Consider the following 113211-nt stretch of genomic DNA (forward strand, 5'->3'; position numbering starts at 1 on the left):
GAAGAAATCGAAACTTTCAATGAAATCCGCTTCGGTGCGGTCCAGATAATCGTGGGCGTATTCTGCCGTTTTGATCGCCTGGCAATCTCCGGACAGCATGTAGAAATGTGTGGCGCGCGGGAAGGCCTCGACGGCGGCTTCGACCGCGTAGAGGGTGGCCTGAACGAGCGACCATTCCCCCCAACCGCATTTGATGCGCTTGTTGGCGAACGCCACGTTCGGATTGTCTGAAAGGGCCGTGTGAATGGTTTTGAACGCCGCCGCGTCCGCGCGCGCATCGAAATGAATTGCGATGTAATCCCCGACCGCCGTCAGACTAAGCGCCTGACGAATGATGGCGTCAGGGTCCTTGTGACACAGCAATATGAAGGCAATGTTTGCCATTCAGGGGGGCATCTGCTCTCATTTATCCTTGTATCTGATTTGATACGCGCGTTCCGCCATTGAATAAACTGCCTTTCTTTGATTTTTTGTTTACGTTACGGGACCACAAGAGCCCGGTACGAGGCAAAAGGCGGCAGGACTATGGGATTTCCCGGAACGTGGATGACCGAGAGCGAAAGCATGGTCTATCGCGTCGTGCCCAAATGCGCCTGCTCGACCATCGGGCAGATCATGTTCTATTCCGATCATGGCACTTTCTTCGATGGCGACATTCACGATGCGCAAAGCGGTCTGCACAAGTGGGCGCTTGAACATAGCAAGGACCCGATCACGCAGCGTGTCCAAGCGCATGACACGTTCGCCTTTACCTGTGTGCGAAACCCTTACACGCGGATCCTGAGCTCGTTCTTCGACAAGATTTGCGGCATTCAGCGGAACGGCAAACGCTATCGCGGCAACCTCGTGCCGCTGTTGATCCAGAAATACGGGATCGAAGTTGGCGGTGCGGACGGCAAACAGGAATTCGACCAGATCCAGAGTTTCCGCCGGTTCCTGCTATTCGCGCGCGATACGATCCGCTGGCGGCGTCCGATGGACCCCGATATCCACTGGTCAGCGATGTCGGGCCATATCAGCACGTTCATCGTGAATGGCGGGCATTATGACCACATCTTCTGGACCGAGAGCTTCAATGACGGCATGGCCGAAGTGTTGGGGCGGACGAAGACGAAGAAGAAGGTCGATCTGAAGAAAATCCCCCGCTTCAATGAAAGCGAGGGGCATGGGCCGAAGCGCGCGCACCCCGTAGAAGACTACTTCGACGACCTGTCAATGCACTTGGTCTACGAGATGTACAAACGCGATTTCGAGCTGTTCAAATACGACTTCGAAAACCCGGGCAACAAGATGCCCATCGGCGAAATCGACCTGGACGAAGTGCACGCCAAGCTGGGCGATTGATCCACAAAAGGTCTCAGACCGGTTTCCGCGTATTCCGCTCTACAAAGCGACGGACCATTGGTGCCACGACAAGCACCGTCGGGAAGGCGACCACCCAGCTTGGGATCCAGGCGGACATCCAGAGCGCGATGAACCCATCGGTCAGACCCGCCGCACGCAAGGTCGCGACAAGAGACACGATAAAGGACATCAGCCCCGACAGAAGGAACCCGAAGACAACGGGGGCAAAGCGTGGTGCGAACATGAAGTGACCTACCCAGATGGCGAATATCAAATTCTGATTTCAGAATATGAAGCTCATGGCTGTATTTCAAGCCGCAATCGGCTCAGGCATCCGGAAGTTCATCTGAAGGGATCATGCGGAAAAAGTCGCCGCCCGACCAAACCCCGAACCACCCGTCGTGATGCGTGCCGCAATCGACCAAACGGTAGAAGCTCTTCCGATCTATCAACGCTTCGAGGTTTGCGCGGATCAAAACGTAGGGAGACGGTTCACCGGTCTCGGCGTCGCGCACCACCCGGATCGGATGCTCTGGCCCAGCTGCAGCCCGATCACCGACATGGGTGGTAAAGGTCAACACCTGCTCTTGGCCCTCACCGGTCACGTTGAAGTCGGTCGCCACGAACGGAGCGTCGTCGACGGTGATGCCGACCTTTTCGACGGGCGTCACAAGGAAGTATTTCTCACCGTCCTTCCGCAGAATCGACGAGAACAGCTTCACCAGCTCGAACCTGCCGATCGGTGTACCCAGATAAAACCACGTCCCGTCGCGCGCGATGCGCATGTCCAGATCCCCGCAAAACGGAGGGTTCCACAGGTGTACAGGCGGCAAGCCTTTGCCTTTGGTGGCGCGTGCTGAGGCAGCAATGCCCTCAGCGGACGGAATAACACGATCTTGTGCGCTCATTGCTTTTGCCATTTTGCCCCCGCGCGTTACACTTTCCTCAAATCAGATAATCCGCAAGGGAGAGACGTCATGGCCGCAGGCGAAGATTTGGTGGCAGAGATCGAAGCGCTGGAAGAAAAGCTGGCGCAAGCCAAAACTGCCATCACGCAGCGGTTCATTGGTCAGGAGCGTGTGGTCGAACTTACACTCACCTCGCTCTTGTGCGGTGGTCATGGCCTTTTGATCGGCCTCCCTGGTCTGGGAAAGACACGCCTCGTAGAGACACTGTCGACCGTGATGGGGCTGAACGGGAATCGTGTGCAGTTTACGCCGGACCTCATGCCAGCCGATATTCTGGGGTCCGAAGTGCTTGAGACTGGCGCTGACGGAAGCCGGGCGTTCAAGTTCATTCAGGGACCGATCTTCTGCCAGCTTCTGATGGCGGACGAGATCAACCGCGCCTCGCCTCGAACGCAATCGGCGCTTTTGCAGGCGATGCAGGAAAAAGTCGTCACGGTCGCGGGTGAGACGCGCACGCTGGACGCGCCTTTCCACGTGCTCGCCACACAAAACCCCATTGAGCAAGAAGGCACGTATCCACTGCCCGAGGCGCAGTTGGACCGCTTCCTTGTGCAGATCGATGTGCAGTACCCGGACCGCCAGACTGAGAAGGAAATCCTTCTTGCCACAACCGGCGCAGAAGAGGCGGAAGCCTACCAGGTGTTTACAGCAGAAGAACTGATCGCGGCGCAGAGACTGTTGCGCCGGATGCCAGTGGGCGATGCCGTGGTCGAGATGATCCTCGATCTGGTGCGTGCCTTCCGTCCGCATGATGAACTGGCGGGGGATCGCGTGAAGGACACCGTGGCATGGGGCCCCGGCCCACGTGCCGCGCAAGCGCTGATGCTGGCGGTTCGCGCGAGGGCACTTCTTGAAGGGCGTCTTGCTCCGGCGCCCGAGGACGTCATCAACATGGCACGGCCAGTCCTGTCGCACCGGATGGCGCTCACCTTCTCCGCGCGGGCGCGTGGAGACGATCTGGGCAATCTGATTGACGAAGTTGCGCACGGAATGGTCCCGACCGAGGCCGCTGCGTGACCACGGTAACAGCCCTTCGCCAACGCTCGGAAGAGGAAGCCTCACGGCTTCCGGCACTCTTGGCCCGCGCCGAGCATCTGGCCGGGACTGTTCTGTTGGGAGATCATGGGCGCCGGCGTTCCGGATTGGGCGACGACTTCTGGCAGTACCGCCCTATGCAGCAAGGGGATGCGCTGCGTGACATCGATTGGCGGAGGTCTGCAAAAAGCGACACCCAGTTCATCCGGGAACGCGAATGGCAAATCGCGCAGAGCGTGATCCTCTGGGTCGATCAGGCCGCTTCGATGCGCTTTGCGTCGGACCAAAACCTCAGCACCAAGGCCGACCGGGCGCGCACGCTCGCTCTGGCGAGTGCCATCCTGTTGATCCGCGGTGGTGAACGTGTCGGTCTGACCGGGTTCGAACTGCCGCCGCGCCGCGGACAGGCACAGATCACCCGTCTGGCCGAGATGCTGTCGGTCGACAACGCTGACGACTATTCCGAGCCTGAAGCGCGCGGCATGATCCCGCAATCCCGGGCCATCTTCTTTTCAGACTTCCTCGGCGATCCGGGACCGGTCGAAGCGGCGCTGACAAAAGCCGCGGACCGCGGGGTACGCGGTGCGTTGGTGCAAATCCTCGATCCCAGTGAAGAAGTGTTTCCGTTTGACGGACGAACCATTTTCGAAAGCGTGGGCGGTGCCTATGTACATGAAACGCTGAAGGCCGGCGATCTGAGAACACGCTATCTCGACCGGCTGGCGCAGCGCAAAGAGCGGCTTGAACACCTGTCGCGATTAACCGGTTGGCAATACTTGTGCCATCACACAAATGACAGCGCGCAATCCGCCTTGCTCTGGATCTACCGCGCGATGGATGGGGCACACGGATGACGCTTTTCGGTATCGGTTTCGCCACCCCCTGGCTCTTGCTGGCGCTGCTTGCGCTGCCGATCCTGTGGCTGATCCTGCGGGCCGTTCCACCCGCGCCGATCCGGCGTCTGTTTCCGGGCGTCGTTCTATTGCTCGGGCTCAAGGATGACGAACAGGTCAGCGACCGTACACCATGGTGGCTCTTGCTGCTGCGCATGCTCGCGGTTGCCGCCCTGATCATCGGACTTGCCGGACCAATCTTGAACCCCGAAAACAGCGAAGCCACCGCAAGCAACGCACCGCTTCTTGTCGTTATGGACGGGTCTTGGGCAAGCGCAGCAAGCTGGCGTGCACGCACAGAGGCACTGGACGGGCTGCTAGCACAAGCGTCCCGGGATGACCGCCGTGTCGCCCTCATGAAACTATCCGCGCCAGAACCGACCAGCTTCCAGGCCGCCGACGATTTGCGCGCGCGCCTTGTGGGCTTGAACCCCGATCCTTGGGAGCCGCGCGCGGCACAGATAGACCGCGCTCTCACGCTGCTTCCGGATGGCGGATTCGACACGTATTGGATGTCCGATGGACTGGCGCGCGACAGCCGTGAGACACTTCTGTCCGAGCTTGACTCGCGCGGCACGGTTACTGTGTTCCAGGCGGGGCAAACCATTCTGGGGCTGGCCCCCGCACGGTTCGAAGATGGCAATATCGTTTTAACGGCGAAGCGCGCTCAGACCGGCAGCGAGAGGGAGGTCACGATCCTCGCGCAGGGACGCGATCCGGCAGGGAACCCCGCCATACTGGCGCGTGCGAACGCCTTGTTCGAGGCGGATGCAAACGAAGCTGAAACAGCCCTCGCCCTGCCGTCAGAATTGCGCGCACGGATCACGCGGTTCGAGATCGAAGGCAATCGCAGCGCTGGCGCCACCACCCTGCCCGACGACAGTTTGCGGCGCCGCGAAGTTGCCTTGATGGCGGGCCGCGAAGACCGCGAAGGCCTGCAGCTCCTGTCGCCGCTTCATTATCTTGAAAAAGCCCTTGAACCGAGCGCCGACCTTCTCACCGGGGCGCTTCTGGATATGATCCCGGCCAATCCCGACGTGATCGCATTGGCCGACGTTGCGACCCTTGGTGCCGCCGAGGAGGAAGCCATTCTCGATTGGCTCGAAGAAGGTGGCATCCTACTGCGCTTCGCGGGCCCGCGCCTTGCCGCCAGTGACGTTAGCCGCGATGAGGAAGACCCCTTGATGCCGGTACGCCTGCGCGCGGGTGGGCGAAGCGTCGGCGGCGCGATGAGCTGGGGTGAACCGAAATCGCTTGCGGCGTTTACCGAAGACAGTCCGTTCTTCGGTTTGGATATTCCGCCAGACGTGACCATTTCGGCGCAAGTCATGGCGCAACCGGATCCGGCACTCGCGGAACGCGTGATTGCGCAACTGAGCGATGGCACGCCGTTGGTGACGCGCAAGCCGGTAGGTCAGGGCCAAATCATCCTCTTCCACGTGACGGCCAATGCCGAGTGGTCTAGCCTTCCGCTGTCTGGGCTTTTCGTACAAATGCTGGAGCGCCTCGCCATCGCCGCAGGCACTTCGGCCGAGCCCACTGCCGAAGAACTCGCCGGGACGGTCTGGCAGCCGACCGTGGTCCTTGATGCGTTCGGGTCGCTAAGTGACGGAAGCACGCTTCCTGGGGTCGCAGGCGAAGATCTCGCCGATGCGCCGCTGAGCGCAGACTTACGTCCCGGCCTATACCAGAATCAAGACCGCGCGGTTTCGCGGAACGTTCTGTCGGCAGATGCGGAATTGACACCTGCTGTGTGGCCCTCTGACATCCGGGTCGAAGGCCTGTCGCGCTCCGAGGAAACGCCGTTGGCCGGATTTCTCCTGGCCGCTGCCATCGCACTTCTTCTTGTCGATATCGTGGCCTCGTTGTTCCTGTCGGGTCGCCTGTCTCGTCCGCGCGGCGTGACTGCGGCAGGGTTACTAGTTGCTGCTTTGCTGTTGCCCGGAATGCCCGCACAAGCGCAATCACAAGAGGACGCATTTGCCCTTGCCTCCACGGCAGAGGTGACATTCGCGCATGTGGTCACAGGTGACGACAGGCTCGATCAAGTGGCGCAGGCCGGATTGCGCGGTCTGTCAGAAACGCTCTTCTTCCGCACATCGGTCGAACCGGCAGACCCGGTGGCGGTCAATCTCGAAACGGACGAACTGGCGTTCTTCCCGTTTCTCTACTGGCCGATCACGCCTGATCAGCCGACGCCATCCGCCGAAGCCTACGCCAAGCTGAACACCTATCTTCGTTCCGGCGGCATGATCCTGTTCGATACCCGCGACGCCGACATCGCGCGGTTCGGCACAGGAAGCCCCAATGGGCGCAAACTCCAGCAACTCGCGGCCCCGCTGGATATCCCACCGCTTGAACCGATCCCGGCGGATCACGTGCTGACGAGGACCTTCTACCTGATTCAGGATTTCCCAGGGCGGCACAGCAGTCAGGATGTCTGGGTCGAAGCTTCCCCACCGGATGCCGAGCTGGTGGAGGGCATGCCGTTCCGCAATCTCAACGACAACGTCACGCCGGTCGTGATCGGCGGCAACGACTGGGCATCGGCATGGGCGATGGATCGACAGGGCAATCCGCTCTATCCCATTGGCCGCGGGTATTCGGGCGAACGCCAGCGCGAGATCGCATACCGGTTTGGCGTGAACCTGGTGATGCACGTGCTCACCGGGAACTACAAATCCGATCAGGTCCACGTGCCTGCACTTCTTGACAGACTGGGGCAGTGATGACCGGCAGCATTGTGTTCGACCCACTCCTTCCGTGGTTTGTGATTGCCACGCTGGCCACCTTTGCCGCGGCGGGGATCGCTCTTGCCCTGTGGCGCGGCCTGCGGGGTTGGGCGCTGCGGGCGTTGGCGGCGCTGGTCGTTCTCGCTGCTCTGGCGCAACCGTCCTATCAGGTGGAAGACCGCGCGCCCCTGTCGAACATTGTGCTGATCGTCGAAGATAAAAGCGCCAGCCAGTCACTCGGCGACCGGCTCGATGCCACGACAAACGCTTCGGTCGCGCTTGCGGCACAGCTCAACACACGTCCAAACACAGAAATTCGCCGCATCGAGGTCGGAGATGGCGAAGGCGACACCGGAACGTTGTTGATGTCGGCTGTCTCCGATGCCTTGGCCGAGGAACCGCGCGGACGGATTGCCGGGGTCTTTCTCATCAGTGACGGGCGTGTGCACGACCTTGAGCGGACGCCAGACCTCCCCGCGCCGCTGCACCTTTTGCTGACGGGCGAAGAAACGGACTGGGATCGTCGCCTGATCGTAAAGAACGCGCCAGCTTTCGCCATTCTGGGTGAACCGGTTACGTTGACGCTGCGCGTCGAAGACGATGGCGCAGCGCCGGATGCCATCTCGACCACGATTGATATCTCGGTGGATGGCGAGGGGCCTCAGCAATTCGATATGCCGATTGGTCAGGACATCGAGTTGCCGATCACTCTGCCGCACGGTGGGCTGAACGTCATTCAATTCACCGTCCCAGAAGCCGAGGGCGAACTCACCGACCGCAACAACACCGCGCTGGTGCAGATCAACGGCGTGCGCGACAGGTTGCGTGTGCTTCTGGTTAGCGGGGAACCCCATGCCGGAGGGCGCACATGGCGCAACCTGCTGAAGTCGGACAGTTCAGTCGATCTCGTTCACTTCACAATTCTGCGCCCACCCGAAAAGCAGGATGGCGTGCCAGTGACAGAACTGTCGCTGATCGCGTTTCCGACGCGGGAGCTTTTCCTCGAGAAGATCGAGGACTTCGACCTGATCATCTTCGACCGTTACAAGAGACGTGGTATTTTGCCTGCGATCTACCTCGACAATGTGCGCAGCTACGTCGAAGAGGGCGGTGCCGTTCTTGTGGCGGCGGGTCCGGATTTTGCCAGTGCAGACAGTATCTATCGGTCGCCCTTGGCCGATATCCTGCCCGCCGAGCCAACCGCGCGTGTGATTGAGCGCGGCTTTCGGCCCACGATCACCGATCTTGGTGAACGTCATCCGGTGACAGCCGGATTGACCGGCGCAGAGACATGGGGTCGCTGGATGCGACAGATCGAGGTTGAACCCATCGGCGGTGACGTTGTGCTGAGCGGTGTGGATGACCGTCCGCTTCTGGTGCTCGACCGCATCGGGCAAGGCCGCGTCGCCCTGATTGCGTCCGATCACGCATGGCTCTGGTCGCGCGGGTTTGAAGGCGGCGGACCACAGCTCGACCTGCTGCGCCGCCTCGCACACTGGATGATGAAAGAGCCAGAGCTCGAAGAAGAAGCGCTTTGGGCGGAACCGACAGGACAGACGATGCGGATCATCCGCCGGACGCTGGATGAAACCATTGGGCCCGTCACCATCACCCGGCCCGACGGCACAGAGGAAGAGATCACCCTTGAAGAAGCCTCTCCCGGCCGGTTCGAAGCGTTATACACGGGTCCGGAGATCGGGCTGTACCGTTTGGCCGAAGGCGACGCGGACGCCGTTGTCGGGCTTGGCCCAGCCGCTCCGCGTGAATTCGAGGAAACCATCGCAAGCGGGGAGGCTCTTGAACCCGCCATCGACGGCACCCGAGGTGGTGTGCGTCGGCTTGAAGACGGTCTGCCAAGTATCCGGGCCGTAGGCGAAGGCCGACCCGCTGCCGGACGTGGCTGGCTCGGCATCACCCCACGGGAGGCATTCGAAACATTGGATGTCACGCAGACCCCGATGATGCCAGGGTGGCTGACGTTACTACTGGCCTCCGCGCTGATCCTTGGTGCGTGGTTGCGCGAGGGGCGACGGGATCGTTAGATCACCGACGCCAGGTCAAAATCGTCGGTGACGACACCAACAACCTGTAACAAGAACTCGCCGGTCGTGGGATCAAGGGCATCCGCGTAGAACGTATCGGCCGCATCGCGCGCATCGACCTCGGTGATTGCGAAACCATCGAATAAATCCATGACTGTCTTTGCATGGTCGGTATCGGACATTCCAAGATGGACCGCGAAATACGCGCCGATGTCGGTCTTCGTCTCGAGGTAGATACGGTCGGCCTCTTGCTGTGCAATGAAATCGGGGCCGACGTCAGGGGGGATCGGTGCTTTTGCTCCGTTGATCACCTCGAGAATAAAACTGTCTCGAGTAACGCCGCCACTTTCGAGCGCGTTGGCCCAGAAAGCCAGACCCTCAGCATCCGGGGTACGACCCAGGACGTTGTTGTAGACAACAGTCGCAAAATCGAGCGTGCTTGTGCCCGGAGGATAGGCCGCGACCGTCTCGGGCTGCGGGGCAAAGAGTTCGGCCATTTCTTTGAGTGAAACGCCATTCGCAAAGGCCGTGGCCCAGAAGTTCAGGCCGACAGCATCTGGTGCCCGATTGAAGTACGCGATGTAGAGTTCGATGATGAGCTCAAGCTCTTCCGCTGTAAGTTGCCCTGCCCCACCGAAACTGGCGAAGTCGAAGGCCGGTATGGTAGTCTCACCTTCAAATTTCAGGCGTTCGATCCCGCTAATCGTGTCAGTCCCGTCGCCATCGACACGCCGATCCTCCACCGTGATAGACGACGGTGTAATGACAATCGTATGGCTGTTCTGAGGGCCGGAATACTTTGCCGTGTCGACTCCAGCGCCACCTTGAATTGTATCGTTGCCTTCGTCACCCTGAAGCGTGTCGTTACCCTGCTGACCGAAAAGAGTGTCTGGGCCGTCAGTCCCCACCAGCATATCGGGGCCATCTGTTGGGGTCATATCGGTCGTCGGCGCACCGAAAGAGAGCTGCTGCGAAATATTGACAATCGTATTCACGACGCCCGTGTTGTTCAGAATGACCTCGAACGAATCGATGTCCCAGAAACCAGGGCGATTGACCGAGAATTCGTAGGCGTAGAGTACGTCACCCGGCGACGCACCGTCTCCGAGAATTCCAGTTGTTGAATCGAAAAAGAAATCCCCAGTCTCGGTGACCTGCGAGCTGGTCAGCGTCGCGTCATTGTCGACGATGCCGACATAGGGGGCCGGAGCAACTCCCGGAACCGGCGTGGCATTCACCAGACCCCGGATGAGTGTTTCGAACGTGGTACCAGCCGGCAATGCCTGGTCTGCGACGATGTTGATAAAAAATGTGCTACCGAATTGACCGGACTCAAGCCTGAAGGGCACTGCTTATGCCTCCTTAGCAGTTAAAAAGATGCGCTTAACTATAAAAATCAAAGCGCGATGAAAGCGTCGAAGTAATTGTCTGGCAGAACTGCTAAAACAGGCATCAGGAACTCTGGATTGTCGCCCTCTACCGCCTCCGTAAAGGCCCCCGAAGCAGCGCTTGCGGCACCTGCGAAATTCATTGTGCTCGCGTCACCATATGTCTCCATTACGTTATCGGCCGCGTCCAGATTGGAAAGCCCGTAGAACACCGAGTAATACGCTCCGACCTCTGTCTTCTCCTCAAGATAGGCTTGGTCGGCCAACTGCTGATCTATGAAGTCTTGCGTCGCATCGACAGGCGGTGTGGCTTTTGCCCCCTTCAAAACTTCGAGTATGAAGACGTCCCTACTGACATTGCCCGAGTCCAATTGCCCGGTCCAGAATGTCAAACCGGCTGTGTCCGGAGCACGGCCGAGGACATTGGCGTAAACTGTGAGCGCGAACTGTTCGTTGGACACGTCCGACGGAAATGCGGCTTGCGTTTCCGGCTGGCCTGCGAAATCGGCAGCAATTTCGTCAAGGCTTAAACCACCCTCCTCGCCAAACAGACCACGATTGTAGACAGTGGCCCAGAAGTTCAGGCCCAGCGCATCGGGTGCACGGTCGTAATAGGCAATGTATAACTCGATCAGCGCGAGGAAGTCTGTGAACTCAAGACCGCCCGCACCGCCGAACTTGGTCAGGTCGAGAGGACTGGCAGCTGCCTCTCCTTCGAAGGTCAGTGTTTCTACGTCACGTAACGCATCAATCCCGTCACCATCTTCGCGACGATCCTGAATCGTCGTATCGCTAGGTGAGATCGTAACTGTGTAATTGTTCTGCGGGCCTGTGTAGGCGGCGGTATCATCCCCGCTTCCGCCTTCAAGCGTATCGTTGCCTGCACTGGCCTCGAAGGTGTCATTTCCATCAAGACCAAGGATCAATTCCGGACCGTCCGTTCCCATGAGAATATCGGGACCGGGCGTTGCGGCTGGCGTTCCGTTCCCGCCACCGAAATTAAACGTGATCAAGTCAGAAACTTCGTCAGACGAAGCGTCAAAACTCTCGGTCAGAGCAAAAAGACTGCTGACCTGGATCGACCCTGCGCCTGACGTCGTAAATTCGTACGCATAGATGTCTGTGTTTGCACCTACAGCACCGGCAATATTGATCTGCACGGCGGCGGTAAAAAGATTGTCATCCGTCTCCGCCGCGGTACCTTCTTCGGTATCACCGGGAACCAAAAGAAGCTCTTGCGAAAAACTCGCATTATTAAGCACCATTTCCGGAGCGACCTGAACGCTGAAATCGCCGGTGGTGGCTTGATCCAGAGAGACAATAATTCGAACTGAATTGCCGTTTTCTTCACCACGAATCGAGACGGGCATATGAATTCACCTTTAAAGCTGTTTTACAAGAATGAGTCTGAGGCTAGGCAAAAGCCTTTAGCTGGTAAACTTCTTTCTTTCAAAATGAACGGATACGTGAAACCAGGCGCAAAAGAAAGTGATGCGGAAGCTGACATGCGTCAGCTAAAGAACCGCATTGTGGGTGACAATGCGGTTTTCGCCAGTTTCCAGATCTAGAGAGTTAGCCGCCTAGACGATCGTCCAAAATCTGCTGGAATTCCGAGTAACTCATGTTCGAGTAAGTCTCGCCGTCGATCACGAAGGACGGGGTTGAACTGATGCCGTGTTCTTCAGCGTTGGCCTGGTACCACTCGATGAGTGTGCGGGCTTTGTCGCCATTGCTGAGGCACGCTTCGAGTTGTTCGTTTTCCAGGCCGGCAATCCGGCCGATCTTCCGCAACTCGTCGGCGATAGCGGCTTCGGAGCCTGCACGGGTCCAAGCGCTTTGTTGTTCATAAAGCAGGTCTGTGATGCCGAAGAACCGGTCTTCGCCGCCGCAGCGGGCAATCATGGAGCCCCAGAGCCCGTAGCGGTCGAAATAGACTTCTCGGTAGATGAACTTCACCTTGCCGGTGTCGATGTAGTCAGCCTTCAGGTCTTTGAAGACCCCGGCGTGGAACGACGCGCAATGCGGGCACGTGTAGGACGCGTATTCGATCACCTCGACCGGTGCGTCTTCTGCGCCAAGGACCATCTCTTCGACGACGAATGTCTCGCCGCTGGCTTCCTGCGCATTGGCGGCGCCGGGCAAAGCGATTTCCTGACCATTCACGGTTGGAGTGCTTGCCGGTTGGGTGAACCACCAGCCCGCACCACCGGCCACTGCTACGGCAAGGGCAATTGTCATCATGCGTTGTTTCATTGCGAAACCCTCTGTTGTCTCTTGATGGACCTAGGCCCGATTTTGCGTTTTTGAATAGACGTTGCTGGCCAAGCGTTCCAGGGCAGAGCGCAATCCTTCATCCTCAACATCCCTGGTCAGTTTTTTTGCCTGCGGCAAGATCGTTGGAAGCGCGGTGTCATCGGATCGCACCGGACGATGATCGAAGCTCACCTGCCCTTCGGCAAAGCCGGACGCCGCCGTCTGGGTGATGCGTAGATTCGAAATGGCGTTATAGCCGTAAACTGCGTTCACTTTCTCTCGCAATTTCTCTTTCTGCATTTCCAGAATCGGCGCATTGGCCCCTGTGGTAAGCACCGTCAACGTCGCTCCAAGACCGCCACGACCGTACCGAATGTCGACAGGACGGCAGATCGCAGCAATGTCTTCACCGGCAATCTCGGTCCAGTGAGTGAGGAGACGTGACTGGGCGAAGCCGCGGGTCTCTGACGCTTTGCGGATCTGCGTCTGCAAAAGGCTCGACGTGCGTTTGAAGCCTCTGGTCTGACCGGTGCGCGTCGGCATGTTTGACTCCTCCTGTCGAACACTATCCTAGTGTCGCGGCGCGACCGCAACCAGCCCACAAATCAGAGCAGAGATCAAAGGAATGTCAGACCCGCGTGATGCACCCGAGCCGCAGGTGCTTTTGGAATGGTATGACCGCCACGCCCGGGACATGCCCTGGCGCGTCGGCCCGTCAGACCGCGCACGTGGCGTCCGTCCTGATCCGTATCGCGTCTGGATGTCCGAGATCATGTTGCAGCAGACAACAGTGGCCGCCGTCAAAAGCTATTTCGAAGCGTTCACGAACCGCTGGCCGACGGTCAGCGACCTGGCAAAGGCAGAAGACGCGGACGTCATGGCGGCGTGGGCCGGTTTGGGATATTACGCCCGCGCGCGCAACCTGCTTAAATGTGCACGGGTCGTGCACACGGAATACGGCGGCGTCTTTCCAGAGACCTATGACGCCCTGATCGCGTTGCCCGGGATCGGCCCCTATACGGCGGCGGCCGTCGCTTCGATCGCCTTTGATCGCCCGGAGACCGTTCTGGACGGCAACGTGGAGCGGGTGATGGCTCGGCTCTATGACGATCACACACCACTGCCTGCCGCCAAGCCCAAACTGATGGACTATGCCTCAGCGTTGACGCCCGAAGACCGCCCGGGCTGCTATGCGCAGGCGGTGATGGATCTCGGGGCCACAATATGCACGCCGCGCAACCCGGCATGCGGACTTTGTCCATGGCGGTCGGCTTGCCGGGCCTGGACCGCTGGAACCGCGAGGGACCTGCCAAAGAAGACGCCAAAGAAACGCAAACCAACACGGTTCGGCATCGCGTACATCGCCCGGCGCGTTGACGGCGCGTTGTTACTCGAGACTCGGCCTGACAGCGGCCTTCTTGGTGGCATGCTCGGCTGGCCGGGAAGCGACTGGAACGATGCACCGGAGGAAGCCCCACCGATCCACGCCGAATGGCGCTCTATCGACGAAGAAGCGCGGCACACCTTCACCCATTTCCACCTACGGCTCACGGTGAAAACGGCGCTTGTTCCGATGGATCGCACCCCAGAGCGCGGTCGATTCTTCGCGGTTGAAACATTCGATCCAGCTATGTTGCCGACAGTGATGCGCAAGGCGTTCAATCTGGTTTCTAAGCCCTGACCCCGCTGACAAAGGCAACCGGTCACGCAATGACCGCAACGTCAGTCTTGGTGATGACAGGCTGCGCCTGCTAGATTTCGCGCCGAACCCTAAGCGTAAGCGATCAACATGACAGACAGCACCTTTCACCCCTCTGAAACCCGGCTTCCCCTGCGCGCCGCGCTGCCGTTCTGGTTGTCGCTGTTCATGATTCCGCTTGTCCTCGCGAGCGCGTTTCTTGGCGGTTTCTGGGTGATTGTACCGATCCTCGCGGCGTGGGGCGTTTTCGCGACGCTCGATGCGGCATTGGGTCTAAGCGTGGACAACCTTGATCCGCAGACCAAAGACAGTGCCTTGGTCTACCACCGGCTCATCACGCTGATCTGGGCACCGTTGCAATTCCTGATGATCTTCGGACTGGTCTGGTACGTTCCCCGGGCAGATCATCTGGGCGTGCTCGAGACCTACCTCGTGACCGTGGGCATGGGTGTTTTGTCGGGCAGTATCGGGATCGTCTACGCGCATGAACTGATGCACCAGAAAAACAAGCTTGAACGCTGGATGGGCGATCTGCTTATGAACATGGTGCTTTATGGGCACTTCCGGTCAGAGCACCTGTTGGTCCACCACCGCTACGTTGGAACCCCGCGCGATCCGGTGACGGCACGATATAATGAGAGTTTCTGGCGGTTCTACCCGCGTGTCCTGAAGGGATGCCTGCTGTCTTCGTTCCGGGCCGAGCGGGACATGCTGGCTCGCAAGAAGCTTCCCTGGTGGCATCAAAGCAATCCCTTCTGGCGTTATTGGGGGCTGCAGCTCGCCTTCCTCGTGCTGGCGTTTTTGCTTGGCGGCTGGCTCGGTGTCTTGGTCTTCGTGCTTCAGGCGGTGGCGGCGATCTTTCAATTGGAATTGGTCAACTATGTCGAACACTACGGGTTGACGCGAAAGCATTTGGGTGACGGCAAATACGAACATGTGAAGCCACGCCACAGTTGGAATGCGTCCCACAAGGCGTCAAACTGGTTCCTGATCAACCTGCAGCGCCACTCGGACCACCATTACAAGCCTGATCGCCGCTTTCCGCTTTTGCAGACCTACGACGAAGAAGACGCGCCGCAACTGCCTTACGGGTACCCGGTGATGACCTTCTTCGCACTGTTCCCGCGCAAATGGCGCGCGATGATGAACCCGCGGGTTCAGGCCTGGCGAAAGAAGTATTACCCGGAGATCGAAGACTGGTCCCGATACAACAAGTTGCGCGCCTGAACGACATCAGCGTTCAACACGAAAGGAGGGCAATTTACGTCCTCCTTCACTAGAATTTACTGGAGAGCGTCAAAAAACTTCGTACGAAGTTTCTTCTGCATTCCCTAATAAATTCTTGGGTTTCGTTTGAAGACAAGCGTTTGCCAGTCTTCAAAGCTCTTCTAGAAGGGCTTCACCACCGGACACTTCGCAGACGCCCGGGCTTTCTTCGACATGCAGCGCCGTAACCTTCCCATCATCGACAATCATCGCATAGCGCTTCGACCGTCCCATCAAACCTGCCGGTGGGGCATCAAAGTCCATACCCATCGCTTTGGTGAACGTGCTTTGCGCGTCTCCCAGCATGGTGATCCCGGCCGCCGTGGCACCCGTCGACTCGCCCCAGGCCTGCAGGACAAACGGATCGTTCACCGCCACACAGATGATTTCGTCGATGCCTTTTGCCTCGAACTGGTCCTTCGTCCGAATGAAACTTGGCACATGGGCCGAGTGGCATGTCGGGGTGAACGCGCCTGGAACCGCAAACACGACCAGTTTCTTGCCTTTGGCGTGGTCGGCCAATGACACCGTTTCGGGGCCATCGCTGCCCATTTTCACCAGATCCGCTTGCGGCAGTTTATCGCCGAGTGCAATCGTCATGTTGTGTCCCTCGCTCTAGAATTGCATTTCCGATGTCCTGCCATATAGGGTCGCGCCGAACCAGACCAATGGCAGTTCGGAAAAAGGGGCACAGATGGGCCATCTCATTGTTGTCGGGGCCGGACAGGCCGGCGCGTCTTGCGTCGCTCGCTTGCGTGCGAAAGGTTTCGACGGTGACATCACCCTGATCGGTGAAGAGCCTGTGCCGCCTTATCAGCGCCCCCCCCTGTCGAAAGCGTATCTTCTGGGAGACATGGACCGCGAGCGGCTCTACCTGCGGCCGCGCGAGTTCTATGCAGACCAGAACATCGTTCTCCGTCTTGGCAAACCTGTCACGAAGATCGACCCACAGGCGCAAACCGTACAGGTCGGGGAAGAGGTTCTGCAATATGATGAACTTGTCCTCACGACCGGATCCAGACCGCGCAGGCTGCCCGCCGCGATCGGGGGTGATCTTGACGGGGTGATGGTCGTCCGTGCGATTGCAGATGTGGACGCGATGGCGCCCTGGTTTATCGAAGGTGCGAGGCTTCTGATCGTTGGCGGCGGATATATCGGGCTGGAAGCGGCGGCCGTCGCAGCCAAGCTTGGACTGCGCGTCACGTTGGTTGAAATGGCCGACCGCATCCTGCAACGGGTTGCGTCGCCGGAAACGTCCGATTTCTTCCGCGATCTGCACACCGCACACGGCGTTTATATCCGCGAAGGTGTCGGCCTTTCCAGGTTGATCGGGACGGGCCGCAAAGTGTCGGGGGCTGTTCTGAGCGACGGTAGCACGCTCGACGTCGATTTCGTCATCGTCGGCGTGGGCATCACGCCAGACACGCGCCTCGCCGAAAGTGCGGGTCTGATCTTGGAGAATGGTATCCGCACCGACGACCACAGTCGCACATCGGACCCGCATATCTGGGCGGCAGGCGATTGCGCGTCGTTTCCGTGGAAGGGGACTCAACTTCGTCTCGAAAGCGTTGGCAACGCGATCGATCAGGCGGAATGTGTGGCGGATAACATCCTCGGCGCGAACAAGCGCTACGAGGCAAAGCCGTGGTTCTGGTCGGACCAGTTCGATATCAAGCTGCAGATCGCGGGGTTGAATACGGGCTATGATCGGATTGTCACCCGGAAGAGCGATGATGGCGCGCAGTCGCATTGGTACTTCGCTGGCGACACGCTTCTTGCCATCGACGCGATGAACGATCCGCGCGCCTACATGGTGGGCAAACGGCTGATCGAAGCGGGCAAGTCGCCAAGCGCGGAAGCCGTTGCCGATCCCGGGTCAGACCTCAAAGCCCTACTGAAAGCGTGAGGATCATCGCGGGCCTCTATCGCGGACGGCCTCTGGCAAACGTCGGCAAAGGCGACCCCGCCGCGCATCTGCGACCGACCACCGACCGCGTGCGCGAGAGCCTGTTCAATATGCTGGGCGGCGGTCGCTTTGGCGAACCGTTCGAGGGCGCGACCGTGCTCGATCTATTTGCGGGCACCGGCGCATTGGGTCTTGAAGCCATGTCGCGTGGCGCGGCAAGTGTTGTGTTTGTCGACGACGGGCGCAAAGCCGTGTCGCTCATAAAAGCCAACATCAAGAACCTTGAGTGCCCCGATGCGCGTGTCATCCAGCGCGATGCCACACGTCTTCCGCCGTGCGACACCGAACCCGCGAACCTCGTTTTTCTTGACCCGCCTTACGGTAAGTCGCTTGGGCAAAAGGCGCTTGCGTCAGCGATGGACAAGGGATGGCTGGCCGAAGGAGCCTTGGTCGTCTGGGAAGAGATCGCGCCACAGATGGCTCCGGACGGGTTCACACGTTTGGACACCCGCCGCTACGGCGACACGCATGTGACCGTCTTGCGCTTTGGGAACGCTGCGTCTGTGTGATAGGCTCCGACCATGTCGAGTTTTGTGCCCACATTCCAAGATGTCCGCGCGACGGACAACGCATCGCGCGCAGAGACGAAACCGCCCGCCAAAGGCGGGCCGGTTCTCATGGCCGACTGCATCACGCCCGTGGCGGGCGAGACGCTTCTTTCGCTCTTGTGGAAACGTTGGGACAAAGAGGAGATATAGGCCGGACAGGACTGTCCGACCTATCAGCGTTCACCCATCCGTGCCGACGGCAGCGCCGCGTGTGGCTGCGACTGCGGCGCGTGCATCTTCGACAAGCCGCACAGCATCCAGTCCGCGTTCCGTCATCTCTGCAATCCAGTCTTGCGTGACCTCTTCGCCCAGCGCAACGATGCGCGCGGTTTCAACCTCGCTCAGCGTGGCGATCTCATTTCCCGCATCTTCCATCAGCATACGCCCAACGCGGTCGCCGGTGTCATGCGCCCGACCTGCCATGGCAGAGGTCTCGAGTCCAGAATTCGCGTCGATCACCGCCTTCAGATCATCCGGCAGCGCGTTGTAGCTGTCCTTGTTCATCGCCCAGATGAAGTAGAGATTGTAGAGCGACTTATCACCCGCAACATCCGTGTGGCTGTCGGTCAACTCGTCGAGTTTGAGCGACGGAGACATCTCCCACGTGATCACGCCCCCATCGACCACGCCTTTCGACAATGCCTCGGGAAACTGCGGAACCGGCAGACCAATCGGTTCAGCACCCAACTTGTCAAGAAGCAACGTCGCCGGGCGCGACGGACCGCGCAGCTTCAGACCTGCAAAATCCTCAACCTTTGCCACGGCATCACCTGTCTTGTGCACGATGCCCGGGCCGTGCATGTGCGCTGCAATCAGATGCACATCGGCGAAATCATCCATCAGGTGTTTCTGGGTGAACTCCCACGCAGCGCGCGAAGCTTCCTCGGCGCTTTTGGTCACCATAAAGGGCAGTTCCATCGCCTCTGCTTCGGGGAAGCGACCGGGCGTGTAGCCGGGGATGACCCAACCGCCGTCAATCACACCGTCCTTGATGAGATCATATTGCGCCGGGGCTTTGCCGCCGAGCTGCATGAACGGATAGACCTCGATCTTGATCCGACCGTTCGATTCGGTCTCCACCTTTTCGACCCACGGATCGAGGAAGTATTTCGGATTGGCCGAGTTTGGCGACACAAAGTGCTGGAATCGTAGTGTCACGTCCTGCGCAATGCCGGTTGTTGCTGTCATGCCAAGAATGGCGGCGAGTGCGGCAGTCTTGAGAAATGTCATGATCTGCGCCTCCTGTATGGTGTCTGAAAAGTCGCGCTGCACCGCAGCACGCGCCATAGGTATGAGACCCAGCATCCAGTTGCAAATCATTCTCAACTTCTTGGCTGATCAGAAATTCTGCATCGCACTGATTAATCTCCTAAAACCAGACATGAGGGGGAATTCAAGATGCGGTTTCCCCATCGTCTTTCGGAATTGCAGCACGCTGAACAGTCATGTTATTCACAAAACTGAATTTATCTCTGGGAGGAGACACCATGCTGATGCGCCCGACCCGCCGCGCGTTCCTGAAAACCTTGGCCGCGATGCCAGCATTTGCCCTGCCCGGTGCCAAAGCAATGGCCAGCCTTGGCGCCCCTGAAGACGGTAATCCGGCGCATTTCCGGTTCACCCTCGGCGAGGCCAAGATTACGGTGGTGTCCGACGGTTTCTTCTCTCTTCCGACAACCGGCATCGGCGTCAACACCGACCCCGTGGTCGTGCAGGATTTTCTGAAATCACACTACCTCGCACCGGACATGAACTACGCCCACACCAACCATCTGTACGTCGAGCTTGGCGATGCGCGTGTGCTTGTCGATGTCGGTTCGGGAAACCGGTTTTTCGACACCACGGGACGGCTTTGGGGAAACTTGGAAGCCGCAGGCATAGACCCGATGGGCGTGACCCATGTCGTCATTACCCACGCCCATCCCGATCACATCTGGGGTGTGCGCGATGATTTCGACGAAGCAATCGTACCGGATGCTGCCTATTTCCTCGGGCAAGCAGAATATGATTACTGGATGCAGGAGGGCCTCGCTTCTCAAGTTCCTCCGGCGATGCAGCAATTCGTCGTTGGGGCACAGAACTCCATCAATGTGGATGGCGCCGAGTGGCAACTGGTTTCAGACGGGTTCGAAGTCGCGCCAGGGGTTCGCGTCATCGACACACCGGGACACACGCCCGGCCACATGGCTGTGGTCGTGGAAAGCAACGGACAGCAGTTGATTGCCCTGGGCGATGCCATGACCCATGCCTACACCAACTTCGCACATCCGGATTGGTACAATGAATTCGACACGGACGGTGCACAGACCGTCGCGACCCGTAGGCGGTTGCTGGACATGGCCGCCGCAGATCGCATGGCTGTGCTTGGCTACCACTTCCCCTTCCCGGGCGTCGGTCACGTCATGCGCGATGGCAACAGCTACAGCTTTGTGCCGGCGCTCTGGCGTTTCGACTAGGCCCGCGCGGCACGCAAGTTCGCGGCGCGATGTGATGCGAGGATGTGCACCAAAGCGCCCAGCGCTGCACATCCGGCCGCAGCGCCCAGCCACGTGATCCCCGCCGCCGACTGCACGGCTCCGCCAAGCGCCGATCCCACAGCAGTGCCGATGTAGATCGCCGCCGCATTCAGCGCCAAAACGACCGCTGCGATGCTCGGTGCGAGGTTCAGAAGCCGCACTTGCTGCGGCGCCATGAACGACCAGCCCATCACTGACCAAGCGAACACAAGGGCCAAAAGAACCCACGGAGCCATCGGCAAACCCGAAAAGGCGGGCATCAGAAGGATTTGGGCAAGGCAGAGGATAACCAGTGATTTCACCGATCCAAGCCGATCCGTGAGCCATCCGCCCATCAGATTGCCGACAACAGCCCCGGCACCGAATACGAGCAGCACCAATGTGATCCCGTCCCGTCCGTAGCCCATCGTCTCTTCGAGCAATGGCGCAAGATAGGTGTAAAGCACATAGATCGCGCCCAGAAAGCTCGCGGTAAAGAGCACCGCTCCCATCACCAAACCGTTTTTCAACGCCTGACCCAGATCCGCCAGGGACACTGGTTTGAACCGCAATCCAGCGGGGACCCGCACCCAGATCAGCACCGTTGCAGCCAAAGCGAGGACCACCACGATCCAGAACGCGGCGCGCCATCCAAAGGTGAAGGACACCCAGCTGCCAACAGGCACGCCAAGCACTTGCGCGAAAGTCAGCCCGAAATAGAAGGCCGCGATGGACTTGCCCTGCGTCGATTTCGGGGCCAGTGCCGCGACCACCGCTGCGCCAACCGGCGTCACAACGCCTGCACCCGCTGCAGCCAGTGCGCGCGCCGCATAAAGCAATGTCAGGTTCGTGGCCACTGCAGACAAAAGAGCCGCCAGTGCAAAAATCGCCATACCCGCCGCCAGTACGCGCCGCCGCCCGACACGGCCCGTCAGCGACACCAACAGCGGTGAGAGCACGGCGTATGCCAATGCGTAGGCGGTCATTGTCCCGCCCGCTGCCGCGGTGCTGGCGTCCAGATCGGCGGCCAGCAAGGGCACCATCCCGATGACCACGAACGCGCCCATGCCGATCACGAAATTGCAGCCGGACAGAAGGGCGATCAGACCCACGGGCAATTGCGGCTGATCCGGATTGGATGTCATCTGGAATAGTCGTCGCGCGGCGCGGCGGCCCGGGTCAACCGGTCATTGATCGCGATACCAAGCCCGTGATGCGGTATTGGTGTCACGGCGATGGTCGTGGCGCCGGTCGCATCAAGCTGGTGCATGTAGTCAAACAGGTGCGCCGCCGCTTCGACCAAATCTTCCTTTTCCGATAGGTTCAGGTCGCACTCGACATCGCCAAAGCCCAGTCGCGCCTCGTTTGGCAACCATTCGGTCGCATTCAACCGCACACGCGCGTCAGGCGCATAGTGAGACGCAAGTTGGCCCGGCGACGAAATGGCGTCAGCGTTCTTTCGGATCGCGATGTGGTGGCCGAGAACTTCAGCCAATTGATCTTCCGTCACACCGCCCGGTCGCAGCAGGACAGGATGATCAGACAATCCGACAATGGTCGACTCGAGGCCCACAGGACACGCGCCGCCATCCAGCACCGCGTCGACCCGATCACCCAAACCATCGACGACATGCGCTGCTTTGGTCGGGCTGATCTGGCCAGACCGGTTGGCAGACGGCGCTGCCACCGGCCCCCCGAATGCCCGCAGCAAGGTTTGCGCAGTGGGATGCGCAGGGACGCGGATCGCAAGCGTGTTCAATCCGGCCGACACCAACCGCGAGATTGGCGACCCGGCCCGGCGCGGCAGCACAAAGGTAAGCGGGCCGGGCCAAAAGGCGTGTGCCAGGTCCTCTGCCGCATCCGTCCAGTCCACATGCGCGCGCGCCGCTTCCACATCCGGGAAGTGGACGATCAAGGGATTGAAACTCGGCCGGCCCTTGGATTCGAAAATCCGTGCAACGGCGGTGTCGTTGCAGGCGTCCGCACCAAGCCCGTAGACCGTCTCGGTAGGGAACGCGACAAGACCACCGTCCCGCAAAACGGATGCCGCTTTCGCGCAATCCTGCTCGGTATCGGACAGGATCTGCAGACTGGAGGAGGTCATATCTTGTGACGCCGCGTTTTTGTTGATGGCACCCCCGGCTTTCGGCAGGGTCTGCACAATAGATTGCGGATGCATATCGCTCGCACCCTTGATTGCCAAGCAAATGCCGTCCGGACCAAAACCTCTGGAGAGCCGACATGACCTATCGCGCCCCGATTTCCGAATTCCGATTTCTGTTCGACCACGTGGTTGGATTCAGCCAGGTGTCCGAAACCGACCGTTTTGCCGAAGCCACACCGGAGACCGTAGAGGCCGTCCTGAGCGAGGCCGGCAAGCTCTGCGAAGACATGCTCGCCCCGCTGCAGCGTGCGGGTGATTTGCACCCCGCGCGTCTTGAAAACGGCGTCGTGCGCACCTCTCCGGGATATGACGAAGGCTACCGTGCGATAGCCGAAGGCGGCTGGATCGCCATTGCCGCCGATCCCGAATACGGCGGCATGGGGCTGCCCATGACCATGACCAGCGCCGTGAACGAAATGATGAGCTCTGCCTGTCTGTCCCTGCAACTGGCTCCGCTGATGACGCAGGGCCAGATCGAGGCTTTGGAGCATCACGCAACTGATGAGATCAAGGCGCTCTATCTGCCAAAGCTGATTGCGGGCGAGTGGATGGGCACGATGAACCTGACCGAACCACAGGCGGGCAGTGACGTTGGCGCGCTGACCACAAAAGCAACGCCAAACGGCGACGGCACCTATGCGATCACGGGTCAGAAAATCTACATCTCGTGGGGCGACAACGACTTCACCGAGAACGTATGCCACCTCGTCCTTGCCAGACTGCCCGATGCCGTCCCGGGGACGAAAGGCATCAGCCTGTTCCTTGTTCCTAAGCGCATCCCGGACGCCAACGGTATTCCCGGTGTGGCAAACTCTCTCAAGGTGGTGAGCCTCGAACACAAGATGGGGCTGCACGGCAGCCCGACCGCAGTGATGCAATACGACGGCGCGACCGGTTGGCTGATCGGCAAAGAGAATGACGGAATGCGGGCCATGTTCACCATGATGAACAACGCGCGCCTGGGTGTCGGCATTCAGGGGATCGGCGTTGCCGAAGGCGCCTATCAGCATGCGCTGGCTTACGCCGAAGGCCGCAAGCAGGGCAGAACCGAAAACAACTCGATCACCGACCACGCCGACGTAAGACGCATGTTGGCGACCATGAAGGCAGATACCTTCGCAGCCCGCGCCATTGCGCTCGCAAATGCGGTGGCCATCGATATGGAAACCGCCACGGGCCACGCTGACTGGTCCGCCCGCGCCGCACTTCTGACGCCGATCACGAAAGCCTTCGGATCTGATACCGGCATCGATGTCGCCAGCACAGGTGTGCAGGTGCACGGCGGCATGGGCTTTATCGAAGAGACGGGCGCGGCGCAGTATTCGCGCGACGTGCGGGTTGCCGCGATCTACGAGGGCACCAACGGCATCCAGTCGATGGACCTTGTGGGGCGCAAGTTGATGGATGGCGGTGAGGCGGCCTATCGCCTTCTCGACGAAATGGAAGCCGAGGCCGAGGCGGCACGGGCCAAACGTCCCGATCTGGTCGACCCAGTTTGGCAGGCCTGCGAAACACTGCGTGAGACCACCGAATGGATGGTCGCACATGGCGCGCAGGATCGGTTTGCGGGGTCTGTCCCCTATCTGCGCGGCTTCGCGCGTGTGCTGGGCGCGCATTTCCACCTGAGGGCGGCATTGGCCGATCCGGATGGACCCCACGACCGACTGGCTGCGTTCTACATCCACCGCATCTTGCCAGAACATGTCGGCCTCTTGGCGCATGCGCGTCAGGGCGCAGAAGATCTGTTCGCGGTAAGTGTCGACGACCTCGCCGCATGAAAGATCGCGGCTCAGGCGGCATCCGCTATCCTTGGGACACGCCCCCGGCAGAGGGCGAGGGCATTGAGGTCGCCGAGGGTGTTTTGTGGATCCGCCTGCCGCTGCCCATGAAGCTCGACCACGTCAATGTCTACGCTTTGGATGACGGCGACGCGTGGACGATCATCGACACTGGCTTTGCGTCGCGGCGAGGCAAGGCACTCTGGCAGACGCTCATGGCCGGTCCGCTTGGCGGCAAACCTGTGCACCGGGTTGTTGCCACGCATCATCATCCTGATCACATCGGTATGGCCGGATGGTTCCAGTCGGCGCATGGCGCACAACTCATCACAACGCGCACGGCGTGGCTGATGGGACGCATGCTGCAACTGGACGACCAGGCAGTGCCAAACCCTGAGACGATCACGTTCTGGGAGCGCTGCGGTATGTCTCCCGCGATTCTCGAAAAGCGCCGCACGGAGCGGCCGTTCAACTTCGCCGATTGCGTAGAGCCTCTTCCGCTGGGGTACATGCGGATCAGGCAGAACGACGTGTTTACGGCAGGCGGGCGCACGTGGGACGTGCATATCGGCAACGGACACGCCCCAGAACACGCGACCTTCTGGTCGCGCGACGACAATCTCGTCTTGGCGGGCGATCAGATCCTTCCGTCGATCAGTTCCAACATCGGCGTCTACGCGACAGAGCCAGAGGCCGACCCCGTCGCCGACTGGCTGGAAGCCTGCGAACGGCTCTCCACGCTTGCCCGCGAAGACCATCTGGTTCTCGGAGGCCACAAGCTGCCTTTCACCGGGCTTCCGTTGCGGCTGAACCAACTTATCGAGAACCACCACGGCGCGCTACGACGACTGGAACAGCATCTTGATGCGCCGAAGACCGCGGGCGACTGCTTTGCGCCCCTGTTCAAGCGAAGCATCGGCGACGGCGAATACGGATTGGCCCTGGTCGAAGCGATGGCGCATTGCCTGCATCTTTGGCACGACGGCCGCGCGACACGCTCGCTGAATGATGCGGGAGCTTGGGTGTTTCAGGCGGTCCGTTAACCGTTACGCCCGTCCACCATCGGCAGAAAGTGCCAGGGGCGACACACCAAGACTGCCGAGTGCAGCTTCCCATTTGTCCTGGTCAGCGGTGTCGAACACGATCTCAGTGCTGGCATCACATGTCAGCCACCCATTCGCCGCGATTTCATCCTCCAGCTGGCCGGGCCCCCACCCCGCATAGCCAAGAACGATCAGATGCCGGTTGGGCCCAGTGCCCTTGGCGATGTTTTCAAGCACATCCAAGGTCGCCGTCATGGCGAAATCATCGTCCACGTTCAGGGTGGTCATCTCTGACCGAAAGTCCGGCGAATGCAGGACAAACCCGCGTCCCAACTCAACCGGGCCGCCAAAATGGATGCGCAGGTCTTTGACCTCGGGGGCGCGTTCTAGGGACAGCTGATCGGCGAGATTGTCGAATGTCACATCCGCCGATGGTTTGTTGACGATCAGGCCCATCGCCCCGTCGTCTGAGTGCGCGCACATGTAAATGAGGCTATGCTCGAACCGGGGGTCGGGCATTCCCGGCATCGCGATCAGCAATTGCCCGGTGAGGTCAGTCATGGTTTGCGTTTCAGGCACATAACAAAGATGGCGGTCTCGAATGAGTGTTGCAAGGGGACTTGCACGACACGCTCGCGCAGGATCGCTTGTTTGTGACTTTTATTCGCGGCGGAAAACCGCCATCTGCTGTTTATGAAGACATTCTCCGCCATCATTCTTGCCGCTGTCGCCGCGTTGACCTCTTTCGGACCAACGGAAGGATCGGCTGGCGATATGACCGGCTTGTCCAAGGTCGAGCTTCGCCCCGGATGGCGCATGGCCGATGGCAGTCACATGTCCGCCCTTCACATCGTACTGGAGCCCGGCTGGAAAACCTACTGGCGCGCACCGGGTGACGTCGGCATTCCGCCGCAGTTCGACTGGTCTGGTTCGGAAAACATCGACAGCGTCTCGACAAGTTGGCCCACACCAGAGGTGTTCTTCGAACAGGGCATGCGGTCGGTCGGCTACCGATCAGAAGTGGTGATCCCGCTTCGCATGACCACGCCGAATGCAGACGCGACCCTGCGCCTTGAGGGCAAACTACAGATCGGGATTTGCAAAGACATCTGCATCCCGGCAAATCTGTCATTCGAAGCGTCCCTGCCTCCGTCCCCGACCCGCCCGGACCCAACAATTGCCGCCGCATTGACGGATGTGCCCTACACGGCACGCGAGGCGGGAGTGGCATCGGTCACGTGCCAGTTCGAGGCAGGTGAGGAAGGAACGCTCGTTCTGCATACCCGGATCGAAATGCCGAGCGCCGGTGGCGAAGAATACGTCGTGGTCGAGGCCGGTAATCCACATGTTTGGGTTGCGGAACCCGACAGCCGCCGCGACGGAGCAGCACTCTATGCCAGCACGCGGCTCATGCATGTGGAAGGCAAGAGCTTTGCACTCAACCGCTCTGACATGCGGTTCACGGTGATCGGCGCATTACACGCGGTGGATATCCGGGGCTGCGCAAGCAACTAGGTTGCGTGTCGTATCCGCGTGATGGCGGTGGCCAGAAGAGCGGCCAGATATAGTGCCAAACAGATCACTGCGGCACCGAGAACAAACAGAGCAAAACTGCCGTTCAGGTCGATCTCGGGCCCGAAGGGTGTCCCCGCCAACACGGCACGAAGCGCTTCGGGCAAAGCACCGCTGATCGCAAAGGCACCTATCGTCGCGCCGAGCCATACAAGGATCAGCGCCGATCCCACCAGCATGGCAAACCGCGGCCCGGACTTCCGGAATCGCAATCCACGCCGCGCGGTGCGCGTGAGGCGGCCGATGTCATTCTGGATCGCGATGAGCGAGGGCACGATAAGAAGCACAAGGAACATGCCGAAGCCCAGCCCGTAGACCAGTGTGATGACCGTGGGCTTCAGGAACTGAGCCTGACTGGATTGCTCATAGAGCAGCGGCACGAGACCGAGGACGGTCGTCGCCGTCGTCAAAAACACAGGCCGCAGCCGATCCGCCGCACCGTCGATGATTGACGGCAGCAACCCCCGGTCCCGCGCCTTTTCATCAATCGTCGTAACCAGCACGATCGAGTCGTTGATGATGATGCCGGTCATGCCCAAGAGCCCAACGACCGTGAACATGCTGAGAGGCACGTCCCATTGGGCGTGGCCGTAGATCGTTCCGACAAGCCCGAAAGGGATGATCGACATGATGACCATGGGGCGCGTCCAACTTGCAAAAACCCATGCCAGCACGACGTAGATCGCAAGCAGCGACAAGATCAGCCCGGTCCGCGCGTCGTTCAGAAACTCGCCTTCCTGTTCGCTCAAACCCGCAAGGCGGTACTCTACCTGCCGCTCGCTGGCGATGTTCGGCAAAATCTCGGTCTCGAGCGCCAGCATGATCTCATTGGCGCGCGCCGGATCGTCTTCGGAAATGTCTCCGGTGACCGAGATCAAGCGGATGCCATTCTCGCGCCGCACGGTTGAAAACCCCGTGCGGCGTTCGACGCTGACGATATCCGCAAGGGCCACATAGTTGCCCTGTGGAGTCCGCATTTGCGTGCGTTCGAGGAAGTCCGCCGTCAACTCATTGACTGGCAGCTCGACGCGGATTTCGGCGCTGCGTGGACCGTCCGGATAGGTCGCCGCTTCGACCCCGCCTAGCCTTGCGCGCAACACACGCCCTAGACTATCGATGGTAAACCCAAGCGCCTGTCCCTGCGGCGTCAGTTCAAGGATCAGCTCTTCCTTGTCGTAGGCGAGGTTGTCTTCGATCGCCGACACCTCTGGGTAACGTGCCAAAGCCGTCTTCAGGTCCTCGGACGCGGCCTTCAGCGTGTCTGCCGTTGCCCCGTAGAACTGTACATCCAGCGTGTCACCTCCGGGCCCGGACCCCCAGCTGCGGAAGCTGATGGTTTCGACCAGCGGATGGCGTGGCACGCTGTCCTGCAATTCGCTGACAAAGGCGCGGCTCGAGAACGGTCGCAGGTCGGCATCGATCAACTCGATGGAGACCCCACCCAACTGGTCGGTATCTTTCGTATCCGAACCGGCAATCCCGCGACCCGCGTTGCCGCCGACCTCGGCGATCACGTAGTCGATGGGATAGACACCGTGTTCCGCCTCCAGACGGCGCGCCACGTCCTCGACCGACTGCTGGAAAATGCGCATCATTTCGAACGTGTCTTCCCGCGTCGCACCAGGTGCCATCGCAAAGTTGCCAGTAATCGAACTCCGTTCGGGCGCATTGAAAAAACGCCACTGCACGTCACCGCGAATGAACAAAGCCGCCTGACCGGCCAGCAGCACCACCGCGCCGGCCAAAACCGCGTAGCGCGCCTGAATGACCAGTGCCATCACTGGGCGAAACAGCGTTTCGCGGAACCATCGGAAGCCCCGATTCACGATGCGGGACGGCATGTCGTACCAATGCTCTTTCGCGCTATGCATCAGCGCGTGCGCCATGTGGTTCGGCAGGATCAGGAAGCATTCGATCAGTGACGCCGCCAAAACCGCGATCACAGTGAACGGAATGTCAGCGATGAGATCTCCGAAACGCCCCCCAATCGCAACCAGTCCGAAAAATGCGATGATCGTGGTCAAGGTGGCCGAGAACACGGGCAACGCCATCCGCTGAGCCGCGCGTTCTGCGGCGTCCACTGGCGTCATGCCATTGCGCGCGAGATGATCGGCGTGTTCACCGACGACAATCGCATCGTCCACGACGATCCCCAATGTGATGATCAATGCGAAGAGCGAGATCATGTTGATCGTGATCCCGGCGGCATACATCAGCGCAATCGCCGCCATCATCGCCGCCGGAATACCCGCCGCGACCCAAAACGCCGTCCGCACATTGAGAAACAGGAACAGAAGCGCCAGCACCAGCGCCAAGCCTGTCAGGCCGTTGTCCAGAAGAATATCCAAGCGGCCCGAGATGGCTTCGGCCCGCGTGCGGATCAAGTCAATCGTCACGCCATCCGGCAGCGAGGCCTCGACCTCGGCGGCGACCTCTTCAACTGTGCGCTGGATCGCGATGGCATCGCCCTGATCGCTGCGATCCACACGGATCGAAATCGCAGGATCCTCGCCCACGAAATAGCTGCGTTCCCGGTCGATACCTTCCACAAAGATCGTCGCGACATCGCCAACGGTCAGGTTCGACCCATCGTCGTTCGAGCGTAGCACAATGGCCGCTATCTGATCCGCACTGCGCTTCTCGACGCCCGTTCGAACACGGGTGTTGGCATTGCCCACATCACCGGCGGGGTCCGCATCCACCTCCTGCCCGATGGCTTCGGCGATCTCTCGCATGGAGATGTCGAAGGCGATGAGGTTGGCAGACGGCACCTCGACCACCGTCAAAGGGGCAGCGAGCCCGCGAATGGTGGTTCGCGTGACGCCTTCCGAGAAAAGCCGCACGGTCAGTTCATCGGCAAAGCGCGCCAGTTGGTCGACACCGACGGGTCCGGTGATCACCAGATCTGTCACTCGATCCCGCCACATACCGCGCCGCACCACCGGATCCTCGGCGTCGGCAGGCAGGTTCGTGACCGCATCCACCGCCGTTTGCACGTCATCAGCGGCGCGGGACATGTCCCATCCCGGTTCGAACTCAAGCCGGATGCTTGCCCGCCCCTCGCGCGACGTTGATTCCGAACTCTCGACCCCTTCGACTGCGAGAACCGCAGGTTCCAAAACCTGAACGATGCCGCGGTCCACGTCCTCGGCTCCGGCCCCATCCCAAGCGACCGAGATATCGACGTCGTCTACGATCACATCCGGAAAGAACTGCGCCCGCATGTTCGGGATGGCCAAGGCGCCTGCAGCGAGCAAAAGGATCAGCAGCAGGTTGGCGACCGTTCTATGCCGGACGAAGTATCCCAAAATGCCGCTTGCACGGTTGGGCAAGGCGCGGGCCATGTTTAGCCCCCCATCCGGGATTCGATACGTTCCACAACGCGCGCCGGGACTTTCGCTTGCGACAGCTGGTCCAGAACACGTTGGCGTGCCTCGGCGGGCATGCGTGTATTGGCCTCGACAAAGGCGGTGAGCCGTGCGCGCCGTTCCTCGGTCAACTCAACCATTTCAGGGTCCTCGGGAACCGCCGCCTGCGCGTCGTTTCGCAAGGGGCGCACCTTGATCCCGGCCCCGAGAAGTGGCGTTCGCTCAGCGACCACTTCGCGCCCTTCCAGACCTTCTGCCCGAACCAGAACATCGTCGCCCTGACGACGCACAAGTGTCACGACCGCAACTTCCAGCCGATCCTCGTCGGCGATGAGAAGGATTTCATTCGACGCATTCAGCGCCGAAGCGGGCAAACGCGCAACGCGGTCAAGCGGTGGCTCTTCGATCCGGACTGTCACGAAATCCCCGGGCCTGAAGCCGGGCGCATCATCGAGCGTTGCAAACAACAATCGCCCGGTCTGGCCCTCGCCAACCGCCGCACCCGCGCGGCTGAGACGCCCCTGCGCGGTGAGATTGGTGCCAAAGACGTCGAGCACCACGGCGACCTCGGCATCGGCTAGGCGGCCATCTTCGTCCAGAAGTCGCGCGAATTGCTGCGTTGAGACGCGGAACGCCACCTCCAACGCTTCTGCATCAATCAGACGAGCAAGTTGTTCGTTCGACGCAACCAGACGGCCTTGAACAACGGACACATCCGCCAAGGTGCCCGCGAAATCCGCTGTGATGATCGTGTCATCCAGACGCCGCTGTGCCTCGGCTTCGGCGATGATCGCCCGCGAGAGGCGCGTCGTGGATTGGTCAATGCGCGCTTCGGCCTGCGCCAAGGCTTGCCTGCGCGACAGGACGGCCTGACGCGCCTGCGCCGCTGCCAGTTCCGCCACTTCGACCGCCGCCGCCGTCCCGACCCCGCGATCCAGCAAATCCTGCTGACGCTGGAACGCACGTTCGCGCAGCACGGCTTGATCGTCTGCCGCCGCCAGTTCATCGCGCGCCAGCTCGACTGCACGCATCGCTTCGCGCTGCTCTGCCTCGGCATCGACGATATCGGACTGAACCCGTTGCAGGACGGCTTCAAGGTCGGTCGGATCAATCCTCAAAAGAACTTGCCCCGCCTCAACCTCTCCGCCTTCGACAAAATTTGGCGCAATCTCTGTGACCCTGCCACCCACAGCCGCCCGGATTTCCAAGGTACGACGGCTTTCGATCTCACCAAAAGCGGTCAACTCCGGCGTGATCGTCTCAAGTGTGAATGGCACCACATTGACGGCAAAGACCCGTTCTCGCTGTTGAAACGCGCGCGGCTCTTGCGCCATCCGATCCTGAACGGCATCGCGCACCTGCACGCCCGCATAGGCCAGAAGGCCCAGCGTTAGCGACAGCAGAAAAAGCCCGGTCAGGCTACGGCGAAAAAACCGCATTGGCGACAATCCTTCGAACGAGGTCAGGCAACATAGGTAGCGATAACCGCATGTTTTCCAATAACAGTGCTGACCTTAACACGAAGAATAGGGCTATTTCCGTCGCAAATGTTCGTCCAATCGCGGCAATATCTCGACAAAGTTACAAGGCCGGTGCCGGTAATCGAGCTGAAGGCTCAGGATCTCGTCCCACGCATCCTTGCACGCACCGGGGCTCCCGGGCAGCGCAAAAAGATAGGTACCATTGCGCACGCCACCCGTCGCACGGCTCTGGATCGCGCTGGTGCCGATCTTCTGGAACGAGACCATCGTGAAAACCGTGCCAAACGCGTCGATTTCTTTCTCGTAGACATCGCGGTGCGCTTCGACCGTCACATCCCGTCCGGTCAGCCCTGTTCCGCCGGTCGAGATCACGACGTCGATGTCGGGCTGGTCGCACCACGCCCGAAGCTGCGACGCAATCTGGCCACGTTCATCCTGGAGGATCTTTCTGTCTGCAACAACGTGCCCTGCCGCCTCGATCCGTCCGACCAGAGTGTCACCCGACCGATCTTCCTGAAGCGACCGCGTGTCGCTGACCGTCAGAACGGCGATGCGGATCGGGACAAAATCTTTGCTCTCGTCGATACGGCTCATGCTCAGGCTTTCTTGTGTAGGCGGACGCGCAGGTCCAGAAGATCGGCCCAGGCCTCCCGCTTGGCCGCCGGGTTGCGCAACAGGTAGGCGGGGTGGAACATCGGCAGAACCGGACGGCCCGCGGCTTCGGTCCACTGCCCGCGCAGCCGCGTGATGCCGCGTTTGCCCAAAAGGGCCTGGCACGAGATGTTGCCCATCACGACCAGCACCTCGGGTTGCGCCAATTCAATGTGCCGCTTAAGAAACGGCAGCATCATCGCCATTTCATCCGGCTTCGGATCGCGGTTCTGCGGCGGCCGCCATGGCAGGACATTGGTGATGTAGACCGCCTGCGCGCCGTCGCGGTCGCGGCCCATATCGATGGCCGCCAGCATCCGGTCCAGAAGTTGTCCGGCACGTCCGACAAACGGCTTCCCGATCCGATCTTCATCGCGTCCCGGCGCTTCACCGACGATCATCACGCGCGCACCGGCGACCCCATCACTGAAGACAAGGTTGCGCGCACCTTTCTGCAACTCGCAATGCGGATATGCGGCCATCGCCGCTTGCAATGCCGTCAAATCCTGTGCCTGCCGCGCGGCGCGTTCCGCCTCGGCCACCGGGTCCGTTCCAGCATCCACTGGCACGGGCACCGAGGGTGCCTGCACCCCAAGTGTGACCCCCGCTTTCGGGGGCGGTGCCGCTTGCTCAAACCGGTTGATCGGCGTCTCCGAGATGGTCTCGGTCACACCCATCTCAACCTGCCATTCAAGCGCGGCCCGCGCTGCATGCCAGTCAATCTGCGAATCCATACAGATACCCTATCCCGCCAGAATGACGCGCAAAAGGGATCCTGTCTTGCCGCGGCGACAGCCAGTTTCTATAAGCACCCGACGAGTCCGAAAAGGCCATGAGATGCGTTTCGATCAACGACACCTTCTTGGGATCGAACCCCTCCGCCCGGACGAAATCACGACCCTTCTCGATCTGTCTGACCAATACGCCGACCGAAACCGCAAAAGGTCGCCCAGCACCGATGTGCTGGCAGGGATGACCCAGATCAATATGTTCTTCGAAAACTCCACCCGAACCCAGGCCAGTTTCGAACTGGCCGGAAAACGACTGGGCGCGGATGTGATGAACATGGCGATGCAGGCCTCTTCGGTAAAGAAGGGCGAAACCCTGATCGACACGGCGCTGACGCTGAACGCGATGCGCCCCGATCTGCTGGTGGTGCGCCATCCGCACGCCGGGGCGGTCGATCTACTATCGCAAAAGGTGAATTGCGCTGTCCTCAACGCAGGTGACGGCAAGCACGAACACCCGACACAAGCACTTTTGGATGCGCTGACGATCCGTCGCGAGAAAGGACGGCTGCACCGCCTGTCCATCGCCATTTGCGGTGATATCGCGCACAGCCGGGTTGCACGTTCGAACATCCTGCTGCTCGGCAAGATGGAAAACCGCGTGCGCCTGATCGGACCGCCAACGCTCATGCCATCCGGTATCGAAGAGTTCGGTGTCGAGGTGTTCGACGACATGCGTGAAGGTCTGAAAGATGTGGATGTGGTCATGATGCTGCGACTGCAGAAAGAGCGCATGGACGGTGGCTTCATCCCTTCCGAAAGAGAATACTATCACCGCTACGGCTTGGATTCAGAGAAGCTCGGCCATGCCAAGGAAGACGCGATCGTCATGCACCCCGGACCGATGAACCGGGGCGTCGAAATCGATGGCACTCTGGCCGACGACATCAACCGTTCAGTCATTCAGGAGCAGGTGGAAATGGGCGTCGCGGTGCGGATGGCAACGATGGATTTGCTGGCGCAGAACCTGAGAGAGCGGCGCACCCAGCATCCGGAAGGTGTTCTGGTATGAGTGTGACGATGCGCATCAAAAGCAGCGAACGGGGCGTGATCCGGGTCTTCCATATTGACTTGCCGAAAGAGGCGATTGAACGCTTCACCACTCAGGCCGGTACAGGCGAATGGCCGTTGCACTACGCACTGGGGGCCAAGGACCTGCGACCCGCCTTCGTCGAAGTGATCAACATCCGCGATCTGGGTGACATGACGCTGTCCGAGTATCTCGTCAACGCCCATGATGTGAGCGGCAAGGACTTCGATGCGATGCGGCAGCAATTGGACAGCCTACGCGGCTTCGCGCTCGTCCTGCCCTCCCAAGCGTTCAACCAGACGGAACAGGAGCTGACCATCGCTGCACCGTTGCGATGGATCGGCACATTCAATGAACCAAAACCCGCCAGCAGGGGCGCGCCGGTGCGCAGCGAGTCTGCAAAAGGCACCGGAAGCGGTCAGAAAGCCCCACCCCCGGCTGGCGGTGGATCGGCGTTCTGGTTCGTGATCGGTGCGATTGGCGTTCTGGTCTCAAGCATCATCCTCGCCAAACTCCTGATATGACCGCCTTGCCCGTAATCCCCATGATCACCAGCGCAACATGACTGAGTTCCGCCCGGACAAAACCACCTACATCCGCACGCATGCGGTGATGACGGCCGCAGCAATGGCTGGTGCAATGCTGGTGCTGTGGGCCATCGACAATCCACATATCTGGACGGGAGCCGTAGCCGGGTTCGCGGCGGTTGCAGTACGAGGCTGGTACATGCAATCCGAGATTATGGATGAAGTCTGGACCCTGGAATGCAACGCGTTGAAAGGGCCGTATCAACGCTATGCCGCGCTTGGCGATATCGCGAAACTGCGCACGCTTGGCAGCGCAGTGCAGGTCATCACCGCGTCCGGTGACAAACATCTCATCAAATACCAGCCCGATCCGAAAAGCGTCATCGCCACGATTGAATCGGCGCGGACCAGAAAGCAGACCGCATGACACGTCTCATCACCCACGCGCGGTTGATCGATCCCGAAGCCGGGACAGAGACGCTCGGTGCCGTTCTCGTGCGCAATGGCGTGATTGCCGAAGTTTTCGATCATCCGGATCCACAAATCGGAACTGACACTGTCCCTCAAGACGCCCGGCGTGATGCAGGCGGCAAATGCCTCGCACCCGGGATCGTGGATATCGGTGTGAAGATTTGCGAACCCGGTGAGCGTCATAAGGAAAGCTACGGGTCTGCAGGGCAGGCTGCCGCGGCGGGGGGCGTGACCACCATCGTGACACGCCCCGACACGACGCCTGCAATCGACACGCCTGAAACGCTCGAATTCGTCCGCCGCCGCGCCAACGAGGCCGCGCCGGTGCATGTCTTGCCGATGGCGGCGCTCACCAAAGGCCGTGACGGGCACGAGATGACCGAGATCGGCTTTTTGATGGATGCAGGTGCCGTGGCCTTCACTGATTGCGACCGCGTTGTGCAGAACACGAAGGTGCTGAGCCGCGCCATGACCTACGCCCGCGCCTTGGGAGCGTTGGTGGTTGGCCATCCGCAGGAACCTAACCTGTCGGCCGGCGCCGCCACAACTTCGGGCAAGTTCGCATCACTCAGAGGTCTGCCCGCCGTGTCGCCGATGGCCGAACGCATGGGCCTCGACCGCGAAATTGCGCTCGTCGAAATGACAGGCGCGCGCTACCACGCCGACCAGATCACGACGACCCGCGCCTTGCCCGCGCTGGCACGCGCCAAGCGCAATGGCTTCGATGTCACCGCCGGCGTATCGATGCACCACCTGACATTGAATGAATTTGACGTTGCCGATTACCGCACCTTCTTCAAGGTCAAGCCACCACTACGTTCCGAAGACGACCGCCAGGCTGTCGTAGAAGCCGTGAAGACCGGGCTGATCGACGTGATCGGCTCATTCCACACCCCACAGGACGAAGAAAGCAAACGCCTGCCCTTCGAGGAAGCCGCCAGCGGTGCCGTCGGTCTTGAAACGATGCTGCCCGTGTTGATGCGCCTCTACCATTCCAGCGATCTCGACCTGCCAACGCTGTTCCGCGCCCTGTCCCTCAATCCCGCAAAACGCCTCGGTCTCGACTGCGGACGGCTCGCCAAAGGCGCGCCCGCCGATCTGGTTCTGTTCGATCCGGACAAACCTGTGATCCTCGACCGGTTCAAGCTGATGTCAAAGTCAAAGAACACGCCCTTTGACGGCGCGCGGCTTCAGGGTAAAGTTCTTGAGACCTTCGTCAGCGGAACCTCGGTCTACCGGAGCACCTGATGCCAGCGATCGAATCGAGCCTTGCTGTTCTCGCCCTATGGGCCATCGTCGGCTACCTGCTTGGCTCCATTCCGTTCGGCCTGCTTCTCACCAAGGCAATGGGGCTCGGAAATCTCCGCGAAATCGGTTCCGGCAACATCGGCGCGACCAATGTCCTGCGCACAGGCAACAAATCCGCCGCAGCGGCAACGCTGCTACTGGATGGCGCAAAGGGTGCCGTGGCCGTGCTCCTTGCCCGCGCGATGGCCGGAGAAGATGCGGCACAGATCGCGGCACTGGCCGCGTTCCTTGGCCATTGCTTCCCGGTCTGGCTGGGGTTCAAAGGCGGCAAAGGTGTCGCGACCTTCCTTGGTCTGTTGCTGGCACTGGCATGGCCGGTTGGCCTTCTGGCCTGCGCCACGTGGCTCGCGACCGCCGTTATCAGCCGGATATCAAGCCTCTCCGCCCTCGTCGCCGCGTCATGGTCCGTGCTTTGGTGCCTGCTTGTCGGACAGGGTCAGATCTTTGTCCTGACACTGATCCTCGCGGGCCTCATCATCTGGCGGCACCGTGAAAACCTCGCCCGGCTCAAGGCCGGGACCGAACCCCGGATCGGTGGCTCGAAGGCCTGAGCCGACTGCAAAGGTCGCTTTTGGAATGACAGCTCAGCGGCTTTTCCAAATACTGGCATCACGCCAGAGACGGAACCGCCGATGTCGAACGATCCCCTGCTCCAGCCATACCAGCTCAAACACCTGACGCTGAAAAACCGGATCATGACCACCGCGCATGAACCGGCCTATCCCGAAGACGGGATGCCAAAGGACCGCTACATCGCCTACCATGCCGAACGTGCAAAAGGTGGGATTGCCATGGCGATGACGGCCGGGTCGGCGTCGGTCTCCAAAGACAGCCCACCCGCGTTCAACAATGTCCTGGCCTATGACGACAAGGTCGTGCCTTGGATCAGACGGCTGACCGATGCGCTGCACGAACATGGTTGCGCGGCGATGATTCAGCTGACCCATCTGGGCCGCAGGACCACGTGGAACACTGGCGACTGGCTGCCATCGATCTCGTCCTCCAAACACCGCGAACCGGCGCACAAGGCCTTCCCGAAACTGGCCGAGGATTGGGACATCGCGCGCGTGATCGCCGACTTCGCCGATGCCGCCGAGCGGATGAAGGAAGGCGGCATGGATGGCATCGAGTTGGAGGTCTACGGCCACCTCCTCGACCAGTTCTGGTCGCCCCTGACCAATGACCTCGACGGGCCGTACGGCAATGCAAGCCTAGAGACCCGCATGAAATTGCCGCTCGACGTGCTTGCGGCAATCCGCAAGAGGGTCGGTGACCATTTCATCGTTGGCATCCGGTTCACCGCCGACGAGACTGAGCCGGGCGGGATCACCCCCGACCTCGGCCTGCAAATGGCGCAGATCGTGGCCAACACCGGCCAATGCGATTTCCTCAATGTGATCCGTGGCCGCGTCCACACCGACCCGGCACTGACCAACGTGATCCCGGTGCAAGGCATGAAAAGCGCGCCGCATCTTGATTTCGCGGGTTCTGTCCGCGCCGCTACCGGCATGCCCACCTTCCACGCTGCGCGCATCTCCGACGTTGCAACCGCCCGCCACGCGGTCGAGGCCGGGCTTCTCGACATGGTCGGCATGACCCGCGCGCATATGGCGGACCCACACATTATCGCAAAGATCACGGAAGGCCGCGAACACGACATTCGCCCCTGCGTCGGCGCGACCTACTGCCTTGACCGCATCTACCAGGCGGGTGAAGCGCTTTGCATCCACAATGCCGCGACAGGCCGCGAACGCGAGATGCCGCATGTGATCACGCCCGCTGCAGAGCGCCGAAAAGTCGTGATTGTTGGCGCAGGTCCCGGTGGTCTCGAGGCAGCGCGCGTCGCGGCGGAACGGGGGCATGACGTCACCGTCTTCGAAGCCCAACCCGATCCCGGCGGGCAGGTGCGGCTGACTGCCCAGAACCACCGACGGCGCGAGATGATCGGCATCATCGACTGGCGTATGGCCCAATGCGCAGCCCGAGACGTGGCCTTTCACTTCAACACTTGGGCTGAAACCGACGACGTGACCGCACTCGGGCCGGACGTTGTCGTCATCGCCACCGGTGGCCTGCCAAACCTCGAACTCTTCGAAAGCGGCACAGACACCCAGCACGTCATCTCGAGCTGGGACCTCATCTCAGGCGTCGTGACACCTGCGGAACGCGTGCTGATCTACGACGAAACCGGCGACCATGCCGGGATGCAAGCTGCGGAAGTTGCCGCACATGCGGGCGCGCAGGTCGAGATCATGACCCCCGACCGCACCTTCGCACCGGATGTCATGGGCATGAACCTGACCCCCTACATGCGCAGCCTGCAGGACAAGGACGTGACGTTCACGGTGACCCGTCGCCTGATGGCTGTCGCACGCAACGGCAACAGCCTCACCGCCACGATCGGGACCGATTACAGCGACCACCGCTACGAGAAAGAGTACGACCAGATCGTTGTGAACTACGGCACGATGCCGCTCGACGATCTCTATTTCGCCCTCAAACCGCTGAGCGGGAACAGGGGCGTGGTCGACTACGAGGCCCTCATCGCAGGCCGCCCCCAACAGCGACCGGAAAGCGGGTTTCAACTCTTTCGCATCGGCGACGCGGTCTCCTCCCGCAACACCCATGCGGCAATCTACGACGCGCTTCGCTTGATGAAGGACCTGTAGACCGGATTGCCAAGTCGAAAACGCCCGGCTAGGCTTCACCCAGCCTATCCATGTGCGGCTAGGGTTCCGTTGCGCACGCGCAAGCTGGTCCAAGCGCCGATATGAGCCACGCACAGGCAGACACCCGAGGGCGAAAACACCAGAGGGGATGGACAGGGCGTGAACACGCTCGTCTGTATCAAAGGTCTGCCCAATGCCCCTTTCCGGTTTTCTCCTCGTCCTCGCCGCCGCGTTTTGCCACGCCACATGGAACGTGTGCGTCAAACGCATCAGCGGCGGGCCAGAGCTGATCTGGCTCTTCTCGCTGATCTCCGTGATCCTCTATTTACCTGTAGCGCTCTGGATCATCGTCACTGAAGACCCCATCTTCGGTCCGCCCCAGATTCTCTTCACCGCTGGCAGCGCCGTCCTGCACCTTGGTTATTTCCTGCTTTTGCAAACCGGTTACCGCAAGGGCGACCTGTCGCTCGTCTACCCCATAGCTCGGGCCACTGGGCCGCTGCTCTCCACGTCCTTCGCGGTGATGTTCCTCGGCGAACACGTCACGCTTCAGATGGCCGTCGCGGCCGCCATCATCATCGGCGGCGTGTTGATGTTGTCAGGCGGCGTCAAACCGGGTGCCACAAAAGTCCCGGCGTCACTCGGTTTCGGCCTCGGCGCTGGCGCTCTGATCGGCAGCTATACGGCGTGGGACGCATACACCGTTGCAACCCTCTTGGTGCCGCCGCTCTTGCTGGATTATGCGTCATCCGTCGGGCGCGTCGTGCTTTTGTCACCCTACGCGCACAGACACAAAGCCAAGATCACGATGCACTGGACACACCACCGGCTCGCCGTGATCACCATCGCGGTGTTCAACCCGCTCGCGTACATTCTGGTGCTCTATGCCCTGACTTTCACTCCTGTCTCCTACGTCGCCCCGACGCGTGAAATAAGCGTTGTCCTAACCGTACTGGCAGGAAGTCTACTCCTCGGCGAAGGTCACCTCAAACACCGGCTGATTTGGGCGTGCGTCATCCTCGCTGGAACAACGCTTCTTGTACTCGGATAGCGGTACTTCTTCCGGCCCCAAATATCCCGGAGGGGTCTGGGGAGGCAGCGCCTCCCCAGCGTGTCGGATTGGCGATAGCCAATTCGAAACTATTCCGCCGCGTCGCGCTTCGGCAAAACCCAATCAGGACGCGGGAAATGGCAGGTGTAGCCGTTTGGAAACCGCTCCAGATAGTCCTGATGCTCCGGCTCCGCATCCCAGAAATCGCCCACTGGCTCGACTTCGGTCACAACCTTGCCCGGCCAGATGCCCGAAGCGTTCACATCGGCAATCGTATCCTCGGCACAGGCCTTCTGATCCTCATCAACATAGTAAATCGCCGACCGATAAGACATTCCCCGGTCGTTCCCCTGCCGATTCAACGTGGTGGGATCGTGGATCTGAAAGAAGAACTCCAGGAGCTTGCGATACGAGATCACGTCAGGATCGAAGATGATCTCGATCCCCTCCGCATGCGTCCCGTGGTTGCGATAGGTCGCGTTCGGCACGTCGCCGCCCGTATAGCCCACCCGCGTGGACGTCACACCGGGCAGCTTTCGGATCAAATCCTGCATCCCCCAGAAACAGCCCCCCGCCAAAACAGCGCGTTCAGTCATGCCACGTCCTCCACTTGGTCCAGATAATCGCCATAACCCTCGGCCTCCATGTCATCGCGATGGATGAAGCGCAGGCTGGCGGAATTGATGCAATAGCGCAGACCACCCCGGTCTTGCGGGCCGTCCGGGAACACATGCCCAAGATGGCTGTCCCCGTGGGTCGAGCGCACTTCGGTGCGGATCATCCCGTGGCTCAGATCGCGCAATTCGTTGACATGCGCCGGTTCGATCGGCTTCGTGAAGCTCGGCCACCCGCATCCCGACTCGTATTTGTCTGCCGACGCGAACAATGGCTCACCGCTCACGACGTCGACGTAAATCCCGGGTTCCTTGTTATCGAGGTATTCCCCGGTGCCGGGCCGTTCCGTCCCGCTTTCCTGCGTGACGTAGAACTGCTCGGGCGTCAGCGTTGCGATGACGTCGGGGTTCTTCTCATATTTGGCCATGAGGCACCTCCTATTCCTATCTCGATCCTATAGATGGCGCGCGCAGCAGCAACTCCAACCCTTGTTACACTCAGGTCTCCTCGACGTGAGCCAATCGCCCCAATGCCCAGCGCGCCGCATCGGAGACAGTCGGGTCTGCATCATCCACCAAACCACGCGCCACCTCGCGCAGACGTGCGGACCCCGAGTTGCCGATCGCATAAAGCACGTTGCGCACAAACCGATTGCGCCCAATCCGCTTGATCGGCGATCCCGAAAACCTCGCGCGAAACGCCCCGTCGTCCAATTGCGCCATGTCCGCCAGATCCGGCGCCAGCAAGTCCTCGCGCGCGTGGTACTTCACCTCGGCCGCCCGCTCCGCAAATTTGTTCCAAGGACAGACCGCAAGACAATCATCACAGCCATAGATCCGATTGCCCATCAAGGGGCGCAAGTCTTCGTCGACTGGCCCATGATGTTCGATCGTCAGATAGGAGATGCACCGCCGCGCGTCCAAGTGATACGGTGCCGGAAACGCATCCGTTGGGCAAACTTCCAGACACGCCCGGCACGACCCGCAATGATCCACCTCTGTCGCGTCGGTGTCCAGTTCCAGCGTCGTGAACACAGACCCGATAAAGAACCAAGACCCAAGCTCGCGGGACACCAGATTGGTGTGTTTGCCCTGCCAGCCAAGTCCTGAAGCCTGACCCAATGCTTTCTCAGGCACCGGCGCGGTATCGACGAACACTTTTACCTCTCCACCGGCCTCAGAGATCAACCAGCGCGCCAGACGCTTGAGCCGCTTTTTCACCACATCATGGTAATCGCGGTTCTGCGCATAAACCGAAATCGCGGCACGTTCGGGCTGATGCAACACGTCCAACGGATCATGGTCGGGCCCATAATTTTCGGCCAACATGATCACTGACCGCGCCTCGGGCCACAGCACATGGGGCGCGCCACGCCAATGTGAGCGCTCCGCCAGCCACCCCATCTGACCGTGATACCCCGCTTCCAGAAACGCGCGCAGTCGGTTCGGCACCTCCGGCACATCCCAAGGACGACAGACGCGGCACAAAGAAAACCCTTCAGCCACCGCCTGCGCTTTGACGCGCGCCGTCAAGGTCACGACACACCCCGGTTTCTCTGTTTTGATAATACCTCGGGGGTGTGGGGGCTGGCCCCCACTCTGACATCAGGATCAGAAATCCAGATCGGCATAATGCGGAGGCTGCGGGAAACCCGGCACCTGATCCGCCAAGATCGACCGGAACGCAGGGCGCGACTTGATCTTGGCATACCAGTCTTTGACTGCCTCGCTCCGGTTCCAATCCACGTCCCGAATGTAATCCAAAGACGACAGATGCGCAGCAGCCGCGAAATCCGCGAGGGTCATCGTATCTCCGGCAAGCCAGCGGCGATGGTCCAGAAGCCATGCCATGTAATCAAGATGGTACTTGATGGCCTTCGCTCCCGCTTTCACATTGCCGGAATCCGGGAAGCCCGCTTTGGTCACCTTCTTGTTCACACGCTCATACAAAAGCTTAGAGGTCACTTCGTTGTGGAACTTGTCGTCGAACCAGCCGACCAGACGGCGCACTTCGTAGCGCGCCTCGGACGAGCGCGGCATCAAAGGCGGCTCGGGATATTTTTCCTCGATATACTCACAGATCGCCGCACTCTCGGCCATCGTGCGCCCGTCGATCTTAAGCACAGGCACCTTGGCCGCCGGGTTGCGGCGCAGGAAATCCGGGTCTTTCTCCCAGTATTTCTCTTCCACCAATTCGCACTCGATCTTCTTCTCGGCAAGGCTCAGCCGCACTTTGCGGCAGAAGGGCGACAGCGGAACATGATATAATTTGGCCATGCGAAGCGGGTCCCGATGAAGAGGCAAGCACCCTCTAATTGCCGTGAAGCGCGCAGCATTACAATGGCCCCACGACGCTTTCGGCTACGGCGCGCGGTTTTCGTCTCACTTGGGCAGATCAGCCTTGAAAACAATCCGCACGACCGTCCGCGTTGATCGTCTCGGCGCCTGCGCGGATCGACCCGCCGCGCCGCTGCACAAAACTGCTGGGTTGCGACGCGGATCGTGTCTTGGGCGATGGCAACACGGCGGCAAGGCGCGCCGCCTGAACCGCGCTCAGATCGCGCGCATCGACCCCGAAATAATGCACGGCAGCGGCCTGAACGCCAAACACGCCTTCATCGAATTCCGCAATGTTCAGATAGACTTCGAGGATACGCCGTTTGGACCAGAACGCCTCCACCAACGGGGTCAATCCGGCCTCCATCGCCTTGCGCACCCAGGACCGGCCTTGCCAGAGATAGACGTTCTTCACCACCTGCTGCGAGATCGTCGATGCCCCGCGCGCGCCGCCCGCTTCGATGGCCGCCTGAATCGCCTCGACATCAAACCCCCAGTGCAGGCAAAAATTCGCGTCTTCCGCCGCGACGGCAGATCGGAACATGACGGGCGCGATCTGTTCGGCGGGCACCCATGTGTGATCCACAGGCTCGGCCAGGCGACGCCCCTCGGACCACATCGTGTGGGTCGTTGGCGGATTGACCCATCCAAATAGAGCAGCCAGCGCAATCGCAAGGACGACCGCGATCAGGACAAGCCGAAACGTCCATTTCACGAGCCATCGATAGGGCGCAAGAATACGGTCTACAAGGCGCGGCGGAGCCTCCGCCTTCTTGCGGGTCTTCTTCGCCTTGACCAGCCTAGGTCCTTGCTGCGACGCCGATTTCTGCTTTTCGCCTGCCATCCGGGGCACATTAGGCGCAACGGTCATCCGAGAAAACATCCATGTGGTTCAATTTCGGCGCGTCCCTAGACACAGTTTCGGATCAGCAGACGGCAGATAGATGGCAAAACCAAGGAACGGTTTACAATCCAGGCCGCAGCCGTAAGACAGCGGCTCATGCTCGTTTTCGTACTCTTTTGCGGCTTCTTCCTGGGCGCGATGGTGCTGGGACTGAATTTGACCCACCCACGTCAGGCGTGGGTCAGTGGTATCGCGACGTGTACCGCCGCCGCAGTCGCGGCCTTTACGCTTTGGATCACATCAAAAGCCGGGTTCACAGAGGCTTGGCTCGCGATCGCGATGATCGGCGTGATTGTCCTGCCTGCATTGATGATCGGGCTCGGTCTGTTGGCCGGAGCGTTGGTACGCACAGCACGAAACCGGAAACTCGCCATCGGCGCGGCTCTGCTCCCGCCATCATTGCTCTTGCTGGTTCCTTTTCTCCCGTAGCCAGAAACGCCGCGCGACTGCCGGAGCACTCAAGACGCGGCGGACACAAGCCCGCGATAAAGGTCAGCCACAGAGTCCTGACCAAGGTCCACATCGTCGAACGTCAACACCGTTCCCGCCGCCACGTCGCGGCGCAAGGCGATCCCATGCGCCAGTCCAATCGGCACAGCCGCGCCTGCCTGTGACACCGGAAGCGCCTTGCCATACACGGTATACCCGCCCTCTCCATCAAGCACCTCACCTGCCTTCAAATCCCGTTTGGCAACGGACGCAACCGTCCCGCGCATTGCTTGCGACTGGCCCGTCGCTTCGACCCGCAACGCCGCACTCAGCACGGAAATTGAAAGCTCCAGCCCGATCAGGTGGAACGGTTTGTACATCGACGCATATCGCCCTGTACTGTCGGTCGGCAGCCCATACTGCTTGAAACAGGCGGCTGCGTAGTCGTTTGGCGCTTCAAGCACGACATAAACTCCCCAGCGCAGATCACGGAACACCGGACGGCCGTCGCGTTCAACCGATGAAATCGTCTCAACCATGCCCACGCCTTCAAGCTGCCCTCCGACACTTCGCGGACGCAGCACATGCGCGAGGTCATCGACGCCACATGGCGGGAAGGCCAACCCGGTGGACGGAACGGTCAAACCGCACGCGTTCGCAATCGCCACCATCTCAATCGCGCTTTTCGTCCCATCCAGGAACGAGTTGAACATTTGCGGGTTCATCCCCGCTTTCGCCGCTGCTTCGGGCGTCAGACCGTAATGCCCCCAGACATCATCCGGCGTCACCTGATGGTATTCCGGCAGGTACTTCGTACCCTTGCCCGCCGCCGCCACGGTAAACCCGGTCGCCCGCGCCCAGTCGACCATCTCGGCCACAAGGGCAGGCTGATCTCCGTACGCCATCGAATAGACCACGCCCGCAGCCCGCGCCTCGGCGGCGAGCGCCGGTCCGGCCAGCACATCGGCTTCGACGTTGACCATGACGACATGCTTGCCCGCTGCGATGGCGGCGCGGGCATGGGCAATCCCGGCGCGCGGGTTGCCCGTTGCCTCGATCACCACATCAACATCGTCCCGGCCCGCCAATTCCGCGCCATCTTCGACATAGATCGTTGCGCCAATGCGGTCATCATTCCAGCCAACCGCACGACAGGCAGAGCGCGCCCGGTCCACATCCAGATCGGCAATCGCAGTGACTTCGAGACCGGAAATGGTCGGCACCTGGCTCAGAAACATCGATCCGAATTTTCCCGCCCCGATAAGCCCCGCGCGCACCGGTGTGCCACGCGCGCCCGCTTCAGCGGCCAGTCTTGCAAGATTCATACTGCGCCTCCCTCTCCCTTGGCGGCCAGCAAAGGCCCAACCGCACGACATTGTCCATATCGGCCAACGCAAAAAGCCCGGCACGATGGCCGGGCTTCTTACAAGGTTTAGGTGAGGTCACTCCGCGGGAACGGCCTGATCCTCGATCCCCAAAGGATGCGGGATCTTGTCGAGCATCTCCTTCGGGCAGACCTGCACAAAGTTGCCAAGTTCGATATCCCAATGCTGAAGGATATCCTGACCCTTGCGGCTCATGGTTTCCTCAACATGGCGGTCGATCAATCCTTTCAACTGGTCAATCCAGTGCTCCACGGTTACGGGGCAGGTCACGATGCTCTCCATATTCATCAGTGCTTGTGCCTTTCCATCGGGATCGTAAAGATACGCCATCCCGCCGGTCATACCCGCGCCGAAGTTGGCTCCGATATCGCCAAGGATCACAGCCACACCGCCGGTCATGTATTCACAGCCGTTGGACCCACAGCCTTCGACGACGACCTTCGCGCCCGAGTTTCGCACGGCAAAACGCTCGCCAGCACGGCCTGCTGCAAACAGGTAACCGTCGGTCGCGCCATAAAGGACGGTGTTACCGATGATCGTGTTCTCGGCCGCGACCAAGGGCGACATCATCGGCGGGCGCACCACAATGGTGCCGCCCGACAAACCTTTGCCGACATAGTCATTGGCGTCACCCGACACTTCGAGCTTCAGCCCCGGGGCCGCGAAGGCACCGAGTGACTGTCCCGCCGACCCGGTCAGCTTCACGGTCAAGTGATTCGGCTGCAGCGCATTGCGCATGCCGAAAGACTTCACGATATGCGACGAGGTGCGTGTGCCAACGGTCCGGTGCGTGTTCTGCACCGCGTAGGACAGCTGCATCTTCTCACCATCCTCAAGGAACCGCGCAGCGTCGCGCACGATTTCCGCATCAAGTGTGTCTGGCACCGCGTTGCGCGGCTTGTTGCGGTCGTAGACAATGTCGTCAGACCCGTCGACGCGGATCAGTAGCGGGTTCAGGTCGAGATCATCCAGATGATCCGATCCACGCGACACCTGAGACAGCAGGTCTGCACGCCCGATCACCTCATCAATCGACCGCGCCCCAATCGACGCCAGAACTTCACGCACTTCCTGCGCGTAGAAGGTGATGAGGTTCACCACCTTGTCCGCGTTGCCAGTGAACTTCGCGCGCAGCTCTTCGTCCTGCGTACAAACACCTACGGGACAGGTGTTCGACTGACACTGACGCACCATGATACAGCCCATGGCAATAAGCGCCGCGGTACCGATCCCGTACTCTTCGGCCCCAAGCATTGCCGCCATAACGATATCACGCCCAGTTCGCAGACCACCGTCGGTTCGCAGGGTCACTCGATCCCGCAGCTTGTTCATCGACAGCACCTGATGTGCCTCGGTGAGACCCATCTCCCATGGCAGACCCGCGTATTTGATCGACGTCGCGGGCGACGCACCGGTGCCGCCATTGTGGCCCGAGATCAGGATCACATCCGCCTTGGCCTTCGCCACACCGGCAGCGATGGTACCAACGCCCGAGGACGCGACCAGCTTCACCGTCACCTTGCAGCGCGGGTTGATCTGCTTGAGATCGTAGATCAGCTGCGCAAGGTCTTCGATCGAGTAGATATCGTGGTGCGGCGGTGGGGAAATCAGCGTCACACCTTTGGTCGAATGGCGCAGGCGGGCAATGAGGTCGGTGACCTTCATCCCCGGAAGCTGACCACCCTCACCGGGCTTTGCGCCCTGCGCAACCTTGATTTCAAGCTCTTCGCACTGGTTCAGGTACTCGGCGGTCACACCAAAGCGGCCCGACGCCACCTGCTTGATCTTCGCAGACGGATTGTCGCCGTTCGGTTCCGGCACGAAATGCGCCGGATCTTCACCGCCTTCACCGCTGTCGGACTTCGCCCCGATCCGGTTCATCGCCACGTTCAGTGTCTTATGCGCCTCTGGCGACAGCGCGCCAAGCGACATGCCCGGTGTCACGAACCGCTTACGGATCGATGTGATCGACTCGACCTGCTCCAGCGGGATCGCGTCACCCAGAGGCTTGATCGCCAGAAGGTCGCGCAGATGGATCGGCGGATTGGCCTGCATCGCCTTGGAATAGGTCTTCCAAATCTCGAAGGACGCCTTGTTGCACGCCATCTGCATGAGGTGCATCGTCTGCGCGCCCCAGGCATGGGTCTCGCCCGACTTCCGCGCCTTGTAGAAGCCGCCAATTGGCAGAACATCCTGACCACCGCGGAAACCCAGCGCGTGGATTTCCTCAGCCTTGTGCTGAAGACCCGCAAGCCCAATACCCGAAATCCGGCTCAGCATGCCCGGGAAATACTCTGCGCACATTGCGCGGCTCAGACCGACGGCCTCGAAGTTAAGACCACCGCGATACGAGGAAATCACCGAGATCCCCATCTTCGACATGATCTTCAAGAGACCCTGATCGATCGCGTCTCGATACTTCTTCACCGCTTCCGTCAGCGATACGTCCAACAGCCCGCGGTTGATCCGATCAGCCAGAGAATCCTCGGCCAGATACGCGTTCACCACCGTGGCGCCCGCGCCAATCAGCACCGCAAAGTAATGCGGATCGATACATTCGGCGGATCGCACGTTGATCGACGTGAATGTTCGCAACCCCTTGCGTGTCAGGTGGCTGTGCACTGCGCTGGTGGCAAGGATCATCGGCATTGCGACCTTGTCCGCGCTGGCGTGCTCGTCGGTGAGGATGATATGCCCAGCGCCGGAGCGCACGGCGTCTTCCGCCTCGGACCGCACCCGCTCCAACGCGTCGCGCAGGGCGTTCTGACCTTTGCCCGCTGGGAAGGTACAATCGATCTCGACCAGACCGGCGTTGAAATGCTTGGTGAGTTCCTTGAACTGCGCGTTGCCGACGAACGGGCTGTCCAACACCAAAATCTCGGTCTGTGCACTCGACTCGTCCAACACGTTCTTCAGGTTACCGAACCGCGTCTTGAGGCTCATCACGCGATATTCGCGAAGCGAGTCAATCGGCGGGTTGGTCACCTGGCTGAAATTCTGGCGGAAGTAGTGCGACAGCGGGCGGTACTTCTTGGACAGGACCGCGGACGGAGTATCATCACCCATCGACGCGACGACCTCTTTGCCATCCTCCGCCATCGGCGCGAGGATCTGCTCGAGTTCCTCAATGGTATAGCCTGCCGCAATCTGCCGACGGCGCAATTCCGCACCTTCGAAGATCGGTTGCTCGGTTACCTTGGCAAGTTCGTCGTCCAACTCGTTGATCTTGCCGACCCAGTCGCCGAACGGCTGGCTTGCTGCGAGTTTGTCCTTGATCTCCACGTCGTGGTAGAGCTTGCCCTCGGCCATATCGACCGCCAGCAACTGACCCGGCCCCAACGCACCCTTCTCGCGCACGGTGGCTTCGTCGATGGGCACCATACCCGCTTCGGACCCGGCAATCAGCAGGTTGTCCCCCGTCACGACATAGCGCATCGGGCGCAGCCCGTTCCGGTCAAGCCCAGCGCAAACCCAACGCCCGTCCGTCATCGCCAAAGCGGCAGGGCCATCCCATGGCTCCATCACGGAGTTGCAATAGGAATACATGTCCCGCCACGCCTGCGGCAGTTCCACCGCCTGCTTGGACCACGACTCAGGCACCAGCATCGTCTTCGCCATCGGAGCATTTCGGCCTGCCCGCACCAGAACCTCGAACACGGCATCCAACGCTGCCGAATCCGAAGCGCCATTCGCGATGATCGGCTTGATGTCTTCGGCCAGGTCCCCAAACGCGCCCGAAGCCATGCGGATCTCGTGGCTCTTCATCCAGTTCACGTTGCCCTTGAGCGTGTTGATCTCACCATTATGCGCCAGCATGCGGAAGGGCTGCGCCAACCACCACTGTGGGAATGTATTCGTGGAATAGCGCTGGTGATAAATCGCGAACGCGCTCTCGAACCGTTCGTCCTGCAGGTCGGGATAGAACTCCGCCACCTGCTCGGCCAGCATCATGCCCTTGTAGATGATCGACCGGCAGGACAGCGACGCAATGTAGAGCTGCCCGATCCCAGCCGCCCCAGCCGCTTTCTCGATCCGGCGACGGATGACGTACAGTTCGCGCTCGAACGTCTCTTCATCGACGCCCTTCGAGTTCGAGATGATGATCTGCTCGATCTCGGGCCGCGTCGCATTCGCCTTCTCGCCAAGGCAATAAATGCTCACCGGCACATGCCGCCAACCATAGATGTAATAGCCCATCCGAAGGACTTCGGTTTCGACGATGGTCCGGCAGGTTTCCTGCGCGCCAAAGTCGGTGCGCGGCAGGAACACCTGACCAATCGCCATCAACTCGTCTTTGCGCGGCTCGTGGCCGGTGCGCTTGATCTGGTCGTAGAAGAATGGTGCCGGGATTTGCACGTGGATACCCGCGCCATCGCCGGTCTTGCCATCGGCATCGACAGCACCCCGGTGCCAAATGGCTTTCAACGCATCGATGCCCGCCTCGACCACCTTGCGCGACGGTTTGCCATCAAGTGACACGACAAGGCCCACACCACAGGACGAATGCTCTTCTTCCTCGGAATACAGCCCGTTCTCCGCCAGCCATTTCCGCTTGGCTTCCTCGGCAGCTGCCCAGTTCGCATCATACTTGGTCATGGCGTTTCTCCTTTTCCAAAAACGCAGCCAGCTGCGCTTTCATTTCTGCTTCGGTCCGCTGCGTTGCACCTTCAAAAGGCGAAAGCCAGGCAGGCCGGTAATCCACGAAAATCTCTTCTGTGATGGTCACGTCGCTTTGATCGTCGACAAGACCCAGGGCAACGAACGCAACAGAGCGACCTGTCAGTTTCCAGTAAAGCGTAGAGCCGCACGTCTCACACACCGCTCGGTCGCCCCAGTCACTGTGATTGTAGGTCCGGATATGATCCTCACCGGTCAACTCCAGGTCCCGGACCCGCACAGCGAATAGCGGCCCGCCCCCTGTCCATCGTTGACACTGGGTACAATGGCAGGCCTGTGCCGTCTCATCCACGTCACCGCGGAAGGACACCGCACCGCACAAGCACTGACCGGTCTTCAAGGCCACCGCTCTACTCCGCAGCCACGGCACTCGCGCCGTTCAACTGCTGAAGCACCGCTTCAGCGCAATCGCGCCCGTCGCGGATCGCCCAAACGACAAGCGAGGCACCGCGCACGATATCACCCACAGCATACACACCCGGCAACGCGGTCGCACCGGTGGTGAACTCTGCCTTCACCGTGCCCCAACGCGTCACTTCCAGCCCATCGACCCCCCAGAGCTTCGGGAGCTCTTCCGGCTCAAAGCCCAGCGCCTTGATGACCAGATCGGCAGGTTCGACATAATCGGACCCCTCGATCACCTCCGGCATCTGACGACCCGTCGCATCCGGCAGACCAAGACGCATCCGCTGCACCATCACGCCTTCGACCGGATCACCGACAAAGCCTTTTGGCGCGGTCAGCCATTCGAATTGCACACCCTCTTCCTCGGCGTTCTGCACTTCACGCTGCGACCCCGGCATGTTCGCGCGGTCCCGGCGGTAAAGACATTTCACCGACTCGGCCCCCTGACGGATCGCGGTGCGCACGCAGTCCATTGCAGTATCACCGCCGCCGATCACCACAATTTTCTTGCCCTCGGCATTCAGCTCGCCGCTATCGAACTCCGGCACCTCGTCGCCAAAGCTCTTGCGGTTCGAGGCGGTCAGGTAATCGAGCGCTTTCACGATGCCATCCGAACCAGAGCCCGGGCCGCCCAGATCGCGCGACTTGTACACACCGGTCGCAATGATCACCGCATCATGCTTCGCGCGGATATCGTCGAACGAGATATCCTCACCCACATTGCAGTTCAGAACGAACTCGACACCACCCTGCTCCAACTGCTCGTTCCGGCGCATCACGACGGGCTTTTCCAACTTGAACCCAGGAATACCGTAAGTGAGCAGCCCGCCGGCACGGTCGTAGCGGTCGTAAACCGTGACCTGCACACCCTGCCGCCGCAGCACGTCCGCCGCGGCCAATCCACCCGGTCCGGCACCGATGATTCCAACGCTCTCCGACCGTTCCTGCGCCGGCTTGATCGGCTGCACCCAGCCTTCTTCCCAGGCGGTATCGGTGATGTACTTCTCGACCGACCCGATCGTCACCGTGCCGTGGCCTGACTGTTCGATCACGCAGTTGCCTTCGCACAGGCGGTCCTGCGGGCAGATACGGCCACAGATCTCGGGGAAGGTGTTGGTCGCCTGTGACACCTCATAGGCTTCCTGCAGGCGTCCTTCGGCGGTCAGGCGCAACCAGTCGGGAATGTTGTTGTGCAACGGGCAATGCGACTGGCAATAGGGCACCCCGCACTGCGAACAGCGGCTGGCCTGTTCTTTCGCCTTCGCATCGGCATATTCGGCATAGATCTCATGGAAGTCCTCGCGCCGCTCTTCCGCGTCGCGTTTCGCAGGCATGTCACGTGGCACCTGCACAAACTTCAGCATCGGCTGCTTGGCCATTGTACGATCCTTCCCTGAGTGTGGTCGCGCCTGAATAAACAAGTACCGCGCGAAAGAAAAGTAAAAAGCACTGACCTATTTTGGGGTTTCTCGCCGAATTCTGCAGATTTTCATGCTGCATCGCGGCTAAATTAGGTCCGATACGGACTTAATTTAGCGCTTTCCCCTGATTTCTATAGCCTTATACCCGGGCCTGATTTCTGTAGCGGATCCGCATTCATGGCCCTGACACACCTGTTCATTCTCGCGTTGATCCAGGGCGTGACCGAATTCCTGCCGATTTCGTCCTCCGGACACCTGATTCTTCTGCCGAATCTCACCGGCATGGACGATCAGGGACAGATCATCGATGTCGCGGTTCATGTTGGCACGCTTTTTGCGGTGATCCTCTATTTCTGGAGCGATGTGAAAACCATCGGCCACGGCATGATCCGCCTTGTCCGCGGAAAGATCGACACGCAAGGCGCGTTCTGGGCCCTGTGTCTTCTGATCGCGACAATTCCGGTGACCCTTTTTGGTCTGCTCCTGAACCTGACCGGCTGGGATCAGGCCCTGCGATCCACGGCAGTCATCGGTTGGACCATGTTGATCTTCGGTCTGGTGCTCTACTGGGCCGACCAGACCGGACCGGAAACCAAACAAGCAAGCAACTGGAGTCTCAAAGACGCGGCGATCATGGGCCTCTGGCAAGCGCTTGCCCTCATCCCCGGAACGTCGAGGTCGGGTATCACGATCACGGCCGGTCGGCAGCTCGGCTACGACCGCGAAAGCGCGGCGCGGCTTGCGATGCTGATGTCGATCCCCACGATCTTCGCCTCGGGCATCCTGCTCAGCGCGCATGTGGTGAAGGATGCCGACCTGGCGGCCGCGCGCGATGGCGCAATCGCGGCGGTGTTCGCTTTTCTCGCCGCGCTCGCCGCGCTTGCACTCATGTTCAGGCTGCTCAAATCGGTCAGCTTCACCCCGTATGTGATCTACCGCGTGGTCCTCGGGATCATTCTACTGGCAATCGCGTATACCTGATTTTCTTCCGGCCCCAAATATCCCGGAGGGGTCTGGGGAGGCAGCGCCTCCCCAGCCTGTCGGATTGGCGCAGCCAATTCGAAACCTATTCCCGATGGTAAGGCGTACCCGCCACAATCGATGCGGCCCGGTACAGCTGTTCGGCCAGCATCACGCGCACGAGCTTGTGCGGCCAGACCATCTTGCCGAATGACAGCAGCAGATCGGCCTCCGCACGGAGCGACGGATCGATCCCATCGGCCCCACCGATCACAAAGGTGACGTCCCCCCGGCCCTGATCGGCCCAACCCCGCATCTTTTTCGCGAAATCCGGAGAGGTTATCAGCGCCCCGCGCTCGTCTAGGCAAACGACAAGTGAACCGGACGGAATGGCCGCGCGCAAAAGCTGCGCCTCGGACGCCATTCCACCGTTCTTTTTGTCTTCGATCTCCGTCTCTCCGCCGAACCGCCAACCAAGGCTGCGCCCGGTTTGCGAAAAGCGCGCCAGATAGTCATCGACCAGCGCGCGCTCTTCGGATCGGCCCGAAAGCCGGCCAACGGCGCGAAGATGGACGCGCATTTAGCTTGTCTGCGCTGCTCCAGCCGGAAGCCACATTTTTTCCAACTGGTAAAATTCCCGAACCTCGGGCCGGAACACGTGCACGATCACATCACCTGTGTCGATCAGCACCCAGTCGCCCGCATCCTTGCCTTCGATCTTGGACAGGACGCCAAGGTCGGACTTCAGCGTCTCAACCAGCTTTTCGGCAAGCGCCGTCACCTGCCGGGTCGAACGCCCCGAGCAAACGACCATATGGTCGCCAATGGCCGACTTTCCGCGCAGGTCGATCTGCACGATATCTTCGGCCTTGTTTTCGTGAAGTTCCTCAAGGATTGCCGCGAGCAACGCGTCGCTGGCAGATCCGTTTCCGGGTGTGCCGGTCACCGGCAGACCCCCGTCAGTAGCCTTGGCCACATCCGTTTGTAGAGACAGGACATCGTCCTCCTTAAATGAAACGCCGCGAACCCCGGCGCTGGATAGGTAAAAAATAGCACCTGGCATGTGAATTCTCAATGACTGGCGCGGAAAGAAGTGACAAGTGGCACAATCTTGCGCCGCGAATGCTGCCGACGCAGGCGGGCGCGGCGCGGGACACGCGGGTCAAGCGATCTTGAACTTCGCCCTTTCCGTGAATTGACCCCGCCCGCCTGCGTGGTAACACGGGCGGATATGCTCGCCATCTTCCTACAGACGCTGCCGTTTTTCGCTCTCATCGCCGTCGGATACGGCGCGGGGAAGACCGGCTTCTTCACGGCGGACGCCACGGCCTACCTGACCAAGTTCGTGTTCTACTTTGCCCTGTCGGCCATGTTGTTCCGCTTTTCGGCCAACCTGTCACTGGCCGAGATCTTCGATTGGCGCATCGCCGCGGGCTACCTTTGGGGCACCGCATTTGTCTTCGGCATCGGCATGGCCGTGGGGTTCCTGCGCGGCATGGACACCGCAACTGCCGGGTTCGAAGGGCAGGTTGCGGCCATCGGCAACACCGGATTCCTTGGCGTTCCGATGCTGGCTCTGCTCATGGGCGAAGCCGCCGTGGCACCGATCATTCTTGTTCTAACCATTGATCTTGTCGTGTTCTCTTCGCTGATCGTGATTCTCGTCGTGGGTTCGCGAGAGGGCGGCACGTCACTCGGCATCTTCAAGACCGTGTGTCTCGGTTTGCTCAAGAACCCGATGATTGTCTCGATTGTCTTGGGCTTCATGGTCTCGACCACGGGCCTGCCGATCCCCGACCCCGTAAACGAATTCGTCGGCATCCTCGGTGCCGCCGCCACGCCCGGCGCGCTCTTTGCGATTGGCGCGTCGCTCGCCACCAAATCGGCAGAACGCATGACCATCGCGATCTGGCTCAGCTTCTGCAAACTGGTCATTCATCCTGCGGCCGTGGCGCTGGGCGTCTACTTCCTTTTCCCCTCCGACCCCTACAAGGCAGGCGTCGTTGTAGCAGCCGCCGCCTTGCCGGTTGCCGGGAATGTGTTCATCCTGGCCCAACACTACGGCGTGGCGCCGCAACGGGTCTCTGCGTCGATTCTGATTTCCACGGCGGTGAGCATTCTCACCGTGTCTTTTGTGATCTCACAAGTTCTGGTCTAGGAGGAAACCACCGATGGAAACCGTATCGGAGAATGTCTGTTTCGACGGCGTGCAGGGTGTGTACACCCACCGGTCCGAGGTGTGCGCCTGCGACATGACCTTCGGCCTATACCTGCCGCCGCAGGCCAAATCGGGCCCAGTGCCGGTCTTGTGGTATCTCTCCGGCCTGACCTGCACCCATGAAAACGCCATGACCAAGTCCGCCGCACAGGGCTTTGCGGCCGATGCGGGCCTCGCGCTGGTATTCCCCGACACCTCCCCGCGCGGAGCCGATGTCGCCGATGACGACGCCTACGATCTTGGCAAGGGTGCCGGTTTCTACGTCAACGCGACGCAAGACCCGTGGACCCCGCATTTCCGCATGTGGGATTACGTGTCGCAAGAACTGCCCGAGCTGCTGGGCAAGGAATTCGCCGTCGATCTCGACCGTCAGGCCATCACAGGGCATTCGATGGGAGGGCACGGTGCGTTGACCATTGCGATGGCGCACCCGAACCGTTTCGCGTCGGTGTCGGCTTTCGCACCGATCGCCAACCCCAGCCAAAGCGATTGGGGTCGCAAACAGCTGTCTGCTTATCTGGGCGATGATGACGCCGCATGGGCGAAGCATGACGCAACGCGCCAAATGGAAGCCGTCGGCTTCGACGGTCCGATCCTGATCGATCAGGGTGGATCGGATCAGTTTCTTGACCTGCTCAAACCCGAGGCCCTCGCCCACGCGATGACCACACGACGGCAGAATAGCGTGTTCCGCATGCAAAAAGGGTACGATCACTCCTACTTCTTCGTATCGACCTTCATCCCCGACCACATCGCGTTTCACGCGGACGCGCTGGGACTGTGACGCGGCTTTTCGTCGACGCCGATGCTTGCCCGGTAAAGTCCGAGGCTGAACGGGTCGCCACCCGGCACAAAGCCAAGATGTACCTTGTGTCGAACGGTGGACTAAGGCCGTCGCAGAACCCCTTTGTCGAAAACGTCATTGTTCCGGACGGGCCGGACGTGGCCGACATGTGGATCGCAGAGCGCGCCGGACCGGGCGATGTGGTAATCACCGGGGACATCCCGCTGGCGGCCCGATGTGTCGAAAACGGTGCGCGCGTGCTGAAACACAATGGCGAAGCGCTGACCATGAAAAATGTGGGACAGGCCTTGGCAACACGCGACCTGATGACCGACTTGCGCGCGGCGGATCCCTTCCGGCAGGGTGGCGGACGACCGTTCTCAAAGGCGGATCGGTCACGCTTCCTCGATGCGCTGGAGCGCGAGATGCGCGCGGCGTCAAAAGAAGCGACTTCGGAGCAACAGCCATGACCACACCGGACATCATCCCGTTCACCGAAGGCGAAGCGCAGCTGGATTGGCTTGGTCTGACCGACGCGATTGCCGAAGGGCATGATCTTCCCAAGGCCGAGATCGCCGACAGCTTTCTGTACCGAAGGGACGACACCCTACTGAACCGCGCGGCCTGGATCGACGGGCTGGGGCTTGCCGTCAAATCGGCGACCATTTTCCCCGGAAACGCAGCGCACAACCTGCCCGCGGTAAACGGTGGCGTCTGCCTCTATGCCGACAACACCGGCGTGCTTGACGCGATTGTCGATTTCCACCTCGTCACCAAATGGAAAACCGCTGGAGACAGCTTGCTCGCGGCGCGACACCTTGCGCGTCCGGACAGCAATAACATTGTGATCCTTGGCGCGGGCACGGTTGCCGAGTCTCTGGTCGAAGCGTATTCGGCAGCATTCCCGGACGCGCGGTTCCACATCTGGAATCGGACACCATCACGCGCGGACGATTTGGCGACACGCTTTGAGCACGCCTCTGTTGCAACAGATCTGCAGTCAGCCGTTGCTGAGGCCGATATCGTCTGTTGCGCCACCATGTCGACAGAGCCTGTTCTAAAGGGTGAATGGTTACAACCGGGAACCCATGTCGATCTCATCGGGGCATACCGCCCGGATATGCGGGAGGCGGACGACACTGCCCTGACCCGAGCCCGGATTTTCGTCGACAGCCTCGACACCACGATAGGTCATATCGGTGAGCTCAAGGACCCGATTGCGCGCGGCGTAATCTCGGAGGCGGATATTGTGGCGGATTACTACGATCTCGCCCGTTTCGAACGCCGTTCGGACGACGACATCACGCTCTTCAAGAACGGCGGCGGTGCGCATCTCGACCTTATGGTCAGCCGCTACATCCTCGACCGCTGGCGCGCGCGTTAGGCCGCGGCAGGGATCTGCGTGCGCGATTCGCGGATTGGCAGATGCACAATGGCGCTCAGCGCACCCACACCAACGCCGATCCACCAGACCAGGGTGTAATCGCCGTAGACATCGTACATCCGCCCCCCCAACCAGACGCCAAGGAAGCCGCCCAGTTGATGGCTGAAGAAGACGATTCCGTAGAGCGTACCCATGTAGCGCAGCCCGTAGATATGCGCGACAAGGCCTGAAGTCAGCGGAACTGTAGCCAACCAAAGCGCGCCCATGACGGCAGAAAAGATGATGACAGAGGTCGGCGTGATCGGAAGCAGGATAAATATGGCGGCGGCAATGGTGCGACCAGTGTAAATTCCGGCAAGCAGGTATTTCTTTGTATAGCGCTTGCCCGCCCAACCAGCGGCCAAGGTGCCGAAGATGTTCATCAGGCCGACCAGCGAAATCGCAACTGCGCCCAGCGCCGAGGTTGTCGTGATCCCGATACTGTGAAGTACACCGCCCGGCGCAATCGGGCCACACAGTTCGGTCACGAAGGCCGGGAAATGCGCTGTAATGAATGCCAATTGATACCCGCAGGAAAAGAAGCCGATGAAGATCAGCGCAAAGGACGGATCGCGGGCGGCGCGGGTCAGTACAGTGCCCATGCTCTCTTCAAGCTCGATCTTGCTGGCCAACGGTGTGGGCGACCGCATGAAAGGCAGGACAAGTAGCGTGGCCAGAATGAAGGCGGCGAACCAGAGGAACACCATCTGCCAACTCATCAGTGTCAGCATCCACTCTGCCACCGGCGCGCCAAAGACCTGCCCGACGCTCCCCGCCGCAGTGGCGATGGCAAGGCTCATCGACCGGTTTTCATCCGTGCTGGCCCGTCCGACCACGGCAAGGATGACGCCAAACCCCGTGCCAGCGACACCGAAGCCGACCAGCACCTCGTATAGCTGATGCGCTTCCGGCGTCACGGCAGCGGACGACAGCACCAATCCAGCCGCGTAGATCAACGCCCCAAGGATGATGGCCTTGCGATCCCCGATCTTCTCGGCCAACGCGCCGAAGATCGGCTGCCCGATGCCCCATGCGAGGTTCTGGATCGCAATGGCGAGCGAAAACTCGGACCGCAACCATCCGAACTCATCGGCAATCGGGATCTGAAACACACCAAAGCTCGCCCGGATGGCGAACGAGACGATGATAATGATACACCCGCCGATCAAAACGGGCGTGAAGATCGAGGCTCTCTGGTCCATGTGGCTCTCCGTAGCCGTGCGACGCTGGCGTCGCTATCGGCCGAGGTCAACCCTATTTCAGGCGCGCGTGCCTCAGGAGCATGCCATCGCCCTGCGCCGCAATGCGATCCAACGCGTCGGTCAACGGTTCAAAGGCCACGGCCATATGGTGGGCATTCGCATGCAGCAGCGTCGCTTCATCGGCAATCCACGTCACATGTCCCCTCCAGAAGAACAGATCCCCCCGCTTGGGCGGCGTGTCGCGATCAAGGGTTTCCCCCAAAACCTCCGCTTGCTGGTCACTGTCGCCGGGGCACGGGATGCCGCAGGCGCGGCAGGCAATCTGCACCAAACCAGAACAATCGATCCCGAAAGCGGAATTCCCACCCCAAACATACGGCGTGCCCAGCAACCGCTCCGCAACGCTCACCGGGTCAGGCTCTGGCGTGTCCAGCGGCGCAAGATGTGGTGCGGGAACGAACAGATCATGCGGTGCACCGATCACGCGGGCCCAGCCATCCGCGATATCGCGCACAATCACCTCAGACCCAAGCGACAGCGGAACCTGTTCGGTCTTCGTGTCCTTGAAGACAGGCCGCGCCATTGCAACGGTCTGGCGCGCACACACCCGATGCGTGGCTGAGCTGTCGACGGGCTGCAACATGTGCGCCTCAACATAGCCGGTATAGCCATCGGCACGCGCGAACCCGAAGGCAAACCCCTTATTCACGTCCAACACGCAAAAGGTTTGCCCCCACAGAAGCTCACGATCCCGTTCGGCAGTCGGCGAACCGCGCAACGCCACCAAGGGCGGCCAGGTCACACGATGATCGACCCCATCGGCAAAGCTTTTGGCATCGACCTGCCCCCTGAGGCTGCTATGCGCAACCTCGCCGTTGGACCAAAGCGACCTTCGATCGGTCATAGGTCCAGAAGTGTCGGCAGCGCATCGAAAAGCGCCCTTGCGCCTTGCAACGCACCGCCCTTCGGACGACCCGGAGCAGCAGATGGCTGCCAGCCATAGATGTCGAAATGCATGTACCGATCTTCTTCACCGACAAAGCGCCGCAGGAACAGCGCCGCAGTGATGGCGCCTGCGAACCCGCCCTTCGGCGCATTGTCCAGATCAGCGATGCCCGGTTCGATGATCTCCTCGTAGGCGTCGTGGAACGGCAGCCGCCAGACCGGATCCGCCATCCGGCGCGCCGACAGGTCAAGTGACGTGGCCGCAACATCGTCATCCGTAAAATACGGTGCAAGATCCGGTCCAACCGCGACGCGGGCCGCTCCGGTCAGTGTTGCCATGGAGACGATCAAATTGGGCTCCGCTTCCGAAGCCAGCGTGAGCGCATCCGCCAGCACCAACCGCCCTTCCGCATCGGTGTTGTTGATCTCAACGGTAAGCCCTTTGCGCGACGTCAGGATGTCCTGCGGTCGGAAGCTGTTGCCACTCACCGAGTTTTCCACGGCTGGAACAAGCACCCGCAGACGAAGCTGAAGCCCCGACGCCATGATCATATGGGCAAGGCCCAGCACATTGGCCGCGCCACCCATGTCCTTCTTCATCAGCCCCATGGACGCGCCAGGCTTGAGGTTCAGACCACCGGTGTCAAAGCACACGCCTTTTCCCACCAAGGTCAGGCGCGGTCCCACCGAACCCCAAGACATATCGATCAAGCGCGGCGCGCGGTCCGCAGCGCGCCCCACAGCATGGATCATGGGAAAGTTTTCCGCGACCAGCGCATCGCCCGTCGTGACCGTGATGGTCGCCTCGTGCTGTTCCGCCAAAGCCCGCGCCGCAGCTTCAAGCTCTTCGGGGCCCATGTCCGATGAGGGCGTGTTGATCAGGTCGCGCGTCAGGAATTCTGCCTCCGCCAGAATGACAATCCGCGCGGCGTCGATCCCCTTGGGCGCGACAAGCGTTGGGACATCGGACTTCGCTTCGCGATACCGATTGAAACTGTAAGAACCAAGGAGCCAACCTAGGGCTTCCTCTTCAAGCTTTTCGTCGGGCACGCCGCTTTCAATCCGGTAGGCACCCGGGGCCAGCGCCGTCATCGCCGCCGCCACCGCAAACCGACCCCGCTTGCGCTTTGCCTCCGCCCCGTAGCCGACAAGCGCCGCCACCGGCTTTCCGTCCGGACCGGGGATCATGAGGGCCGACCCGATTGCGCCCTTGAAGCCACTGGCCTTGACCCAGGTCCGGACCTGATCGCTTTGCTGCCCCGCCCAAAGCGCCACCTCGTCTGCGTCGAGCACATGAAGCGGCAGCGCCGCCGCGTTGTCAGGCGCAAATGCGACCTTCATGGAATTCCCCTTCTCCGATGTTCGGAAAAGGTACGCGCCTAAACAGCCGCCGCAAGTGGAATCAGACCGACAAGTCCATCCCAAGGTCGGCGCAGGAAATCGCGAGTTCCCCGCTGCGCAACAAACGGCAGAGAGTTGCGGCAATCGAAACGCCCTCCCCCCGATCAACGCAGATGAGAACATCCCGCGCAATCGATGACACAGCGGGCAGGCCGATCTGTTCTGCAATCGGAATCAGGGACCGTACGGACTTGCGCAGTGCGGTTTCGTTGCCTTCGCTGTATTCGTCCCGGATTTGGTTGAGGCGCGCTGCCATGTCTTCCAGCGCGCGGCAGAGGATGTTCTCGGCCACATTGGGGCCAAGGTCACGGCTGAGTGCGTTCAGCGTGTCTTCGTCGAAGAATGCGGTGTCATGCGGATGCAGAATAGAAATTTGCTCCACCATCTTGTGTCCTTTCTCACCCCAACCGGCCTGACCCTATCGCAGCCGGGCCTTACGAACCGGTAACCCCCGCGACGGTTTTTCCCTCGAATTCCTTTCAATTTCCTCGTATCCCGCTCCAAACGACGATTGCGAGGCGGAGGATTCATGAACGCCGCGAAACCGCTGCCTGCCTATCTGATCCAGCGCTATCAGGGCTGGAAAGCGACAACCTATTCAGACAACCGGGCTTGGTACAAACGTCTCGCAACCGAAGGCCAGCGTCCGCGTGCCATGGTGGTGTCCTGCTGCGACAGCCGCGTGCACGTCACCTCGATCTTTGGCGCAGATCAGGGCGAGTTCTTCATTCACCGCAACGTAGCGAACCTGGTGCCGCCATACGAGCCGGACGGTGATCACCACGGCACGTCGGCCGCCGTGGAATATGCGGTTACGGCCCTCAAGGTCGCGCATCTGATCGTTCTGGGCCATTCACAATGCGGCGGGGTGCAGGGCTGTCTCGACATGTGCTCGGGCAACGCACCACATCTTGAGGAAACATCGAGTTTCGTCGGCCGCTGGATGGACATCCTCCGACCCGGTTACGAACGCGTCAAGGCCGCCAACAAAGCCGAAGATCAGGTTCGCGCGTTGGAAAAGGAATCGGTGATCGTTTCGCTGGAAAACCTGATGACCTTCCCCTTCGTGAAAGAGGCGGTCGACGGAAACACTCTGTCACTACACGGCCTCTGGACCGATATAGGCGAAGGCGGTCTGGAATACTTCGAACCGAAAACCCGGTCGTTCAAACCCGTCTGATCAGCTCTGCAAGGTGGCGCTGGCGCCGGAACAGTCGCTGCGCAGCTTGGGACGCCCAAGGCGAAGCGCCAGACGGGCCAAGGGCGAACCAATCATTGCCCCAGTGCACACGGGTTTTCCGGTCTCGTCAGCCAAGACCAAGTGACCGTGGCGAAACGTGATCTCGAACCCTTTTGTTTTAAGGCGCCTGCATAGATCACCCCAGCTTTGCGCGCATTCGAAGTGGGGCAGCAGGACCGTTCGCAGCAACATCGCTGTTTCGCTATCCAACGGGGCGGGCATCGGAACCGTGCTGTCTGCCACAATCGGGCCGGTCTGGGCTGTCATTTTGATCACCTGAACTTTCACACATCTCAAAGGCTGCGTGTGAAATGCGGCAGAATTTGGGCAGATCGACATGGCGCGCCCGGGTGTGAAGAACGCGCAACAGGTGGAAGTCTTTCGTGAAGTGACATCAGGCTCAAGCAAACCAAACCTGCCCGCCCGTGATCCTTGTTCTTTTCCCCAAGTTTGGTCAGTCTGCCGGACATTGAAAATTCAACGTTCTTGCATTTGAGAGCCATTGTGGAAAATCTCTTCATCCTTGTCCTGATTGCCGGGAGTGGCCTTGGCACGGCCATCATGTTTTTCGCGTTCAAGAAGACCCGTGAGAAACAGGCGGACTATGAGGCATTCGCGCAAAGGCACGGGTGGACCTACGCCTACAGCCCGGCAACTCACAACATGCCCAGCATCATCGAGTTTCGCGACCCGGGCGATGACTGGTCCCTCAAGCTCTTTAGCGGTCAGGGATCCTCAAAACACCGAATGGAATGGCGCTCACCCCAGGGGGCGTTGTCGGATGGCGAGGCCGTGCTTGGCATGCCACTTCCGGAAAAGTCGGCGGCAATGATGCAAAGTGGCGGTGCCATCGGGCAACAAATCCTGAAGGCCGCGCTCAAGGCGACGATCCATGCCGTGGGGAACACGCGCTTCGATCTGAAGATCGATGAGGCCAACGCAGGCGACCCGGGCGGCGCGGTGATGGCATCAGATGGACAGGCACATGCGATGGACGCGCTGCGTCGGAACACCGACCTTGCCCGCTTCCGCGAAGAACAGCCGAAAGCCGAGGTACCGGTCGTCATTCGCGACGAGGACGGCCTCAGGCTGCGCCGCGTCGGTCGCGTGAAACAACCCGAAGACCTGATCGGCATCATAGACCTGGGCAAATCCCTGCGGGCGGATCTGATACGCGACGCAAACGCGTGACCTCACACACCGGCGTAACGCCGAATGTCCTCCGCGTTTTCCTCCACGATCCGACGCCCTTCCGCGATGGCCTCCTCCGCGCGGTGGAAATCGAAGATCGACATATGCGCAAGCCGCGCATCCATCAGCACATGCGGCGGGTGCCCCGCAAGCTTCGACCGTCGGATCCCGTCCGTCATGATGTCGATAGAGGTGGCGATCACGTCAAGATATTGCGGCGTCACCTCGGGCACATGCGTCCAATCAAGCATCGATGTCAGCGCGGGAGGCAACTTGGACAGGTATCCCCGCCATGACGCCATCATGCCGCCTTCGTCTTCCGAGATGTCCTCGTGCGACCAGTAGACGTCGTTCAGGCTTCCATTCGGGTTGACCGCGATCACCACATCTGCGCCGAGGATGTGACAGGCACTGACCGGAAGCGGATTGGTCAGACCGCCGTCAAGAAACCAGCGGTCACCGATCCTGAACGGGCTGACGACACCGGGAAGCGCGACAGAGGCACGGACCGCCTCGCCGATATCTCCCTTCGTCATCCAGACTTCGCGACCGGTTGCCATATCCGTCGCCACAAGCGCGAGCGGGACGGATTGATCCTCGATCCGATTGGATTTGAGAAGTCCTTTGACCACGTTCAGGATCTCGGCCCCTTCGACAAGGCCACCGGACGAAAGATTGAAATCCAGCAAGCGGAAAAAACTGCGCGGTGTAAGCTTCAGTGCCCAGTCTTCCAAGGCATCAAGCCCGTCCCCCGCATAGATCGCACCCACAAGCGCTCCCATGGACGCACCCGACACGACGTCCGGTTTCACCCCGATATCAGAGAGCGCGCGGAGAACGCCGATATGACACCACCCCCGCGCCCCGCCGCTGCCGAGGGCAAGCCCGATCTTGGGACGGCGTTTTGTGGGCATGACGCTTCCTCGCGTGTCACGATTGCTCGAAACAGAGCCTGCACCACAGGCAACCCGCGCGACAAGGGCAGATCGCGGAATGCAGACACCGCCAGGCAAAAGATGCGCCGTTCCGTTTTGAGCGCGTTTTGACCAATCGCGCCGGCAAGCGGCGTCACCGTCGGACTCGGAATCGTTGAGATGCGGGCGTTTTGGTGCCATCCTTTGCCATACCGAAACGCGTACCGGGGGCCGTTTCACCATGACACACACCGTTCATCTACTCGTCGGCACGACCAAAGGTGCCTTCATCCTGACCAGCGAGGATCGACACGCTTGGGAGGTCAGCGGACCGCATTGCGACGGTTGGTGCATCAACCACATGGCGGCCGATCCGGACACAGGCATGCTCTGGGCCGGGGGTGGCGATGACTGGTCCGGCGCGGGCGTGTGGCGGTCATCCGACGGAGGGACAACCTGGACCGTTGCCCAACTTTCCAGCGGAGAGCGCGACAAGTGGGCCGCGCAAGACCCCGATTTCGCGGCCATGATCGGCTGGACAGACACGCCCCCGGTCTTCGGCGACGAATTGCACTCTGTCTGGTCGCTGCGCCACGCTCACGGTGCACTTTGGGCCGGAGCAAAACCGGGCACGCTTCTCAAAAGCAGCGACAATGGCGAAACCTGGGAAAAGAACGATGCTCTGGCATCCTTTCCTGGACGCGAAGACTGGAACCCGGGCGCGGCCGGTCTGACCCTGCACACCATCGTCACTTCTCCGGACGATCCCGCAAAGATCTGGCTCGGCATCTCTGCTGCCGGTGTGTTCGCGTCCGAAGACGGTGGCGCAAGCTGGGAACGGCGCAACCGCCTGTCCAACGCGGAATCCTGCGCCGACCATCCCCACCCGGCGGCCCCATCGAACGGCGAAACAGGCCATTGCGTGCACAACATGGTCCGGGCGAAAGGCTCTGATCTGCTCTACCAGCAGAACCATCACGGCGTCTGGCGGTCCAACGATGGCGGACGCCACTGGCACGACATCACCGAGGGGCTTCCCTCGACATTCGGCTTTCCCGTCGCTGTCGATCCGCATGACCCGCAACGGATCTGGACGCTGCCCCTCAATGGCGACAGCGCGGGCCGCTACCCACCTGATGCAAGCGCGGCGGTCTGGGCCTCCGAAGATGGCGGCAACAACTGGACGGCCAAGCGAAAAGGTCTGCCACAGCAAAACTGCTTCTTCACCGTCCTCCGCCAGGCCATGACGACCGACACGCGCAACGACACAGGCGTGTATTTCGGCACCAATTCAGGATCAGTCTTCGGCAGCCGCGACCGCGGTGAGACGTGGAACGAAGTCGCACGTCACCTTCCAACGGTATTGTCCGTCGAGGCTGTCGAACTGCATTAGAACCGCGATCTATCCTGAAACTCTGCAGCCATTTTCGAGAATTCTGCACCGGTTTGACCGACGTCATTTTTGCATTTCCAAAACACCGGTAGTTGCGTTTCGACACACATTGCAGGGAATAAAAAATATGCTTCCATCTGAGAGCTCGGTCACATTCACAACCGAGAAGATTGCCGAAGCACGCGAATTCTACGAACACTTCTTTGACGCCAAGTCGAGTTTCGACTGCGGTTGGTACGTTGTGCTCAAGCTGGGGGGCGTCGCCACGGGACCAGAACTTGGTTTCATGGAACCACAAAACGGCGCCACGCCCTATGCGGGCGGAGCAACCGTCAATCTTACGTTTCCCAATGTTGATGCGGTCCACGCGGAACTCACAAATCGCGGTGCTGTCCCCGTCATGCCGCTCGAAGACCATCCGTGGGGCGACAGGGGCTTCGCCGTCGTCGACCCGCTTGGCACCATGGTTTATTGCCTTACGCCGATTGAAGCCGCAGACGAATTCAAGGCCTATCAAGTCGCGTTGGAGTAAAGACGTCGCCGACGGACAACGCAGTGTAGGATCGCCGAAGAACCCCAACCGGCCATTGATTGTTCAATAGCTTTGGCGTCGAACAAAAAAGCCCCCGGCAAACGAGCCGAGGGCTTCAAAACTTTCACGAACAAGCGCCAATCAGCCCTTCTTCAGAACCTCACGCCCCAGCACTTCGGCGATCTGAACAGCATTCAGCGCCGCGCCCTTGCGAAGGTTGTCGGACACACACCAAAGGTTCAGCCCGTTTTCGACCGTCGAATCCTGACGAATGCGGCTGATGAACGTCGCGAAGTCACCCACGCATTCCTTCGGCGTGACGTAGCCACCGTCCTCGCGCTTGTCGATCACCATGATGCCTGGCGCTTCGCGCAGGATGTCGCGCGCCTCGTCCTCGTCAAGGAAATCCTCGAATTCGATGTTGATCGCTTCCGAATGCCCAACAAACACCGGCACGCGCACGCAAGTCGCTGTGACCTTGATCGACGGATCAACGATCTTCTTCGTCTCCGCGACCATCTTCCACTCTTCCTTCGTGGAGCCGTCCTCAAGGAAAACGTCGATATGCGGAATGACGTTGAACGCGATGTCCTTGGTGTAGACCTTGCGCTCGTAATTTGCCGTTGGGTTGTAGACCGCCTTCGTCTGGTCCCACAGCTCGTCAATCGCATCTTTGCCAGAGCCGGACACCGACTGGTACGTGCTCACCACGACACGCTTGATCTTTGCCCGGTCGTGCAGCGGTTTCAGCGCCACAACCATCTGCGCCGTCGAGCAGTTCGGGTTCGCGATGATGTTCTTCTTCGCATAGCCGTGAATCGCGTCTGCATTCACCTCTGGAACGATCAACGGAACATCCGGATCGTAGCGGTAAAGCGACGAGTTATCGATCACGACACAGCCCGCTTTCGCCGCAATCGGCGCGTATTTCTCCGTCGCGTCCGACCCGATGGCGAACAGCGCGAAATCCCAGCCTGTGAAATCAAACGTGTCGATGTCCTGCGTTTTCAGCGTCGTGTCGCCAAAGCTGACCTCCGTCCCAAGCGACCGGCGCGACGCAAGCGCGGCGATCTCGTCTACGGGAAACTCGCGCTCGGCGAGGATGTTCAGCATTTCACGGCCCACATTTCCGGTGGCGCCGGCAACTACGACTCTGTAGCCCATCTGGCTCTCCTTTCACTGGCCAGCCACGGTCGTGACGCAGCTGGACTGCCGCGGCTCATACAGGACGTGCTGCACATGCGAAAGGGGGCGCGAACGCGCCGAATGTCACGGGTGTGTCGAACCGGTCAGGCGCCGTAGGGCACCCAGACCGTCTTCACCTCGGTCGCGGCATCGAGGAACACAGCGCCTTCGCCCTCCGTCCCGAACCAGTCGCGACCGCGCCCATGGTTGACCCAGGTCCGCTTCAGGTTCTCCGCCGCACCACGTTCGATCTCGGCCGACAGGTCCGAAGACGAGAAGGACCAGACCGCCTCCAGATCCATATGGCTCGCCAGAGTCGGCGCCAATTCGTCATGCCGCCCGGTCAGGATGTTCACCACGCCACCCGGCACATCAGAGGTATCAAGCACCTGATAAAAGTCCGTCGCCGCCAGCGGAAACGGCTCAGACGCCACGAGGATCACCCGATTGCCCATCGCGATCGCGGGCGCCATCAGCGACACGAGACCCAGAAGCGGATGTTCGTCCGGGCAAAGCGCCGCGATCACGCCGCAGGGTTCACGCATCGCAAGCGCCACGCCGCGCAACGGCACTTGCGCCACGCGTCCATCGTACTTGTCCGCCCAGGCCGCGTAGGTGAAGAGCCGGTTCACCGACACATCCACCTCTTTCGCACCGCTTCGGGCACCCGTCATCTGGTTCAAACGCGCCGCGAACTCGTCTTTCCGCGCAGCCAGATTCTCCGCGATGTAGTAAAGGATCTGCGCCCGCAGATGCGCCGTTGTGCCGGCCCAGGCCTTTGCCCCACGCGCCGCCTCAACGGCGTTGCGCACATCCTTGCGATTCGCCAGCGGCGCCTGGCCGATCAGCTTGCCGGTTTTGGTGAAGACGTCATAAGCATATCCGCCGTCAGGCCGCGCTTGCTTGCCATCGATATAAAGCTTGGCCGTCCGATCCACCGCTTGTGGTTCCGCATCCGGTCCGGAACTGAACCCGACCACCCTGGACAATGCTTTCGCTGTGACCGCGGGCTTCGTGTAGGCCATCATTCCTTCCGGCCCGCCCTCGCGACCAAACCCGCTCTCGCGCACACCGCCAAAAGGCGCAGCAGCGTCGAACATGTTCGTCCCGTTCACCCAAACAACACCCGCCGCCAGTTTCGGCGCGATATCCAAGGCGACGTTGATGTTCTCCGACCACACCGTCGCCGCCAGCCCGTAGCGCGTGTTGTTCGCCAACTCGACCGCTTCAGACGGCGTGCGGAAGGTTGTCCCAACAAGAACGGGTCCGAAGATCTCCTCCTGCATGAGCGGGTCCGCCGGGCTTAGCCCCGTGATCAGCGTCGGTGGGTAAAAACATCCGCTCTCGGGCAAAGCCGCCGCCGATTGATAGGTCTCGCCCGCCGTGTTGCCGTCCACCAGCCTCTGAATCGTCTGCAATTGCACAGGATCGACAATCGCACCCACATCGATGGACTTGTCCATCGGCGATCCCACCCGCAGCTTGTCCATCCGCGCGCGCAACTTTCCATAGAAACGATCCGCCGCACCTTCCTGCACCAACAGCCGCGAGCCTGCGCAACAGACCTGCCCCTGATTGAACCAGATCGCATCGACCAGACCCTCGACAGCCGAATCCAGATCCGCATCCTCGAAAACGATGTACGGCGACTTGCCGCCAAGCTCCAAGGTCAGCGCCTTGCCAGATCCTGCCGTCGCCACGCGAATACGCCGCCCGACAGCGGTCGACCCGGTGAAGGCCACCTTGTCCACATCCGGATGCGTGACGACCATCTCACCCACGGCGCCGTCCCCGGTGACGATGTTCACAACCCCTTTGGGCAAGCCCGCCTGTCGGCACAGGTCGGCAAAGAGAAGCGCTGTGAGCGACGTATATTCCGCCGGCTTCAGCACCACCGTGTTGCCCGCCGCCAGCGCAGGGGCCACTTTCCACGCCAGCATCAAGAGCGGAAAGTTCCACGGGATCACCTGCCCGCACACGCCGTGCGCCACGCGTCCCGCACACACACTGTCGAACAACTGCGCCTGTCCAGCGTGGTAGTAGAAGTGCCGTTGCGCCAGGGGGATATCGATGTCGCGGCTCTCACGAATAGGCTTGCCGTTGTCGAGCGTCTCCAACACCGCGAACAACCGCGAGTGCTTCTGCAACAACCGCGCCAGCGCATAGAGATATCGCGCACGTCCCGAACCGCCCAGCTTCTCCCACTTCCCCTGCGCCTTCCGGGCCGCCGCAACCGCCGCATCCACATCCGACTGCGTCGCTTGGCTGAGATGCGCCAGCACGTCGCCATCCGCCGGGTTGCGGCTTTCGAACACATCACCCGGATCGGTCATCCGGCCGTCGATGAAATGTCCGAACCGATCCCCCTGATCGACCAGCCACGCAAGCGCGTCACCCGCCGATTCTGGCGCTGACCCGTAATCCATCGTCTCGAATATCTCTTGAACGGTCATGGCTTCTTCTTTTCAAAAATATGCATTGAAGACCTATCCACTCGCATGCCGCCAGGATGCAGAGTAGGCCCCCGTCACATGATGCTCCAACTGTCGCTCGATATCGCCCAGAAGCGACGACGCTCCGAACCGGAATAGGTCATTCCGCAGCCAGCGATCCCCCAGCTCTTCCTTCATCAGTGACAGATAGACGAGGGAATCCTTCGCCTTAGAAATCCCGCCAGCAGGCTTGTACCCAACGCGGTAACCGGTCTCCTCGAAATACTCCCGAATGGCCCGGATCATCACCAAGGACACCGGCAGCGTGGCGTTCACGCTCTCCTTGCCGGTCGAGGTCTTGATGAAATCCGCGCCAGCCATCATGCACACCAAAGACGCCCGCGCCACGTTCTGCAGCGTGCCCAATTCGCCGGTCGCCAGAATCGCCTTCACATGCGCCTCACCACAGGCCGCGCGAAACGTCTTCATCTCGTCGTAAAGAGCGTCCCAGTTCCCCGTCAGCACATGCCGCCGCGAGATCACGATATCGATCTCCGCCGCACCCGCTTTCACGCTTTCCTCGATCTCTGCCACGCGCAGATGAAACGGCGACAGTCCGGCCGGAAACCCGGTGCTGACGGCAGCTACGGGAATGCCGGACCCGTTCAACGCCTGAACCGCCGCTTCCACCATGTCGTGGTAGACACAGACCGCGCCAACGGTCAGCCCCTCCATGCCCAGCGCCTCAAGCAGATCGGCGCGAACAGGCTGGCGCGCCTTGGCGCACAGCCGCGCAACCCGACCCACCGTGTCATCACCGGCCAGCGTCGTCAGGTCGATGCACGTGATCGCCCGACAAAGCCACGCCGCTTGGTGCACCTTCTTCACTGACCGCCGCCCCGGCAGGGTCGCCGCCCGCCGCTCGATCGCGGATCGGTTCGCCGTGGCGCGCATCACCCAGTCCAGGTCCAGGTCCATCCCCGGATTGCGCGGCTCCAGCGTCTGCGGAAGTTGCATCGTCTCTGTTTGCTTATCGGTCGCAGTCTGCATCGACATCACTCCTTGCCCGCAATGCTGACACGCCCCCTACACAACGGCAAGCCGCGACGCCGCGTAGGTCGGGGAAGTTTGTCCGACCTACCGGATCAAATTCGAAAACCACCGTTTGAACCCGTTCTTCTGCGGCCGCAAAATCGGCAAATGCAGAATCCGCGGTTTCGGCTGGTCCGAATAGATCAGCTCAGACGCCTCGAAGATCCGCTTGTTGAACTGGGGCGGCAAGACATAAAACCGCAGGTCCGAGGTCCAGAGCGTTTCTCGGAAGGTCGGCTGGTCAATCTTCATGCCCGCCTCGTCATAAGCCAACTGCCAATCGTCAAAAAACCGATCTGTGGCTGCGTTCTTGCGATAAAGGAGCACGCCGCAATTGATTTCGGGAAAGGTCTCCGGCAGCGCTGTCTTCCACATCCGCTTGTGACGCGGACGATGCCAGAGCATCACCTGGGCTCCACACAGATCGAACCGCTGGAGAAGATCGAACAGAGACCCCAAATCCGCCCGGACAAGCGTGTCATTGTCCAGATAAAGCGTCTCGTCAAACGGGCTGAACTTCAACGCCCCGACTTTCGGACGGGTCATGTCCGACGGAATGACAAAAGCCTGATCGAACCCCGTCGTGTCATCGTCCGCCGCACACCAGATCGCGCAGGGCAGTCCCGGGTTGGACCGCTTCACCGACGCCGCCGACCGCCGCGCCACATCCACATGCGCGCGCCCCCAGGCCACGTACATCACCCCGCGCCGCGCTCTGTGTTCCGTCATCATCGCCTCTGCCCGCTTGACGCCCTGCTGTGCCTGGTGTCTGCAATACCACCATGACGCGCCGAACACAGCCAGACCCGATCGGTTTTTTGACCGATGTCCAAACGCAGCGGATCGGCGCCAGGACCTGTCTTCTCACCGCCGTCTACCACCCCGACTGCTATGATCCGGCCCTCTTTGAAGCCGCCGATCTGCCGATGCCCCCCCGGATCGCGCGCAGCATCCGCAAACGGCAAATGGAGTTCCTGTCCGGTCGTCTGCTGGCACAGACGGCGCAGGCGCAGTTGGGCCTCACCCCACAACCGATTGACATTGCCGAGAGCCGTGCCCCGGTATGGCCCGATGGAGTGACAGGCTCGCTCAGCCACGCAAGAGGCCGCTGCGCCGCGATCCTGTCCACCGACACCACACATCACTTCGGTATTGATTGTGAGGCCGTGGTCGACGGATCAGCCCTGACCGCGATCCAGACCCAGACCCTCACCGAGGCGGACAAGGCGTTTGTCACCACAGCCTCTGAAGCCACCTGCCTTTTCTCCGCCAAAGAGGCTGTCTTCAAAGCGCTGCACCCGCAGGTCGGGCGGTTCTTCGGCTTCGACGCCGCCGAACTGGCCGCGCCGATCGGCGCCGATAGCCTGACACTGCGCCTGACCGATGATCTGAATGACGGTTTCCGGGCTGGCCACCTGCTTGAGGTCCACCACCAGACCCTCGAATCCCATGTCCTGACGTGGCTGCGCGTGCCTGCCCGCTGAACTTCTTCTTTTTCCAAATATGCAAATACGACCGTGATCACCGAATCACTGGAAATAGAACAAAAGAAGAACATAAAATACCGATATGTTCGCCGAACTGTCGATCACCTCGAATTTCACCTTCCTCACCGGGGCTTCTCACCCCGAGGAGTACATGACCCGTGCCGCCGAGCTGGGCCTTTCGGCCATCGCCATCACCGACACCAACACCGTCGCCGGGATCGTCCGCGCCTGGTCTGAGGCGAAACAGATCAAACGCCTGCTGAAAGAGCGCGCGGCGCAGGACGCAAAACAGGGCCCCATCGGTCCGCCCGTGCCGGGCCATATCGACCATCACCGCTCCCACATCCTCACACATGTCCCCCGCCTCATCCCCGGCGCGAAGATCGTGACAGAGACCGGCTTCACCGCCACCGCGCTCGCCAGCACCCGGCAGGGCTGGGCGCAACTGTGCCGCCTCATCACCAAGGGCCGCACCCGCGCGCCCAAGGGTGACTGCCATCTCACGCTCGAAGACCTGCTGCAGTGCACGGACGGCCTCCTCTGGCTCCTGCACCCGTCAACACAGGCCGAGGTGCAGACCGGCGGCGCGCACGACTGGCTACCACAGGCGGAGCGGCTGTCGCGCCGCTTTGCCAAGGAAACCTACCTCGTGCTCAGCCCGCATTATGACGGACAGGACCCCCAGCGCTTCGACAACCATGCTGCACTCGCCGCACAGCTCAACATCCCCACCATTGCCTCGGCCACGCCGATCCTGCACCACGGCCGCCGCCGCCGCATGGCAGATGTGGTCACTGCCATCCGCACGGGATGTCGGGTGGACGAACTGGGCACGCAGGCACTGGCCAATGGTGAGCAGCGCCTGCGGTCCGAGGCCGAGATGCGCCGCCTGCTCGGTCCCCATGCCGATGCGGTCGACCGCGCCGCGCAGCTGGCACAGGACTGCCATTTCGACCTTGGCCAGTTGCGCTACGAATACCCAAGCGAGATCACCGCAAATGAGACCGCCACGGAGCGGCTCAAACGGCTCACCTATGAAGGCATGAAATGGCGCTACCCCTATGGCGCCACGGAAAAGGTGAAGCGCCTGCTCAAACACGAACTGACCCTGATCGAAAAGCTGAACTATGAGCCCTATTTTTTGACTGTCCGCGACATCGTCCATTTCGCCCGGGGGCGCGGCATCCTCTGCCAGGGGCGTGGATCGGCGGCGAATTCGGTGGTCTGCTACTGCCTCGGCGTGACCTCGGTCTCGCCGGAACTGGGCACGATGGTGTTCGAGCGCTTCGTATCAGAGGCGCGGGACGAGCCCCCCGATATCGACGTCGATTTCGAACACGAACGCCGGGAAGAGGTGATCCAGCACATCTACGAACGCTACGGCCGCCACCGCGCGGGCCTCTGCGCAACGGTGATCCACTACCGCGGCAAACGCGCCATCCGCGAGGTCGGCGCGGCCATGGGACTAAGCCAGGACACCATCGGCGCGCTGTCTTCACAGCTTTGGGGGTTCTTCTCGACCAACGGTCTGGAAGAGCACCGCATGCGCGAGATTGGTCTTGATCCGAACGACCGCCGTTTGCGTCTGACGATGGAGCTGATCTTCGAGATCATCGGCTTCCCCCGCCACCTGTCCCAGCATGTCGGCGGCTTCATCATCACCGAAGGGCGGCTGGACGAACTGGTCCCCATCGAAAACGCCACGATGGAGGATCGCACCGTCATCTGTTGGGACAAGGACGATATCGACGCTTTGGGCATCCTCAAGGTCGATGTGCTGGCGCTCGGCATGCTTTCCTGCATCCGCAAGAGCTTTGACCTCCTGAAACTGCACCACAACGAGACCCACACGCTCGCCACGCTGCCACCCGAAGACCCGGCGGTCTACGACATGCTCTGCCGCGCCGACAGCATCGGGGTGTTTCAGGTCGAAAGCCGCGCGCAGATGAACTTCCTGCCGCGCATGCGCCCGCGCACGTTTTACGATCTGGTCATCGAAGTCGCCATCATCCGCCCCGGCCCCATTCAGGGCGACATGGTCCACCCCTACATCCGCCGCCGCAACGGCGAAGAGGAGGTGAGCTTTCCGTCAGACGAACTCGGACAGGTGCTGGGCAAAACCCTTGGCGTGCCGCTGTTTCAGGAACAGGCGATGCAGATCGCCATCGTCGGCGCGGGCTTCACCCCGGAACAGGCCGACCGTCTGCGCCGGTCACTCGCCACCTTCAAGAAACACGGCAACGTGTCGGAATTCCGAACCCTCTTCATGCGCGGCATGCGGCGCAACGGCTACGAAGACGACTTCGCCGAACGCTGTTTCTCACAGATCGAAGGTTTCGGCTCTTACGGCTTCCCGGAAAGCCACGCCGCCAGCTTCGCGCTTCTGGTCTATGCCAGCGCGTGGATCAAACACCACCACCCCGGCATTTTCGCCTGCGCGCTTCTGAACTCCCAGCCGATGGGCTTCTACGCCCCGGCCCAGATCGTCCGTGACGCCCGCGAACATGGTGTGACCGTCCTGCCGATCTGCATCAATGCAAGCTTCTGGGACAACGTGATGGAACCCGCCCCCGATGGCAGCCTCGCCCTGCGCTTGGGCTTCCGCCAGATCAAGGGCATCTCGGAAGAGGATGCCAGCTGGATCGCCGCCGGGCGTGGCAATGGCTATCAAAGCGTGTCCGATCTCTGGCGCCGCGCCGGTCTCGACCCGGCCACCATCGCGCGACTGGCCGAGGCGGACAGCTTCCGCGATATCGGCCTCAGCCGCCGCGACGCGCTCTGGGAAGCGAAGGCGCTCGTGAAAACGAAACCGCTGCCGCTCTTCGATGGCGACATCGACGGCGAAGGCATCGATGAGCCCGCCGCGCTCTTGCCACAGATGACAGAGGGTGAGCAGGTGGTCGAAGACTACGTTGCCATGCGTCTGACCCTGCGGCGCCACCCGGTCGCGCTCTTGCGGCACCTGCTGACGCCCGGTACGTCCTGTACGGATCAGCCGTACAAACGGTACAAGGCGTTCGGAAAACCCAAGCCCGCGCCGATGCCGCTTCCCGTCACGCGCGGGAATCCGGACTGACCGGAAACGCATGATTGAACCGCCGCAACCCGTCCGTTGAAAACCGCACGATCCGCGTGTCCCGCACCCGATGCGCCCAGCCCGCTTCCTCGAACCGTTTGAGCAAGGCCCGTCCCAGCGAACCGGCCAGATGCGGCCGCCGCGCGCTCCAGTCGAGACAGGTGCGGCAGAGCGGAGCGCGGGATTTGACCAATTGGTCAAAATCGACACCAAGCTCGCGCACAAATCGCTCGCCCGCTTCGGTCAGGCGCGGCGTGTCAGCGTCCAACACCATGAAATTCCGGGCCAAAAGGCTGTCATAGAGCTGAATGCCCCGCGTGCCCGCAAGGTGGTTGTAGCAGACTCGCGCCGCGCGCAATTGTGCGTCTTTCGGCCCTGTCCGCGTCCGCAGATGCCCGTGCCCGGCGGCAAAGCCCATGAGCGCTTCCAGCACCTGCGCCACCTCATCCCCGGCCAGCGCAAAATATTTGTGCCGCCCCTGCCGCGCTTCCTTCACCAATCCGCCATCCACCAGCCGCGCCAGATGTGACGACGCCGTCGACGCCGAAACCCCCGCCTCTGTCGCCAGTTCCCCGGCCGTCAACGCCTTGCCGCTCATCAACGCCGTCAGAATATTCGCCCGCGCCGGATCGCCGATCAGCGACGCAATCCGGGCAATGTCAGGTCCGTGTTTCATGCGTCCAGTCTACTCCAAAGGTCCGCGCGCACAATTCGATCCGCATCGAAACGTTCGCGACGGATTTCATGCCAAAAGCTAGTAACCAGAGGAAAGGACCAGACATGCTGACCTGCATCATCCGCTATCACATCGACCCGACCAAGAAAGCCCAGTTCGAAACCTACGCGCGCAACTGGGGCCAGGCGATCCCGCGCTGCGGGGCCGATCTCATCGGCTACTATGCACCTCACGAAGGCTCAAGCACGCTGGCCTACGGTATCTACAACATTGAGAACCTCGCCGAATACGAGGCTTACCGCGCCCGCCTCGCCGCCGATCCGTTGGGGCAGGAAAACTATGCCTTCGCGCAATCCGAGAAGTTCCTCTTGCGCGAGGATCGCACCTTCCTGAAACTCTGCTCCACGCCACATGGGGACCCAAAATGATTGCCATCATCTTCGAAGTCATGCCTGCCGAGGGCCAGAAAGACGCCTACCTCGACATTGCCGCCGCCATGCGGCCGATGGTCGAAGAGGTCGACGGCTTCATCTCGGTCGAACGGTTCCAGAGCCTGACCAATCCGGACAAGCTCCTGTCGATCAGCTTTTTCGAGGATGAAGAGGCCGTTTTGCGCTGGCGTAAACTGGCGGCGCATCGGAATGCGCAGTCGAAAGGGCGCAACGGGGTCTTTTCGGACTACCGTCTGCGCGTCGCGCATGTGCTGCGCGACTACGGGATGTTCGACCGGGAGCAGGCACCGGAGGATAGCGTGAAGACGCACGGTTGAAGCCGACGCACCCGCGTACATACGCTTCAACGCTTCCTTGGCAGAATTCCTTCAGGGTGGAGGGCGGTAGGGAGAGGGACGTATTGCGTCCCTATATCCCCACCTCAACGATGGCTTTCGCGAGGATCGGCACCGTTTCCTTATTGAGACCGGCGATGTTCAAACGAGAGTCGCCGACCAGATAGATCGCGTGATCTTCGCGCAGTTTATCGACCTTGTCCGTCGACGCGCCGAGCCGGGAGAACATGCCGCGGTGTTGCGCGATAAAGCCAAACCGGTCGGACCCGGACGCCCGTTGCAGTTCGCTGGCGAGCAGATCGCGCAGACCCAGCATGGAATTGCGCACCTCTTCCAGTTCGGCCATCCAGTCCATGCGCAGCGCGTCGTCAGTCAGGACCATCGTCACCAAGCGCGCGCCGTGGTCCGGCGGAAAAGAATAGTTCTGACGGTTGAGGTAAGCGAGCGTGCCCTGGTTCAGCTTGTGCGCAGCGGAGTTTTGCGACACGGCCATGAGCAGGCCAGTCCGCTCGCGATAGATTCCGAAATTCTTGGAACAGCTCGCCGCGATGATCGTCTCGGGCACCGACGACGCGATCAGCCGGGTTGCGGCAGCGTCTTCGTCCAACCCGTCGCCGAAGCCCTGATAAGCGATGTCGACCATCGGCGTGGCGCCGGTTTTGTTCAGAAGATCGACTACCGCCTGCCACTCGGTCATGTTCAGGTTCGCACCGGTCGGGTTGTGGCAGCAGCCATGCACCAACACGATGTCGCCGGGACCGGCCTGCGCCAGATCGGCCATCATGCCGTCGAAATCCACGCCCCGGCTGTCCTCATCGAAGTAGCGGTAGGGCACCATGGTCATGCCCATGTGCTTGAGAATCGAAAGGTGGTTCGGCCATGTCGGGTTGCTGACGAAAATCTTGGCCGACGGGTTTGCCATGCGGACCATGTCAAACCCTTGACGCACCGCCCCCGTGCCCCCAGGCGTCGCAACCGCGGCCACATTGGCACGCGGCACCGCATCGCCCAGAACCAACGCGATCATCGCGTCCGCGAAGGCCGGGTCGCCGGCGAGGCCGGTATAGGCCTTCGTCGTCTCTGTCTCCCACAGCTGCTTTTCAGCTGCCTTCACAGCGCGCATGATTGGTGTGTTGCCGGACGCGTCTTTGTAGACGCCAACGCCAAGGTCGATCTTCCCTTCCCGCGGGTCTTCCCGGAAGGTTTGCATCAGCGCGAGGATCTTGTCGGCCGGTTGTTCTTTGAGTGTCTCAAACATCAGTCATCTCCGGTGGCCACGGGCACGGTGGGGAACATCCCCCATTCCGACCAGGAGCCGTCATAAAGCGAAACGTCGTCTTTCCCCATCCGCGCCAGCGCAAGCGACAGGATCGCCGCTGTCACACCCGACCCGCAAGTGGTGATCGCCGGTTTGGAGAGGTCGACCCCGGCGGCTTCGAAAATCGCACGGGTGTCCTTGGGTGTCTTCATGGTCTGATCGTCGTTCAGAAGAGACGCGTAGTGCACATTCTTCGAGCCGGGAATGTGACCCGCACGCAGACCGGGCCGGGGTTCTTCTTCGTCGCCCCGGAAGCGCGACGGTGACCGCGCGTCGATGATCTCCTGATCGCGGAGCTTCGAGGCGGCAGACACTTGCGTGACGTCTTTCACAAGATGCGCCTGCCGCCGGACAGTCATGTGCCGATCCCGGATCATGGGCGGCAGATCTTCCAGTTCCCGTCCTTCGGCGACCCACTTGGGCAAGCCGCCGTCCAACACCGCCACGTCATTCTGACCCATCAACTTGAACAGCCACCAGACTCGCGCAGCCGAGAAAAGACCGGTGCCATCGTAGACCACGACCTGATGACCATCGCCCACCCCCATGGCGCGCATCCGAGACATGAATTTCTCGATCGGCGGTGCCATGTGCGGCAGGTCGGACCGGGTGTCCGAGATATCGGGGATGTCGAAGAACCGTGCGCCCGGGATGTGGCCCGCCTCGTACTCGGCTTTGGCATCGCGTCCGCTATCCGGCATATGCCACGACGCGTCGAGAATGCGCAGGTCGGGGTCGCGCATATGCGACGCAAGCCAATCGGTGGATACGAGAGTTCTGGGATCGTCTTGTGCCATACATGCCCCCGGAGGTGTCACGACTCTGCATAAGAGCGCGCGGCGCGACTCGCAAGGCCAGCCCCTTGCGCACAGCGCCTCTATCCAAGGTTTTCAAATTGGGAGAAGACCGGGGTCAGCCGCCGGTTTTCAGAAGACGTTGTTTCTGTCGGCCCCAATCGCGTTTCGCCTGGGTGTCACGCTTGTCGTAGTTCTTCTTACCCTTGGCGATGCCCAGCTTCATCTTCACGATGCCTTTGTGATTGAAGTAAAGCACCATGGGAACAAGGGTCATGCCCTTGCGCTGCGTCTCGTTCCAGAGCTTCGCCAGTTCCTTGCGCGACACCAGCAGCTTGCGGCGGCGACGTTCCTCATGCGGAAACATCGCGCGTTTGTACGGCGCAATGTACGAGTTCACGAGCCAGAGCTCACCGTCTTCGACCGCCGCATAGCTTTCGGCGATGTTCGAGGTGTTTTCCCGAAGCGACTTCACCTCGGACCCCTGCAGAACGATCCCGACTTCGAGGTCATCCTCAATGGCATAGTCAAACCGCGCCCGACGATTGTCGGCGATCACCTTGTAGTTCGGGTTGTCCTTCGGTTTGGCCATTGGTGCGGTCTCCTTCGTCCGCGAACGTTGTAGATATAGGAAAACCGCCACCGATTGAAACCGCTTTCTCGGTCAGGCGTTCTCTGATCAGACGACGGTTGTTCAGTCCGATGGAAAAGACCCGATAACCGGACGATTCCATCTTAGAATCAACGTCTTGCAGTGGGTCGACAACCTGTCGCGCGCCCTGCGGTCGCAGGGACCTGAAAACCTGCATTCCTGACCTAACTTACAGGTCAACAGAAAGGTTGAGCGGTACTGACATGGACACACTGATCCTCTCGCGCATCCAGTTCGGCGCTAATATCTCATTCCACATCCTTTTCCCGACCATCACCATCGCGTTGGGTTGGGTGTTGTTGTTCTTCAAGCTTCGGTTCAGCCGCACGGGCGAGCAGAAATGGCTCGAAGCCTATCGGTTTTGGGTCAAAATCTTCGCTCTCAGCTTTGCTATGGGCGTGGTGAGCGGCATCACAATGTCGTTCCAGTTCGGAACCAACTGGCCGGGGTTCATGGAGAGCGTCGGCAACATTGCCGGACCGCTTTTGGCCTATGAGGTTATGACCGCCTTCTTCCTCGAAGCGGTGTTCCTCGGGATCATGCTGTTCGGCATGTCCAAGGTGCCCAGCTGGCTGCACACCTTGTCGACGTTCCTTGTGGCGTTCGGCACGACGATGTCTGCCTTCTGGATTCTCGTCTTGAACTCGTGGATGCACACTCCCGCAGGGTTCGAAATGCGCGATGGCGTGGCCTACGCGACCGACTGGCTGGCAATTATCTTCAATCCGTCCATGCCGTACCGCCTGGTACACATGCTGCTGGCCTCTGGTCTGACGGTGGCCTTCCTGATCGCAGGGATCAGCGCGTTCCGCTGGCTCATCGGTGACCGCTCAGACGGTGTGCGTGCGACGCTGAAAACCGGGCTGACCATCGGCGCATTCCTCATTCCGCTCCAGATCCTTGCTGGGGATTTCCACGGTCTCAACACACTTGAGCACCAGCCGCAGAAAGTCGCGGCGATGGAAGGCAACTGGGAGACCCGTCCCAACGTGCCGCTGGTCCTCTTCGCGATCCCGAACGAAGAAACGCGCTCGAATGACTTCGAGATCGGTATCCCGAACGGCGCGTCATTGATCCTCAAGCACTCGGCAGATGGTGTGGTGCCCGGCCTCAACGATTTCGTGGCTGAGGACGGAACGGTTCAGCACCCACCGGTGGCGCCTGTCTTCTTCAGCTTTCGGATCATGGTGGCGACAGGCTTTGCCATGTTGCTGCTCAGCTGGACAGCCGTGTACTTCATGGCTCGCAAACGTCGGGGCGTCGAAGGCTTGCCGAAGCCCTTGCTTTACGCACTCGTGCCGATGGCGTTCTCGGGCTGGCTCGCAACACTTGCGGGTTGGTACACGACTGAAATCGGCCGCCAGCCTTGGCTCGTACAGGGTGTGCTGACAACGGAAGCCGCGGTGGCTGACGTGCCTGCCCCGATGGTGCTGAGCACATTGATCGCCTACCTTGTGATCTATGTGCTGCTTCTCGCAGCTTATGTGGGTGTCATCTTCTACCTCGCGCGCAAGGCCAGCAAAGGCGAACGGATCGGGCCTCGCATCCCGGTCGCGCCGAAGGCGCAAGTTACGGTCGCAGCGGAGTAACCATTATGTATCTGTTCGGCGATCCAGAAGTCTGGCTGCCCCTCGCCTTTGCGGCTCTCTTGGGCGTGTCCATCCTGATCTATGTGGTTCTTGACGGTTTCGACCTTGGCGTCGGGGTTCTTTTCCCCTTCGCCGAAGCCGAGGAAAAGGACCGCATGATCGCGTCCATTGGTCCGTTCTGGGACGCAAACGAGACGTGGCTTGTGTTGGCGATTGGCATCTTGCTTGTCGCGTTTCCGTCCGCACACGGGACAATCCTGACGGCGCTTTACCTCCCCGTTGCGATCATGCTGATCGGCCTCATCTTACGAGGCGTATCCTTCGAATTCCGGGTCAAGGCCCCGGCTCCGTACAAGAAATCGTGGGACAATGCGTTCTACATCGGCTCCATGATGACCTCGCTGAGCCAGGGATACATGCTGGGCCTCTACATCATGGGTCTTCAAATCACGCCGTTCACGCTTCTCTTCGCCTGCGTGACGGCAGTGTTCCTGACCGTCGCCTATTCCTTCATCGGGGCCACATGGCTGATCCTGAAAACAGATGGCGAGCTTCAGAAAAAGGCGGTTGCCTGGTCGAAAGGCGGAATCTGGGGCGTTGTTCTGGGTCTTGGTGCAGTATCGTTGGCGTCGCCTTGGGTCAGCCCCCGCATTTTCGAGAAATGGTTCTCGATGCCCGAGTTCTTCTTGCTTCTGCCTTTGCCTTTGATGTCCGCAGCTCTGATCGCGTTGCTTTGGATCGCGCTGCGCCGCTTGCCCACGCAGGATGACAGCTTTGCGTGGTTCCCGTTCGCGGCGACGATTGTGCTCTTTGTCCTCGGCTTCTTTGGGATGGCCTATTCGTTCTATCCGTTCATTGTACCCGAGCAGATCACAATCTACGAAGCGGCGAGCGCGCCCGAAAGCCTGTTCATCATCCTGATAGGCACCTGTTTCGTGCTTCCGATGATCCTTGGTTACACGGCACTGGCCTATACAGTGTTCCGGGGCAAGGCGACGACACTCAGCTACGAGTGAAATCGCGTCGTAAAGGGCTTTTCAAATTCAATAATGTGAATATATAGAGTGGGACCTGATCAAGGACCCACTCTCGTGACACGCAAGCGCACCCTCTCCACGTTCCTTCCTATCCTCGGATGGGCGCGGCAGTACAGCCGTCAGGACGCGGTTGATGACAGCATGGCGGCGGTGATCGTCACGATCATGTTGATCCCTCAGTCGCTCGCTTACGCATTGCTTGCGGGTCTGCCGCCCGAGATGGGCCTCTATGCATCTATTCTACCGCTCGTGGCTTATGCCATTTTCGGTACAAGCCGGTCGCTGGCCGTTGGACCGGTTGCGGTACTGTCCCTGATGACCGCAGCCGCGATTGGCGCGCTTGGGTTGACAACTCCACAGGACATCGCCCTCGCCGCCGCACTCCTCGCCCTCATGTCGGGCGGCATGCTTCTTGCCATGGGGTTATTGCGTCTTGGCCAAGTGACCAATTTCCTGAGCCATCCGGTGATTTCCGGTTTCATCACGGCGTCGGGCCTCCTGATCGCAGCGTCGCAGCTGCGGCATCTTCTGGGCATCGACGCTCACGGCCACACATTGGTCGAAACGCTACACTCGCTGACGCAATCCTTGCCCGACACGCATCTGCCCACTGTCATTGTCGGAGGGATCGCGCTTGCAAGTCTGATCTGGTCGCGGCGCAGCCTGAAGGCCGCGTTGCTCAAGATCGGGTTCAAGGCCCGCGCGGCGGAATTGACCGCGAAAGCCGGCCCCATCGTCGTCGTGATCGGCACCACAGTTGCAGCCTGGGCGCTTGACCTCGGCGCGCAGGGCGTGGCGCTTGTCGGCAGTGTGCCAACTGGTCTGCCTCCAATTGGCCTGCCCAGCTTAGACCTTGGTTTGATACGCGACCTTTGGGTGCCTGCGCTCATGATCTCGGTCATTGGTTTCGTCGAATCCGCCTCGGTCGCCCAGACCTTGGCGCGGAAGCGGAAGCAACGCATCGACCCAGATCAGGAACTCCTCGCCCTCGGTGCCTCCAACATCGCATCCAGCATCTCGGGCGGCTTCCCGGTGACAGGTGGCTTCGCCCGATCTGTCGTCAATTTCGACGCCGGCGCGCGCACACCCGCTGCGGGGGCTTTCACCGCGATCGGATTGGCTTTCGCCGCGTTCGCACTGACACCGCTGCTCTTCCATTTGCCGAAGGCAACTCTCGCGGCGACGATTATCGTCGCCGTTCTGGGTCTTGTCGATTTCGGCATCCTGAAGCGTGCCTGGGGATATTCGAAGGTCGATTTCATCGCCGTCGCCGCCACGCTCATCACCACGCTGGCGTTCGGTGTCGAACCCGGTGTCCTGACAGGGGTCGCCGCTTCGATTGCATTGCACCTCTACAAGACCTCTCGTCCACACGTGGCCGAGGTGGGGCGCATGCCGCAGTCCGAGCACTTCCGCAATGTGCTGCGCCACGAGGTGGAGACTTTGCCCGACACGCTGATGCTGCGTGTCGACGAAAGCCTCTACTTCGCCAACGCGCGTTTTCTCGAAGACCTGATCGAAGAACGGACCGCGGGGGATCACCCGCCACGCAACCTCGTGCTTGTTATGTCCGCAGTGAACGAGGTGGACATGAGCGCCTTGGAAACGCTTGAAGACATCAACACGACCTTGCGGTCACGCAGCATCGATTTGCACCTCTGCGAGGTCAAGGGCCCAGTCATGGACAGGCTGCAGAAAACGCATCTGATCCGCGACCTCACAGGTCAGGTATTTCTGTCGCAATGGCAGGCGTGGCGCGCCTTGGGCGGCTCTGACACGCCGCGCAGCGCCTAGGCGCGGTCTGTCAACGCAGACCACGCCCATCTTCGGCGGTCAGGCGACGTCGAATTCCAAGGACTTCACCTGCTTGAAGAGGCCGGTATCGTTCAGGGCCTGCAATGCCTTTGCCGGAACCGGCTCATCCACGTAAAGCAACGCGATCGCTTCGCCTTTCTGGCTGGACCGGCCAAGGGTGAAGTTGGCGATGTTCACACCGTGCGAGCCCATGGTGGTGCCGAGCGTACCGATGATCCCGGGTACGTCCTCATTGGTGGTGTAGACCATGTGCTGGCCGATCTCGGCGTCGATATTGATGCCCTTGATCTGGATGAAGCGCGGCTTGCCGTCGCTGAAGACAGTCCCGCCGATCGAGCGTTCGCGCGTGTCTGTCACTACGGTGACCTTGATGTACCCTTCGAACGCGCCGGACTGCGCCTGGTTGGTTGTCGAGATCTTGATCCCGCGCTCTTTCGCAATAAGCGGGGCGGACACCATGTTCACGTCCGGGTTCACCCGCTTCATAATCCCCGCGATGACCGAACAGTTCAGAGCCTCGAGATTCATCTCGGCCACGGCGCCGTCATAGAGGATGTTGATCGCCTTGATCGGCTCATCGGTCATCTGACCGATAAAGCTGCCCAGATGATCGGAAAGCTTGATCCACGGCCCCATGACCTTGGCTTCTTCAGCCGTCACTGACGGCATGTTCAGGGCGTTCTCAACAGCACCGGTCAAAAGGTAGTTCGCCATCTGCTCGGCCACCTGTAAGGCCACGTTTTCCTGCGCCTCTGTGGTCGCCGCGCCAAGATGCGGGGTGCAAACGACGTTCGGCAGATTGAACAGCGGATTGTCCGTGGCAGGTTCCTCGCTGAACACGTCAAAGGCCGCACCAGCCACGTGCCCGGATTTCAGAAGATCGGCGAGTGCCTCTTCATCGACAAGACCGCCGCGCGCGCAGTTGATGATCCGCACGCCCTTCTTGGTTTTCTCAAGGTTCTCGCGGCTGAGGATATTCTTCGTCTGATCCGTCAGCGGCACGTGCAGCGTGATGAAATCCGCACGCTTGAGAAGGTCGTCCAGATCGACTTTCTCGACCTGCATCTGCTTGGCTTTCTCTTCGCCGAGGAAGGGGTCATAGGCGACGACCTTCATCTTGAGACCACGCGCCCGGTCGCAGACGATGCCACCGATATTGCCTGCGCCGATGACACCCAGCGTCTTGCCGGTCAACTCGACGCCCATGAACTTGGACTTCTCCCACTTGCCCGCATGGGTGGAGGCCGACGCTTCGGGAATTTGCCGCGCGACGGCGAACATCATTGCGATGGCATGTTCAGCTGTTGTGATCATGTTGCCGAAGGGCGTGTTCATCACGATCACGCCTTTCTTCGACGCGGCTTCCTTGTCGATATTGTCGGTGCCGATCCCGGCCCGACCGATCACTTTGAGGTTGTCTGCTTTGTCGAGGATCGTCGGTGTGACCTTGGTGGCCGACCGGATCGCAAGGCCGTCATACTGGCCGATCACTTCGGCCAGCTTGTCCTTGTCTTTACCAAGATCCGGTTGAAAATCGACGTCGATCCCGCGGTCGCGGAAGATCTGCACGGCGGCATCAGAGAGTTTGTCAGAGATGAGTACGCGAGGGGCCATGTCAGTGGTCCTTTTTGTCGGGGAAAGCGCTCATCGAGGCCCACGCCTCACTTCGCGAAGAAAGCCATCGGGCTTGATGAGCGTCAGGAATGTCGGATCAGGCAGCTTTTGCCAGCGCGTCGATTTCGGCGTGGAACGCCCAGTCGAGCCACGGCAGCATCGCTTCGATGTCCGCCGTCTCGACCGTGCCACCGCACCAGATGCGCAAGCCCGCCGGGGCGTCACGATAAGCGCCGATATCAAGTGCCACGCCTTCGGCTTCCAACCGTTTGGCAACGGCTTTGGCAAAAGCGGCTCCATCGGTGATGCGCGCATCGGTGAATTTCAGGCAGACCGACGTGTTGGATCGCGTTACCGGGTCTTCGGCAAGGTTGGCAATCCAGTCATTGGCATCACAGAAATCCCAAACGGCTTTCGCATTGGCATCCGCCCGCGTGATCAGACCCTTGAGCCCGCCGACCGAGCGCGCCCACTTAAGCGCCTGCAGGTAATCCTCCACCGCGAGCATCGAAGGTGTATTGATGGTTTCCCCAACGAAAATACCCTCGATCAGCTTGCCACCTTTGGTGAGCCGGAAGATCTTCGGAAGCGGCCAGGCAGGGGTATACGACTCAAGCCGTTCCACCGCACGCGGGCTCAGGATCAACATCCCATGCGCCGCTTCGCCACCAAGCACCTTCTGCCAGGAAAAAGTCGTCACATCGAGCTTGTCCCACGGCAGGTCCTGCGCAAAAGCCGCAGAGGTCGCGTCGCAGATCGTCAGACCCTCGCGATCCGCCGGGATCGCGTCGCCGTTCGGCATACGCACGCCCGAGGTCGTTCCGTTCCACGTGAACACCACGTCGGTGTCGTAATCGATTGCCGCCATATCGATTATCTGGCCATACTCGGCGGTTTTCACCTCGGCCTCGATCTTGAGTTGCTTGACCACATCCGTGACCCAGCCCGCGCCGAAGCTTTCCCAAGCGACCATCGTTGCCTTGCGTGCGCCCAGCAGCGACCACATCGCCATCTCGACCGCACCCGTGTCGGACGCAGGCACGATGCCGATCTTGTAGTCGGCAGGCACGCCCAAAATCTCGCGCGTCTCTTCGATCGCGGCCTTCAGCTTGGCCTTGCCCACAGCGGCGCGGTGGGATCGACCCAAAGGCGCGTCAGCGAGATTGTCCAGCTTGAAAACGGGGGGTTTGGCGCAGGGGCCAGAGGAAAAACGCGGATTGGCCGGCCGCGTTGCCGGTTGTGCAATAGCCATTGATGCTACCCTTCCAGATAAGCGCCCCTCGTTGGGGAGGGGTGTCCCACGGGCGGGTCTATGCGCACCGCCAGAAGCGCGCAAGTCGGAAAATGCAGGCAATGTGACGCAATTGCGGGACGGCACTTAAGTGGCCGTCGCGGATCGGAAACATCGGCGCAGGGGCCAGTGTCAACGCCAGACAATGCCTCCGGCGGGCATATTTGGAAAAAGAAGAAGGCACATTCGATCTTTCCTTCCGGCTGGTCATTTCGCGGCGTGGTGGCTAAAGCGCCGCTTGACCGCAAAGGAAGTTCACATGCTGACCACGACGCTCATCGCCAAACCGAACACGCTGGACCCGGCTCTTGCAGAAGCCTTGCGCAACGCTTGGGGCGGCGGCGACCTGGTGTGGTTGTCGCCTGATGAGGCCGCCGAGTTTTCCATCCCAGCGCTTCCCGACACCGCCGCAAGCAGCTGGACCGCGCTTCAGGATCAGGGCATCGATCTTGTCATCCAACCGTCCGAGAACCGCCGAAAGCGGATGCTCCTGGCGGATATGGACAGCACCATGATCCAGCAGGAATGCATCGACGAGCTGGCCGAAGTCGCGGGTGTGGGTGCGCAGGTCAAGGAAATCACGGCCCGCGCGATGAACGGGGAACTTGATTTCGAAGGCGCATTGTTGGAGCGCGTCGGCCTTCTGAAAGACATGCCGGAAACCGTCATTACCGACGTTCTGAACACACGCATCACGCTCATGCCCGGAGGTCCGGAATTGATCGCAACGATGAAGGCCAACCATGGCTATGCCGCGCTTGTGTCCGGCGGCTTCACGGCGTTCACGGAGCGCGTGGCCCAGACCCTCGGTTTCGATGAGAACCGTGCCAACACATTGCTTGTGGCTGATGGCAAACTGACCGGCGACGTTGCCCGTCCGATCCTTGGGCGCGAAGCCAAGGTCGACGCGCTTGTCGACATCACGGCGCGACTTGGGCTGGACACGGCTGATGTTCTCGCGGTCGGCGACGGTGCCAATGACCTTGGCATGCTCACGCGCGCCGGATCCGGTGTGGCACTTCACGCGAAACCCAGTGTGCAGGCCGAGGCCAAGCTCCGGATCAATCACGGCGACCTGACGGCGCTGCTGTTCCTGCAGGGCTACAGCCGGGATGACTTTGTCACACCAGAAGACCGCGCGCTGGCATGATCTGACCGGTGGCAAGCCCGTCCCAGTTGTGAATGGTCGGCGAGAGGAACGCCGCCACTTCGGGATGAGCGGCCTCAAATACTTCGAGACGCACCAACAACGCGGCAATGGCGCATTCGGCGGCACGGGTCGCCCCGTCCGCGGCTTTGACGGCAATGCCCAGCCCGCGCTCTGGCAGGATCGCGACAAAATATCCCTCCGCCCCGGTCTTGAGAGCAACCGGCTCCTTGGACGCGCGCATCAGCCGTGTGCAGGCCCGGCCCTCACCGGCCACCAATTCCGGATGCGTGTACATGGCTTCGGTGAGTCGGGTCGCTGCCCTACTCAGACCGTCGGACCGCTGACCCGCTGTCGCAAACCAACCCATGGCCCGCGCCATGCCGTGCATCGTTGTGGCGAAATTGGGCGCCGAGCAGCCATCGATCCCAAAGCCGGGTGTTTCCTCATTTGTCGCCGTCTCGAACACGTCTTTGCAGGCCATTTGAACCGGGTGGTCGGGATCGATGTAGTCGGAGCCTGCCCCGAGATGCTGTGCCAGCGTCAGAAACCCGGCGTGCTTGCCCGAGCAGTTGTTGTGAACACGGCACGGGCTTTCCCCGGCCCGAATCATGTCAAGCTTGAGCGCGGTGTCGCGGCTGACCTGCGGCCCGCAGCGAAGCGCATTGTCATCGAGACCCAGATCGCGAAGCCAGCGATTGACCCGCTCCACATGCATCGGCGCGCCCTGATGCGACGCACAGGCCAGCGCAAGGTGTTCCGAGGTCAGGCCATGAGCATCCGCCGCACCCGATGTCACGAGCGGAAGCGCCTGGATCATCTTCGAAGAGCTCCGCGGCAAGACCACGGCGTCCGGATCGCCCCACGCGGCGACGATCTGACCCGAACCGTCGCAGATCACCGCATGACCGGTATGTACGCTCTCCATGAACGGACCGCGCCAGACCTCTGCCAGAACCGCTGCCTCTGCCATGTGAAATCCCCCCTGCCGATGGGCAAAATTCTGCCAATTGGGCTTTAAGTGACGTGATTAATCAGGCTATTCTGACAACGTCGAGAGCAAAGTTGCAGTGACATAATCAAACGCAAAACACATACTGCCGCGACAAAACGAATTGAGGCCAAGGTCAGTCTGGAGGCTGGACGCATGAAATCATGGATCGGCGGGGTGGCAATCGGTGCGATGGCACTGATGTCAGCTGGTGCCAGCATGGCGCAGGAAACAAGCACAAATCGGGTGAATGCCATCACCGATTGGAGCGTGTTCGAAGGACAGGACCCACGCGAGTGCTGGGCTGTGACCACGTATAAGGAAAGCGTGAACACACGCGGCGGGCGCGTTGTGGCGGTGACGCGCGGCGAAATCCTGCTGATGGTGTTCTATCGGCCGGGCGCAGAAGTTCAGGGACAGGTCGCCTTCACCGGCGGGTATCCCTTCGCGCCGGGGTCGACGGTAAACGTGAATATCAGCGGGACGGAGTTCGAGCTCTTCACCGAAGGCGAATGGGCCTGGCCCGCGACGCCGCAGGACGACGCCAAGATCGTGACCGCCATGAAGCGCGGTGCGAATGCCATCCTGACAGCGCAGTCCGCTCGTGGAACGACCACGAAGGACACCTTCTCGCTTCTGGGCTTCACCGCCGCCGTCGAAGACGCCGAACGGCGCTGCACGCAGTAAGTCAATAATTCAGGTTTTGGTGACGGACCGGGGTCGCGTGAGCGGCCCCGTTTTTCGTTGGAAACAGGGCTCGGCACTTTTTGGGATTGCATTATAACCATATTTCTAGTTATATAGTGATATGGACAAAACCGAAGACACTGCGCGCGCACTTGCTGCACTTGGTCACGAAGCCCGGCTTCGCATCTTCCGCGTCTTGGTCAAAGCAGGCCACGACGGGCTGACCGTGGGTGAGATTGCGGCGCATCTCGGCCTTCCGGCCTCTACGCAGGCGCATCACCTCAAGATGCTGGTGGACGCACATCTTGTGACCCAGAAGCGTCAGGGCCGCGCTGTCATCAACACGGTCGATTTCGACAAGATGACCGGGGTCGTCGGGTTTCTGTCTGAAGAATGCTGTCAGGGTTTCGTGGGCGAGGCGCCCGATACTGCCGCTTAAACCGAAAAGGACGCTGTCATGGCCGACCTCTCTTCCAACGCACCGGCAAACCAATTCCGGATCGCAGTGAAAAAACAGAAAGTCTGGCTGGCTTCTGCCCTGATTCTACTCGTGACAGCTCTGCTTGCGCCGGACCAGGCGACCGAGAGCCTGGGTTTCGTGGCGAAGTCCCTGACGCAGACGGGTCCATATCTGCTTTTGTCCATCGGAATCGCCGCATGGGCGGTGGCCACCGGGGCCGACAACCTGATTGCGCGTGCCTTTACCGGGTCGCCCGCATTGATGATCTTTCTGGCCGCGCTCGCGGGTGGGCTCTCGCCATTCTGTTCGTGCGGTGTGATTCCCCTGATCGCGGCGCTTCTCACCATGGGCGTCCCATTGTCTGCCGTGATGGCGTTCTGGCTTGCATCACCAGTCATGGACCCGTCGATGTTCTTTTTGACATCGGGCGTGCTTGGATTCGAATTCGCGATTGCAAAGACGCTCGCCGCGATTGGCCTTGGCATGGCAGGCGGATTCATCGTGCTGGCCCTTGCGGGCACGCACGTGCTGCACGACGCCTTGCGCGATGGCGTCGGCAACGGCGGCTGTGGCGCTGCGAAGATCCGCAGTCCGAAACCCGTCGTCTGGCGCTTCTGGGAACAGTCCGAGCGCGTCGAGAAATTCGGCAAGGAAGCGGTGAAAACGACACTCTTCCTTGCCCAGTGGCTGACCCTCGCCTTCCTGCTCGAAAGCCTGATGCTCGCCTATGTCCCGGCCGAGACCATCACCTCTATCCTGGGCGGCACCGGCATCGGACCGATTGCCATCGCGACAGTGGTTGGCGTACCGGCCTACCTGAATGGCTACGCAGCACTGCCGCTCATCAGCGGGTTGATGGAACAAGGCATGGCGTCCGGTGCTGGCTTGGCGTTCCTTGTCGCCGGAGGTGTGACCTCTCTGCCTGCAGCCATCGCGGTTTGGGCATTGGTGAAGCCGCGGGTGTTCGCACTTTACATCGGTATTTCTCTGGGCGGCGCATTCCTGATCGGATTGGCGTATCAAGGCTGGACGCTGCTCTGACCAAACCGCTTGTTCAGAATGTATCCCGACCACTCTAGAGTGGTCGTACTGGAACCGATGGGAGAGCGCACATGTCGACGCAGCACGAGAAATATGCACGTTTCAAGGCGCTTCATGATCGCGATCATGCCTTCGTCATTCCCAATGCATGGGATGCCGGCTCGGCGCGCATCCTGTCCACGCTCGGGTTTGACGCGCTTGCCACGACGAGCGCGGGATACGCCTTCACCAAGGGCAAGCGCGATTCGTTTTCGGCGTTGAGTCGGGACGAGCTGCTTGCGAATGCGTCCGAGATCCTGGCAGCCACGGACCTACCGGTCTCGGCTGACCTTGAGGATGGCTTTGGTGCCGATCCGGAGAGCTGTGCCGAAACCGTCCGGCTGGCGACCAAGATCGGCCTTGTTGGCGGCACTATCGAAGACGCAACCGGCTATCCAAACGCGCCCATCATGGACATGGCGCTTGCGGTCGACCGGATCGCGGCCGCTGCTGACGCGGCCCGCGACCTCCCTTTTCTTTTGACAGCCAGAGCCGAGAATTTCATCTGGGGGCGACCCGACCTCGACGATACGATAAAGCGGCTTCAGGCCTTTCAGAATGCCGGCGCCGATGTTTTGTATGCGCCGGGCCTTCCCGGGATCGATGCGATCCGCACCGTTTGTGATGCGTTGGAGAAACCGGTCAACGTTGTGATGGGGCTTCAAGGACAAAGCTATTCGGTGAGCGACCTTTCCGAGGCAGGCGTGACACGTATCAGCGTCGGTGGGTCCTTCGCCCGCGCCGCCTTTGGCGCGCTTATCCGAGCCGCCGAAGAAGTGAAGTCCCACGGCACGTTCACCTACGCCAAGGACGCCGTACCGGACGCCGAGATTGCGCACATGATGTCTCAGGAACAGGTGCAGAAGCGGAGTTAACGCCCTGCCGCTGCCACCGGGCACCGTGCGCATTCCCCTTTGGCAAATCCCAAAGACTCCTATATGTGACCCAACTCATTCCGAGAAAGGCACCACCCATGACCGGCGCAGCACCGATCACGCAAGACGTTTTGACCATCCCGCGCAAGATGCCCGAGGGTGGCAAGACGAATATCGTTGGTCTGACCCGTCCTGCACTGCGCGATGCGCTGATCGCGATGGGCACGCCGGAAAAGCAGTCCAAGATGCGCGTGAACCAGATCTGGCAGTGGGTCTACCAATGGGGCGTGCGCGACTTCCACGCGATGACGAACCTCGCCAAGGGGTACCGCGCGCAACTGGATGACGTGTTCGAGATCAAGGTGCCCGAGGTCGTGTCCAAAAACGTCTCGGCGGACGGAACGCGCAAGTACCTCGTCCGCATCGCGGGCGGTCACGAAGTCGAGGTGGTCTATATCCCAGAAACCGACCGGGGCACGCTCTGTATCTCAAGCCAGGTCGGCTGCACGCTCACCTGTTCCTTCTGCCACACGGGCACACAGAAGCTGGTCCGCAACCTCACGGCCGGGGAAATCATCGGTCAGGTCATGCTGGCGCGCGACGATCTGGATGAATGGCCCCAACCGGGTGTCGGCACCGGTGATGCAGGCCCGCGTCTGCTCTCCAACATCGTGCTGATGGGCATGGGCGAGCCGCTCTACAACTTCGACAACGTGCGCGACGCGATGAAGATTGCGATGGACGGAGAAGGCATCGCCCTGTCCCGCCGCCGCATCACGCTCAGCACCTCGGGTGTCGTCCCCGAGATTGCAAAGACCGCCGAGGAAATCGGCTGCCTCCTCGCCGTCAGCTTCCATGCGACGACAGACGAGGTCCGCGACAAGCTGGTTCCAATCAACAAACGCTGGAACATCCAAACCCTTCTCGACGCGCTGCGCGAGTACCCGAAAAAGTCGAACTCTGAACGCATCACCTTTGAATACGTGATGCTAAAGGACGTGAACGATTCGGACGAGGACGCGCGCCGCCTGGTCAAACTGATCAAGGGCATCCCGGCCAAGATCAACCTGATCCCCTTCAACGAATGGCCCGGCGCGCCCTACGAACGCTCGGACTGGTCACGCATCGAAGCCTTCGCCGACATCATCTACAAAGCCGGGTACGCGTCCCCCATCCGCACCCCGCGCGGCGAAGACATCATGGCCGCCTGCGGTCAGCTCAAATCCGCCACGGAACGCGCCCGCAAAAGCCGCGCAGAGATCGCAGCTGAGACGGGAACCGGTTGAGCCAACCGCAACCCACGCGCGCTATCTGGTGCCGATCTCAAGCGTGTAGGTAAACGATCCTTCTCCGAACTCTTGCTGGGCCACCCCGTCAAGCTGGTTCGGCAGGATCGTTGTCAACAACATCGTCCCGTAACCAGCGCCGCTTCCATTGGAAGGCGTGATGGGACCGGTCTCCCGCCATATCAGGCGACAGGCATCGCCCGGAAGCAGTTCCCACGACACGTCAATCTCGCCCTCCGCGTTCGACAAGGCACCGTACTTGATCGCGTTTGTGGCAAGCTCGTGTACCGCCATGGACGCGGCCTGCGATTGCAACATCGACAAAGGAAAATCCGGACCATTGATGGCAACTCTGTCCATGGAATGGGCGGCATGAACCGATAGCTGGTGCATGATGACATCCCCAAGCTTGTCGAACTCCACCCTTTGCCCCGACAGCTCTTTGTTCACCTTGATGAGCGATGTCAGGCGCTGATCAAATCGCTTCAGGAAATCCGGCACATCCTTGGCCACGCGCCCGGTCTGCCGCGAGATCGCCGAGACAACGGTGAAGATATTGCCGATCCTGTGCTGCAACTCCGCCAACATGGCCTCGCGCAGATTGCGCAGTTTCACGCGCTCGGTCACGTTCTCGGTATACTGGATCAGGTAATCCTGTCCGCTGGCCTCATCCGTGATCGCCACCTGCGTGGCCGTCCACCATTGCTCTTTGGTGACGCCGTTCACGTCGATCCGAAACGGGATCTCTGCGATGGTTGATGTACCCTCGACGAACGTGCGCTGAAACACGTCCGTCATGGCCTGGACGCGGTCTTCTGATTCGGGAAACGCGTCAAAAACGTATTTCCCGAGAAGATCATCTTCCGTCAGATTGAAAAGATTGAGGTAAGACGCGTTGGCCGCAACGAACACCAAATTCCGGTCCAGAACCATCGTCGGTGTGGGCGCACGCTGAAACACGTCTTCGAAATTCACTGTCATTTAAATCGTCTTTCGCAGGAAAAAGTACCCTATCGAACTGTATCACACCGCCGCACGTGGCGAAGAGTGGACTCCTCCGTGAGTCTTTGCAGTGAGCCACGTGAAACGACAAGCACTTTCACAAGCTTGTCGGCAACCGTCCCTTGACCTTCCAGTCACTGGAACCCTTATCTAAACTCCAGAACAAAGGATCGGACCTGTGACCACACTTCGTTTTGCCGTTGAGAATTTAAGCTGTGCGGGCTGCGCGGGCCGTGCCGAACGCGCACTGCAAGCCGCGCCCGGGGTCAAGACCGCGTCGGTCAATATCGCCAATCGCATGGCGCAGGTCTCGGGCGACGCATCAATCGAGACGTTGACAGGCGCGCTGACCAAAGCGGGTTACCCGGCCAAGGAAAGCACGCACCGCCTGAAGATCACAGGCATGAGCTGCGCCTCCTGCGTGGGCCGTGTGGAACGCGCACTTTTGTCCGAGCCGGGCGTCGTCTCCGCGAACGTCAATCTGGCCACTGAAACCGCGGAGGTGCGCATCCTTGATGGCGCGCTCGATCCGGCCCGCCTTGCCGACATCGTCCGCGCGACAGGCTACGACGCGAACCTCGTCACGCCTGACGCACCCGATGATGGTCACGACGAAATTACACCGCTCAAACGTGACACGCTCATTGCAGCCGCGCTGACACTGCCGGTGTTCCTGACCGAGATGGGCGGCCACATCTTCCCGCCGATCCATCACGCGATCATGGGCAGTATCGGGATGCAGACGTTCTGGGTTCTGCAGTTCATCCTCATCACGCTCGTTCTCGTCCGGCCGGGCCAGCGCTTCTTCCGCATCGGCCTGCCGCTGCTGGTCAAAGGCGCGCCCGACATGAACAGCCTCGTTGCGCTTGGCACGCTGGCAGCCTGGGTCTACTCGACGATTGCCACCTTCGCGCCCGGCCTGCTCCCCGCAGGAACGCAGGCTGTGTATTTCGAAGCCGCGGGCGTGATCGTCACCCTCATCCTTGCCGGCCGCTGGATGGAGGCGCGCGCCAAGGGCCGCACGGGCGCCGCGATCCGCCACCTGATCGGCCTGCGCCCTGACACAGTGCGCGTGATGCGAGACGGCGCGTTTACCGAAGTCCCGCTCGGCGAGGTCCAGGCCGACGACCTGATCGAAGCCCGCCCCGGCGCGCGCATCGCCGTTGATGGCGTGGTGACGAAAGGCAGTTCCTATATCGATGAAAGCATGATCACCGGCGAACCGGTCCCGGTCGCCAAGGCCGAAGGCGACCCTGTCACCGGCGGAACGATCAACGGGCAAAGCCCCCTCACCTACCGCGCGACGGCGGTCGGTCAGGACACCGTGCTCGCCCGCATCATCGACATGGTCCAAACCGCGCAGGGTGCAAAACTGCCGATCCAGGCGCTGGCGGACAAGGTCGTCCGCATCTTCGTGCCCATCGTCCTCGCCATCGCTGCGGTCACCGTCGCCATCTGGCTGATCTTCGGCCCGGACCTCAGCTATGCGCTGACCGCCGGTGTCGCCGTCCTGATCATCGCCTGCCCGTGTGCGATGGGTCTCGCGACGCCAACCTCGATCATGGTCGGCACCGGTCGTGCGGCCGAACTTGGCGTTCTGTTCCGCAAGGGCGACGCCCTGCAACGGCTCGACAGCGCCAAGGTGGTCGCCTTCGACAAGACCGGCACACTGACCGAAGGTCGCCCGACGCTGGTCGAACAAGCCAATACCGATGGCATCGACCCAACGCAGGCCCTCGCAATGGCGGCAGCCGTCGAACAAAGCTCAGACCATCCCATCGCCCGCGCGATCCTGTCCGGCGCTCCGGCAGACTTGCCCGAGGTCACCAACAGCGAAACCGTTCCCGGCTACGGTTTGAAGGCCCAAATCGACAACCAGATCATCCTTGTCGGCTCCGAACGGCTTCTCACCACTCAGGGCGTCGACACCACACCCCTGCAGGACGCCATCCAACGCTTCTCGGACAAGGGTCACACCCTCGTCTGCCTCGCCATAGACGGCAACGCCGCCGCCGTCTTCGCCGTGGCCGACCAGATCAAGCCCAGCGCCAAACCCGCCATCGACGCGCTTCATGCCCAAGGACTGAAGGTCGCGATGATCTCCGGCGATAACGAAGCCGCCGCGACCGCCATCGCGCGTCAGTTGGGCATCGACCATGTCACGGCAGGCGTGTTGCCCGACGGCAAGGTGGACGCCCTCAAGGCACTCCGCGACCAGTTCGGCCCCGTCGCCTTCGTCGGAGACGGCATCAACGACGCGCCCGCGTTGGCCGAAGCCGACACCGGCCTTGCCATCGGAACCGGCACAGACGTGGCGATCGAAGCGGCCGATATCGTGCTGTCCTCGGGACGCGTGTCCGGTGTCGTGAACGCGGTCGAAGCCTCTCGCCAGACCATGCGCAACATTCGCCAGAACCTGTTCTGGGCTTTCGCCTACAACACCGCGCTGATCCCCGTCGCGGCGGGCGTGCTCTACCCTGCTTTCGGCATCCTCCTCTCCCCGATGCTGGGTGCAGGGGCCATGGCGCTCAGCTCGGTCTTTGTGGTCAGCAACGCGCTTCGCTTGCGCAATATCGCGGCGGTACAGCACGACGCAGCGCCGGAACCACAGTTCAAAGAGGTGCGCGCATGAACATTGGAGAAGTGGCCAAACGCTCGGGCCTGCCGTCGAAAACGATCCGCTATTACGAAGAGATCGGCCTCGTCAAACCGCTGCGCGACGTGAATGGCTACCGTGCCTTTCGCGACAGCGATCTGCACAAACTCGCCTTCCTCAACCGCGCCCGCACGCTCGGCTTCACGATAGAGGACTGCCGCACACTCCTCACGCTCTACGAAGACAAGTCCCGCGCCAGCGCCGATGTGAAAGAATTGGCTGAAGCGCACCTGCACAAGATCGAGGACAAGATCGCCCAGCTCCAGTCCATGCGCGACACGCTCTCCGAGCTTGTCCACAGCTGCGCCGGCGACAATCGACCCGATTGCCCGATTCTGAAAGACCTCGCCGCAGAGACCGCAACCTGATCTACTCTGTTTGAAAAATACCTCGGGGAGCGCGAGGGGCAGAGCCCCTCGCACGGATCGGATTGGCGCAGCCAATTCGAGTGCCTAAAGAATTTCCACGGATGTCACCTGGCGATACGGTGTGACAGGCGAACAGATGATCGACCCGAACGCCGGTACATTCACCGCGTTCGGCAAATCCTGCGCTTCGAGGCAGAGCCCGGCATACCGCCGATGCGTAGCACCGGGCCCTTCGGGCAGCTGATGCGACAGGGTGTTCGAGGTATAAACCTGCAAACCGGGCCGATCCGTCCAGAGCCGCAACTGCAACCCATCAGGTGAGGTCACTTCGGCCACGTAGTCGTCGCTCGGATTCAGCACGACATTGCCATCCCACCCTTCGGCCTCATCCAATCGCCGCGCTTGGCGAAAATCGAACACCGTCCCGTCAACGGGCGCGATACGCCCCTCCGGCACCAGATCCGCGCGATTGGGTGTGAAGCGGTCCGCATCGACCCTCAGCATATGGTCGCAAATCGTGCCCGAGCCATTCAGATTGAAATACAAGTGCTGCCCAAGGTTGATCGGCGTCTCCCGATCCGGCACGCCCGACATCTCCCATGTCAGCCTTCCGCCGTCGAGCCACATGACAACCTCGAAAGCCACGCGTCCCGGGTATCCCTGATCGCCGTCCTCAGACACAATTGTCAGCCGCATTGCGCGGTCACCGTCCGCCTCCAGTTTCCAGTTGCGCCAGCCAAGTCCGCCTGGGCCTCCGTGCAGGTGATGCGCCCCGCCATTGGCCGGCAACACATGTTCCCGCCCTTTCAGTGTGAACCGTGCATTTTCGATCCGGTTGATGACACGCCCACAGACCACGCCCATCGACGCCGGGTTCTGTCGGTAGTGGTCGGCCTCGGCATAGCCCAACACGACATGACGGTCCCGGACCTGCCAATCCATCACCGCACAGCCCATCGACAACACGGTGATCGCCGTATCGCCATCCTGCAGAACGTGGCTTTTGATCTCATCCATACCGCGCCCACCAGAGACCGCAGACTGCGCCGCGTCAAGCATCGCAACAAACGCTCTGGCGCGGACCCGCAAAGACCGTAAGGTGACCTCATGACCGACGCCTCCGTCCTCGACAGCCGATACTCCTGGGTCCGACTTCTGGTGACGGTGGCGATCGCCATTGTCATCAATGTCGGCATCTGGATTCCCATCGTCGTCATGCCCGATGTGCAGGCCGAATTCGGCGCAAGCCGCGCTGACGTCTCGATCCCCTACACGCTTACCATGATCGGTTTTGCCCTCGGCAATTTCGTGGTTGGACGCGCGGTGGATCGCTACGGCGTGTCGTTGACGCTGACGGTCTGCAGCGTCGGGGTCGCAGTCGCCTACATCCTCGCCGCACTCAGCCCGTCTCTGTGGCTGCTGACGATCCTGCAGTTCTTCATCGGCTTCGCCTCGGCAATTGGCTTCGGCCCCTTGATTGCCGATCTGTCCAAGTGGTTCCTGAACCGCCGCGGGATCGCAGTGGCCCTTGTCGCCTCGGGCAATTACCTGTCAGGATCGATCTGGCCCCTCGCGCTTGAAGCGGTGGCCAGCGACGAAAGCTGGCGGTGGAGCTACACCGCCATCGGCATCGTCACGCTGGTGCTTGTTCCACCGATGACCCTGCTCCTGCGCCGCGCGCTCCCGGATGAGGCCATCCTGACCGCCGACACCCAATCCGCCAGCCGCACCAAGGCAAGCGGCTTCACACCGCGCCAGTTGCAGATCATGTTGGGGATCGCCGGGATCGGCTGCTGCGTCGCGATGTCGATGCCACAGGTCCATATCGTGGCGCTCTGTGTCGACTATGGTTTCGGCGCGGCGGTTGGCGCGGAAATGCTGTCCCTGATGCTGCTCGGCGGTGTGGTCTCCCGGCTGATTTCCGGCACCCTGGCTGACCGGATCGGCGGCATCCCCACGCTCCTGATCGGCTCCACCCTGCAGGCCATCGCGCTTTTCCTCTACCTGCCCGCAGGCGGTCTCGTGTCGCTCTATGTTGTCAGCCTCATCTTCGGACTGAGCCAAGGCGGTATCGTGCCAAGCTACGCCGTCATCGTGCGGGAATACATGCCCACCCGCGAAGCAGGCGCGCGCGTCGGGTTCGTCATGATGATGACCATCCTCGGGATGGCCCTTGGCGGCTGGCTGTCCGGTTTGATCTATGACCTGACCGGCAGTTACCAGTGGGCCTTCGTCAACGGCATCGTCTGGAACGGCATGAACATCGCGATCATCATCGTGATCCTGTTGCGCAGCCGACGCGGAGGCGCCTTCACCCCCGCACCGGCCTAGAGCTCAGGTCGCGAGTACGTTTCGGAACAGCCAAGGATCGCTCTCGTCGATATCCTCGGGAAAATGCTCCCAGCGGTCCTGAAGGGGCGTCCAGTCGGTGTAATGCGCCTCGACCGGCCCAAGGTAGGGCCGCTGTACCTCGAGGCACCTCGCGTGGTCCATCTCGTCGGTTTCCACGATCCCGGCTTCGGGGTTCTCCAATGCCCAGACCATGCCGGCCAAAACTGCGCTCGTGACCTGCAAGCCAGTGGCGTTCTGGTATGGCGCGAGGTCGCGGGTCTCGGCGTTCGACAGGCGCGACCCGTACCAAAGCGCGTTTTTCTCATGCCCGTAAAGCAGCACGCCCAGCTCGTCGATGCCCTCGACGATCTCGTCCTCGGTCAGGATGTGATGCACCTTCTGCTGTGTGCCGGACCCGAACATCTCGTGCAAGGACAGCACCGCATCGTCGCACGGATGGTACGCGTAATGGCAGGTGGGACGGAACTTCGGCTCAGCCGCATCGCCCACGGTGTAATAGTCCGAAATCGAGATCGCCTCGTTATGCGTCACGAGAAACCCGAACTGCGGCCCGGGCGTCGGGCACCAAGTGTGCACCCGCGTGATCGCCCCCGGACGCTCCAGCCAAATCCCTGCATGACAGCCAGTGTCATGTCGGTGGCCGTTCTCCGGGAACCACGTCTCATGCGTACCCCAGCCAAGCTCTGCCGGTTGGAAGCCTTCCGCGATGAACCCCTCGACCGACCATGTGTTGACAAAAACATCGCGCGGCCGCGGCTGGCGACGCGCCTGCGTGTCACGTTCGGCGATATGCACACCTTTGACACCCAGGTTTTGCATCAATCCTGCCCATCCGGCACGGTCCTGAGGCACATCCACGTCGCGGCCCGTATCCTTGGCAAGCGTCAGCAGCGCTTCCTTGACGAACCACGACACCATGCCGGGATTGGCCCCACAGCAGCTGACCGCGGTCGTGCCACCCGGATTGGAAGCCTTTTCGTCACGCACCTTCTGCCGCAGGGCGTAATTCGTCCGTGCCGCGTTGTCGGTCGTTTCGAAGTAATACCCCGCCCAAGGCTCGACCACAGTGTCGATATACAGAACGCCCATCTCACGGCAGAACCTCATCAGATCGAGCGACGAGGTATCCACCGACAGGTTCACGCAAAAGCCTTTGCCCTCGGCGAACAGCTCTCCAAGAACGTCGCGATAATTCTCAGGTGTCAGCGCCACCTGACGATGATTGATCTTGTGCTGCTTCAGAAAATTCGCCTGCCGTGCATCAGGCTCGATGACGGTAAACTTGTCGGCGTCATACTCGAAATGCCGCTCGATCAAGGGCCACGTTCCCTTGCCGATGGACCCAAACCCGATCATCACGATCGGCCCGTCGATGCGTCCGTAAACCGGATACTCCTGCGCCATAGTGCGTCCCCTCAACTTCGTCAGCCCGTGATCACCGGCTCTCACACGAGGCGCTACCTAGCGCGACAGCGCGACAGAGTCCAAGCCGCTGTAAGCAAAGCGTGACCCTCCCGCCATGCCTGTCCGATCAACGCATCCGATGGGCTTGCGGGGTGCGGATTGGAATGCCACTTTCGCGTAGAACGAGATAAGCCGAAGAGGGCACCATCATGAAGAGACGCGTTGTTCTCCTCGCCAGTCCTGTGATCCTGCTGGCCGTCGCGGCCTGCGAACCCGTCCCGACAAGCCGCAGCTCGGGCACCGTGACCGTGCCGGAATCCGTGTCGTCGATCGCGGCTCCCTTTCAGGACCTGACCACAGCTCGTGTTCGGCCCGACGACGGATGCTATTGGTACACCCATGTCGGTCCGGTCGAGACAACTGAACTGCCGTTGCGCACCGTCAACGGAAATCCGATCTGCACCCGACCGGCCAGCTAAACGACCTTGTCGTTAGAGGCGTCCACCCTTGGTGGGATAAAGATACGCCGTCACGCCGGTATCCACCTGATCGTACAGCGCATTGATATGCGCCATCACCATGCGCACGCACCCAGAACTCGCACGCGTTCCGATAGAGCGCGGCGCAGGTGTGCCGTGGATGCGAAGATACGTGTCGCGACTGCCGACATACAGGTAAAGCGCACGCGAGCCCAAAGCGTTGTCCGGCCCCGGAGGCATGCCGTCTTCCCACTGCGAATAAACATCCGGTTCACGGGCAATCATCGCGTCGGTGGGCCGCCACGCGGGCCATTTCGCCTTGCGCCGGATCGTGTACACGCCCGGCTCGTAGAGCCCGTCCCGGCCAATCGCCACGCCATACCGCATGGCCGAGCCGTCGGCCTGAATGTGGTAAAGGTACCGCGCCACGGCATCGACATGAATGTCGCCCGGTGTCAGTCCCGGGTTGGCCTGCACGCGGGTCGGCAGGAGCCGCGGATGCAAGCCCCACGGGTTGGTGGATCCCAGATCGAAATTCGCCGGAGTGATCTGTGCGTCCCACGCGTCCCACTCACTGGGGGCCGCCATGGCAGGACGGACAAGCGCTGGCGCGGCCAGCACGGCGAGTGATGCAATCATTTGGCGGCGTGTAAACATACGGTTCCTCTTAATTCTCTCAAACAAACACGCACCGACCCAACCCTGTTCCCTTCGGCGCATGACCCTGCCCTAATGAAACCGTCAAACAGACACCAGTTTCAAATTCAAATTGGCAAGATCACGAGAATTTTTGCCCCGACGAGACGCTTCGCCCCATCAAACACGCACTTTCAGCATCGAATCGTGGGGTTTTCCCGTATCCAGCGACGCGCAAGCTTCGAAAGGGCCACCAAAGCATGTCACGCGGTTGGTCCGCTGCACGGGCTCCATCGGGCGGACCCGAAGGCATCCGACTGACATCACCCTAGGGTCACCTTCTGCGCAGGACCCATCGTCGATCTGCAACATGTGGACGGTCCTTGGGCATCTAGATCACAACAACAGCCAAAAACCCTGATTGCGTCGGTTCACCGCCTCGACGCAGCAGCGCGTGCGAACTTTGATAGGGCAAGAAGGGATACCCGGAGCTTGACCATGGATCGACTACGCAACCAACATCCCATTACCTACCTGATGTGGATCCTGCTGCTAACCAGCGCCCTGACAGCTATGTGGCAAGGCACGTGGAGCGTCGTCTTCATCGCGCTCGTCACATTTGCACTCACATTGCTGCCGATCCTCGGCCAAGGCTGGGCTGACGTGTCGCTTCCCAAGGGTTTTGTTGCCGCCGTCATTTTCTTTATCACCGGCACGCTTTTCCTCGGCGAAGTCGGCGATTTTTACGAGCGCTTCTGGTGGTGGGATGTCCTGCTACACACCGGGTCTGCCGTGGGCTTCGGAATGATCGGTACGGTCCTGGTCCTGCTCCTCGTGCGCGGCGAGCGGATGACCGTCTCACCGGCGCTCGCGGCGCTTCTGGCGTTCTCTTTCGCGGTGTCCATCGGTGCCGTCTGGGAGATCTTTGAATTCTCAATGGACCAGATCTTCGGCACCAACATGCAGAAATCTGGTCTGATGGATACAATGGCTGACCTTATCGTAGACTGCATCGGCGGAGCGATTGGGGCACTGGCCGGATACGCGTATCTGGCGAAGGGCAAAGAGACCGGTCTCGCCGGGACAATCGCCGCCATCGCACGTGGTTTCAGACTGGGTCGCAAACCATGAACCTGATCACTCAGGTCTCGCTCGGCACCGGAATGTTTCTGGTGGCGAGCTTTCTTCAGCTTGCATGGCTGCTACGCCTGTCGCGCCTGTTTCCGGCAGGTCAGCCGCTGGCAGCTTCCAGCATCGCACGCCTTCTCGCGGCGATCGCCTCTATCCACCTCGCCCAGATTGCCCTTTGGGCCTGTGTCCTGTGGATGCTGGTCGCAGACCTGTCCGCCTTTCAGGATGCGTTCTACTTCACACTGGTGACATACACGACTGTCGGCTACGGAGACCTGACGCTCGACGACGGATCACGCATATTCGGAGCCATGGCCGCATTCGCCGGAATCCTCGGTTTCGGCATGTCGACAGCGTTTCTCGTCAACATATTCGCACGGACAAGCACCTCCTAAGCCAGGAGGCAGGCCGAGTCACATCTTCGTTTGAAGCGTCACCCATGAAAACCTTTTCCAGCGCCGGCTTGTTGGCAAAAAGGGGAACGCGTTAGCAAGGCCGCTCCGGGAGCCGCTCTTAGACCAAGACCTCCAGCCGCTCCTGTTCGCCGACGCCGAATACACGCTTGTAGCGGTCGATCTGGTCCAGTGGTCCCATGGCCTTGTTCGGGTTGTCCGACAGTTTCACCGTCGGGCGTCCGTTGGCCTCTACCGCCTTGCAGACAAGGCTGAACGGGGCGAGGCGGTCGTCCGTGGTCAATCCCCGGAAATCATTGGTGAGCAATGTCCCCCAACCGAACGACACCCGCACCCGTCCAGTGAACTGAGCCTGCAACTCCAGGATCTTGTCCACGTCGAGCCCGTCCGAGAAGATCACCAGCTTCTGCGTCGGGTCTTCGCCGCGTTCCTTCCACCAGCGGATGGCGATCTCGGCCCCCTCGGCGGGGTCACCGGAATCGATCCGGATGCCGGTCCATCCGGCAAGCCAATCCGGTGCGTTCTTGAGGAACCCCTCGGTTCCATAGGTGTCCGGCAGGATCATCCGCAGATTGCCTTCATGCTCTTCGTGCCAGTCCGCAAGAACGTCATACGGGGCCTGCGCCAGCGCCACGTCATCCTCCGCCAACGCCGCGTACACCATCGGCAATTCATGGGCATTGGTGCCGATCGCCTCCAGGTCGCGGTTCTTGGCGATCAGGCAATTCGACGTGCCGACGAAACTGTCGCCCAGCCCCTCGACCATCGCCTGCACACACCAGTCCTGCCACAGGAAAGAATGCCGCCGCCGTGTCCCGAAATCCGCGATTCTCAAGGACGGATCGCCGCGCAGCTTCTCGATCTTCTCCCACAGCTTCGTCATCGCGCGGGCGTACAGCACCTGCAGCTCGAACCGCCCCATGTCATTCAGAACCGCCCGCCCGCGCAGCTCCATCAGCACCGCCAGCGCCGGGATCTCCCACAGCATCACTTCGGGCCAAGCGCCCTCAAAGGTCAGCTCGTACTGATCGCCGACGCGCTCCAGGTGATACGCCGGCAGGCGCAGGTTCTCGAACCACTCCATGAAATCCGGGCGGAACATCTGACGCTTGCCATAGAACGTGTTCCCGCGCAGCCATGTGCTCTCGTTGCGGCGAAGCGACAGAGACCGAATATGATCCAGCTGCTCGCGCAGTTCACCCTCGTCGATCAGCTTGGCCAAAGGCACATGCGACGACCGATTGATCAGGCTGAACGTCACCTGCGTGTCGCGCTTGTTGCGGAACACCGACTGGCACATCAGAAGTTTGTAGAAATCCGTATCGATGAGCGACCGAACAATCGGATCGATCTTCCATTTGTGGTTCCAGACGCGGGTGGCGATATCAACCATGGCGGTCTCCCGGGGCAGGCGCGCCTCGCTTAGACCAACCCGGCTCCGACTTGTCCAGCCTCAGTGGTTCTTGTCCCAATGTGCCAGCTCATGCTGGCGGATCACTTCGCAGCGCTCTTCGCTGACGCCAAGCCGCTCGGCGATTTCACTCACAAGGCTCAGTTCTTTGACATGCCGGTTGCCATCCGCATAGACCACGTCCCAAAGCGCCGCGACGGCCTGTTCGCGGTCCTCCATGCTGGTCGTGGCAGCCAGGATCGCCGCAAGATCGCCGGTTTTCGGCAGTTCATGCTCCAGCTTTTCACACTGCGCGCGCATTTTCGCGGCGTCGATCGGGCCGAGCCCGTACATCTTGGACAGAACGCGGTCGATCTCCTTCACCTCGTTGAAGAGATAGGAATTGTCGATCAGTGCCGTCCGCACCATCAGCGCACCGAGCGCATACTTGGCCTCGGCGGGCGGAAGCGCGGTTTTGGGGACCGAGCTATCGAACAGGGACAGGATACGTTCAAACATGGGGTCACGCTGGTAAATCCGAACTCGGCCGCAGTCTACGGACGCAACGGACAAGCACAAACGGGATCACGTGGCGCGGGACAAATCGCGCTTGCTGCGACGCAATTCTGCATCAAGCTCGGACGGGGCGTGGCGCGCTTTGTTCAAGGCCGCATCGCGTGTCTCACCCTCGACCGCCGCTGCCGCAAGGCGCGACAGCGCATAGGTCGCCACGCGTTTGGTGCCCTTAAGCGCCGCGCGGCTCAGGCCGATTGCCGCAAGGTAGGTGTGGTATGGCTCCAGTGTCCCGGGCCCGTCGGCGGGTTCGCCTTCGGCCACGCGCTTACACGCTTCGACGTCGGTCGAAACATACGCGCGGCAGATCATCGGACGCGCATCATAGGCGCGGCAGGTGCGCGTGTCGGGGTCAAGCGACGGACAGGCGTCCGGATGCCAGTCCCGCCCATCGGCGGCACCTGCCAAAGGCGCCAAAGCGTCATACAGCGCCACCGCTTCGGCCTCGGTGATCGTGCCACCGTCTTCACCGGAGAGGATGCAGCAAAAGGCGCACCCCCTCTGGCAGGCGAGTCCCCCGGGCGTCAGGGCGGACAGGCCAATCCGCCCGATCCCCTGCGCCGCCGATCCGTCTGCGAGCTGTTGCACCACCTCGGCAGAGGCACCTGTCGAGGTCACGAACGCCATCAACCCCCGCTTTGCGCGGTCTGCGACATGCGGATGCGATGGCACCCGGGCCTTGGCCAGCTTGTCCGTCAAGGTGGTCGGTTTGCTCACAGCAGCGTCACACCCGCATCGGCCATCTGCGTTTTCGCAATCTCGAGCGATCCATTCAGATCGATCGCCTTGCAAAGATCGAGCTTCACCGTGACGTGGAAGCCAAGCTTGGCCGCGTCAATGGCCGAGTACGCCACGCAGAAATCGGTGGCGAGACCTACAAGCGTCAGGTCGCTGATGCCGCGCGTGCGCAGGTAGCCCTCAAGCCCCGTTGGCGTCGCATGGTCGTTCTCGAAAAACGCCGAATAACTGTCGATAGCGCGGCGAAAGCCCTTTCGGATTGTCATATCGGCGCGGTCGGTCTGCAGCGCGGTGTGAAACTGGGCACCGTCCGACCCGATCACGCAATGATCCGGCCAAAGGACCTGCGTGCCGTACCGCATCTCGACCGTATCGTACGGGGCCTTGCCCGCGTGCTGCGATGCGAACGAACTGTGGCCGTCAGGATGCCAATCCTGCGTCAGCACAACCGCGTCATGCTTGTCCATCTCGGCGTTGATCCCGACGACGATCTCGTCGCCTTTGTGGACCGCCAACGCGCCGCCCGGGCAGAAATCATTCTGAACGTCGATAACAATCAGTGCGGACATGGTCGAAGCCTCCTTCTCGGCACCTCTTGCGTATGGTTGCGGCGTAGGGCGGTCAAGGGTTGCGGCATCGCGCAGTCTTGAAAGCCGCCGGGCTTGAGCGTACCTCCGCGCGCATGTTCACGGTATGCGCTCTTTATCATTTTACCCGGTTCGACGATCCGGCGGCTTTGCAGGCGCCGTTGATCGATCTGTGCCGGGCCGAGAAGATCACCGGCACGTTGCTTCTGGCGTCAGAAGGCATCAATGGCACGGTCGCCGGGCCCGCGGCGGGCATTAACATTTTGTTAACGCATTTGCAGAGCCTCCCGGGCTGCGCCGATCTGGAATGGAAGCTCTCCACTGCCAGTGAACGTCCCTTCGCCCGCATGAAGGTCCGGCTGAAGAAAGAAATCGTCACCATGGGCGTGCCGGATGTCGACCCGCGCGCAAAGGTGGGGCATTACGTCGAGCCTGCGGACTGGAACGCCCTCATTCAAAGCCCGGACGTCGCTGTGATCGACACCCGCAACGATTACGAAGTGGCCATCGGCACGTTCGAAGGGGCGATCGATCCCGAAACCGAAAGTTTCCGCGAGTTTCCTGCGTGGTGGGAGAAGAACAAGGATCGCTTTCACAACAAGCGCATCGCGATGTTCTGCACCGGCGGCATTCGCTGCGAAAAGTCGACCAACTACCTGCTGAGCCAAGGGGTCGAGGATGTGTACCACCTCAAGGGCGGCATCCTGAAATATCTCGAAGAGGTGCCTGAGGAACAAAGCACCTGGGACGGCGAGTGCTTTGTCTTCGATGGGCGCGTGTCGGTCGGTCATGGGCTGAAGGAAGGGCCGCATCTGCTGTGTCATGCGTGCCGGCGCCCCATCCTTCCCGAAGATCGCCAGCGGCCCGAATTCGAACACGGCGTGTCGTGTCATCTGTGCATCGATGAGACATCAGAGACCGACAAGACCCGGTTCCGGGAGCGTCAGAAGCAGATCCGTTTGGCAGAGGCGCGGGGAGAACGGCACCTGCACGCTGACGTGGTTGACGAATAGTTAATGGGTCCGATCCGGCCCGAATGTTTCGCGCGCGAAACAAAGGGGCAGCTTCCTTTACCTTTTTTCAAAACCTCTGGGTCAAAGATTTTTCGTACGAAAAATCTTAGCGCTCCACAGAAAAAACTTGGTCTGACCACCCATCGACAGAGCATTTCGCGCGGATGAACAGCGGACCGTCCGGCAATCCCATGAGGTTCAGACTGCGGGTGAACGGTTGTTCTTCCACATGCGGATGCAAAAGCTCACGCGTTCCGATGACCGTCCCGTCCCCGGTTTCGATCCGCCAGCCATCGGCATAGTGATCCCACCCGGTATCCGGATGTGACAGCGTGACGGACACGCGCGTGCCGCGGATCTCGACCGCTTCGACGACGGGCGGCTCGGCCAAGGCGGAAGTAGCGGCCAGGCTCAGGACAGATGCAATGAGGTATTTCATGCTGAATAGCCTAACACCGCGCAGCGTCTCTGGCAGTCACGTTTTCGCGGGCGGCACACCGTGAAGCAGCACGTGCCGCGAGTGCGAGGCGAACTCGCGGCGCAGGACAACGGACAGCGTAACGAGGCTGGCGATGATCAGTGGCCCGGCACCCAAAAGCCAGGCGGACGCCGCAATACCGAAATAAACCGACCGCAGACCGCGATTGTAGCCGCGGGCCGCCGTGATGTTGATCTCCGCCGCCTGCATCGCCATCGGCATGGCCTTTGCGTCCTCCGGATCGTTCGGCACCGCCGACATCAGAACCGAGCAATAGCCGAACAGGCGATGCGACCAGACGAATTTCAGAAAGGCGTTCGCTGCGAACAGCAGGATCACCAGAAGCTTGATCTCCAACAGGATCACCGGATCGCTTTCCAGCGTCAGGTCCTGCGCCACGCCACGCAACCGTTCGGCATTGCCCAAAAGCGCAAAGCCGCCGCCGATGGCGATCATACTGGCCGACGCGAAGAAGGCCGTTCCCTGGCGCAGGCTCGCGATGATCTGGCCGTCATAGATGCGCGGTTGGCGGGTGACGAACTGCACCATCCATTCGCGGCGCACATCCGCCATGAGTTGGGACATGGACGGGCGGGTTTTGGGCGCGTGTTCCACCGCCCAGGTCGCACCAAGCCAACTGACGATCAATAACGCAAACCCCGCCGCGTCCAGCAGGGTGAAGAGTTGGAGCCGCTCGATCCACTCCATTGATCAGAACGGTTTGACCACCACGACCCAAAGGATCGCGATGGCGCCGAAGACGCTGACTTCGTTGAAGATGCGCAGGTAGCGATCGGATTCGGTGAACACACCACGTTTGGCCCTAAGGACCAACCGTCCGGTCCACGCGTAGTGCCCGGCCAGTGCAAGAACGAGTGCGAGCTTGACCCAGACCCAGGTGGGCATGCCCCAAAGGCCGCCCAGCCAGAGCCCGGTGATCAGGGCGATCACGCCAAGACCCGCCGAGAATCGGTAAAGCCGGATCGTCAGATCCCCCAGCGGGCCGAACTCTCCGATCCGGTCATATTCGCGCTTCCAGTAGATCAAGGCACGGGGCACGGCGAAGATCGACGTCATCCAGCCCATCACGCAGAGGATGTGTATGATCTTGATCCAATCCATAACCGCTTGGTGACGTTGACAACTCCGCTTGGCAAGGGGGACGATGGCCGATCCGGAAGAATTTTCCTCTGGCCAAACTGGCGAAATTGGTTATATCTTTTTACCAATTTGGAGGATACGCCATGCAGATGCCCAAGCCGGACAGCCACGTCCTGTCGCGCAAGGACCTGATCGTCGCCCGCTTGAAAGAGGTCTTGCCGGAGGATGCCGTCATCTCGGACGAGGCGGAAACCCGCGCCTATGAATGTGACGCTCTGACCGCATATAAATGTCCTCCGCTGGCGGCTGTTTTGCCTTCTTCGACGCAAGAAGTGTCCGCTGTGCTGAAAATCTGCCACGAATTGGGTGTGCCCGTCGTGCCGCGCGGGTCGGGAACCTCTCTTGCCGGCGGCGCACTACCCACGGCGGATTGCGTGCTTCTGGGCGTGGCGCGGATGAATGACGTGATCGAGACGGATTACGACAACCGCTTCATCCGGGTGCAAACCGGACGCACCAACCTGAGCGTCACCGGCGCGGTCGAGGAAGACGGGTTCTTCTATGCGCCCGATCCGTCGAGCCAGCTGGCCTGCGCCATTGCGGGCAACATCGCGATGAATTCCGGCGGCGCGCATTGCCTGAAATACGGGGTGACCACCAACAACCTGATGGGCGTGACGATCGTGCAGATGGATGGCACCGTCATGGAGATCGGTGGCAAGCACCTGGATGCGGGCGGGTATGATCTGCTTGGCCTGATCTGCGGTTCCGAGGGGCAGTTGGGTGTGGTGACGGAAGCGACCCTGCGCATCCTGCCCAAACCCGAGGGTGCGCGCCCTGTGCTGATGGGGTTCGATTCGAACGAGGTTGCCGGCGCTTGCGTTGCCGACATCATCAAGGCGGGCGTATTGCCGGTGGCCATCGAATTCATGGACCGACCCTGCATCGAGGCGACCGAGGCCTTTGCCAAGGCGGGCTACCCGATGTGCGAGGCGCTTTTGATTATCGAGGTCGAAGGGTCCGCGGCCGAGATCGACGAACAGCTGGGCCTGATCCTGCAAATCGCACGGCGGCACAATCCGGTTGAACTGCGCGAGGCAAAAGATGCCGACGAGGCCGGGCGCATCTGGCTGGGCCGCAAGTCCGCCTTTGGCGCGATGGGGCAGATCAACGATTACATGTGCCTCGACGGCACGATCCCGGTGTCGGAGCTGCCCTATGTATTGCGCCGGATCGGCGAGATGTCGAAAGAATACGGGTTGGACGTGGCGAACGTGTTCCATGCGGGTGACGGGAACATGCACCCGCTCATCCTGTTCGATGCGAACAAGGAAGGCGATCTGGAACTGTGCGAGGCGTTCGGAGCCGATATCCTGCGCCTCTGTGTCGAGGTCGGCGGGTGTCTGACCGGGGAACATGGCGTGGGGATCGAAAAGCGCGATCTGATGGTGGATCAATTTGCATCGGCGGATCTTGAGGCGCAGATGGCGGTCAAGGACGTGTTCGATCCGGCGTGGCTTTTGAATCCGGCCAAGGTGTTCCCGCTGGCGGTGTCGGAAAGCCGCCGCAGTGTTGCGCTGGCGGCAGAGTAGCCGTCCTTGGGGGCTCTGCCCCCAAACCCCCGGGATATTTGGAAACCAGAGAAGATCATGAGACCTGAGACAGAGGCCGAGTTGGCCGATATGATTTCGGCGGCCAAGGGGCCGGTATGTGTCCAAGGCGGCGGCACGCGGGGCGTTAACCTTAATGGCGATGTCATCGAGACCGGTGGCTTGTCCGGTATCACGCTCTACGAGCCGGGTTCGCTGACGCTTGTGGCGCAGGCAGGCACTCTATTGGCGGAGGTCGAAGCGGCGCTCGATGCCGAGGGGCAGCGGCTGGCCTTTGAGCCGATGGACCATCGCGGGCTGATGGGCAAGTCCGGCGAACCAACTCTGGGTGGCGTCGTGGCCGGCAATGTCAGCGGCCCCCGACGTGTGTCGGTCGGGGCCTGCCGGGATTTCATGCTTGGCGTGCGATTTGTGGATGGCACGGGCACTGTCGTGAAGAACGGTGGTCGGGTCATGAAGAACGTCACGGGCTATGATCTGGTGAAGCTTCTGACGGGGTCGTGGGGCACCTTGGGTGTTCTTACCGAGGTGAGCCTCAAGGTGCTGCCGAAACCCGAAAGCGCGGCGTGCATCCTGATCGATGGGCTGAGCGATGCAGATGCCGTCGCCGCGATGGCCAAGGCGCTGGGCTCACCGTTTGAGGTTACGGGCGCGGCGCATATTCCTGTCGGGCTGGACGGCACGCCAGTGACGATGCTGCGGATCGAGGGCTTTGCCGGATCGGTCGACTATCGCGCAGGTCAGGTGGCCGCGCTCTTCGCAGGGCAAGAGGTGCGCGTGGAGCGTAACCCGGACGCGGTGACCAAGGGCTGGGCCTGGGTTCGTGACGTGGTGCCGTTTCACGGGGCCGACGGCGATGTGTGGCGGGTGTCCTGCACCCCGTCGGACGGGGCGGATCTTGCGGCAAAGATCGGCGCGGAGGCGCATCTTTTCGATTGGGGCGGCGGGTTGATCTGGGCGCGCGTTGCGGCCGGTACGGATGTCCGGTCGCGTCTTGGCGCATT

General features: G+C 60.9%; 108 protein-coding genes (2 of these 108 cut by a window edge). 54 read left to right on the top strand and 54 right to left on the bottom strand.

Going from position 1 to position 113211, the window contains the following annotated elements; genetic code table 11:
• Positions 1-384: the start of a DUF5928 domain-containing protein gene (locus BUA42_RS10295; protein ID WP_072777665.1), read on the bottom strand. The gene continues 1194 nt to the left of window position 1, outside the view; the window shows 384 of its 1578 coding nt (coding positions 1-384); it begins with the start codon at positions 382-384; its stop codon lies off the left edge, out of view.
• Positions 385-525: 141 nt separating this feature from the next.
• Here BUA42_RS10295 and BUA42_RS10300 point away from each other — a divergent pair, with 141 nt between their 5' ends.
• Positions 526-1344 carry a sulfotransferase family protein gene (locus BUA42_RS10300; RefSeq protein WP_072777666.1) on the top strand — a complete coding sequence of 273 codons (819 nt, stop codon included), beginning with the start codon at positions 526-528 and terminating at the stop codon, positions 1342-1344.
• A gap of 13 nt (positions 1345-1357) precedes the next feature.
• Here BUA42_RS10300 and BUA42_RS10305 read toward each other — a convergent pair whose 3' ends face one another.
• Both BUA42_RS10305 and BUA42_RS10310 read right to left on the bottom strand, forming a co-directional pair.
• A complete protein-coding gene (locus tag BUA42_RS10305; protein ID WP_072777667.1) occupies positions 1358-1588 on the bottom strand; it encodes a DUF2798 domain-containing protein in 231 nt (76 codons plus the stop codon).
• A gap of 82 nt (positions 1589-1670) precedes the next feature.
• The gene (locus BUA42_RS10310) at positions 1671-2252 is read right to left on the bottom strand and encodes a DUF1285 domain-containing protein (RefSeq protein ID WP_072777668.1); all 582 of its coding nucleotides are present in this window, start codon (positions 2250-2252) and stop codon (positions 1671-1673) included.
• 69 nt (positions 2253-2321) lie between these two features.
• Between BUA42_RS10310 and BUA42_RS10315 the strand changes: the two genes are divergently transcribed.
• Genes BUA42_RS10315 through BUA42_RS10330 form a run of 4 tightly spaced genes read left to right on the top strand, consistent with a single transcriptional unit; the run spans position 2322 to position 9014 of the window.
• On the top strand, positions 2322-3329 hold the full coding sequence (locus tag BUA42_RS10315) for an AAA family ATPase (protein WP_072777669.1): 1008 nt from the start codon (positions 2322-2324) through the stop codon (positions 3327-3329).
• Positions 3326-4201, top strand: coding sequence for a DUF58 domain-containing protein (locus BUA42_RS10320; RefSeq protein WP_072777670.1), 876 nt, complete (start codon positions 3326-3328; stop codon positions 4199-4201). Before BUA42_RS10315 ends, BUA42_RS10320 begins: the two co-directional genes overlap by 4 nt.
• The gene (locus tag BUA42_RS10325; protein WP_072777671.1) at positions 4198-6969 is read left to right on the top strand and encodes a DUF4159 domain-containing protein; all 2772 of its coding nucleotides are present in this window, start codon (positions 4198-4200) and stop codon (positions 6967-6969) included. Before BUA42_RS10320 ends, BUA42_RS10325 begins: the two co-directional genes overlap by 4 nt.
• Complete coding sequence (locus BUA42_RS10330; RefSeq protein WP_072777672.1) at positions 6969-9014, top strand: glutamine amidotransferase; 2046 nt, start codon at positions 6969-6971, stop codon at positions 9012-9014. The genes BUA42_RS10325 and BUA42_RS10330 overlap by 1 nt, the downstream gene beginning before the upstream one ends.
• Here BUA42_RS10330 and BUA42_RS10335 read toward each other — a convergent pair.
• On the bottom strand, positions 9011-10363 hold the full coding sequence (locus BUA42_RS10335) for a DUF4214 domain-containing protein (RefSeq protein WP_072777673.1): 1353 nt from the start codon (positions 10361-10363) through the stop codon (positions 9011-9013). The two genes, BUA42_RS10330 and BUA42_RS10335, sit on opposite strands and share 4 nt — an antisense overlap.
• A gap of 47 nt (positions 10364-10410) precedes the next feature.
• Positions 10411-11772, bottom strand: coding sequence for a DUF4214 domain-containing protein (locus tag BUA42_RS10340; protein WP_072777674.1), 1362 nt, complete (start codon positions 11770-11772; stop codon positions 10411-10413).
• Here BUA42_RS10340 and BUA42_RS20945 point away from each other — a divergent pair, their 5' ends adjacent.
• Positions 11773-11970: a hypothetical protein gene (locus tag BUA42_RS20945; protein ID WP_143152675.1), complete on the top strand. Its 198-nt coding sequence runs from the start codon at positions 11773-11775 to the stop codon at positions 11968-11970.
• Between the two features lie 4 nt (positions 11971-11974).
• Here the strand turns inward: BUA42_RS20945 and BUA42_RS10345 are convergent, their stop codons facing one another.
• Both BUA42_RS10345 and BUA42_RS10350 read right to left on the bottom strand, forming a co-directional pair.
• Positions 11975-12655 (bottom strand): DsbA family protein, encoded by a 681-nt coding sequence (locus BUA42_RS10345; protein ID WP_072777675.1) that lies wholly within the window; start codon positions 12653-12655, stop codon positions 11975-11977.
• Between the two features lie 30 nt (positions 12656-12685).
• Positions 12686-13198 carry a DUF721 domain-containing protein gene (locus BUA42_RS10350; RefSeq protein ID WP_072777676.1) on the bottom strand — a complete coding sequence of 171 codons (513 nt, stop codon included), beginning with the start codon at positions 13196-13198 and terminating at the stop codon, positions 12686-12688.
• A gap of 82 nt (positions 13199-13280) precedes the next feature.
• Here BUA42_RS10350 and mutY point away from each other — a divergent pair, with 82 nt between their 5' ends.
• Entirely contained in the window at positions 13281-14336 is a 1056-nt protein-coding gene (gene mutY / locus BUA42_RS10355; protein WP_072777677.1) for an A/G-specific adenine glycosylase, read from the top strand.
• A gap of 108 nt (positions 14337-14444) precedes the next feature.
• Complete coding sequence (locus BUA42_RS10360) at positions 14445-15581, top strand: alkane 1-monooxygenase (protein WP_072777678.1); 1137 nt, start codon at positions 14445-14447, stop codon at positions 15579-15581.
• A 150-nt stretch (positions 15582-15731) separates the two neighbouring features.
• Here the strand turns inward: BUA42_RS10360 and BUA42_RS10365 are convergent, their stop codons facing one another.
• Positions 15732-16220 (bottom strand): peroxiredoxin, encoded by a 489-nt coding sequence (locus BUA42_RS10365; protein ID WP_072777679.1) that lies wholly within the window; start codon positions 16218-16220, stop codon positions 15732-15734.
• Positions 16221-16314: 94 nt separating this feature from the next.
• Here BUA42_RS10365 and BUA42_RS10370 point away from each other — a divergent pair, with 94 nt between their 5' ends.
• Genes BUA42_RS10370 through BUA42_RS21165 form a run of 3 tightly spaced genes read left to right on the top strand, consistent with a single transcriptional unit; the run spans position 16315 to position 18284 of the window.
• Positions 16315-17526: an NAD(P)/FAD-dependent oxidoreductase gene (locus BUA42_RS10370; RefSeq protein WP_072777680.1), complete on the top strand. Its 1212-nt coding sequence runs from the start codon at positions 16315-16317 to the stop codon at positions 17524-17526.
• Entirely contained in the window at positions 17523-18095 is a 573-nt protein-coding gene (gene rsmD / locus BUA42_RS10375; RefSeq protein WP_072777681.1) for a 16S rRNA (guanine(966)-N(2))-methyltransferase RsmD, read from the top strand. Before BUA42_RS10370 ends, rsmD begins: the two co-directional genes overlap by 4 nt.
• A 12-nt stretch (positions 18096-18107) precedes the next feature.
• Positions 18108-18284 carry a hypothetical protein gene (locus tag BUA42_RS21165; RefSeq protein WP_178346893.1) on the top strand — a complete coding sequence of 59 codons (177 nt, stop codon included), beginning with the start codon at positions 18108-18110 and terminating at the stop codon, positions 18282-18284.
• Positions 18285-18314: 30 nt separating this feature from the next.
• Here the strand turns inward: BUA42_RS21165 and BUA42_RS10380 are convergent, their stop codons facing one another.
• Positions 18315-19364 carry a TRAP transporter substrate-binding protein gene (locus BUA42_RS10380; RefSeq protein WP_072778403.1) on the bottom strand — a complete coding sequence of 350 codons (1050 nt, stop codon included), beginning with the start codon at positions 19362-19364 and terminating at the stop codon, positions 18315-18317.
• Positions 19365-19621: 257 nt separating this feature from the next.
• Between BUA42_RS10380 and BUA42_RS10385 the strand changes: the two genes are divergently transcribed.
• Positions 19622-20590, top strand: a complete 969-nt coding sequence (locus BUA42_RS10385) for an MBL fold metallo-hydrolase (protein ID WP_072777682.1) — start codon at positions 19622-19624, stop codon at positions 20588-20590.
• On the opposite strand, the gene BUA42_RS10390 is transcribed toward BUA42_RS10385, so the two are convergent.
• Together BUA42_RS10390 and BUA42_RS10395 are read right to left on the bottom strand one after the other, a co-directional pair.
• Complete coding sequence (locus tag BUA42_RS10390) at positions 20587-21774, bottom strand: MFS transporter (RefSeq protein WP_072777683.1); 1188 nt, start codon at positions 21772-21774, stop codon at positions 20587-20589. The genes BUA42_RS10385 and BUA42_RS10390 overlap by 4 nt on opposite strands.
• Positions 21771-22733 (bottom strand): L-threonylcarbamoyladenylate synthase, encoded by a 963-nt coding sequence (locus BUA42_RS10395; RefSeq protein WP_072778405.1) that lies wholly within the window; start codon positions 22731-22733, stop codon positions 21771-21773. The genes BUA42_RS10390 and BUA42_RS10395 overlap by 4 nt, the downstream gene beginning before the upstream one ends.
• A 137-nt stretch (positions 22734-22870) precedes the next feature.
• On the opposite strand from BUA42_RS10395, the gene BUA42_RS10400 reads away from it, so the two are divergent.
• The gene (locus BUA42_RS10400; RefSeq protein WP_072777684.1) at positions 22871-24571 is read left to right on the top strand and encodes an acyl-CoA dehydrogenase; all 1701 of its coding nucleotides are present in this window, start codon (positions 22871-22873) and stop codon (positions 24569-24571) included.
• The gene (locus BUA42_RS10405; protein ID WP_072777685.1) at positions 24568-25614 is read left to right on the top strand and encodes an MBL fold metallo-hydrolase; all 1047 of its coding nucleotides are present in this window, start codon (positions 24568-24570) and stop codon (positions 25612-25614) included. The genes BUA42_RS10400 and BUA42_RS10405 overlap by 4 nt, the downstream gene beginning before the upstream one ends.
• A gap of 3 nt (positions 25615-25617) precedes the next feature.
• On the opposite strand, the gene BUA42_RS10410 is transcribed toward BUA42_RS10405, so the two are convergent.
• Positions 25618-26175: a YqgE/AlgH family protein gene (locus BUA42_RS10410; RefSeq protein ID WP_072777686.1), complete on the bottom strand. Its 558-nt coding sequence runs from the start codon at positions 26173-26175 to the stop codon at positions 25618-25620.
• Positions 26176-26307: 132 nt separating this feature from the next.
• Between BUA42_RS10410 and BUA42_RS10415 the strand changes: the two genes are divergently transcribed.
• Positions 26308-27129: a protein-disulfide reductase DsbD domain-containing protein gene (locus tag BUA42_RS10415; protein ID WP_245818994.1), complete on the top strand. Its 822-nt coding sequence runs from the start codon at positions 26308-26310 to the stop codon at positions 27127-27129.
• Here the strand turns inward: BUA42_RS10415 and BUA42_RS10420 are convergent.
• The 4 genes from BUA42_RS10420 to BUA42_RS10435 form a co-directional block, all read right to left on the bottom strand.
• Positions 27126-30530 (bottom strand): efflux RND transporter permease subunit, encoded by a 3405-nt coding sequence (locus tag BUA42_RS10420; protein ID WP_072777687.1) that lies wholly within the window; start codon positions 30528-30530, stop codon positions 27126-27128. The genes BUA42_RS10415 and BUA42_RS10420 overlap by 4 nt on opposite strands.
• A 2-nt stretch (positions 30531-30532) precedes the next feature.
• Positions 30533-31993 carry an efflux RND transporter periplasmic adaptor subunit gene (locus BUA42_RS10425; RefSeq protein ID WP_072777688.1) on the bottom strand — a complete coding sequence of 487 codons (1461 nt, stop codon included), beginning with the start codon at positions 31991-31993 and terminating at the stop codon, positions 30533-30535.
• A gap of 93 nt (positions 31994-32086) precedes the next feature.
• Positions 32087-32629 (bottom strand): molybdenum cofactor biosynthesis protein B, encoded by a 543-nt coding sequence (gene moaB, locus BUA42_RS10430; RefSeq protein WP_072777689.1) that lies wholly within the window; start codon positions 32627-32629, stop codon positions 32087-32089.
• A 2-nt stretch (positions 32630-32631) separates the two neighbouring features.
• Positions 32632-33420: a uracil-DNA glycosylase gene (locus BUA42_RS10435; RefSeq protein ID WP_072777690.1), complete on the bottom strand. Its 789-nt coding sequence runs from the start codon at positions 33418-33420 to the stop codon at positions 32632-32634.
• Between the two features lie 103 nt (positions 33421-33523).
• Between BUA42_RS10435 and BUA42_RS10440 the strand changes: the two genes are divergently transcribed.
• The 7 genes from BUA42_RS10440 to BUA42_RS10470 all read left to right on the top strand — a co-directional run bounded on the left by BUA42_RS10440 (position 33524) and on the right by BUA42_RS10470 (position 40530).
• Entirely contained in the window at positions 33524-34486 is a 963-nt protein-coding gene (locus tag BUA42_RS10440; RefSeq protein ID WP_072777691.1) for an aspartate carbamoyltransferase catalytic subunit, read from the top strand.
• Positions 34487-34494: 8 nt separating this feature from the next.
• A complete protein-coding gene (locus BUA42_RS10445) occupies positions 34495-35028 on the top strand; it encodes an aspartate carbamoyltransferase catalytic subunit (RefSeq protein ID WP_072778409.1) in 534 nt (177 codons plus the stop codon).
• 37 nt (positions 35029-35065) lie between these two features.
• A complete protein-coding gene (locus BUA42_RS10450; RefSeq protein WP_072777692.1) occupies positions 35066-35458 on the top strand; it encodes a hypothetical protein in 393 nt (130 codons plus the stop codon).
• Positions 35455-36750 (top strand): dihydroorotase, encoded by a 1296-nt coding sequence (gene pyrC / locus BUA42_RS10455; RefSeq protein WP_072777693.1) that lies wholly within the window; start codon positions 35455-35457, stop codon positions 36748-36750. The genes BUA42_RS10450 and pyrC overlap by 4 nt, the downstream gene beginning before the upstream one ends.
• Positions 36750-37361 carry a glycerol-3-phosphate 1-O-acyltransferase PlsY gene (gene plsY, locus BUA42_RS10460; RefSeq protein ID WP_072777694.1) on the top strand — a complete coding sequence of 204 codons (612 nt, stop codon included), beginning with the start codon at positions 36750-36752 and terminating at the stop codon, positions 37359-37361. Before pyrC ends, plsY begins: the two co-directional genes overlap by 1 nt.
• 81 nt (positions 37362-37442) lie before the next feature.
• Positions 37443-39479, top strand: a complete 2037-nt coding sequence (locus tag BUA42_RS10465) for an NADH:flavin oxidoreductase (protein WP_072777695.1) — start codon at positions 37443-37445, stop codon at positions 39477-39479.
• Between the two features lie 193 nt (positions 39480-39672).
• Positions 39673-40530 carry a DMT family transporter gene (locus BUA42_RS10470; protein WP_072777696.1) on the top strand — a complete coding sequence of 286 codons (858 nt, stop codon included), beginning with the start codon at positions 39673-39675 and terminating at the stop codon, positions 40528-40530.
• Positions 40531-40619: 89 nt separating this feature from the next.
• Here the strand turns inward: BUA42_RS10470 and msrA are convergent, their stop codons facing one another.
• The 5 genes from msrA to mtgA form a co-directional block, all read right to left on the bottom strand.
• Positions 40620-41126: a peptide-methionine (S)-S-oxide reductase MsrA gene (gene msrA / locus BUA42_RS10475; RefSeq protein WP_072777697.1), complete on the bottom strand. Its 507-nt coding sequence runs from the start codon at positions 41124-41126 to the stop codon at positions 40620-40622.
• On the bottom strand, positions 41123-41572 hold the full coding sequence (gene msrB, locus BUA42_RS10480) for a peptide-methionine (R)-S-oxide reductase MsrB (RefSeq protein ID WP_072777698.1): 450 nt from the start codon (positions 41570-41572) through the stop codon (positions 41123-41125). Before msrB ends, msrA begins: the two co-directional genes overlap by 4 nt.
• A gap of 70 nt (positions 41573-41642) precedes the next feature.
• The gene (gene queG, locus BUA42_RS10485; protein ID WP_072777699.1) at positions 41643-42683 is read right to left on the bottom strand and encodes a tRNA epoxyqueuosine(34) reductase QueG; all 1041 of its coding nucleotides are present in this window, start codon (positions 42681-42683) and stop codon (positions 41643-41645) included.
• A gap of 72 nt (positions 42684-42755) precedes the next feature.
• Positions 42756-43421, bottom strand: a complete 666-nt coding sequence (gene fzlA / locus BUA42_RS10490) for an FtsZ-binding protein FzlA (protein ID WP_072777700.1) — start codon at positions 43419-43421, stop codon at positions 42756-42758.
• Between the two features lie 118 nt (positions 43422-43539).
• Positions 43540-44325 (bottom strand): monofunctional biosynthetic peptidoglycan transglycosylase, encoded by a 786-nt coding sequence (gene mtgA, locus BUA42_RS10495; RefSeq protein ID WP_072777701.1) that lies wholly within the window; start codon positions 44323-44325, stop codon positions 43540-43542.
• A gap of 156 nt (positions 44326-44481) precedes the next feature.
• Between mtgA and BUA42_RS10500 the strand changes: the two genes are divergently transcribed.
• On the top strand, positions 44482-44814 hold the full coding sequence (locus BUA42_RS10500; protein ID WP_072777702.1) for a hypothetical protein: 333 nt from the start codon (positions 44482-44484) through the stop codon (positions 44812-44814).
• Positions 44815-44843: 29 nt separating this feature from the next.
• Here the strand turns inward: BUA42_RS10500 and BUA42_RS10505 are convergent, their stop codons facing one another.
• From BUA42_RS10505 to BUA42_RS10520, 4 genes are all read right to left on the bottom strand, one after another.
• Positions 44844-46139: an NAD(P)H-dependent oxidoreductase gene (locus BUA42_RS10505; protein WP_072777703.1), complete on the bottom strand. Its 1296-nt coding sequence runs from the start codon at positions 46137-46139 to the stop codon at positions 44844-44846.
• A 117-nt stretch (positions 46140-46256) separates the two neighbouring features.
• Complete coding sequence (gene gltB, locus BUA42_RS10510; protein ID WP_072777704.1) at positions 46257-50795, bottom strand: glutamate synthase large subunit; 4539 nt, start codon at positions 50793-50795, stop codon at positions 46257-46259.
• Complete coding sequence (locus BUA42_RS10515; protein WP_084066192.1) at positions 50782-51246, bottom strand: GFA family protein; 465 nt, start codon at positions 51244-51246, stop codon at positions 50782-50784. Before BUA42_RS10515 ends, gltB begins: the two co-directional genes overlap by 14 nt.
• The gene (locus BUA42_RS10520; RefSeq protein WP_072777706.1) at positions 51227-52660 is read right to left on the bottom strand and encodes an NAD(P)-dependent oxidoreductase; all 1434 of its coding nucleotides are present in this window, start codon (positions 52658-52660) and stop codon (positions 51227-51229) included. Before BUA42_RS10520 ends, BUA42_RS10515 begins: the two co-directional genes overlap by 20 nt.
• Before the next feature lie 219 nt (positions 52661-52879).
• Between BUA42_RS10520 and BUA42_RS10525 the strand changes: the two genes are divergently transcribed.
• On the top strand, positions 52880-53683 hold the full coding sequence (locus BUA42_RS10525; RefSeq protein ID WP_072777707.1) for an undecaprenyl-diphosphate phosphatase: 804 nt from the start codon (positions 52880-52882) through the stop codon (positions 53681-53683).
• 85 nt (positions 53684-53768) lie between these two features.
• Here BUA42_RS10525 and rlmH read toward each other — a convergent pair whose 3' ends face one another.
• Both rlmH and rsfS read right to left on the bottom strand, forming a co-directional pair.
• Complete coding sequence (gene rlmH, locus BUA42_RS10530) at positions 53769-54242, bottom strand: 23S rRNA (pseudouridine(1915)-N(3))-methyltransferase RlmH (protein WP_072777708.1); 474 nt, start codon at positions 54240-54242, stop codon at positions 53769-53771.
• Entirely contained in the window at positions 54243-54608 is a 366-nt protein-coding gene (gene rsfS, locus BUA42_RS10535) for a ribosome silencing factor (protein WP_342716013.1), read from the bottom strand. It abuts the gene before it with no gap.
• A gap of 285 nt (positions 54609-54893) precedes the next feature.
• On the opposite strand from rsfS, the gene BUA42_RS10540 reads away from it, so the two are divergent.
• The 4 genes from BUA42_RS10540 to BUA42_RS10555 are packed head-to-tail and all read left to right on the top strand — an operon-like array spanning position 54894 to position 58048.
• Complete coding sequence (locus tag BUA42_RS10540; protein WP_072777710.1) at positions 54894-55820, top strand: AEC family transporter; 927 nt, start codon at positions 54894-54896, stop codon at positions 55818-55820.
• Positions 55821-55833: 13 nt separating this feature from the next.
• Positions 55834-56664: an S-formylglutathione hydrolase gene (fghA, locus tag BUA42_RS10545; protein WP_072777711.1), complete on the top strand. Its 831-nt coding sequence runs from the start codon at positions 55834-55836 to the stop codon at positions 56662-56664.
• Positions 56661-57134, top strand: coding sequence for a YaiI/YqxD family protein (locus BUA42_RS10550; RefSeq protein WP_072777712.1), 474 nt, complete (start codon positions 56661-56663; stop codon positions 57132-57134). Before fghA ends, BUA42_RS10550 begins: the two co-directional genes overlap by 4 nt.
• Positions 57131-58048, top strand: coding sequence for an ornithine cyclodeaminase family protein (locus BUA42_RS10555; protein WP_072777713.1), 918 nt, complete (start codon positions 57131-57133; stop codon positions 58046-58048). The genes BUA42_RS10550 and BUA42_RS10555 overlap by 4 nt, the downstream gene beginning before the upstream one ends.
• On the opposite strand, the gene BUA42_RS10560 is transcribed toward BUA42_RS10555, so the two are convergent.
• The 4 genes from BUA42_RS10560 to BUA42_RS10575 form a co-directional block, all read right to left on the bottom strand.
• Positions 58045-59289 (bottom strand): MFS transporter, encoded by a 1245-nt coding sequence (locus tag BUA42_RS10560; RefSeq protein WP_072777714.1) that lies wholly within the window; start codon positions 59287-59289, stop codon positions 58045-58047. The two genes, BUA42_RS10555 and BUA42_RS10560, sit on opposite strands and share 4 nt — an antisense overlap.
• Positions 59290-59341: 52 nt before the next feature.
• Entirely contained in the window at positions 59342-60193 is an 852-nt protein-coding gene (locus BUA42_RS10565; RefSeq protein ID WP_084066193.1) for a C40 family peptidase, read from the bottom strand.
• Positions 60190-61575, bottom strand: coding sequence for a leucyl aminopeptidase family protein (locus BUA42_RS10570; protein ID WP_072777715.1), 1386 nt, complete (start codon positions 61573-61575; stop codon positions 60190-60192). The genes BUA42_RS10565 and BUA42_RS10570 overlap by 4 nt, the downstream gene beginning before the upstream one ends.
• A 61-nt stretch (positions 61576-61636) precedes the next feature.
• Positions 61637-62020 (bottom strand): hypothetical protein, encoded by a 384-nt coding sequence (locus BUA42_RS10575; protein ID WP_072777716.1) that lies wholly within the window; start codon positions 62018-62020, stop codon positions 61637-61639.
• A 144-nt stretch (positions 62021-62164) separates the two neighbouring features.
• On the opposite strand from BUA42_RS10575, the gene BUA42_RS10580 reads away from it, so the two are divergent.
• Together BUA42_RS10580 and BUA42_RS10590 are read left to right on the top strand one after the other, a co-directional pair.
• Complete coding sequence (locus BUA42_RS10580) at positions 62165-62815, top strand: carbonic anhydrase (RefSeq protein ID WP_072777717.1); 651 nt, start codon at positions 62165-62167, stop codon at positions 62813-62815.
• A gap of 564 nt (positions 62816-63379) precedes the next feature.
• The gene (locus tag BUA42_RS10590; protein ID WP_072777718.1) at positions 63380-64066 is read left to right on the top strand and encodes a hypothetical protein; all 687 of its coding nucleotides are present in this window, start codon (positions 63380-63382) and stop codon (positions 64064-64066) included.
• Between the two features lie 2 nt (positions 64067-64068).
• On the opposite strand, the gene BUA42_RS10595 is transcribed toward BUA42_RS10590, so the two are convergent.
• A complete protein-coding gene (locus BUA42_RS10595; protein WP_072778413.1) occupies positions 64069-64980 on the bottom strand; it encodes a patatin-like phospholipase family protein in 912 nt (303 codons plus the stop codon).
• 241 nt (positions 64981-65221) lie between these two features.
• On the opposite strand from BUA42_RS10595, the gene BUA42_RS10600 reads away from it, so the two are divergent.
• Positions 65222-66373: a beta propeller repeat protein gene (locus BUA42_RS10600; protein ID WP_072777719.1), complete on the top strand. Its 1152-nt coding sequence runs from the start codon at positions 65222-65224 to the stop codon at positions 66371-66373.
• 127 nt (positions 66374-66500) lie between these two features.
• Positions 66501-66905: a VOC family protein gene (locus BUA42_RS10605; protein ID WP_072777720.1), complete on the top strand. Its 405-nt coding sequence runs from the start codon at positions 66501-66503 to the stop codon at positions 66903-66905.
• Positions 66906-67046: 141 nt separating this feature from the next.
• Here BUA42_RS10605 and BUA42_RS10610 read toward each other — a convergent pair whose 3' ends face one another.
• From BUA42_RS10610 to BUA42_RS10625, 4 genes are all read right to left on the bottom strand, one after another.
• The gene (locus tag BUA42_RS10610) at positions 67047-68069 is read right to left on the bottom strand and encodes an aspartate-semialdehyde dehydrogenase (RefSeq protein WP_072777721.1); all 1023 of its coding nucleotides are present in this window, start codon (positions 68067-68069) and stop codon (positions 67047-67049) included.
• Positions 68070-68194: 125 nt separating this feature from the next.
• Complete coding sequence (locus BUA42_RS10615) at positions 68195-70543, bottom strand: aldehyde dehydrogenase family protein (RefSeq protein ID WP_072777722.1); 2349 nt, start codon at positions 70541-70543, stop codon at positions 68195-68197.
• Between the two features lie 33 nt (positions 70544-70576).
• Positions 70577-71572 (bottom strand): deoxyribose-phosphate aldolase, encoded by a 996-nt coding sequence (deoC, locus tag BUA42_RS10620; protein WP_072778415.1) that lies wholly within the window; start codon positions 71570-71572, stop codon positions 70577-70579.
• Between the two features lie 87 nt (positions 71573-71659).
• Positions 71660-72343 (bottom strand): hypothetical protein, encoded by a 684-nt coding sequence (locus tag BUA42_RS10625; RefSeq protein WP_072778416.1) that lies wholly within the window; start codon positions 72341-72343, stop codon positions 71660-71662.
• A 53-nt stretch (positions 72344-72396) separates the two neighbouring features.
• Here BUA42_RS10625 and BUA42_RS10630 point away from each other — a divergent pair, with 53 nt between their 5' ends.
• Together BUA42_RS10630 and BUA42_RS10635 are read left to right on the top strand one after the other, a co-directional pair.
• Positions 72397-73098 carry a 4'-phosphopantetheinyl transferase family protein gene (locus tag BUA42_RS10630; RefSeq protein WP_072777723.1) on the top strand — a complete coding sequence of 234 codons (702 nt, stop codon included), beginning with the start codon at positions 72397-72399 and terminating at the stop codon, positions 73096-73098.
• 85 nt (positions 73099-73183) lie between these two features.
• Positions 73184-76177: an error-prone DNA polymerase gene (locus BUA42_RS10635; RefSeq protein ID WP_084066195.1), complete on the top strand. Its 2994-nt coding sequence runs from the start codon at positions 73184-73186 to the stop codon at positions 76175-76177.
• On the opposite strand, the gene BUA42_RS10640 is transcribed toward BUA42_RS10635, so the two are convergent.
• On the bottom strand, positions 76155-76853 hold the full coding sequence (locus BUA42_RS10640) for an ArsR/SmtB family transcription factor (RefSeq protein ID WP_072777724.1): 699 nt from the start codon (positions 76851-76853) through the stop codon (positions 76155-76157). The genes BUA42_RS10635 and BUA42_RS10640 overlap by 23 nt on opposite strands.
• A 104-nt stretch (positions 76854-76957) precedes the next feature.
• Here BUA42_RS10640 and BUA42_RS10645 point away from each other — a divergent pair, with 104 nt between their 5' ends.
• On the top strand, positions 76958-77281 hold the full coding sequence (locus BUA42_RS10645; protein ID WP_072777725.1) for an NIPSNAP family protein: 324 nt from the start codon (positions 76958-76960) through the stop codon (positions 77279-77281).
• Complete coding sequence (locus BUA42_RS10650; RefSeq protein ID WP_072777726.1) at positions 77278-77622, top strand: antibiotic biosynthesis monooxygenase family protein; 345 nt, start codon at positions 77278-77280, stop codon at positions 77620-77622. Before BUA42_RS10645 ends, BUA42_RS10650 begins: the two co-directional genes overlap by 4 nt.
• A 91-nt stretch (positions 77623-77713) precedes the next feature.
• On the opposite strand, the gene BUA42_RS10655 is transcribed toward BUA42_RS10650, so the two are convergent.
• The 3 genes from BUA42_RS10655 to smpB form a co-directional block, all read right to left on the bottom strand.
• On the bottom strand, positions 77714-78898 hold the full coding sequence (locus BUA42_RS10655) for an amino acid aminotransferase (RefSeq protein ID WP_072777727.1): 1185 nt from the start codon (positions 78896-78898) through the stop codon (positions 77714-77716).
• Positions 78898-79755, bottom strand: a complete 858-nt coding sequence (sseA, locus tag BUA42_RS10660) for a 3-mercaptopyruvate sulfurtransferase (RefSeq protein ID WP_072777728.1) — start codon at positions 79753-79755, stop codon at positions 78898-78900. Before sseA ends, BUA42_RS10655 begins: the two co-directional genes overlap by 1 nt.
• Before the next feature lie 115 nt (positions 79756-79870).
• Complete coding sequence (smpB, locus tag BUA42_RS10665) at positions 79871-80344, bottom strand: SsrA-binding protein SmpB (protein WP_072777729.1); 474 nt, start codon at positions 80342-80344, stop codon at positions 79871-79873.
• Positions 80345-80607: 263 nt separating this feature from the next.
• Here smpB and BUA42_RS10670 point away from each other — a divergent pair, with 263 nt between their 5' ends.
• The 3 genes from BUA42_RS10670 to BUA42_RS10680 all read left to right on the top strand — a co-directional run bounded on the left by BUA42_RS10670 (position 80608) and on the right by BUA42_RS10680 (position 84824).
• A complete protein-coding gene (locus tag BUA42_RS10670) occupies positions 80608-81993 on the top strand; it encodes a cytochrome ubiquinol oxidase subunit I (protein WP_072777730.1) in 1386 nt (461 codons plus the stop codon).
• 5 nt (positions 81994-81998) lie between these two features.
• The gene (locus BUA42_RS10675) at positions 81999-83009 is read left to right on the top strand and encodes a cytochrome d ubiquinol oxidase subunit II (protein WP_072777731.1); all 1011 of its coding nucleotides are present in this window, start codon (positions 81999-82001) and stop codon (positions 83007-83009) included.
• 75 nt (positions 83010-83084) lie between these two features.
• Positions 83085-84824, top strand: a complete 1740-nt coding sequence (locus BUA42_RS10680; protein ID WP_072777732.1) for a SulP family inorganic anion transporter — start codon at positions 83085-83087, stop codon at positions 84822-84824.
• A gap of 39 nt (positions 84825-84863) precedes the next feature.
• Here the strand turns inward: BUA42_RS10680 and serA are convergent, their stop codons facing one another.
• Positions 84864-86459: a phosphoglycerate dehydrogenase gene (gene serA, locus BUA42_RS10685; protein ID WP_072777733.1), complete on the bottom strand. Its 1596-nt coding sequence runs from the start codon at positions 86457-86459 to the stop codon at positions 84864-84866.
• Between the two features lie 97 nt (positions 86460-86556).
• Positions 86557-87711: a phosphoserine transaminase gene (locus BUA42_RS10690; RefSeq protein WP_072777734.1), complete on the bottom strand. Its 1155-nt coding sequence runs from the start codon at positions 87709-87711 to the stop codon at positions 86557-86559.
• A 298-nt stretch (positions 87712-88009) separates the two neighbouring features.
• Here BUA42_RS10690 and serB point away from each other — a divergent pair, with 298 nt between their 5' ends.
• Positions 88010-88900 carry a phosphoserine phosphatase SerB gene (serB, locus tag BUA42_RS10695; RefSeq protein ID WP_072777735.1) on the top strand — a complete coding sequence of 297 codons (891 nt, stop codon included), beginning with the start codon at positions 88010-88012 and terminating at the stop codon, positions 88898-88900.
• On the opposite strand, the gene BUA42_RS10700 is transcribed toward serB, so the two are convergent.
• A complete protein-coding gene (locus BUA42_RS10700) occupies positions 88872-89870 on the bottom strand; it encodes an asparaginase (protein WP_072777736.1) in 999 nt (332 codons plus the stop codon). The genes serB and BUA42_RS10700 overlap by 29 nt on opposite strands.
• Positions 89871-90044: 174 nt before the next feature.
• On the opposite strand from BUA42_RS10700, the gene BUA42_RS10705 reads away from it, so the two are divergent.
• The 5 genes from BUA42_RS10705 to rlmN all read left to right on the top strand — a co-directional run bounded on the left by BUA42_RS10705 (position 90045) and on the right by rlmN (position 94276).
• The gene (locus BUA42_RS10705) at positions 90045-90575 is read left to right on the top strand and encodes an invasion associated locus B family protein (protein ID WP_072777737.1); all 531 of its coding nucleotides are present in this window, start codon (positions 90045-90047) and stop codon (positions 90573-90575) included.
• 121 nt (positions 90576-90696) lie between these two features.
• Entirely contained in the window at positions 90697-91014 is a 318-nt protein-coding gene (locus BUA42_RS10710; protein ID WP_072777738.1) for an ArsR/SmtB family transcription factor, read from the top strand.
• A gap of 18 nt (positions 91015-91032) precedes the next feature.
• Positions 91033-92076: a permease gene (locus BUA42_RS10715; RefSeq protein ID WP_072777739.1), complete on the top strand. Its 1044-nt coding sequence runs from the start codon at positions 91033-91035 to the stop codon at positions 92074-92076.
• A gap of 71 nt (positions 92077-92147) precedes the next feature.
• Positions 92148-92990, top strand: a complete 843-nt coding sequence (locus BUA42_RS10720) for an isocitrate lyase/PEP mutase family protein (RefSeq protein WP_072777741.1) — start codon at positions 92148-92150, stop codon at positions 92988-92990.
• Positions 92991-93088: 98 nt separating this feature from the next.
• Positions 93089-94276, top strand: a complete 1188-nt coding sequence (gene rlmN / locus BUA42_RS10725) for a dual-specificity RNA methyltransferase RlmN (protein ID WP_072777742.1) — start codon at positions 93089-93091, stop codon at positions 94274-94276.
• 21 nt (positions 94277-94297) lie between these two features.
• Here the strand turns inward: rlmN and BUA42_RS10730 are convergent, their stop codons facing one another.
• On the bottom strand, positions 94298-95257 hold the full coding sequence (locus tag BUA42_RS10730) for a sensor histidine kinase (RefSeq protein ID WP_072777743.1): 960 nt from the start codon (positions 95255-95257) through the stop codon (positions 94298-94300).
• Between the two features lie 190 nt (positions 95258-95447).
• Here BUA42_RS10730 and BUA42_RS10735 point away from each other — a divergent pair, with 190 nt between their 5' ends.
• Both BUA42_RS10735 and cueR read left to right on the top strand, forming a co-directional pair.
• Positions 95448-97910 (top strand): heavy metal translocating P-type ATPase, encoded by a 2463-nt coding sequence (locus tag BUA42_RS10735; RefSeq protein ID WP_072777744.1) that lies wholly within the window; start codon positions 95448-95450, stop codon positions 97908-97910.
• Positions 97907-98302 carry a Cu(I)-responsive transcriptional regulator gene (gene cueR, locus BUA42_RS10740; RefSeq protein ID WP_072777746.1) on the top strand — a complete coding sequence of 132 codons (396 nt, stop codon included), beginning with the start codon at positions 97907-97909 and terminating at the stop codon, positions 98300-98302. Before BUA42_RS10735 ends, cueR begins: the two co-directional genes overlap by 4 nt.
• Before the next feature lie 84 nt (positions 98303-98386).
• Here the strand turns inward: cueR and BUA42_RS10745 are convergent, their stop codons facing one another.
• The gene (locus tag BUA42_RS10745) at positions 98387-99319 is read right to left on the bottom strand and encodes an aldose epimerase family protein (protein WP_178346894.1); all 933 of its coding nucleotides are present in this window, start codon (positions 99317-99319) and stop codon (positions 98387-98389) included.
• 90 nt (positions 99320-99409) lie between these two features.
• Between BUA42_RS10745 and BUA42_RS10750 the strand changes: the two genes are divergently transcribed.
• A complete protein-coding gene (locus BUA42_RS10750; protein ID WP_072777748.1) occupies positions 99410-100633 on the top strand; it encodes an MFS transporter in 1224 nt (407 codons plus the stop codon).
• Between the two features lie 3 nt (positions 100634-100636).
• On the opposite strand, the gene BUA42_RS10755 is transcribed toward BUA42_RS10750, so the two are convergent.
• Positions 100637-102058 (bottom strand): homospermidine synthase, encoded by a 1422-nt coding sequence (locus BUA42_RS10755; protein WP_072777749.1) that lies wholly within the window; start codon positions 102056-102058, stop codon positions 100637-100639.
• Between the two features lie 209 nt (positions 102059-102267).
• Here BUA42_RS10755 and BUA42_RS10760 point away from each other — a divergent pair, with 209 nt between their 5' ends.
• The gene (locus BUA42_RS10760; RefSeq protein ID WP_072777751.1) at positions 102268-102537 is read left to right on the top strand and encodes a hypothetical protein; all 270 of its coding nucleotides are present in this window, start codon (positions 102268-102270) and stop codon (positions 102535-102537) included.
• Positions 102538-102549: 12 nt separating this feature from the next.
• Here BUA42_RS10760 and BUA42_RS10765 read toward each other — a convergent pair whose 3' ends face one another.
• Positions 102550-103194: a L,D-transpeptidase gene (locus BUA42_RS10765; RefSeq protein ID WP_072777752.1), complete on the bottom strand. Its 645-nt coding sequence runs from the start codon at positions 103192-103194 to the stop codon at positions 102550-102552.
• A gap of 477 nt (positions 103195-103671) precedes the next feature.
• On the opposite strand from BUA42_RS10765, the gene BUA42_RS10770 reads away from it, so the two are divergent.
• On the top strand, positions 103672-104304 hold the full coding sequence (locus BUA42_RS10770; protein WP_072777754.1) for a DUF2238 domain-containing protein: 633 nt from the start codon (positions 103672-103674) through the stop codon (positions 104302-104304).
• A complete protein-coding gene (locus BUA42_RS10775; RefSeq protein WP_072777755.1) occupies positions 104301-104699 on the top strand; it encodes a potassium channel family protein in 399 nt (132 codons plus the stop codon). Before BUA42_RS10770 ends, BUA42_RS10775 begins: the two co-directional genes overlap by 4 nt.
• Before the next feature lie 118 nt (positions 104700-104817).
• Here BUA42_RS10775 and pncB read toward each other — a convergent pair whose 3' ends face one another.
• The 4 genes from pncB to pncA form a co-directional block, all read right to left on the bottom strand.
• Entirely contained in the window at positions 104818-106110 is a 1293-nt protein-coding gene (gene pncB / locus BUA42_RS10780) for a nicotinate phosphoribosyltransferase (RefSeq protein ID WP_072777756.1), read from the bottom strand.
• Between the two features lie 60 nt (positions 106111-106170).
• Positions 106171-106626, bottom strand: coding sequence for a tellurite resistance TerB family protein (locus BUA42_RS10785; RefSeq protein WP_072777757.1), 456 nt, complete (start codon positions 106624-106626; stop codon positions 106171-106173).
• Positions 106627-106692: 66 nt separating this feature from the next.
• Positions 106693-107397 carry a YkgJ family cysteine cluster protein gene (locus BUA42_RS10790; RefSeq protein WP_072777758.1) on the bottom strand — a complete coding sequence of 235 codons (705 nt, stop codon included), beginning with the start codon at positions 107395-107397 and terminating at the stop codon, positions 106693-106695.
• Positions 107394-107987, bottom strand: coding sequence for a bifunctional nicotinamidase/pyrazinamidase (gene pncA, locus BUA42_RS10795; RefSeq protein WP_084066196.1), 594 nt, complete (start codon positions 107985-107987; stop codon positions 107394-107396). The genes BUA42_RS10790 and pncA overlap by 4 nt, the downstream gene beginning before the upstream one ends.
• Positions 107988-108100: 113 nt before the next feature.
• On the opposite strand from pncA, the gene trhO reads away from it, so the two are divergent.
• Complete coding sequence (gene trhO, locus BUA42_RS10800) at positions 108101-109018, top strand: oxygen-dependent tRNA uridine(34) hydroxylase TrhO (protein WP_072777760.1); 918 nt, start codon at positions 108101-108103, stop codon at positions 109016-109018.
• A 106-nt stretch (positions 109019-109124) separates the two neighbouring features.
• On the opposite strand, the gene BUA42_RS10805 is transcribed toward trhO, so the two are convergent.
• The 3 genes from BUA42_RS10805 to BUA42_RS10815 are packed head-to-tail and all read right to left on the bottom strand — an operon-like array spanning position 109125 to position 110618.
• Complete coding sequence (locus BUA42_RS10805; RefSeq protein WP_072777761.1) at positions 109125-109457, bottom strand: hypothetical protein; 333 nt, start codon at positions 109455-109457, stop codon at positions 109125-109127.
• Between the two features lie 36 nt (positions 109458-109493).
• Positions 109494-110204 (bottom strand): DUF599 domain-containing protein, encoded by a 711-nt coding sequence (locus BUA42_RS10810; RefSeq protein WP_072777762.1) that lies wholly within the window; start codon positions 110202-110204, stop codon positions 109494-109496.
• A 3-nt stretch (positions 110205-110207) separates the two neighbouring features.
• Positions 110208-110618, bottom strand: coding sequence for a CopD family protein (locus BUA42_RS10815; RefSeq protein WP_072777763.1), 411 nt, complete (start codon positions 110616-110618; stop codon positions 110208-110210).
• 122 nt (positions 110619-110740) lie between these two features.
• Here BUA42_RS10815 and BUA42_RS10820 point away from each other — a divergent pair, with 122 nt between their 5' ends.
• Positions 110741-112189: an FAD-linked oxidase C-terminal domain-containing protein gene (locus tag BUA42_RS10820; RefSeq protein ID WP_072777765.1), complete on the top strand. Its 1449-nt coding sequence runs from the start codon at positions 110741-110743 to the stop codon at positions 112187-112189.
• Positions 112190-112246: 57 nt separating this feature from the next.
• Positions 112247-113211 carry the 5' portion of an FAD-binding protein gene (locus tag BUA42_RS10825; protein ID WP_072777766.1) on the top strand. 139 nt of this gene lie beyond the right edge of the window, so 965 of the gene's 1104 nt are visible here — the first part of the coding sequence; the start codon lies at positions 112247-112249; its stop codon lies beyond the right edge, outside the window.

Source organism: Marivita hallyeonensis (assembly GCF_900129875.1).
Classification (GTDB): domain Bacteria; phylum Pseudomonadota; class Alphaproteobacteria; order Rhodobacterales; family Rhodobacteraceae; genus Marivita; species Marivita hallyeonensis.

What these genes read in the sequence shown, in the direction of transcription:
- BUA42_RS10560 (WP_072777714.1), bottom strand. Translation starts at nt 59,289, where the DNA reads ATGGACCAGAGAGCCTCGATCTTCACGCCCGTTTTGATCGGCGGGTGT.
- BUA42_RS10465 (WP_072777695.1), top strand. Translation starts at nt 37,443, where the DNA reads ATGTCGAACGATCCCCTGCTCCAGCCATACCAGCTCAAACACCTGACG.
- BUA42_RS10630 (WP_072777723.1), top strand. Translation starts at nt 72,397, where the DNA reads ATGACGCGCCGAACACAGCCAGACCCGATCGGTTTTTTGACCGATGTC.
- BUA42_RS10370 (WP_072777680.1), top strand. Translation starts at nt 16,315, where the DNA reads ATGGGCCATCTCATTGTTGTCGGGGCCGGACAGGCCGGCGCGTCTTGC.
- sseA (WP_072777728.1), bottom strand. Translation starts at nt 79,755, where the DNA reads ATGGCACAAGACGATCCCAGAACTCTCGTATCCACCGATTGGCTTGCG.
- BUA42_RS10340 (WP_072777674.1), bottom strand. Translation starts at nt 11,772, where the DNA reads ATGCCCGTCTCGATTCGTGGTGAAGAAAACGGCAATTCAGTTCGAATT.
- BUA42_RS20945 (WP_143152675.1), top strand. Translation starts at nt 11,773, where the DNA reads ATGAATTCACCTTTAAAGCTGTTTTACAAGAATGAGTCTGAGGCTAGG.
- BUA42_RS10785 (WP_072777757.1), bottom strand. Translation starts at nt 106,626, where the DNA reads ATGTTTGAACGTATCCTGTCCCTGTTCGATAGCTCGGTCCCCAAAACC.
- trhO (WP_072777760.1), top strand. Translation starts at nt 108,101, where the DNA reads ATGTTCACGGTATGCGCTCTTTATCATTTTACCCGGTTCGACGATCCG.
- cueR (WP_072777746.1), top strand. Translation starts at nt 97,907, where the DNA reads ATGAACATTGGAGAAGTGGCCAAACGCTCGGGCCTGCCGTCGAAAACG.
- BUA42_RS10755 (WP_072777749.1), bottom strand. Translation starts at nt 102,058, where the DNA reads ATGGCGCAGGAGTATCCGGTTTACGGACGCATCGACGGGCCGATCGTG.
- BUA42_RS10710 (WP_072777738.1), top strand. Translation starts at nt 90,697, where the DNA reads ATGGACAAAACCGAAGACACTGCGCGCGCACTTGCTGCACTTGGTCAC.
- BUA42_RS10720 (WP_072777741.1), top strand. Translation starts at nt 92,148, where the DNA reads ATGTCGACGCAGCACGAGAAATATGCACGTTTCAAGGCGCTTCATGAT.
- BUA42_RS10705 (WP_072777737.1), top strand. Translation starts at nt 90,045, where the DNA reads ATGAAATCATGGATCGGCGGGGTGGCAATCGGTGCGATGGCACTGATG.
- BUA42_RS10555 (WP_072777713.1), top strand. Translation starts at nt 57,131, where the DNA reads ATGACCACACCGGACATCATCCCGTTCACCGAAGGCGAAGCGCAGCTG.
- msrA (WP_072777697.1), bottom strand. Translation starts at nt 41,126, where the DNA reads ATGACTGAACGCGCTGTTTTGGCGGGGGGCTGTTTCTGGGGGATGCAG.
- BUA42_RS10390 (WP_072777683.1), bottom strand. Translation starts at nt 21,774, where the DNA reads ATGACATCCAATCCGGATCAGCCGCAATTGCCCGTGGGTCTGATCGCC.
- BUA42_RS10410 (WP_072777686.1), bottom strand. Translation starts at nt 26,175, where the DNA reads ATGACTGACCTCACCGGGCAATTGCTGATCGCGATGCCGGGAATGCCC.
- BUA42_RS10730 (WP_072777743.1), bottom strand. Translation starts at nt 95,257, where the DNA reads ATGACAGTGAATTTCGAAGACGTGTTTCAGCGTGCGCCCACACCGACG.
- rlmH (WP_072777708.1), bottom strand. Translation starts at nt 54,242, where the DNA reads ATGCGCGTCCATCTTCGCGCCGTTGGCCGGCTTTCGGGCCGATCCGAA.
- BUA42_RS10625 (WP_072778416.1), bottom strand. Translation starts at nt 72,343, where the DNA reads ATGACGGAACACAGAGCGCGGCGCGGGGTGATGTACGTGGCCTGGGGG.
- pyrC (WP_072777693.1), top strand. Translation starts at nt 35,455, where the DNA reads ATGACACGTCTCATCACCCACGCGCGGTTGATCGATCCCGAAGCCGGG.
- BUA42_RS10670 (WP_072777730.1), top strand. Translation starts at nt 80,608, where the DNA reads ATGGACACACTGATCCTCTCGCGCATCCAGTTCGGCGCTAATATCTCA.
- BUA42_RS10750 (WP_072777748.1), top strand. Translation starts at nt 99,410, where the DNA reads ATGACCGACGCCTCCGTCCTCGACAGCCGATACTCCTGGGTCCGACTT.
- BUA42_RS10615 (WP_072777722.1), bottom strand. Translation starts at nt 70,543, where the DNA reads ATGACCGTTCAAGAGATATTCGAGACGATGGATTACGGGTCAGCGCCA.
- BUA42_RS10425 (WP_072777688.1), bottom strand. Translation starts at nt 31,993, where the DNA reads ATGCGGTTTTTTCGCCGTAGCCTGACCGGGCTTTTTCTGCTGTCGCTA.
- smpB (WP_072777729.1), bottom strand. Translation starts at nt 80,344, where the DNA reads ATGGCCAAACCGAAGGACAACCCGAACTACAAGGTGATCGCCGACAAT.
- BUA42_RS10325 (WP_072777671.1), top strand. Translation starts at nt 4,198, where the DNA reads ATGACGCTTTTCGGTATCGGTTTCGCCACCCCCTGGCTCTTGCTGGCG.
- BUA42_RS10820 (WP_072777765.1), top strand. Translation starts at nt 110,741, where the DNA reads ATGCAGATGCCCAAGCCGGACAGCCACGTCCTGTCGCGCAAGGACCTG.
- fghA (WP_072777711.1), top strand. Translation starts at nt 55,834, where the DNA reads ATGGAAACCGTATCGGAGAATGTCTGTTTCGACGGCGTGCAGGGTGTG.
- mtgA (WP_072777701.1), bottom strand. Translation starts at nt 44,325, where the DNA reads ATGGCAGGCGAAAAGCAGAAATCGGCGTCGCAGCAAGGACCTAGGCTG.
- fzlA (WP_072777700.1), bottom strand. Translation starts at nt 43,421, where the DNA reads ATGGCCAAATTATATCATGTTCCGCTGTCGCCCTTCTGCCGCAAAGTG.
- BUA42_RS10610 (WP_072777721.1), bottom strand. Translation starts at nt 68,069, where the DNA reads ATGGGCTACAGAGTCGTAGTTGCCGGCGCCACCGGAAATGTGGGCCGT.
- msrB (WP_072777698.1), bottom strand. Translation starts at nt 41,572, where the DNA reads ATGGCCAAATATGAGAAGAACCCCGACGTCATCGCAACGCTGACGCCC.
- BUA42_RS10380 (WP_072778403.1), bottom strand. Translation starts at nt 19,364, where the DNA reads ATGACATTTCTCAAGACTGCCGCACTCGCCGCCATTCTTGGCATGACA.
- BUA42_RS10605 (WP_072777720.1), top strand. Translation starts at nt 66,501, where the DNA reads ATGCTTCCATCTGAGAGCTCGGTCACATTCACAACCGAGAAGATTGCC.
- BUA42_RS10770 (WP_072777754.1), top strand. Translation starts at nt 103,672, where the DNA reads ATGGATCGACTACGCAACCAACATCCCATTACCTACCTGATGTGGATC.
- BUA42_RS10690 (WP_072777734.1), bottom strand. Translation starts at nt 87,711, where the DNA reads ATGGCTATTGCACAACCGGCAACGCGGCCGGCCAATCCGCGTTTTTCC.
- pncA (WP_084066196.1), bottom strand. Translation starts at nt 107,987, where the DNA reads ATGTCCGCACTGATTGTTATCGACGTTCAGAATGATTTCTGCCCGGGC.
- BUA42_RS10360 (WP_072777678.1), top strand. Translation starts at nt 14,445, where the DNA reads ATGACAGACAGCACCTTTCACCCCTCTGAAACCCGGCTTCCCCTGCGC.
- BUA42_RS10400 (WP_072777684.1), top strand. Translation starts at nt 22,871, where the DNA reads ATGACCTATCGCGCCCCGATTTCCGAATTCCGATTTCTGTTCGACCAC.
- BUA42_RS10420 (WP_072777687.1), bottom strand. Translation starts at nt 30,530, where the DNA reads ATGGCCCGCGCCTTGCCCAACCGTGCAAGCGGCATTTTGGGATACTTC.
- BUA42_RS10395 (WP_072778405.1), bottom strand. Translation starts at nt 22,733, where the DNA reads ATGACCTCCTCCAGTCTGCAGATCCTGTCCGATACCGAGCAGGATTGC.
- plsY (WP_072777694.1), top strand. Translation starts at nt 36,750, where the DNA reads ATGCCAGCGATCGAATCGAGCCTTGCTGTTCTCGCCCTATGGGCCATC.
- BUA42_RS10570 (WP_072777715.1), bottom strand. Translation starts at nt 61,575, where the DNA reads ATGAAGGTCGCATTTGCGCCTGACAACGCGGCGGCGCTGCCGCTTCAT.
- gltB (WP_072777704.1), bottom strand. Translation starts at nt 50,795, where the DNA reads ATGACCAAGTATGATGCGAACTGGGCAGCTGCCGAGGAAGCCAAGCGG.
- BUA42_RS10300 (WP_072777666.1), top strand. Translation starts at nt 526, where the DNA reads ATGGGATTTCCCGGAACGTGGATGACCGAGAGCGAAAGCATGGTCTAT.
- BUA42_RS10365 (WP_072777679.1), bottom strand. Translation starts at nt 16,220, where the DNA reads ATGACGATTGCACTCGGCGATAAACTGCCGCAAGCGGATCTGGTGAAA.
- BUA42_RS10330 (WP_072777672.1), top strand. Translation starts at nt 6,969, where the DNA reads ATGACCGGCAGCATTGTGTTCGACCCACTCCTTCCGTGGTTTGTGATT.
- BUA42_RS10500 (WP_072777702.1), top strand. Translation starts at nt 44,482, where the DNA reads ATGCTCGTTTTCGTACTCTTTTGCGGCTTCTTCCTGGGCGCGATGGTG.
- BUA42_RS10810 (WP_072777762.1), bottom strand. Translation starts at nt 110,204, where the DNA reads ATGGAGTGGATCGAGCGGCTCCAACTCTTCACCCTGCTGGACGCGGCG.
- BUA42_RS10445 (WP_072778409.1), top strand. Translation starts at nt 34,495, where the DNA reads ATGCGCATCAAAAGCAGCGAACGGGGCGTGATCCGGGTCTTCCATATT.
- serA (WP_072777733.1), bottom strand. Translation starts at nt 86,459, where the DNA reads ATGGCCCCTCGCGTACTCATCTCTGACAAACTCTCTGATGCCGCCGTG.
- BUA42_RS10450 (WP_072777692.1), top strand. Translation starts at nt 35,066, where the DNA reads ATGACTGAGTTCCGCCCGGACAAAACCACCTACATCCGCACGCATGCG.
- BUA42_RS10415 (WP_245818994.1), top strand. Translation starts at nt 26,308, where the DNA reads ATGAAGACATTCTCCGCCATCATTCTTGCCGCTGTCGCCGCGTTGACC.
- BUA42_RS10775 (WP_072777755.1), top strand. Translation starts at nt 104,301, where the DNA reads ATGAACCTGATCACTCAGGTCTCGCTCGGCACCGGAATGTTTCTGGTG.
- moaB (WP_072777689.1), bottom strand. Translation starts at nt 32,629, where the DNA reads ATGAGCCGTATCGACGAGAGCAAAGATTTTGTCCCGATCCGCATCGCC.
- BUA42_RS10505 (WP_072777703.1), bottom strand. Translation starts at nt 46,139, where the DNA reads ATGAATCTTGCAAGACTGGCCGCTGAAGCGGGCGCGCGTGGCACACCG.
- BUA42_RS10385 (WP_072777682.1), top strand. Translation starts at nt 19,622, where the DNA reads ATGCTGATGCGCCCGACCCGCCGCGCGTTCCTGAAAACCTTGGCCGCG.
- BUA42_RS10675 (WP_072777731.1), top strand. Translation starts at nt 81,999, where the DNA reads ATGTATCTGTTCGGCGATCCAGAAGTCTGGCTGCCCCTCGCCTTTGCG.
- BUA42_RS10715 (WP_072777739.1), top strand. Translation starts at nt 91,033, where the DNA reads ATGGCCGACCTCTCTTCCAACGCACCGGCAAACCAATTCCGGATCGCA.
- BUA42_RS10350 (WP_072777676.1), bottom strand. Translation starts at nt 13,198, where the DNA reads ATGCCGACGCGCACCGGTCAGACCAGAGGCTTCAAACGCACGTCGAGC.
- BUA42_RS10435 (WP_072777690.1), bottom strand. Translation starts at nt 33,420, where the DNA reads ATGGATTCGCAGATTGACTGGCATGCAGCGCGGGCCGCGCTTGAATGG.
- BUA42_RS10600 (WP_072777719.1), top strand. Translation starts at nt 65,222, where the DNA reads ATGACACACACCGTTCATCTACTCGTCGGCACGACCAAAGGTGCCTTC.
- BUA42_RS10405 (WP_072777685.1), top strand. Translation starts at nt 24,568, where the DNA reads ATGAAAGATCGCGGCTCAGGCGGCATCCGCTATCCTTGGGACACGCCC.
- BUA42_RS10815 (WP_072777763.1), bottom strand. Translation starts at nt 110,618, where the DNA reads ATGGATTGGATCAAGATCATACACATCCTCTGCGTGATGGGCTGGATG.
- BUA42_RS10765 (WP_072777752.1), bottom strand. Translation starts at nt 103,194, where the DNA reads ATGTTTACACGCCGCCAAATGATTGCATCACTCGCCGTGCTGGCCGCG.
- BUA42_RS10760 (WP_072777751.1), top strand. Translation starts at nt 102,268, where the DNA reads ATGAAGAGACGCGTTGTTCTCCTCGCCAGTCCTGTGATCCTGCTGGCC.
- BUA42_RS10540 (WP_072777710.1), top strand. Translation starts at nt 54,894, where the DNA reads ATGCTCGCCATCTTCCTACAGACGCTGCCGTTTTTCGCTCTCATCGCC.
- BUA42_RS10525 (WP_072777707.1), top strand. Translation starts at nt 52,880, where the DNA reads ATGGCCCTGACACACCTGTTCATTCTCGCGTTGATCCAGGGCGTGACC.
- pncB (WP_072777756.1), bottom strand. Translation starts at nt 106,110, where the DNA reads ATGGTTGATATCGCCACCCGCGTCTGGAACCACAAATGGAAGATCGAT.
- BUA42_RS10520 (WP_072777706.1), bottom strand. Translation starts at nt 52,660, where the DNA reads ATGGCCAAGCAGCCGATGCTGAAGTTTGTGCAGGTGCCACGTGACATG.
- deoC (WP_072778415.1), bottom strand. Translation starts at nt 71,572, where the DNA reads ATGCAGACTGCGACCGATAAGCAAACAGAGACGATGCAACTTCCGCAG.
- BUA42_RS10650 (WP_072777726.1), top strand. Translation starts at nt 77,278, where the DNA reads ATGATTGCCATCATCTTCGAAGTCATGCCTGCCGAGGGCCAGAAAGAC.
- BUA42_RS21165 (WP_178346893.1), top strand. Translation starts at nt 18,108, where the DNA reads ATGTCGAGTTTTGTGCCCACATTCCAAGATGTCCGCGCGACGGACAAC.
- BUA42_RS10640 (WP_072777724.1), bottom strand. Translation starts at nt 76,853, where the DNA reads ATGAAACACGGACCTGACATTGCCCGGATTGCGTCGCTGATCGGCGAT.
- BUA42_RS10745 (WP_178346894.1), bottom strand. Translation starts at nt 99,319, where the DNA reads ATGGATGAGATCAAAAGCCACGTTCTGCAGGATGGCGATACGGCGATC.
- BUA42_RS10595 (WP_072778413.1), bottom strand. Translation starts at nt 64,980, where the DNA reads ATGCCCACAAAACGCCGTCCCAAGATCGGGCTTGCCCTCGGCAGCGGC.
- BUA42_RS10645 (WP_072777725.1), top strand. Translation starts at nt 76,958, where the DNA reads ATGCTGACCTGCATCATCCGCTATCACATCGACCCGACCAAGAAAGCC.
- serB (WP_072777735.1), top strand. Translation starts at nt 88,010, where the DNA reads ATGCTGACCACGACGCTCATCGCCAAACCGAACACGCTGGACCCGGCT.
- BUA42_RS10440 (WP_072777691.1), top strand. Translation starts at nt 33,524, where the DNA reads ATGCGTTTCGATCAACGACACCTTCTTGGGATCGAACCCCTCCGCCCG.
- BUA42_RS10305 (WP_072777667.1), bottom strand. Translation starts at nt 1,588, where the DNA reads ATGTTCGCACCACGCTTTGCCCCCGTTGTCTTCGGGTTCCTTCTGTCG.
- BUA42_RS10345 (WP_072777675.1), bottom strand. Translation starts at nt 12,655, where the DNA reads ATGAAACAACGCATGATGACAATTGCCCTTGCCGTAGCAGTGGCCGGT.
- BUA42_RS10310 (WP_072777668.1), bottom strand. Translation starts at nt 2,252, where the DNA reads ATGAGCGCACAAGATCGTGTTATTCCGTCCGCTGAGGGCATTGCTGCC.
- BUA42_RS10805 (WP_072777761.1), bottom strand. Translation starts at nt 109,457, where the DNA reads ATGAAATACCTCATTGCATCTGTCCTGAGCCTGGCCGCTACTTCCGCC.
- BUA42_RS10655 (WP_072777727.1), bottom strand. Translation starts at nt 78,898, where the DNA reads ATGTTTGAGACACTCAAAGAACAACCGGCCGACAAGATCCTCGCGCTG.
- BUA42_RS10470 (WP_072777696.1), top strand. Translation starts at nt 39,673, where the DNA reads ATGCCCCTTTCCGGTTTTCTCCTCGTCCTCGCCGCCGCGTTTTGCCAC.
- BUA42_RS10580 (WP_072777717.1), top strand. Translation starts at nt 62,165, where the DNA reads ATGAACGCCGCGAAACCGCTGCCTGCCTATCTGATCCAGCGCTATCAG.
- BUA42_RS10700 (WP_072777736.1), bottom strand. Translation starts at nt 89,870, where the DNA reads ATGGCAGAGGCAGCGGTTCTGGCAGAGGTCTGGCGCGGTCCGTTCATG.
- rlmN (WP_072777742.1), top strand. Translation starts at nt 93,089, where the DNA reads ATGACCGGCGCAGCACCGATCACGCAAGACGTTTTGACCATCCCGCGC.
- BUA42_RS10565 (WP_084066193.1), bottom strand. Translation starts at nt 60,193, where the DNA reads ATGACCGATCGAAGGTCGCTTTGGTCCAACGGCGAGGTTGCGCATAGC.
- BUA42_RS10635 (WP_084066195.1), top strand. Translation starts at nt 73,184, where the DNA reads ATGTTCGCCGAACTGTCGATCACCTCGAATTTCACCTTCCTCACCGGG.
- mutY (WP_072777677.1), top strand. Translation starts at nt 13,281, where the DNA reads ATGTCAGACCCGCGTGATGCACCCGAGCCGCAGGTGCTTTTGGAATGG.
- BUA42_RS10315 (WP_072777669.1), top strand. Translation starts at nt 2,322, where the DNA reads ATGGCCGCAGGCGAAGATTTGGTGGCAGAGATCGAAGCGCTGGAAGAA.
- BUA42_RS10575 (WP_072777716.1), bottom strand. Translation starts at nt 62,020, where the DNA reads ATGGTGGAGCAAATTTCTATTCTGCATCCGCATGACACCGCATTCTTC.